The sequence below is a fragment of the Kitasatospora sp. NPDC032121 genome, from assembly GCF_055580145.1.
This window is the reverse complement of record NZ_JBVILX010000013.1, coordinates 57,672-173,014: the sequence shown is the minus strand read 5'-3', so window position 1 is coordinate 173,014 and position 115,343 is coordinate 57,672. Positions and strand designations below refer to the sequence as shown.

At 74.0% G+C, this 115,343-nt stretch carries 83 protein-coding genes and 1 pseudogene (2 of these 84 cut by a window edge); 30 read left to right on the top strand and 54 right to left on the bottom strand.

The window, feature by feature from the left end:
* From ACZ5OX_RS27565 to ACZ5OX_RS27545, 5 genes and pseudogenes are all read left to right on the top strand, one after another.
* Positions 1 to 258, top strand: partial view of a TIGR02677 family protein gene (locus ACZ5OX_RS27565; protein WP_465633791.1) — the 3' end only. The gene continues 1,380 nt to the left of window position 1, outside the view; 258 of the gene's 1,638 nt are visible here — the last part of the coding sequence; its start codon lies beyond the left edge, outside the window; it ends in the stop codon at positions 256 to 258.
* Positions 258 to 1,586 (top strand): TIGR02678 family protein, encoded by a 1,329-nt coding sequence (locus ACZ5OX_RS27560; protein ID WP_465633843.1) that lies wholly within the window; start codon positions 258 to 260, stop codon positions 1,584 to 1,586. Before ACZ5OX_RS27565 ends, ACZ5OX_RS27560 begins: the two co-directional genes overlap by 1 nt.
* Positions 1,583 to 5,791: a TIGR02680 family protein gene (locus tag ACZ5OX_RS27555; protein WP_465633790.1), complete on the top strand. Its 4,209-nt coding sequence runs from the start codon at positions 1,583 to 1,585 to the stop codon at positions 5,789 to 5,791. Before ACZ5OX_RS27560 ends, ACZ5OX_RS27555 begins: the two co-directional genes overlap by 4 nt.
* Positions 5,788 to 7,065: a TIGR02679 family protein gene (locus tag ACZ5OX_RS27550; RefSeq protein ID WP_465633789.1), complete on the top strand. Its 1,278-nt coding sequence runs from the start codon at positions 5,788 to 5,790 to the stop codon at positions 7,063 to 7,065. The genes ACZ5OX_RS27555 and ACZ5OX_RS27550 overlap by 4 nt, the downstream gene beginning before the upstream one ends.
* A gap of 138 nt (positions 7,066 to 7,203) precedes the next feature.
* Positions 7,204 to 7,399 (top strand): annotated as a pseudogene (locus ACZ5OX_RS27545) (phosphorothioated DNA-binding restriction endonuclease family protein); the annotation flags it as partial.
* 526 nt (positions 7,400 to 7,925) lie between these two features.
* On the opposite strand, the gene ACZ5OX_RS27540 reads toward ACZ5OX_RS27545, so the two are convergent.
* From ACZ5OX_RS27540 to ACZ5OX_RS27520, 5 genes are all read right to left on the bottom strand, one after another.
* Positions 7,926 to 8,129, bottom strand: a complete 204-nt coding sequence (locus tag ACZ5OX_RS27540; RefSeq protein WP_280697877.1) for a cold-shock protein — start codon at positions 8,127 to 8,129, stop codon at positions 7,926 to 7,928.
* Positions 8,130 to 8,665: 536 nt separating this feature from the next.
* Positions 8,666 to 9,064: a hypothetical protein gene (locus ACZ5OX_RS27535; protein ID WP_449790800.1), complete on the bottom strand. Its 399-nt coding sequence runs from the start codon at positions 9,062 to 9,064 to the stop codon at positions 8,666 to 8,668.
* A 565-nt stretch (positions 9,065 to 9,629) separates the two neighbouring features.
* The gene (locus ACZ5OX_RS27530) at positions 9,630 to 11,648 is read right to left on the bottom strand and encodes a PTS fructose transporter subunit IIABC (protein ID WP_465633787.1); all 2,019 of its coding nucleotides are present in this window, start codon (positions 11,646 to 11,648) and stop codon (positions 9,630 to 9,632) included.
* A gap of 115 nt (positions 11,649 to 11,763) precedes the next feature.
* Positions 11,764 to 12,735 carry a 1-phosphofructokinase gene (gene pfkB / locus ACZ5OX_RS27525; RefSeq protein WP_465633786.1) on the bottom strand — a complete coding sequence of 324 codons (972 nt, stop codon included), beginning with the start codon at positions 12,733 to 12,735 and terminating at the stop codon, positions 11,764 to 11,766.
* On the bottom strand, positions 12,732 to 13,493 hold the full coding sequence (locus ACZ5OX_RS27520; protein ID WP_465633785.1) for a DeoR/GlpR family DNA-binding transcription regulator: 762 nt from the start codon (positions 13,491 to 13,493) through the stop codon (positions 12,732 to 12,734). The genes pfkB and ACZ5OX_RS27520 overlap by 4 nt, the downstream gene beginning before the upstream one ends.
* 338 nt (positions 13,494 to 13,831) lie before the next feature.
* On the opposite strand from ACZ5OX_RS27520, the gene ACZ5OX_RS27515 reads away from it, so the two are divergent.
* Both ACZ5OX_RS27515 and ptsP read left to right on the top strand, forming a co-directional pair.
* Entirely contained in the window at positions 13,832 to 14,104 is a 273-nt protein-coding gene (locus ACZ5OX_RS27515) for an HPr family phosphocarrier protein (protein WP_465633784.1), read from the top strand.
* Positions 14,101 to 15,759 carry a phosphoenolpyruvate--protein phosphotransferase gene (gene ptsP, locus ACZ5OX_RS27510; RefSeq protein WP_465633782.1) on the top strand — a complete coding sequence of 553 codons (1,659 nt, stop codon included), beginning with the start codon at positions 14,101 to 14,103 and terminating at the stop codon, positions 15,757 to 15,759. Before ACZ5OX_RS27515 ends, ptsP begins: the two co-directional genes overlap by 4 nt.
* A gap of 196 nt (positions 15,760 to 15,955) precedes the next feature.
* On the opposite strand, the gene aspA is transcribed toward ptsP, so the two are convergent.
* From aspA to ACZ5OX_RS27490, 4 genes are all read right to left on the bottom strand, one after another.
* Positions 15,956 to 17,365 (bottom strand): aspartate ammonia-lyase, encoded by a 1,410-nt coding sequence (gene aspA / locus ACZ5OX_RS27505; RefSeq protein ID WP_465633780.1) that lies wholly within the window; start codon positions 17,363 to 17,365, stop codon positions 15,956 to 15,958.
* Between the two features lie 37 nt (positions 17,366 to 17,402).
* Positions 17,403 to 18,419 carry an asparaginase gene (locus ACZ5OX_RS27500; protein ID WP_465633779.1) on the bottom strand — a complete coding sequence of 339 codons (1,017 nt, stop codon included), beginning with the start codon at positions 18,417 to 18,419 and terminating at the stop codon, positions 17,403 to 17,405.
* Between the two features lie 107 nt (positions 18,420 to 18,526).
* Positions 18,527 to 19,966 (bottom strand): amino acid permease, encoded by a 1,440-nt coding sequence (locus ACZ5OX_RS27495; protein ID WP_465633778.1) that lies wholly within the window; start codon positions 19,964 to 19,966, stop codon positions 18,527 to 18,529.
* Between the two features lie 160 nt (positions 19,967 to 20,126).
* Positions 20,127 to 20,915 carry a gamma-glutamyl-gamma-aminobutyrate hydrolase family protein gene (locus ACZ5OX_RS27490; RefSeq protein WP_465633776.1) on the bottom strand — a complete coding sequence of 263 codons (789 nt, stop codon included), beginning with the start codon at positions 20,913 to 20,915 and terminating at the stop codon, positions 20,127 to 20,129.
* A 266-nt stretch (positions 20,916 to 21,181) separates the two neighbouring features.
* On the opposite strand from ACZ5OX_RS27490, the gene ACZ5OX_RS27485 reads away from it, so the two are divergent.
* A complete protein-coding gene (locus tag ACZ5OX_RS27485) occupies positions 21,182 to 22,090 on the top strand; it encodes a LysR substrate-binding domain-containing protein (RefSeq protein ID WP_465633775.1) in 909 nt (302 codons plus the stop codon).
* A gap of 77 nt (positions 22,091 to 22,167) precedes the next feature.
* Here ACZ5OX_RS27485 and ACZ5OX_RS27480 read toward each other — a convergent pair whose 3' ends face one another.
* The 7 genes from ACZ5OX_RS27480 to ACZ5OX_RS27450 form a co-directional block, all read right to left on the bottom strand.
* The gene (locus ACZ5OX_RS27480; protein WP_465633774.1) at positions 22,168 to 23,430 is read right to left on the bottom strand and encodes a hypothetical protein; all 1,263 of its coding nucleotides are present in this window, start codon (positions 23,428 to 23,430) and stop codon (positions 22,168 to 22,170) included.
* 481 nt (positions 23,431 to 23,911) lie between these two features.
* Complete coding sequence (locus tag ACZ5OX_RS27475; protein WP_465633773.1) at positions 23,912 to 25,114, bottom strand: cytochrome P450; 1,203 nt, start codon at positions 25,112 to 25,114, stop codon at positions 23,912 to 23,914.
* A 35-nt stretch (positions 25,115 to 25,149) separates the two neighbouring features.
* Entirely contained in the window at positions 25,150 to 26,520 is a 1,371-nt protein-coding gene (locus ACZ5OX_RS27470; RefSeq protein WP_465633772.1) for an NAD(P)/FAD-dependent oxidoreductase, read from the bottom strand.
* Positions 26,510 to 26,719 (bottom strand): ferredoxin, encoded by a 210-nt coding sequence (locus tag ACZ5OX_RS27465; protein WP_396251442.1) that lies wholly within the window; start codon positions 26,717 to 26,719, stop codon positions 26,510 to 26,512. The genes ACZ5OX_RS27470 and ACZ5OX_RS27465 overlap by 11 nt, the downstream gene beginning before the upstream one ends.
* Before the next feature lie 231 nt (positions 26,720 to 26,950).
* Positions 26,951 to 27,208, bottom strand: a complete 258-nt coding sequence (locus ACZ5OX_RS27460) for a hypothetical protein (protein WP_465633771.1) — start codon at positions 27,206 to 27,208, stop codon at positions 26,951 to 26,953.
* 246 nt (positions 27,209 to 27,454) lie between these two features.
* On the bottom strand, positions 27,455 to 27,889 hold the full coding sequence (locus ACZ5OX_RS27455) for an Hsp20/alpha crystallin family protein (RefSeq protein WP_465633770.1): 435 nt from the start codon (positions 27,887 to 27,889) through the stop codon (positions 27,455 to 27,457).
* A gap of 176 nt (positions 27,890 to 28,065) precedes the next feature.
* Positions 28,066 to 28,503, bottom strand: coding sequence for an Hsp20/alpha crystallin family protein (locus ACZ5OX_RS27450; RefSeq protein WP_465633769.1), 438 nt, complete (start codon positions 28,501 to 28,503; stop codon positions 28,066 to 28,068).
* Between the two features lie 118 nt (positions 28,504 to 28,621).
* Here ACZ5OX_RS27450 and ACZ5OX_RS27445 point away from each other — a divergent pair, with 118 nt between their 5' ends.
* The 3 genes from ACZ5OX_RS27445 to ACZ5OX_RS27435 all read left to right on the top strand — a co-directional run bounded on the left by ACZ5OX_RS27445 (position 28,622) and on the right by ACZ5OX_RS27435 (position 32,140).
* A complete protein-coding gene (locus ACZ5OX_RS27445) occupies positions 28,622 to 29,308 on the top strand; it encodes a type III effector protein (RefSeq protein WP_465633768.1) in 687 nt (228 codons plus the stop codon).
* Positions 29,309 to 29,499: 191 nt separating this feature from the next.
* On the top strand, positions 29,500 to 31,458 hold the full coding sequence (gene htpG, locus ACZ5OX_RS27440; RefSeq protein WP_465633767.1) for a molecular chaperone HtpG: 1,959 nt from the start codon (positions 29,500 to 29,502) through the stop codon (positions 31,456 to 31,458).
* A gap of 232 nt (positions 31,459 to 31,690) precedes the next feature.
* Positions 31,691 to 32,140, top strand: a complete 450-nt coding sequence (locus ACZ5OX_RS27435; RefSeq protein WP_465633766.1) for a hypothetical protein — start codon at positions 31,691 to 31,693, stop codon at positions 32,138 to 32,140.
* Positions 32,141 to 32,224: 84 nt separating this feature from the next.
* Here ACZ5OX_RS27435 and ACZ5OX_RS27430 read toward each other — a convergent pair whose 3' ends face one another.
* The 4 genes from ACZ5OX_RS27430 to ACZ5OX_RS27415 all read right to left on the bottom strand — a co-directional run bounded on the left by ACZ5OX_RS27430 (position 32,225) and on the right by ACZ5OX_RS27415 (position 34,118).
* Entirely contained in the window at positions 32,225 to 32,548 is a 324-nt protein-coding gene (locus tag ACZ5OX_RS27430) for an STAS domain-containing protein (protein WP_465633764.1), read from the bottom strand.
* Positions 32,539 to 33,060: a J domain-containing protein gene (locus tag ACZ5OX_RS27425; RefSeq protein WP_465633762.1), complete on the bottom strand. Its 522-nt coding sequence runs from the start codon at positions 33,058 to 33,060 to the stop codon at positions 32,539 to 32,541. Before ACZ5OX_RS27425 ends, ACZ5OX_RS27430 begins: the two co-directional genes overlap by 10 nt.
* A gap of 148 nt (positions 33,061 to 33,208) precedes the next feature.
* Positions 33,209 to 33,460, bottom strand: coding sequence for a hypothetical protein (locus ACZ5OX_RS27420; protein WP_465633761.1), 252 nt, complete (start codon positions 33,458 to 33,460; stop codon positions 33,209 to 33,211).
* Complete coding sequence (locus ACZ5OX_RS27415) at positions 33,435 to 34,118, bottom strand: type III effector protein (RefSeq protein WP_465633760.1); 684 nt, start codon at positions 34,116 to 34,118, stop codon at positions 33,435 to 33,437. Before ACZ5OX_RS27415 ends, ACZ5OX_RS27420 begins: the two co-directional genes overlap by 26 nt.
* A 109-nt stretch (positions 34,119 to 34,227) precedes the next feature.
* Between ACZ5OX_RS27415 and ACZ5OX_RS27410 the strand changes: the two genes are divergently transcribed.
* From ACZ5OX_RS27410 to ACZ5OX_RS27400, 3 genes are all read left to right on the top strand, one after another.
* Positions 34,228 to 34,662 carry an Hsp20/alpha crystallin family protein gene (locus ACZ5OX_RS27410; protein WP_465633759.1) on the top strand — a complete coding sequence of 145 codons (435 nt, stop codon included), beginning with the start codon at positions 34,228 to 34,230 and terminating at the stop codon, positions 34,660 to 34,662.
* A 139-nt stretch (positions 34,663 to 34,801) separates the two neighbouring features.
* Positions 34,802 to 35,206 carry a DUF2267 domain-containing protein gene (locus ACZ5OX_RS27405; RefSeq protein WP_449790827.1) on the top strand — a complete coding sequence of 135 codons (405 nt, stop codon included), beginning with the start codon at positions 34,802 to 34,804 and terminating at the stop codon, positions 35,204 to 35,206.
* 54 nt (positions 35,207 to 35,260) lie between these two features.
* Complete coding sequence (locus ACZ5OX_RS27400; RefSeq protein WP_465633758.1) at positions 35,261 to 35,659, top strand: DUF2267 domain-containing protein; 399 nt, start codon at positions 35,261 to 35,263, stop codon at positions 35,657 to 35,659.
* Between the two features lie 43 nt (positions 35,660 to 35,702).
* Here the strand turns inward: ACZ5OX_RS27400 and ACZ5OX_RS27395 are convergent, their stop codons facing one another.
* Complete coding sequence (locus ACZ5OX_RS27395) at positions 35,703 to 36,044, bottom strand: helix-turn-helix domain-containing protein (protein ID WP_465633756.1); 342 nt, start codon at positions 36,042 to 36,044, stop codon at positions 35,703 to 35,705.
* 112 nt (positions 36,045 to 36,156) lie between these two features.
* Here ACZ5OX_RS27395 and dnaK point away from each other — a divergent pair, with 112 nt between their 5' ends.
* Complete coding sequence (dnaK, locus tag ACZ5OX_RS27390; protein WP_465633755.1) at positions 36,157 to 38,013, top strand: molecular chaperone DnaK; 1,857 nt, start codon at positions 36,157 to 36,159, stop codon at positions 38,011 to 38,013.
* Between the two features lie 195 nt (positions 38,014 to 38,208).
* Here dnaK and ACZ5OX_RS27385 read toward each other — a convergent pair whose 3' ends face one another.
* Both ACZ5OX_RS27385 and rpmG read right to left on the bottom strand, forming a co-directional pair.
* Entirely contained in the window at positions 38,209 to 38,472 is a 264-nt protein-coding gene (locus ACZ5OX_RS27385) for a type B 50S ribosomal protein L31 (RefSeq protein WP_279094886.1), read from the bottom strand.
* 30 nt (positions 38,473 to 38,502) lie between these two features.
* A complete protein-coding gene (rpmG, locus tag ACZ5OX_RS27380; protein ID WP_465633754.1) occupies positions 38,503 to 38,667 on the bottom strand; it encodes a 50S ribosomal protein L33 in 165 nt (54 codons plus the stop codon).
* 178 nt (positions 38,668 to 38,845) lie between these two features.
* Between rpmG and rpmF the strand changes: the two genes are divergently transcribed.
* On the top strand, positions 38,846 to 39,019 hold the full coding sequence (gene rpmF, locus ACZ5OX_RS27375) for a 50S ribosomal protein L32 (RefSeq protein WP_465633752.1): 174 nt from the start codon (positions 38,846 to 38,848) through the stop codon (positions 39,017 to 39,019).
* A gap of 232 nt (positions 39,020 to 39,251) precedes the next feature.
* On the top strand, positions 39,252 to 39,455 hold the full coding sequence (locus ACZ5OX_RS27370) for a cold-shock protein (RefSeq protein WP_045694210.1): 204 nt from the start codon (positions 39,252 to 39,254) through the stop codon (positions 39,453 to 39,455).
* Between the two features lie 73 nt (positions 39,456 to 39,528).
* Here ACZ5OX_RS27370 and ACZ5OX_RS27365 read toward each other — a convergent pair whose 3' ends face one another.
* The 4 genes from ACZ5OX_RS27365 to ACZ5OX_RS27350 all read right to left on the bottom strand — a co-directional run bounded on the left by ACZ5OX_RS27365 (position 39,529) and on the right by ACZ5OX_RS27350 (position 41,394).
* A complete protein-coding gene (locus ACZ5OX_RS27365; protein WP_465633751.1) occupies positions 39,529 to 40,224 on the bottom strand; it encodes a hypothetical protein in 696 nt (231 codons plus the stop codon).
* Between the two features lie 19 nt (positions 40,225 to 40,243).
* Positions 40,244 to 40,954 (bottom strand): class I SAM-dependent methyltransferase, encoded by a 711-nt coding sequence (locus ACZ5OX_RS27360; protein WP_465633750.1) that lies wholly within the window; start codon positions 40,952 to 40,954, stop codon positions 40,244 to 40,246.
* Between the two features lie 46 nt (positions 40,955 to 41,000).
* Positions 41,001 to 41,156 carry a hypothetical protein gene (locus ACZ5OX_RS27355; RefSeq protein WP_465633748.1) on the bottom strand — a complete coding sequence of 52 codons (156 nt, stop codon included), beginning with the start codon at positions 41,154 to 41,156 and terminating at the stop codon, positions 41,001 to 41,003.
* A 79-nt stretch (positions 41,157 to 41,235) separates the two neighbouring features.
* Positions 41,236 to 41,394, bottom strand: coding sequence for a hypothetical protein (locus ACZ5OX_RS27350; RefSeq protein WP_465633747.1), 159 nt, complete (start codon positions 41,392 to 41,394; stop codon positions 41,236 to 41,238).
* Positions 41,395 to 41,481: 87 nt separating this feature from the next.
* Here ACZ5OX_RS27350 and ACZ5OX_RS27345 point away from each other — a divergent pair, with 87 nt between their 5' ends.
* Positions 41,482 to 41,628: a hypothetical protein gene (locus ACZ5OX_RS27345; RefSeq protein WP_465633746.1), complete on the top strand. Its 147-nt coding sequence runs from the start codon at positions 41,482 to 41,484 to the stop codon at positions 41,626 to 41,628.
* A gap of 69 nt (positions 41,629 to 41,697) precedes the next feature.
* Here ACZ5OX_RS27345 and ACZ5OX_RS27340 read toward each other — a convergent pair whose 3' ends face one another.
* Genes ACZ5OX_RS27340 through ACZ5OX_RS27330 form a run of 3 tightly spaced genes read right to left on the bottom strand, consistent with a single transcriptional unit; the run spans position 41,698 to position 44,421 of the window.
* Positions 41,698 to 42,444: a DUF4097 family beta strand repeat-containing protein gene (locus ACZ5OX_RS27340; RefSeq protein ID WP_465633745.1), complete on the bottom strand. Its 747-nt coding sequence runs from the start codon at positions 42,442 to 42,444 to the stop codon at positions 41,698 to 41,700.
* Between the two features lie 16 nt (positions 42,445 to 42,460).
* Positions 42,461 to 43,105, bottom strand: coding sequence for a response regulator transcription factor (locus ACZ5OX_RS27335; protein ID WP_465633743.1), 645 nt, complete (start codon positions 43,103 to 43,105; stop codon positions 42,461 to 42,463).
* Positions 43,096 to 44,421, bottom strand: a complete 1,326-nt coding sequence (locus ACZ5OX_RS27330) for a sensor histidine kinase (RefSeq protein ID WP_465633742.1) — start codon at positions 44,419 to 44,421, stop codon at positions 43,096 to 43,098. Before ACZ5OX_RS27330 ends, ACZ5OX_RS27335 begins: the two co-directional genes overlap by 10 nt.
* Before the next feature lie 201 nt (positions 44,422 to 44,622).
* On the opposite strand from ACZ5OX_RS27330, the gene ACZ5OX_RS27325 reads away from it, so the two are divergent.
* The 4 genes from ACZ5OX_RS27325 to ACZ5OX_RS27310 are packed head-to-tail and all read left to right on the top strand — an operon-like array spanning position 44,623 to position 47,393.
* On the top strand, positions 44,623 to 44,940 hold the full coding sequence (locus tag ACZ5OX_RS27325) for a hypothetical protein (RefSeq protein WP_465633740.1): 318 nt from the start codon (positions 44,623 to 44,625) through the stop codon (positions 44,938 to 44,940).
* Between the two features lie 18 nt (positions 44,941 to 44,958).
* Positions 44,959 to 45,417 carry a hypothetical protein gene (locus ACZ5OX_RS27320; protein ID WP_465633739.1) on the top strand — a complete coding sequence of 153 codons (459 nt, stop codon included), beginning with the start codon at positions 44,959 to 44,961 and terminating at the stop codon, positions 45,415 to 45,417.
* 48 nt (positions 45,418 to 45,465) lie between these two features.
* Positions 45,466 to 46,695, top strand: coding sequence for a sensor histidine kinase (locus ACZ5OX_RS27315; protein WP_465633738.1), 1,230 nt, complete (start codon positions 45,466 to 45,468; stop codon positions 46,693 to 46,695).
* A complete protein-coding gene (locus ACZ5OX_RS27310) occupies positions 46,692 to 47,393 on the top strand; it encodes a response regulator transcription factor (protein WP_465633737.1) in 702 nt (233 codons plus the stop codon). The genes ACZ5OX_RS27315 and ACZ5OX_RS27310 overlap by 4 nt, the downstream gene beginning before the upstream one ends.
* A gap of 184 nt (positions 47,394 to 47,577) precedes the next feature.
* Here the strand turns inward: ACZ5OX_RS27310 and ACZ5OX_RS27305 are convergent, their stop codons facing one another.
* The 4 genes from ACZ5OX_RS27305 to ACZ5OX_RS27290 form a co-directional block, all read right to left on the bottom strand.
* Positions 47,578 to 48,753 carry a serine hydrolase domain-containing protein gene (locus tag ACZ5OX_RS27305; protein ID WP_465633736.1) on the bottom strand — a complete coding sequence of 392 codons (1,176 nt, stop codon included), beginning with the start codon at positions 48,751 to 48,753 and terminating at the stop codon, positions 47,578 to 47,580.
* Between the two features lie 116 nt (positions 48,754 to 48,869).
* On the bottom strand, positions 48,870 to 50,036 hold the full coding sequence (locus tag ACZ5OX_RS27300) for a serine hydrolase domain-containing protein (protein WP_465633734.1): 1,167 nt from the start codon (positions 50,034 to 50,036) through the stop codon (positions 48,870 to 48,872).
* Between the two features lie 314 nt (positions 50,037 to 50,350).
* Positions 50,351 to 51,964, bottom strand: a complete 1,614-nt coding sequence (locus ACZ5OX_RS27295; RefSeq protein WP_465633733.1) for an alpha/beta hydrolase — start codon at positions 51,962 to 51,964, stop codon at positions 50,351 to 50,353.
* Positions 51,965 to 52,268: 304 nt separating this feature from the next.
* On the bottom strand, positions 52,269 to 53,381 hold the full coding sequence (locus ACZ5OX_RS27290; RefSeq protein WP_465633842.1) for a helix-turn-helix transcriptional regulator: 1,113 nt from the start codon (positions 53,379 to 53,381) through the stop codon (positions 52,269 to 52,271).
* 753 nt (positions 53,382 to 54,134) lie between these two features.
* On the opposite strand from ACZ5OX_RS27290, the gene ACZ5OX_RS27285 reads away from it, so the two are divergent.
* Complete coding sequence (locus ACZ5OX_RS27285; RefSeq protein WP_465633732.1) at positions 54,135 to 54,923, top strand: SDR family oxidoreductase; 789 nt, start codon at positions 54,135 to 54,137, stop codon at positions 54,921 to 54,923.
* A gap of 91 nt (positions 54,924 to 55,014) precedes the next feature.
* On the opposite strand, the gene ACZ5OX_RS27280 is transcribed toward ACZ5OX_RS27285, so the two are convergent.
* Entirely contained in the window at positions 55,015 to 55,800 is a 786-nt protein-coding gene (locus ACZ5OX_RS27280; RefSeq protein ID WP_465633731.1) for an SDR family oxidoreductase, read from the bottom strand.
* A gap of 187 nt (positions 55,801 to 55,987) precedes the next feature.
* On the opposite strand from ACZ5OX_RS27280, the gene ACZ5OX_RS27275 reads away from it, so the two are divergent.
* From ACZ5OX_RS27275 to ACZ5OX_RS27245, 7 genes are all read left to right on the top strand, one after another.
* Positions 55,988 to 56,494 carry a nuclear transport factor 2 family protein gene (locus ACZ5OX_RS27275; RefSeq protein ID WP_465633730.1) on the top strand — a complete coding sequence of 169 codons (507 nt, stop codon included), beginning with the start codon at positions 55,988 to 55,990 and terminating at the stop codon, positions 56,492 to 56,494.
* A 97-nt stretch (positions 56,495 to 56,591) separates the two neighbouring features.
* Positions 56,592 to 57,038 (top strand): RrF2 family transcriptional regulator, encoded by a 447-nt coding sequence (locus ACZ5OX_RS27270; RefSeq protein WP_449790851.1) that lies wholly within the window; start codon positions 56,592 to 56,594, stop codon positions 57,036 to 57,038.
* Positions 57,039 to 57,122: 84 nt separating this feature from the next.
* Positions 57,123 to 58,637 (top strand): MFS transporter, encoded by a 1,515-nt coding sequence (locus ACZ5OX_RS27265; RefSeq protein ID WP_465633728.1) that lies wholly within the window; start codon positions 57,123 to 57,125, stop codon positions 58,635 to 58,637.
* Positions 58,638 to 58,717: 80 nt separating this feature from the next.
* Complete coding sequence (locus ACZ5OX_RS27260) at positions 58,718 to 59,461, top strand: class I SAM-dependent methyltransferase (protein WP_465633727.1); 744 nt, start codon at positions 58,718 to 58,720, stop codon at positions 59,459 to 59,461.
* Positions 59,462 to 59,601: 140 nt separating this feature from the next.
* A complete protein-coding gene (locus ACZ5OX_RS27255) occupies positions 59,602 to 60,180 on the top strand; it encodes a TetR/AcrR family transcriptional regulator (RefSeq protein ID WP_465633726.1) in 579 nt (192 codons plus the stop codon).
* A 145-nt stretch (positions 60,181 to 60,325) separates the two neighbouring features.
* Positions 60,326 to 61,165 (top strand): SDR family NAD(P)-dependent oxidoreductase, encoded by an 840-nt coding sequence (locus ACZ5OX_RS27250; RefSeq protein WP_465633724.1) that lies wholly within the window; start codon positions 60,326 to 60,328, stop codon positions 61,163 to 61,165.
* Positions 61,166 to 61,235: 70 nt separating this feature from the next.
* A complete protein-coding gene (locus ACZ5OX_RS27245; RefSeq protein ID WP_465633723.1) occupies positions 61,236 to 62,432 on the top strand; it encodes a cytochrome P450 in 1,197 nt (398 codons plus the stop codon).
* Positions 62,433 to 62,541: 109 nt separating this feature from the next.
* Here ACZ5OX_RS27245 and ACZ5OX_RS27240 read toward each other — a convergent pair whose 3' ends face one another.
* From ACZ5OX_RS27240 to ACZ5OX_RS27150, 19 genes are all read right to left on the bottom strand, one after another.
* A complete protein-coding gene (locus ACZ5OX_RS27240; RefSeq protein WP_449790857.1) occupies positions 62,542 to 62,766 on the bottom strand; it encodes a ferredoxin in 225 nt (74 codons plus the stop codon).
* The gene (locus ACZ5OX_RS27235) at positions 62,763 to 64,025 is read right to left on the bottom strand and encodes an MFS transporter (protein ID WP_465633722.1); all 1,263 of its coding nucleotides are present in this window, start codon (positions 64,023 to 64,025) and stop codon (positions 62,763 to 62,765) included. Before ACZ5OX_RS27235 ends, ACZ5OX_RS27240 begins: the two co-directional genes overlap by 4 nt.
* On the bottom strand, positions 64,018 to 65,061 hold the full coding sequence (locus ACZ5OX_RS27230) for an LLM class flavin-dependent oxidoreductase (RefSeq protein WP_465633721.1): 1,044 nt from the start codon (positions 65,059 to 65,061) through the stop codon (positions 64,018 to 64,020). Before ACZ5OX_RS27230 ends, ACZ5OX_RS27235 begins: the two co-directional genes overlap by 8 nt.
* Before the next feature lie 34 nt (positions 65,062 to 65,095).
* The gene (locus ACZ5OX_RS27225; protein WP_465633720.1) at positions 65,096 to 65,320 is read right to left on the bottom strand and encodes an acyl-CoA carboxylase subunit epsilon; all 225 of its coding nucleotides are present in this window, start codon (positions 65,318 to 65,320) and stop codon (positions 65,096 to 65,098) included.
* Complete coding sequence (locus ACZ5OX_RS27220) at positions 65,317 to 66,891, bottom strand: acyl-CoA carboxylase subunit beta (protein WP_392882923.1); 1,575 nt, start codon at positions 66,889 to 66,891, stop codon at positions 65,317 to 65,319. Before ACZ5OX_RS27220 ends, ACZ5OX_RS27225 begins: the two co-directional genes overlap by 4 nt.
* Positions 66,892 to 66,951: 60 nt before the next feature.
* Positions 66,952 to 68,967, bottom strand: a complete 2,016-nt coding sequence (locus tag ACZ5OX_RS27215; protein ID WP_465633719.1) for an SDR family oxidoreductase — start codon at positions 68,965 to 68,967, stop codon at positions 66,952 to 66,954.
* A gap of 3 nt (positions 68,968 to 68,970) precedes the next feature.
* Entirely contained in the window at positions 68,971 to 69,909 is a 939-nt protein-coding gene (locus ACZ5OX_RS27210; protein WP_465633718.1) for an aromatase/cyclase, read from the bottom strand.
* A 31-nt stretch (positions 69,910 to 69,940) separates the two neighbouring features.
* Positions 69,941 to 70,729 (bottom strand): 3-oxoacyl-ACP reductase FabG, encoded by a 789-nt coding sequence (gene fabG, locus ACZ5OX_RS27205; protein ID WP_465633717.1) that lies wholly within the window; start codon positions 70,727 to 70,729, stop codon positions 69,941 to 69,943.
* 13 nt (positions 70,730 to 70,742) lie between these two features.
* Positions 70,743 to 71,012, bottom strand: coding sequence for an acyl carrier protein (locus tag ACZ5OX_RS27200; RefSeq protein WP_465633715.1), 270 nt, complete (start codon positions 71,010 to 71,012; stop codon positions 70,743 to 70,745).
* Between the two features lie 17 nt (positions 71,013 to 71,029).
* Positions 71,030 to 72,250 (bottom strand): ketosynthase chain-length factor, encoded by a 1,221-nt coding sequence (locus ACZ5OX_RS27195; protein WP_465633714.1) that lies wholly within the window; start codon positions 72,248 to 72,250, stop codon positions 71,030 to 71,032.
* A complete protein-coding gene (locus ACZ5OX_RS27190; protein ID WP_465633713.1) occupies positions 72,247 to 73,530 on the bottom strand; it encodes a beta-ketoacyl-[acyl-carrier-protein] synthase family protein in 1,284 nt (427 codons plus the stop codon). The genes ACZ5OX_RS27195 and ACZ5OX_RS27190 overlap by 4 nt, the downstream gene beginning before the upstream one ends.
* Positions 73,530 to 73,853: a TcmI family type II polyketide cyclase gene (locus tag ACZ5OX_RS27185; protein WP_449790867.1), complete on the bottom strand. Its 324-nt coding sequence runs from the start codon at positions 73,851 to 73,853 to the stop codon at positions 73,530 to 73,532. The genes ACZ5OX_RS27190 and ACZ5OX_RS27185 overlap by 1 nt, the downstream gene beginning before the upstream one ends.
* A gap of 8 nt (positions 73,854 to 73,861) precedes the next feature.
* A complete protein-coding gene (locus ACZ5OX_RS27180; RefSeq protein WP_465633711.1) occupies positions 73,862 to 75,337 on the bottom strand; it encodes an FAD-dependent monooxygenase in 1,476 nt (491 codons plus the stop codon).
* 56 nt (positions 75,338 to 75,393) lie between these two features.
* Complete coding sequence (locus tag ACZ5OX_RS27175) at positions 75,394 to 75,819, bottom strand: MarR family winged helix-turn-helix transcriptional regulator (protein ID WP_449790869.1); 426 nt, start codon at positions 75,817 to 75,819, stop codon at positions 75,394 to 75,396.
* A gap of 408 nt (positions 75,820 to 76,227) precedes the next feature.
* Positions 76,228 to 77,583, bottom strand: a complete 1,356-nt coding sequence (locus tag ACZ5OX_RS27170) for a helix-turn-helix transcriptional regulator (RefSeq protein WP_465633710.1) — start codon at positions 77,581 to 77,583, stop codon at positions 76,228 to 76,230.
* A gap of 914 nt (positions 77,584 to 78,497) precedes the next feature.
* The gene (locus ACZ5OX_RS27165; protein ID WP_392882948.1) at positions 78,498 to 78,953 is read right to left on the bottom strand and encodes a nuclear transport factor 2 family protein; all 456 of its coding nucleotides are present in this window, start codon (positions 78,951 to 78,953) and stop codon (positions 78,498 to 78,500) included.
* The gene (locus tag ACZ5OX_RS27160; RefSeq protein WP_465633709.1) at positions 78,950 to 90,292 is read right to left on the bottom strand and encodes an SDR family NAD(P)-dependent oxidoreductase; all 11,343 of its coding nucleotides are present in this window, start codon (positions 90,290 to 90,292) and stop codon (positions 78,950 to 78,952) included. The genes ACZ5OX_RS27165 and ACZ5OX_RS27160 overlap by 4 nt, the downstream gene beginning before the upstream one ends.
* On the bottom strand, positions 90,292 to 99,936 hold the full coding sequence (locus ACZ5OX_RS27155) for a type I polyketide synthase (RefSeq protein ID WP_465633707.1): 9,645 nt from the start codon (positions 99,934 to 99,936) through the stop codon (positions 90,292 to 90,294). Before ACZ5OX_RS27155 ends, ACZ5OX_RS27160 begins: the two co-directional genes overlap by 1 nt.
* A 51-nt stretch (positions 99,937 to 99,987) precedes the next feature.
* Positions 99,988 to 115,343: the 3' portion of an SDR family NAD(P)-dependent oxidoreductase gene (locus ACZ5OX_RS27150; RefSeq protein WP_465633706.1), read on the bottom strand. 1,240 nt of this gene lie beyond the right edge of the window; the window shows 15,356 of its 16,596 coding nt (coding positions 1,241-16,596); its start codon lies beyond the right edge, outside the window; it ends in the stop codon at positions 99,988 to 99,990.

Here is a 115,343-nt window from a genome sequence, read left to right as displayed (position 1 = left end):
CTGGAGCTGTTGACCTCGGCGCTCGGCAACTCCACGCTGCGGTGGTCCGACCCGCCCGCGCCGCACGGGTTCGGCCTGCAGGACGCACGGGCCGTTGAGGCCGAGCTGGACCTGTGTCTGATACTGCGTCGGGTAGCGGGGGCCAGCACCGTCCTTCGCTCGGTCGGCGGCGACCTGGTGGTTGACGACCTGGAGATAGGCATCACCGCCCTCGAAGGGTCGGAGCAGGACGGCGCGGTCGAGGATGTGAGCGCGTGATGGCGCTGCCCTCCTCGCACGACGTCGCGCTCGCAGCCGAGCGGCGCAGCGCCGCCCGGCTGCTGCTGCGCCACCCGCTGGTCACCGCCGACGGGCCGCACGCCGACTCCTTCCCGCTGGTGCGCCGCCACGCGGACTGGCTGGTCCAGCGGTTCCAGCAGGTCCTGGGCTACCGGCTGCTGGTGGAGGCGTCGTACGCGCGCCTGTTCAAGGCCGGACTCGGACCGGGGTCCGGGCACCGGATGGAGCGCTCGACCGGCACACCGTTCACCCCGCGCACCTACGCGTACCTGGCGCTGGCCCTGTCCGTGCTGGTGACCGCGCCCGAACAGCTCCTGCTGTCCCAGCTGGTGGCCGACCTGCGGGCGGCAGCAGCCGACGCGGGCCTGGCGATCGACGATTCCGGCCGGGCGGTGGAGAAGCGCACCCTCGCGGCGGCCCTTCGCCAACTCGTCGACTGGGGCGCCCTGACCGAGACCGAGGGAAGTGTCGGCTCGATTGCCGCCGACCAGGACGGCGAGGCCCTGTTGACCGTCGACCGGGACATCGCCCGCTCGATCGTGGCAGGCCCGCTGAGTCACAGCAGCGACGGTGCGGACCTCGTCCTGCGCGCCGCCGATCCCGGATTCGGCGGACCGCGGACCTATGTGCGCCGGAGGCTGGTGGAGACCCCGGCCGTCTACCTCGACGAACTCACCGACGCCGAGCGCGAATGGCTGCGCACCCGGCAGCGGCGCGAGGCCCAGGCCTTCGCCGAACTGCTCGGACTGGAAGCCGAGATCCGTGCCGAGGGCATCGCCATGATCGATCCGGAGGACGAGTTGACGGACGTCCAGCTCCCCGGCACCGGTACGGTCGCGCAGGCCGCCCTGCTCCTGGCCGACCGCCTGGTGCGACGGCTGCGCCCCGAGGGCGCGGGGCATCCGGCGACCGGTGGCCGCCTGATCGTCGGCGTGCCGATCCCCCCGGGCCTGGTCGGTGAGATCCTCGACGAGTTGCTCGAGCAGTACGGGCAGCGCGCGAACTGGCAGCGCGGATACCTGGAGGACCCGTCCGCCCTGCGCGCCGACGTCCTCGAACTCCTCAGCCGCATGCGGTTGGTGGCCCGGGCCGGCCCGCTGCGCTCCGGTGGCCACGGGGTGCCGGCGCAGTACCAGGTCGCGGCCGGCGACGGGCGGGCGGTCACCGACGTGTCTGCGGCTCGGCCCGGCGTCACCGGCGAGTGGGTGCTGCTCGCCACCGCCGCCCGATACGCCACGGCCGTCTCGATCAAGCGCGCTGATCGGCGGGCACCGCAGACCGACCGCAACGGAGAAGCGTCCTCGTGAACCGCATCCAGTCGCTCCCGCAGCACGCGGCCCCGCACCGCTTCCGGCTCAACCGGGCTGGGATCCTGAACGTTTGGCAGTACGACCAGCAGGAGCTCCGGTTCGGTGGCGGCCGCCTGCTGCTGCGCGGAAAGAACGGCGCGGGCAAGTCCAAAGCCCTGGAGATGCTGCTGCCCTACCTGCTTGACGCGGACGCCCGCGCCCTCGATGCGACCGGGACCGGTCGCACCACGCTGGCCTGGCTGATGCTCGACGGGTTCGAGCAGACCAACCGCCTCGGGTACCTGTGGGTCGAGTTCCGCCGGGTGGACGAGGACGGTGTCGAGCACCATCTGACGGTCGGTGCCGCCGTCCGCGCGTCGAAGTCCACCAACTCGGCCAAGCCGTTCTTCTTCACCACCGCACTGCGGGTGGGGGAGGACCTCGACCTCGTCGAGTCCGGCCAGCCGCTGCCGCTGGAGCGGCTGCGGGCCGCCGTCGGCGCCGAGAACGTGCTGGACCGGCCCGCCGACCACCGCGCCAGGGTGGCCCGCGAACTGTTCGGACTGGCCGACGCCGCGCGCTACCGCAACCTGACGCAGCTGCTGCACCGGCTGCGCCGCCCGACCACCGGGGACCGGATCGAGTCCGGCGGCCTGGTGACCATCCTCGGCGAGACCCTGCCTGCGCTCGACGAGGACGTGATCGACAGCGTTGCCCGCAACCTCGACGACCTCGACAGCGTTCGCGACGACCTCGGGCGGCTGGAGCGGACCGACGAGGCGCTGCGCCGGTTCCTGGGCAGCTACCGCGGCTACCTCCAAGGAGCCTTGCGCCGGCGGTCGAACGAGGTCATCGCCGAGCTCCGCACGCTCGCCGAACGCCGGCTCGCCGCCGGAGAGGCCACCAGGAACGTCACCGTGCTGCGCGCCAAGGAGGCCGAGGCGGCCGAGCGGCACGACGTGCTGGCGCAGGAGCACGCGACGGCCGAGGCGGACCTGGCCACCCTGCGGGCGAGCTCCCGCTACCGGAGCCTGCACGAACTGGGCGAGCGACGCCGCACCGTGGCGGCGATCCAGGCGACGGCCCGGGCCACCCATGCGGCGCTCAAGCTGGCGCACGGCGCGCAGACGGCCGCCGGGGCCGTGCTCACCGCGGGTGCGGGGCGGACGGCGGCTGAACTGCGCGAGCTGGGCACGGCCCACCGCGAACTGTGCGGGCAGGCCGAGCGGTCCGGGCTGGCGCCGGCGCACCTCGGCGATCCGGTCGGCGGATCCGCATCGGTACTCGCCGCGGCGGCCGAGCAGGAGTACACCGATCCGGACGGCGACACCGTCCCGATGCGCACCGAGCGGGTGGCGGCCTTCGACACGACCGCGACGGCGGCTTCGCTACGGGCCTGGAGCACCCGGCTCGCCGCCGCAGAACCGGTGGTCAAGGCCCGGCTGCGTGCCGTCGGAGAGCTCGCCGGCCTGCTGGACAGGCTGCGCGAGGCCCAGACGAAGGCGCGCGAGGCCGACACCGAGTACGAACGCCTGGCGGAGCAGGCCCAGGCCCAAGCCGATCAGGTCACCGAGCGCGCGGCGGGGGTCGTCGCGGCGAGCACGGCGTACGCGGCCGAGGTCGAAGACTGGGCGGGCCGCCTGGAGGAACGGTCGGGTGCACGGGCCGACGCCGTGCGCGCCGTGGTCCGACGTGACCTCTCCGCGGAAGCGTCCTTCGAGGACCGTACGCTGCCCGCCTCGGTCGCGGAGGAGGTGACGTCCGCCGCCTTCCAGGTACTTGAGCCGTACCGGCGCGACCTGGCGGACCAGCGTGAACGAGCCGCCATCCGGGCACGCGACCTCACCCAGGCGCTCGATGCCGCTCGTGCGGAGAAGGCCGACTGGGAGAAGCACAGCGACCCGGTCCCGCCGAAACCGCCGCACCGCGACGCTCCTCGCCCCCCGCGCAGCGGCGCCCCGCTGTACCGGCTCGTCGACTTCGCCCCACAGCTGAGCGAGACCGAACAAGCCGGTATCGAGGCGGCGTTGGAGGCATCCGGGGTCCTCGATGCCTGGGTCGGCGCGGACGGTGTGCTGCTCGACCCGCTCACTCTGGACACCGTGCTCGCCGCCACCACGCCCGCCGACGGCCCGTCGCTCGCCGATGTACTGCGTCCCGTGCTCACCGGCGACAGCGGGGTGACGGCAGTGCAGGTCTCCCGGATCCTGGCGGCCGTCGCCCTGGTGCCGGCCGGCGCCCCGCTCGCTGCGGCCGTGGGTGGGGCGGTGAGCGAGGACGGCCGCTGGCGGCTCGGCGTCGCCGCCGGCGCCCACACCAAGCCGGTGGCGGAGTACGTGGGCGCGGAGGTCCGGGCGCAGACCCGCCGGCGCCGCATCGCCGAGCTCACCGAGCGCCTCGCGAATCTCGAAGACGACCTGGAGGCCGCGCAGTTCGAGCTGCGCGAACTGGTCGAGCGTCAGGCCGATCTCGAACTGCTGCGGCGCCCGCCGAGCGATCAGCAGCTCGCCGGGGCCTGGGTGCGCCTGGAGGAGACCGAGCGGATCGCGGCCGACCTGCGGCGGAAGGCCGCGACGGCGGCCCGCGCTGCCCATGACACCCGCTCCGGCTGTGTCGAAGCCCGCCGACGTGCGGAAGCCACCGCCACCACGCACGACCTGCCGGCCGACCGGGACGCGCTGCTCACCGTGCGGTCCGCGCTGGACGGTCTGGCCGACGGCACTCGACGCCTGCGCCGTCACGTCGACGCCACCGTCAAGGGCCTCATCGCCCACCGTGAGGAGCTTCGGAGTTACGAGCAGGCCCGCACCGCCCAGGAGGAGGCCGAACTGGAATACGCGCGGCGGGCGAACGAGTTGGCGGCGGCGCGCCGGGACATCCGAAAACTGGAGGGCGCGATCGGAGCGACCGAGCAGGACATCCTTGCCGAGGAGCAGGCCATCGTCCGGCGCCTTGACGAGATCGGTGAGGAACTGCCCAAGGCGCGGCGCGCGGCCGAGCACCTGCACGACGAGGTGGTGCGCGGCGAGCTGGACGAGCGGACCAAGCGTGGCGAGCTCGTGGCGCAGGAGACCGAGGTGATCCGGTGCGGGCGCGCCCTTCGGACCGCCCTGGCGGCACCTGACATCGTGCGCGGAGCGGCACTGGGCGAGCTCATGGGTGAGTTGTCGATCCCGGACCCGGCCCAGGAGGATGCCAGGACCAGACTGCGGGCCCTGCAGACACTGGTCGAGGCGGTGCAGCGCGGCCTGGACCCCGAGCGCCGCGACGTCTCCGACACCGCACTGCTCAACCGGTTCAACGAACTGCGCGACCAACTCGCCGGCGGCTACGACGTGACCCTGGAGGAGCCCGACGGCATCAAGGTCTGCCGGCTCGTCGACGACACCGGCCCGCATGACGTGGCGTTGGTCGGCGAACGCATCGCCAGGCAGGCCGACGACGCCCGTGCTCGGCTCACCGATCGCGAGCGGGAAGTCTTCCAACGCTTCCTCACCGGGGAGTTGGGCGACCACCTGTCCGCACAGCTGCTCGCCGCAGGCGCACTGGTCGACGCGCTCAACGCCACCCTGCGGTCCGTCCGCACCTCGCACGGCCTCGGGGTGGAGCTCGACTGGCGGCTGGCCGACACCGTCGACGCGGATGTCCGGGCAGCCGTCGACCTGCTGCGCAGCCCATCGGGGTTGCGCACCCGCGAGCAGACGGAGCAGCTGAGGGAGGTGCTGCAACGCCGCATCGAGGACGCGCGCCGCGCCGATCCGACCGTCGGCTACGCCGCGCACCTGCGGACCGCGCTCGACTACCGGACGTGGTTCACCTTCCAGCCGTGGGTGCTGGACGACTCGTCCACCGCCCGTCGGCGCAAGTTCACCGGGCGGACCGGGCTCAGCCAGGGCGAGCAACGCGTCCTGTCCTACCTCGCACTCTTCGCGGCCGCCGCCGCGCACTTCACCACGCTGGCCGAGACCGCCCCCCGGTCGCCCCGGCTGATCCTCCTCGACGACGCCTTCGCCAAGGTCGACGAGCCGACCCACGGCCGGCTCGGCCGCATCCTCGTCGACCTCGACCTCGACTTCGTCCTGACCAGCGAGCGCCTGATGGGCAACTGGCCCGACGTGCCCGCGCTCCAGATCTACGAGTGCCTGCGCGACCCGCACGTCCGCGGCGTCGCCACCCTGCACTACACCTGGAACGGACGCAATCGCCGCCTGGTGACCGTGTGACCCTTCCACCGCAGGCCCGTGAGTTCCTGGCCCGGCCGGACCTCAGCCGGATGTGGACGGCGGTCCACCACCGGTTGGAACGCAACGGGCTCCAGCCGGACGGCAGCGTTCGGCTCGTCAGTTGCACCGCGGCCGAGCGCGAGGCCCTGTCCCTGCTGCTCGGCCGCCGGGTCACCACCGGTACCGCCACGATCCGGCTGGCGGACCTGGACAGCAGGCTGCGAGCCACTGCGGCAGGCTGCGGGCTGGTCGCAGCCGTCGAACAGCTGGGGCTGTCGCTGACCGACCGGCGGGCGGCACGGGACACCGGACGGCAGGAGCGGGCCGCGCTGTGGACGGCGGCCGAAGCGGCGATCGCCGCATCGCCGCTGGCCGATCAGGATTGGGTGGGCGGCTGGCTCGACGACCTACGCCGCACCGGTGCGCTCGGCAGGCTCGCACCCCAGGACGCGGCGGGCGTGCTCCACCAGGCGATCCGAGCCCTCGGACTTCTCCGGTTCGACCGGAACGAGGAGGCAGCGCCGTACGGCCGTGGCGAGCTCGCGACCCGGGTGACCGGCACGGCACACGGCCTGGACGACGACACGGTCCTGTCCCGCCTGGTCCTGCGCGGCATCGCGCGGGCCACGGGCAGCGAGCCGCCCGAGCACGCGCCCGGTCGGCGAGCCCTGTGGCGAGCCGCAGCCGTCGTCCCCGACGAGGTATCGAGCACCGTGCTCACCTACGGTCTGCGTCCAGTGGGTCACGGGTGGCGCGAACGGGCCCTCCGGGAACGGGCAGACCACCACGCCGAAACCCACCTGACCCTCCGCGAACTGCGCGAGCTGGACGTCGTACTGCCGCCGGACACTCAGGTGCACATCTGCGAGAACCCCCGAGTGGTAGAGGCAGCGGCCGAGGCCCGCTGCGCGGGAGTCGTGGTCTGCACCTCGGGCAGCGCCTCCACCGTCGTCCTCGAACTCCTCGACACCCTCGCGGCCGCCGGCCTGCGGCTTCGGTACCACGGCGACTTCGACTGGCCGGGCATCGCGCTCGCCAACCGCGTCATCCGACGGTACTCGGCCCTGCCGTGGCGGATGGCAGCCGAGGACTACGAACAACTCGCCGCCCACGCCCGGGACCAGGGCAGCCCCGGCATCCCACTCGTCGGCGCCCCGGTGGAGGCGAGCTGGGACGCCGACCTCGCTGCCGCCATGACGGTACTGAACGTAGCGCTGCACGAGGAGTCGGCGCTCGGCAGGCTCGTCGCCGACCTGACCCCGGGGAGGCTCTGACCCCGGGACGAGCTGTCGGAAGAACGCGAGTCGGTCAGGACGGAGGACCGGGCCCGGCCGTAGCGGGCTCGGAGAGCACCGTGCGTCGGGGTTTTGCGGCTGCGGTCGCGTCGGAGCCCCGGCATGGGCTGGGCCGCTATGGACTGGCTGGAGCGGGTGGCGAAGCTGAGACGGTGGACGAGCAACGACGTTCGGGCGCCGCACAAACCGCTGTTGCTGCTGTATGCGCTCGGTAGCCACCAGCGTTACGCCGACGGTGAAGTACAGCGCGGTCGAGGAGGAGTTGAAGCGGCTGCTCGAGGAGTACGGGCCGCCCCATCCGACCACCCCCGCTTAAGCGCGACGGGCGTCGAGGAACGCCTCCAGTTCCTGAGGGCTGCGGGCATATCCCTGGGGGGAAGCCCGGCGGTGAAGTTTCACCCTGCGGTTGGACACCTGGAGACTGGGACATGTGCGCCCGGAGGAAGCAGTGCCACCATAGGCGTCCTGAACTCTGTCGCGGGCTCTATGGGCCCGATCGAGGGGGTCGCGGCCGTGTCGAAGCGCTCCTGGTGCCGGGGGAGGGTCCCGTGCCCGTGTCCCGGGCGGCGGTCGGGTCGGTCGTACGTCGGCCAGGCCCGGACGGGCCTTCGCACAGGTCCGCGCTCTCTGTGGAGGGCGGGAGGGAAGAACTCGAACTGTGGGATGTCCGGCAGGGCGCCTGGGCGGATGCGGCGCTGTGCGTTTCGCGTGGGCCCCGGTGGCGGAGCCAGGGGCTGAAGGCCGGGGATGCGCTTGATGGCGCTATGCCGAGGGGCCCGCACCGGGCATCGTGTACCCGGTGCGGGCCCCTCGCTACCAGGCGGGTGCCGTGGGAGGAACTACAGCGGACGGATGTTCTCGGCCTGCGGGCCCTTCTGGCCCTGCGTGACGTCGAACTCGACCTTCTGGCCCTCGAGCAGCTCGCGGAAGCCGTTGGCGTTGATGTTCGAGTAGTGGGCGAAGACGTCAGCGCCGCCACCGTCCTGCTCGATGAAGCCGAAGCCCTTTTCCGAGTTGAACCACTTCACGGTGCCATTAGCCATAAAAATCTCCTTCGAGGGGCTGTCCGAAGCCCGCACAGTGCGGACTTCGAGTCGCCGCGATGAGCGCCCACCCGGGGAAATCCGGGAAAGAAAAAGGCGCCTGCGATACATCAGCAGGCGCACACAAAGTTCATGGGAACACTACTGCAACTAACTTCGACTCTAGCAGGCCTGGACTCGCCGCGGGTGGATATGTCACCCCGGGATTCCGTGGAGTCTTTATCCGGGGCCGTCGGCGGCGAGACCCCAACGCTGTCAACACACCTGGCGGGCAGGCTGGTTGAGAGAGTGACCGCATCCCGTCGGCGTCGATGGGCCTCAGGCGATGGCGATCGCCCGTTGGAGTGGCGGCGGCGCCCAACGAGACATTCGGTCCTGCGGAACCGGATCCGCCGGGACGAGGCGGACCCGGGGTGAGCGAGGCGACGGACTGACACTGCGGGAAGGAGGGGCCGGGGGTCGGCGGCCGGGCTGTGCAAGGAGAACGCTCTTGGGGTCCGACTGTTGGCTACCCGCACAGGTCCGCGGGATCCCGCTCACAGCTCGGGGTCCCCGGGATAGGTGGGGATGTCGTAGCCCTGGTCGCGAAGCCACTGGCAGGTCACCGCGGCCCGGTAACCGCTGTCGAAGGAGGGAAAGGACTCGTCAGCCTTCTCCGGAGGCGGGGAGGCTTTCTCGCCGTGCTCCATTCTCTCGACCACGGCGTCGGCGATCCGGGCTGCCGTGTCGCCGCCGAGGTCGCCTTTGTCCCGCCAACGGGTCAATTTGTCCTTGGCCTGCCGGGCCAGGCGGGCACTTTCGGCAGCGTGCTCCGAGCCGACCGCGGCCACCGCCGCCTCATTGGCCGACCGCAGCCATTGGCCCAGGCAGTCGGTGATGACCTGCTGGGCGAAGGCGGCCCGCCACTCTTCCCGCTGCTGATAGTCATCCGTCATACCTGCAGCCTACCGAGAAAGGGAAACCGGTCAGGCCCCCTCCTATTGATTTTCGAGCTCGTTCGAGAATCGTCGCCGCCACCACCCTATTCCCCGTGCGGGGCGGTCCGACTCCGTTATTGCCCAGGTAGTTGGCGGCAGCAAGACCGTGGCGAGCCATGCTCCGCGTCGCGGTGCCCTCCGGCCCGTCCGGTGGTCCGGCCCGTCCCTCGATCAGGCCCATGTGGCCCTTGCCCACATGGGCTGCGGGCGCTCGCCCTCACGGCGGGTGTTCGCCCGGAGGCGTCCAGCGGGTTCCGGCCCGCCACGGCCTTCGGTGAAGATCGTCTCTGTCTGGGCTTTGAACTCTTACGCATAAGGCGGGCCCGGCTGGTTCGCCGGACTTCGCTCTCGGTGTCAGTCAGACCGTTGAGCTGTCCGCCGGGGGAGGGACCACGCTGCCTGCTTCTCGACCTTCGGGGCGCCCGCTCGAACGAGCGGGCGCCCCGAACCGGTTCGGACTCGGCCTGCCGGATCACCCCGGATCACCCCGGACGCACCTCGACGCGCCTCATGGGTCGGCAGGTCAGACGGCGATCGCGTCCTTCCCGGCGACCGGGGAGCCGGGCGCCGCCGCGGCGGCGGGCTTCCGCATCCCCTTGAGCAGCACCACCACCGCCGTGGTGACCGCCGTGCCCGCCGCGACCGCGGCCAGGTACAGGAACGGGCTGCCGATCAGCGGGAGCACCCAGATTCCGCCGTGCGGGGCACGCAGGGTGGAGCCGAAGGCCATCGACAAGCCACCGGCGGTCATGCTGCCGGCGATGCCCGCCGGGATGACCCGCAGCGGGTCGGCCGCCGCGAACGGGATCGCGCCCTCAGTGATGAACGAGGCACCGAGCACCCAGGCCGCCTTGCCGTTCTCCCGCTCCTCGGGGCTGAAGAGCCTGCTCCGGACGACGGTCGCCAGCGCCAGGCCGAGCGGCGGGGTCATGCCGGCAGCCATCACGGCAGCCATCACCTTGAGGCTGCCGGCATCCGGGGTGGTTCCGGCGGTGGTGAGCGCACCGGCCGCGAAGGTGTAGGCGACCTTGTTGAGCGGACCGCCCATGTCGAAGGCCATCATCGCGCCGAGCAGCGCGCCGAGCATGATCGCGTTGGAGCCGGAGAGGCCGTTCAGCCAGTCGGTCAGGCCGTTCATCGCCGAGGCGATCGGCGAGCCGACCACCACGAACATCAGGAAGCCGACCACGGCCACCGACAGCAGCGGGATCACCACGACCGGCATGATGCCCCTGATCGCCCGGGGCACGTTCCAGCGGATCATCCACAGCACCAGGAAGCCCGCGGCCAGGCCCGATACGAGGCCGCCGAGGAAGCCCGCGCCGACCGCCACCGAGACGGCACCCCCGGCGATCCCGGCGGCCAGTGCCGCCCGGTCCGCGATCGCCCAGGCGATGTACCCGGAGAGGACCGGGACCAGGAAACCGAACGAGGTTTTGCCGGTCTGGAACAGCATCGCCGCCCAGCTGTGCGAGGAGGTCCAGTCGAAGTGGCCCAGCACGGATGGCGCGGAGGCGATCTGGTAGCCGCCGATCGCGAAGGCGAGGGCGATCAGCAGACCGCCGGCCGCGACGAACGGAATCATGTAGCTGACGCCCGTCATCAGGTACGTGCGCAGCCGCTGGGCCCAGTGCTCACCCGGCGCGCCCGCTGTGACGACCGGGGCGGGAGCGGTGACCGCGGCAGTGGTGGGACGGGTGCCGGCGCCGGTGACCAGCCCGGCGGCCTGCGCGATCAGGTCGTCGGCGCGGTTGACGCCGGCCTTGACGCCCACGTCCACGGTCGGCTTGCCGGCGAAGCGGGCCCGGTCCCGGATCTCGACGTCATGGGCGAAGATCACCGCATCGGCTGCCGCGATCACCTCGGGGTCGAGCGGCGTCGTCCCGGCCGAGCCCTGGGTCTCGACCTGGATCCGCGCGCCCGCCCGGGCGGCGGCGAGCTCCAGGGCCTTGGCGGCCATGTAGGTGTGGGCGATGCCGGTCGGGCAGGAGGTGACCGCGACCAGCCGCAGCCCGCCGTCGGCAGCGGTCGGCTGGAGAGTGGCAGGCGTCTGCGGAGCAGGGTCCGCCTCCTTCGCAGCGACCGGCGCCTCCTCACCGTTGATCCGCGCCGCGACCGCGCTCGGGTTCTCGGCCTCGCGCAGGGCGCCGGTGAAGGCGGGGTCCATGAGCCGGCGGGCCAGCGCGGCGAGGATCTGCAGGTGGGTGTCGTCCGCACCCGCCGGTGCCGCGATCATGAAGATCAGGTCGGCGGGCCGTCCGTCCGGGGCGTCGAAGTCGACGCCCCTGGCGCTGCGGCCGAAGGCCAGGCTCGGTTGCGTGACGTGGGGCGATCTGCAGTGCGGGATGCCGATCCCGTCACCCATCCCGGTCGGGGCCTGGGCCTCGCGGGCGGCGATGTCGGCGAGGAAGCCCTCGAGGTCGGTGACCCGGCCCTCGGCGACCAGTCGCTGGGCGAGGGCGCGCAGGGCTTCGCTCTTGTCCTCGGGGGCGAGGTAGAGGTCAACGAGTGCGGGTGTGATCAGTCCGCTGGTGTCGCTCATCGTGTCGGTCCTTCGACTGGTGCCTGACGGTGCCCTTGCCCCCGGGAAAGTGCCGCCCTTCCCGTCCCACACGGTCGGGCGTGCTGCCTCCGGCGGTGGACGCCGGAGGACGTTCTCAGCCGCTGAGCGGTCGGTCGAGCGGGAGGTCCGCCGTCACGACCACCGCGGCCGGGTCCAGATCGGCCGGGGTCGGCATGACGCTCCCCGGCAGTTGTACGGCGGCGGCGCCGTGCGCCAGTGCCGCCGCGAGCGCCTCGGGGCCGGTGCCGCCCGCGCCGAGGAAGCCCGCGAGTGAGGCGTCGCCCGCGCCCACGTCGCTGCGGACGGCGGCGACCGGCGCTCTGCCGTACCAGCGGCCCTCCCCGGCGATCAGCAGCATCCCGTCCGCACCGAGGCTGGCGAGGACCTGCTGGGCGCCGCGCTCGCGCAGCTCCTCGGCCGCGTCCACGGCGTCAGCGATGGTGAGGACCGGGCGGCCCACGGCCTCTGCGAGTTCCTCCCGGTTGGGCTTGACCACGTCGGGACGGGCCGAGAGCGCGGCCAGCAGCGCGGGGCCGGAGGTGTCCAGGGCGATCCGGGCACCGCCCGAGTGCACCTGGGCGACCACCTCGGCGTACCACTCGGGTGCCAGTCCGCGCGGCAGGCTGCCGCAGCAGGCGAGCCAGTCCACGTCGTTCCCGGTGCCCTGTCCGACGTCCTGTCCGGTCCTCTGGACGTCGCGGACGAGCGCCAGCAGTGCGGCGGACTCGGCGGCGCTGAGCTCGGGGCCCACCGCGTTGATCTTCGTGAGGCTGCCGCCGTCCTCGGCGATCGAGACGTTGATCCGGGTGTCGCCCGCGATCGGGACCGCCGCGACATCGATGCCCTGGCGGCGCAGCAGGTCGGCGAGCAGTTGCCCGGAGGGGCCGCCCAGGGGGAGGGCGGCGCTGGTGCGGTGGCCGGCGGCCGTGAGCGCGCGGGAGACGTTGACGCCCTTGCCGCCGGGGTCGAGTCGGTCATGCGAGGCCCGGTTGACCTCGCCCGGGACGAGGGTTCCCAGTTCGTAGGTGCGGTCGAGGCTGGGGTTGGGGGTGATGGTGACGATCATGCGCGGATGACTTCCGGTCCGTGGTTCTCGATCTCGGCGGTCTGCTCGTCGGTCAGCCCGGTGTCCGTGACCAGCACGTCCACCTGGTCCAGCGAGCCGAAGCCGGCGAAGTGGCGGGCGCCGTACTTGGAGGAATCGGCCACCAGGACCACCCGCCGGGCAGCGGCGAGCATGGCCCGCTTGACGGCCGCCTCGGCGAGGTCCGGCGTCGAGAGGCCGCCCTCCGGTGAGAAGCCGTTGGTGGCGACGACCGCGACGTCCGCGTGGATGTCCGCCAGGTCGCGCAGCGCCCACGCGTCGACGGCGGCCTGGGTGCGGTGGCGCAGCCGACCTCCGACCAGGTGGAGGGCGAGCCCGCGGTGGTCGGCCAGCCGGGCGGCGACCGGGAGGGCGTTGGTGACGACGGTGAGCGTGCAGTCGGCGGGCAGCAGGCCGGCCAGCCGCGAGACGGTCGTGCCGGCGTCGAGGATGACGCTGCCCTCGCTGGGCAGCAGGGCCAGGGCTGCCCTGGCGATGCGTTCCTTCTCGGCCGCGGCCGTGGAGTCGCGCTCGGCGAGGCCGGGCTCCAGGTGCAGCGCGCCGGCGGGCAGCGCGCCGCCGTGCACCCGGTGCAGCAGACCGGCCCGGTCGAGGGCGCTCAGGTCACGCCGGATGGTCTCCTGCGTCACGCCGAAGTCCTCGGCCAGCGTCGGCACGTCCACCCGGCCCTGCTCCTGGGCGAGGCGGAGGATCTCTTGCTGCCGCTCGGGTGCGTACATGTGGGATTGGGTCCGTTTCATGTCTGTTCGCGCTTGGTTCAGGCCGACCATACGCGCTCGGAGCGGAAAAGCAAGAGGTCATGCCGACTTCTGCCGTCATCTTTGAGTTTGCCCGAACGTGTTGACACCGCTGGCAGATCGGGCATAGAACCAATCAAAACAACACGCTAGCGGGCGTGAAACCACAGAATGCCTGGTCTCTCCGCTACCGCCCCCGTACCGCGGAGACCGGCTCCCCTCGGCTCACCCGCTCACCCTCCGCGCGGGGCCACCGTGCCCCTCGTCCGCCGACCCGGCTCCCACCCGGGCCGGCGCTTCCCTCTCCCTCAAGGACTCCCATGCACTCGATCCAGGTCACCGTCGGATCCCGGAGCGGCCTGCACGCCCGCCCGGCCTCGCTGTTCGTCCAGGCCGCCGCCCGCCAGCCGGTCAAGGTCACCGTCGGCCGCCCGGGCCAGGCCCCGGTCGACGCCCGCAGCCTGCTCTCCGTCCTCGCCCTCGCTGCCGGTCGCGGCGAGACCCTGGAGCTCACCGCCGCCGGCGACCAGGCCCAGGAGTCGCTGAAGGCGCTCGCCGACCTGCTCGCCTCCGACCTCGACGCAGCGGCATGAGCGCTCCGATCCGCGGGATCGGCGTCGGTACGGGCAGCGCAGCGGGCCCGGTCGCCCGGATGGCGCCCGCACCCGCGCTGCCCGCCCCGAGGCCCGTCCCCGACCCGACGGCCGAAGCGGCCGCGGTCCGCGCCGCCCTCACCGCGGTCGTCACCGACCTGGACGAGCGTGCCGCCCGCGTGAGCGGCCCCGCCTCCGAGGTGCTCGCCGCGCAAGCCATGATGGCCGCCGACCCCGTCCTCGCCGACGAGGCGGCCGCGCTGGTCCAGCGGGGCACCGACGGCGCCCACGCGCTCGCCACCGCCTTCGACGGCTTCCGCGCCGCACTGCTCGCCGCCGGCGGTCACTTCGCGGAACGGACCGCCGACCTGGACGACCTCCGCGACCGCGCAGTGGCGCACCTGCTCGGCCTGCCCGTACCCGGCCTGCCGGACCCCGGACACCCGTACGTCCTGGTCGCCGACGACCTGGCACCCGCCGACACGGCGCTGCTCGACCCCGCCCGGGTGCTGGCCCTCGTCACTGTCCGCGGCGGACCGACCAGCCACACCGCCATCCTCGCCAAGGCGCTCGGCGTGCCCGCCGTGGTCGGCTGCGCCGACGCGAGGGAGCTGGAGGACGGCCGGCAGGTCCTGGTGCACGGCGCGGACGGCGTGGTCGAACCCGACCCGAGCCCGGAGGCGCTCCGGCGGGCCGCCGAACGGGAGCGACGCCGCCGCGCGCTGTCGGCCGCGGTCCGGGGACCGGGCCGGACGGCGGACGGCCACCGCGTCGCGCTGCTGGTCAACCTCGGCGCGCCGCACGAACTGGCCGGCGCGGCCACCGCCGACGCCGAGGGCGTGGGCCTGTTCCGCACCGAGTTCCTCTTCCTGGACCGCGCCGAAGCACCGGGCCTCGCCGAACAGGCCGCCGCCTACCGGCAGGTCTTCGAGGCCTTCGCCGGCCGCCGGGTGGTCGTCCGCACCCTCGACGCGGGCGCGGACAAGCCGCTGCCCTTCGCCACCTCCACCGATGAGGAGAACCCGGCCCTGGGCGTCCGGGGCCTGCGGACCGCCGCCCGCGACCCCCAGCTCCTGGAGACCCAGCTCGCCGCGATCGCCGAGGCCGCCGGGAGTGGCAGCGCACAGGTGTGGGTGATGGCGCCGATGGTGTCGGTCCCCCGTGAGGCCGCCGAGTTCGCCGCCCGGGTCCGTGCGCACGGACTGCCGCTGGCCGGCGCGATGATCGAGGTCCCGGCGGCCGCCCTGCGGACCGACCGGCTGGCCGAGGTCTGCGACTTCTTCAGCGTCGGCACCAACGACCTGGCCCAGTACGCCTTCGCCGCCGACCGCACCCTCGGCGCCCTCGCCGAACTGCTCGACCCGTGGCAGCCGGCCCTGCTCACCCTGGTCGCCACCGCCGCCCGCGCCGCGGCGGACCACGGCCGCCCCATCGGCGTGTGCGGCGAGGCCGCCGCCGACCCGGCCCTCGCCCTGGTCCTGGTCGGCCTCGGGATCACCAGCCTGTCCGCCGCACCCTCCTCGCTCCCCGAGGTACGGGCCGCACTGGCCGCCCACACCCTCGCGGAGTGCCGCGAACTCGCCGAGCTCGCCCTGCGGGCCGACGACGCCGCCGACGCCCGCGGCAAGGTCCGCTCGAGGATCACCGGCGGCTGATCCACCCCTCCGGGCGCCGGGCCCGGCCCGCCCCACCGAGGAGGGCCGGGCCCGCCCGGCGGCCCTGCGGAACGCCGTCCACGCCGTCCACGCCGTCAAGCGGGGCCGCCGGAGTCACCACCGACCGGCAGCCCGACCGGCAGCCCGACCGGCAGCCCGCCCGGGAGCGACCGAGTGGCCGGCCGGGGCGTCGTCCTCAGGCCACGGCCGCACCGCTGCCGGCGATGACCTCGGGCCGCAGCAGGGCGGCGAGCCGCTCCGCCGGGAGCAGGCCCTTCTCCAGGACGAGTTCGGCCACGCCCCGGCCGCTCGCCAGGGCCTCCTTGGCGATGTCGGTGGCCGCCGTGTACCCGATGTGCGGGTTCAGGGCGGTCACCAGCCCGATGGAGTTCTCGACGGTCGCGCGCAGCACCTCGGTGTTGGCGGTGATGCCGGCGACGCAACGCTCGGCGAGGGTGAGGCAGGCGGCGCGCAGATGGGTGATCGACTCCGACAGCGAGTGCAGGATGATCGGCTCGAAGGCGTTGAGCTGGAGCTGACCGGCCTCGGCGGCCATGGTGATCGCGACGTCGTTGCCGATCACCTCGAAGGCGACCTGGTTGACGACCTCGGGGATCACCGGGTTGACCTTGCCCGGCATGATGCTCGAACCGGCCTGCACGGGCGGCAGGTTGATCTCGCCGAGGCCCGCGCGCGGCCCGGAGGACAGCAGTCGCAGGTCGTTGCAGGTCTTGGACAGCTTGACGGCGATGCGCTTGAGCACCCCGGACATCTGGACGAACGCGCCGCAGTCCTGGGTGGCTTCGACCAGGTTGGCCGCGGTGACCAGGGGCAGCCCGGTGATGTCGGCGAGGTGGCGCCGGGCGGCCTCGGCGTATCCGGTGGGGGCGTTGAGGCCGGTGCCGATCGCCGTCGCGCCGAGGTTGATCTCGTGGATCAGCTCGACGGCCTCCGCGAGCCGGCTGCGGTCCTCGTCGAGCATGACGGCGAAGGCGGAGAACTCCTGCCCGAGCGTCATCGGTACGGCGTCCTGCAGCTGCGTGCGGCCCATCTTCAGCACGTCGCGGAACTCGACGGCCTTGCGGGCGAAGGCGTCCTGGAGGACGGCCATCGCGTCGAGCAGGCCCCGTACCGCGAACACCGTCGCGATCCGGACGGCGGTCGGATAGACGTCGTTGGTGGACTGGCCGAGGTTGACGTCCTCGTTGGGGTGCAGGTGCCGGTACTCGCCCTTGGCGTGCCCCAGCAGCTCCAGCGCCCGGTTGGCGACGACCTCGTTGGCGTTCATGTTGGTCGAGGTGCCGGCGCCGCCCTGGATGACGTCCACGACGAACTGGTCGTGCAGCTTTCCGGCGCGGATCTCGCGGCAGGCGGCGACGACGGCCCCGGCCTTCGCGGGTTCCAGCAGGCCGAGTTCCTCGTTGGCGAGGGCGGCGGCCTCCTTCACCGCGGCCAGCGCGTCGATCAGGTGCGGGTAGGCGGAGATGGGCGTGCCCGTGATGGGGAAGTTCTCGGTGGCGCGCAGGGTGTGGACGCCCCAGTAGGCGTCGGCGGGGACGTCGCGGTCCCCGAGCAGGTCGTGTTCGCTGCGGGTGGCGGCGGTCATGGGTGTGCGGGTCCTCTTCTCGGAGTGGTGGGTCGGGTCACGCGGGGGCGAACAGGGCCGACGGGTCCAGCGCCGCCACCGGCCGCACGCCGCCGACGGGCCGGCCGCCGCCGGTCGCCGGCTCCCCCGCGAACCCGGCCAGCAGCCGGGGGTCGACTCCCGCCAGCGCCAAGGCGGCCGCCGCCACCGGGATGCGCGCCCGGTTCGCCCCGTCGGCGATCTTCAGGGCGACGGCGCGGCCGTCCGGCAGCGCTGCGATCTGGACGCCCTCGAAGCCGTCCTTGGCGAGCAGCCCGGGTACCGCGCGCATCAGCACGGCCACGTCCCGCCCCGCACCGGAGGCCATCTCCGGGTGGGTGCGCAGCGCGTCCGCCACCCGGAATTCAGGGGTCCCGGGCGCGCCGGTGGCGATGCGCGCGGCCGCGCGGGCCAGGCCGTGCAGGGAGACGGCGAACAGGGGGGTGCCGCAGCCGTCCACGGTGGCGCGCGCGATGCGCTGGCCGGTGAGGTCCTCCACGACTTCCGCGATCATCCGCTGGAGCGGGTGCTCAGGGGCGTCGTAGTCCTGCAGCGGCCATCCGTTGAGCTTGCAGAGGTGGAGCATCGCGGCGTGCTTGCCGGAGCAGTTCTGGGCGAGTCGGGAGGGCGGGCGGTCGTCCCGGATCCAGGTGTCGCGGACGGCCGGGTCGTACGGCAGGTCGGGGACGTTGCGCAGGTCGTCCTCGGTGAGGCCGGCGAGCGCCAGGATCCGCCGGGCACCGGCGAGGTGGCGTTCCTCGCCGGAATGGCTGCCCATGGCGAGGGCGAGTAGTTCGCCGTCGAGCGGCAGTCCCGCCCGGACCATGGCGACGGCCTGGACGGGCTTGAGGGCCGATCGCGGGTAGCACGCGGCCTCCGCGTCGCCGAGATGGAACCGGACCTTGCCGTCGCCACCGAGGACGACGACGGAACCGTAGTGGGTGCTCTCGACCACGCCGCCCCGGGTGACGTGGGCGACGGGCGTGTGGCGGGGCTCGCGGATCGCGGGCGCGTCCGCGAGGGGGCTGGTGAGCATGACTGCCTCGATCGGTGATGGCTTGGGGCTGGTGACCTGTGTGCCTGGGGGCGGCGGGCCCGGGCGGACGAGCGGTGGGTACGCGGGGTCCCCCGGGCCGCCCGGGTTCAGTCGTCGGCTCCGGCGGCGGCGCGCGCGATGCGCCCGCGGATCGCGTACCAGCCGGCGACGAGTGCCGCAGCGATGATCGGTACGCACAGCACGGTGGTGCGCCCGGCGCCGCCGTCGGCGTACATGAGGACCAGGACGGCGGCGAGGAAGGCCAGCGTCACGAGTTCGGTCCAGGGCGAGCCGGGCAGGCGGTAGCCGGGGCGGGTCAGTTCGCCGGCCGTGGTCTTCCGCCAGAACAGGAGGTGGCAGACCATGATCATGCCCCAGGTGGCGATGATGCCGATGGCCGCGAGGTTGAGCACGATCTCGAACGCGTCGGCGGGGACCACGAAGTTGAGGCCGACACCGAGGACGCACATGCCGCTGGTGAGCAGGATGCCGCCGTAGGGCACCTGGGTGCGGCTCATCCGTGCGGTGAAACGCGGGGCCGATCCGTTGACGGCCATGGAGCGCAGGATGCGGCCGGTGGAGTAGAGGCCGGAGTTGAGCGAGGACATCGCCGCGGTGAGGACGACCAGGTTCATCACACTGCCCGCCGCCGGGACACCGATGTGGGAGAGCACCGTCACGAAGGGACTCTGGCCGGAGGTGTACTTGTTCCACGGCATCAGCATCGACAGCAGCACGACCGAGCCGACGTAGAACAGGCCCACGCGCCACATGATCGAGTTGATCGCCTTCGGCATGATCTTCTCGGGGTTCTCGGTCTCCCCGGCCGTCACGCCGACCAGTTCGACGGAGGCGTAGGCGAAGACGACGCCCTGGATGATCAGCAGCATCGGCAGCAGGCCGTTGGGGAAGATCCCGCCGTTGTCGGCGATCAGGGACGGGCCGGGTACGACGCCGTCGACCGGGTGCCGGGTGACGAGCAGGAAGATCCCGATTCCCATGAAGACGACCAGGGCGCCGACCTTGACGATGGCGAACCAGAACTCCAGTTCGCCGAAGATCCGCACCGAGATGAGGTTCACGGTGAGGACCACGGCCAGGGCTATGAGCGCGATCACCCACTGCGGGACGTCGGAGAACAGGTGCCAGTAGTGGGTGTACGTGGCGACGGCGGTGATGTCGGCGATGCCGGTGGTCGCCCAGTTGAGGAAGTACATCCAGCCCGCGGTGTACGCGCCCTTCTCGCCCAGGAACTCCCGGGCGTACGAGACGAAGGCGCCGGAGGACGGGCGGTACAGCACGAGCTCGCCGAGCGCGCGCACGACGAGGAAGGCGAAGACGCCGCAGACGGCGTACGCGACGAACAGGGAGGGCCCGGCGTCGGCGAGCCGTCCGCCCGCGCCGAGGAACAGGCCGGTGCCGATGGCACCGCCGATGGCGATCATGTTGACGTGCCGGGGCTTCAGGGACTTGCTGTAGCCGGTGTCACCGGCGTCGACGTGACGGGTCGTGGGGCGCTTCTCGTCGTTGAGGAACTGCTCGCTCACGCCTCGGCTCTGCCTTCTCTTGAGGTGTCCGCGCGCCGGGGGCGCACTATGTCGGTGAGGGTGGCCTCCACGCGGTGGAGGCGGTGGGACATCGCCACGTGCCGGCGCACCTCCAGGAGATCGCCGGCCGCGTAGTCGCCGGGGTCGGGGCGCAGCGGCGTCAGGACACCGGGGTCGACGGAGCGGCCTCCGGTGTACCCCGCCGGATGCGCACCTCGCTCTCGGCGACGCGACCCGGAGCGGGGTTCGGGGTCGCCCTGGCGGCGGCCACCAGGGCGTGCACCACGGCCGAATCGAAAGCCACTTCGGGGTGCCACTGCACGCCGACCGCGAAGCGGTGCCGGGTGCTCTCGACCGCCTCGATGGTGCCGTCCGCCGTGCGGGCGCCCACGATCAAGCCGGCCCCGAGGGAGTCCACCGCCTGATGATGGTGCGTGGCGACCTGGCGGGTCCCCGGAATGAGTGCGCCGATCCGCGTCCCCGGCACCGTGGTGACGGCATGGGGGGAGAAGTGGCCGCCGTGCAGGTTGTGCCCGTGGTGACCCACCGTTTCGGGGAGGTGCTGGATCAGGGTGCCGCCGGCGTGCACGTTCATCAACTGCATTCCCCGGCACACTCCGAGCACCGGTATGTCACGCGCGAGGGCCTCGGCCAGCACCGCCCACTCCCACTGGTCGCGCTCGCGGACCGGCGGTCCCGTGCACGGATGCGGCCGCGCCCCGTACAGCGCGGGGTCCACGTCCTCGCCGCTGGTCAGGACGATCGCGTCCAGGCGCGCGACGACATCGGCCGCGGCTTCCGGCGCGTCCGGCGGCAGCAGGACCGCGCGGCCCCCCGCCGCCTGGAGACAGCTGATGTACGCCGCGGGCAGCAGCGCGGCGGGCAGCTCCCACTCCCCCCACTGAGCGTCGGCGAGGTAGGTGGTCAGTCCGATGAGTGGTTTGGGCATACCACTTCCTTTCAGGGGCGGGAGTCGATCGTCGACGGCCGTCTCCTTCGCAGCCCACCCGCCCGACGGACGCGGGTCAGGAGTGCTGCGGAAGAGGGGGTGCACGGCGCCGCGGGCGCACGAAAGCGCCCGACGAGGGAGGTGGTGGGTCGCGGGCCCGGGGGGCGGAGGCTTGCGCATCCGGGCCGCGAGCAAGAATCCTGCTGCCGTTCATGCTTAAGCACAAGAAAAGACATCTTCGCGACAGATAAGTGAGCCTTAACTCCGTGCAGAGACTCGACCCCCGGTTGCTCGCCACCCTCGAAGCCGTGGTCCGCCACCGCTCCTTCAACGCCGCCGCACGCGAGCTGGGTTACAGCGCGCCCGCCGTCTCGCAACAGATCGCCGAACTCGAACGCCGCACCGGTCTCATCCTGATCGAGCGCCGCCCCGTACGCGCCACCCCGGCCGGCACGGTCCTCCTCGACGCCGAACAGCGCGTCCGAAGCGCACTGGCGGCGGCGTCCGTGGAACTCGACGCCATGCGTGCGGGCACTGCCGGAAGGATCAGGCTCGGCGCCTTCGCCTCGGCCGCCGCCGGCATCGTCCCGCAGGCGCTGGCAGAGCTTCACGCGGTCTATCCCGATGTGGAGGTCAGCCTCTCCCAAGTGGAGCCCGAAGCCGGCTACAGCCGGCTCAAGCGGGGAGACATGGACTTGGCCCTCAGTTACGACTACGACTTCATCCCGGTGCCACCGCCCCGGACACTGCGCCGAACGCTGGTCGCACGGGACCCGGTCGTGGCGGTGGTCCCGGCCGACCACCACCTCGCCCACCGGGACGTCATCGACCTGGCCGGCCTCGCGGCCGAGACCTGGATAGCGGCTCCGGAGGCCGCGTTGCGCCTGGAACTGCTCGCTCAGATGGCCAAGACACCGGGCTTCCAGGCCCGCCTGGAATACGACGGCGACGACTTCAACACCGTGCTCGGCTTCGTGGCCGCGGGCCTGTGCGTCGCCGTCATGCCGCGGCTGGCCCTCCCCCCGGGTATCACCCAGGTCGTGGCGCGCCCCCTCGCAGGACCGGAGTTGACGCGCTTCATCTACACCGTCCGCATCGACACCCGGCACGCCCCACGCGCCCTCCTGGACCTGGAACGCATGCTCGCCGCGCAGGCACTGACCGCCCTCTCATGAGGCGGGGACAAGGCCTCGACGAGTTCGGACCCGAACGTCGCCGGCCCGCCTGCGGGCCGGGCCCTCCGGGCGGCCCCTCACCCCTCCGGTCGGACACTCCGGTCGGCGGTGAGCCGCTCCCGCCACTCGGCCACGGCGACGGGGGACATCGCCGCGAGACGGGCGATCACCTCGTCGTCCCGCCCGTCGGTCCAGCTGAGGACCCGGGTCAGGACGGTGTTCCGGACCAGGCGGACCTCCTTGAGCAGCTCCTCCAAGCGCTTCAGCTCCTCCCCGGTGGCGGAAAGCGTGTCATCAACCGCCGCCCTTTCCTCGGCCCGCTGTTGCCGCAGGTAGGCCGCCAGGCCGGTGAGGACCACACCGTCGTCGGCCGCAGCGCTGCGAAACGTCTCGGCGAGGTGGTCCAACACCCAGTCAGTGGCGTCGGCGAGACTCGCTCCCACGACCTTCGCGCCCTCCCAACTGCTCCGTCCGGCATCGCTGGTCCGCAGCCAGAGCCCGGCTTCGACCGGGGCGCGGTCGCCGCAAGCGGCCGCGCGGTAGGCGTACAGAGCCGCACGGTGACCGTAGAAGGTGTAGCCCTCCTCGATCCGGACGCCCGCCGGAGTGCACATGCGTCCCGGAACGCCGCCGTAGCCGGAATCGGGTTCGTACGTGGCGTAGGTGTCCAGCTCGGCGTCGGCAGCCGTCGCCCAATCCGGATCGCACAGCTCCGGATTCCGGGCGAGGAAGTCCGCCACTTCCACCCGCCATCCGGGAACCGGGCTCATGCGGGGCTCGGACCAGGCCACCGTGCCCGTCGCGTCGAACGTGTAGAGGCAGGCCTGTTCGAGATCGGTCCAGGCCGTGGCGGCCTCGGCGGACCACTCCAGATCCCCGGCCGGGCCCACACGATGCAGCGAGCCGATCACCCGCTGGACCACGGGCAGGATCCGTCGGACCAGTGCGTAGAGCTCCTCCGCGCTGAAGAAGCGCCAGGTATCGGCGCCCTGCTCGTCGACAGTGCGGTGGGTGAGCAGGAGCGCGAACACGGCCGGGGAGGGCAGAGCGCCATCGCCGACCGCGGCCCGGCGGTGCCCCGGAAGCCAGGGGGCGGCGCCCTCGTCCTGGGTTCGCCAGTCGGTGTCCCCGAACCAAACGGCACCGGTGGCGGCGTCGACGGCGAGCCACTGCTGGTAGCCGTTGCCCGGCCCGAACCGTTCCCGGTGGTGCTCGGCCCGCTGGTCGTGCCACACGTATTCCGCTGGGGGCGGATTGAGTTGGACGGCGACGAAACCGTCCTGCGGGGTGTACCCGACAACGACATGTGCAGTCGGTTTGCTGTTCTCGGTCCCGGACATGCGACTCCCTCCGCGCCGGACAGTGGCGGATCCGCCACTGTCCGGCACCGAGCCTGCCCTGTGGGAGCTGTTGCGATCAAATCCGATCACTTGTGGACTTGTCGCCCAAGGAAAGTCCGCCCACGTGCGAACGCGACGGGGCTGACGACAGGTGATCGTGGGAGCGCTGCCCACCGGGTTCCGGAACCTTCGGACCGGTCGACCAACAGGCGGCGCTGCGCTGGGTGCGCGCCGAGATCCGCTCTGGACGACCGCCCGTTGAAGAGCCCTGCGGCGGCCGGAGAGGCCAGTTGGGCGAAGGGATGGCTGAGTCAGATAGCCGAAATACCGTCGGTTTCGTCTCGTGGCGAACTTCCGATGGTTGGCCGCAACAGGTCCAACTCCCTTGCGTGACGCCTTTGGTGACCAGGCGCCGGTCGATACGGACCAGTCGTTACGGAGACTTCGCGCGGGCCGGAGCAGGCCGCGGGCAACGTCGCGGTCAGAATCGGATGGGGAGGTGGCGGGGGCCGCGGAGCATGGCGGCGTGCCGGTAGGGGGGTGGGTCCTGGAGGAGGGTTGCGCCGGTGAGGCGGGGGATCAGTGCGCCGAGCGCGGCCTGGGCTTCGATACGGGCGAGTGGTGCGCCGTAGCACAGGTGGACGCCGCCGCCGAAGCCGAGGTGCTGGTTGTTGTCCGGGCGGGTGGGGTCGAACCGGTCGGGATCGTGGAACCGCTTGGGGTCGCGGTTGCCGGAGGCCAGCGCGAGCACGACGGAGGTGCCCTTGGGGAGGGTGGTGCCGGCGATGTCCACGTCGGCGAGGGGGATGCGTTGCCGCATGTGCACCGGGGGCTCGTAGCGCAGCAGCTCCTCCACCGCGGCCGGTAGCAGGTCGGGTTCGCGGCGCAGCCGGTCCAGTTGGTCGGGGTGGCGCAGCAGGGTGAGGACTCCGTTGGTGATGAGGTTGACGGTGGTTTCGTGTCCGGCGATGAGGAGCAGTACGGCGGTTTGCGCGAGTTCCTCGTGGGTGAGCCGCATGGCCGGGTCGGGTTCGTTGATGTAGGCGGAGAGCATGTCGCCGGTGGGACGGTCGCGGCGTTGTTCGGCGAGGTTCACCAGGTACTGGCCCATCTCGATCAGCGCCTGCTCACCGGCCCGGTCCCGCTCGGCGGAGGACTCCTCGTCGGGTCTGACGTCGGCGGAGGCGACGATCGCGTCGGACCATTGCCGGAACTGTGGTTCGTCTTCCTGGGGGACGCCGAGCAGTCGGCAGATGACGGTGACGGGCAGCGGGTAGGCGAAGTCGTCGACGATGTCGATCGGGGTGCGGTCCTGGAGGTTCTGGAGCAGTTCTTCGGTCATTTCGGTGATCTGGCCGCGCATGGCGTCGATGCGGCCGGCGCTGTGCGGCGGGCCGAACGGCCGCATGGCCAGGCCGCGCAGTCTGTGGTGCTCGGGGTCGTCGAGCCGTAGGAACGGCGGCTTCGTGGCCCCCTCGGGCGGGGTGGCGAGGCTGCGGGGATCGGCGCTGATGCGTGGGTCGTGGAGGAGCGCGGTGATCTCGTGGTAGGTGCCGACCAGGTAGCTGCCGTCCGCCTGCCGCACGACGGGACCGGCTTCGCGCAGTTCCGTGTAGAGCGGGTAGGGGTCGGGGCGGTTGGCGTAGTCGGTGATCCGTTCCAGGAGGGTGTCGGCGGCGGCCATGGGGTGGGGCTCCTCGTGGTTGGGCGGGGTGTGGGTCAGGTGGGCTGGACCAGGGTCAGTCGGCGGTCGGGCAGGTGTCCGGTGAGCGCGACGGTCGGGCCGTGGGAGAGCCCCTTCGGATCCGGCACGTCGGAGGGGAGCGGGAGCTCGGCCGCGAGCGGGCGGTCGGACGCGCCGGGCGCGGGTGGGAAGGGGGCGGCGGTCTCGATCAGGTGCGTGTAGTAGTCGAGTGACTTGGCCATGTCGACGGTGACCGCGGCGGTGACCCGGCCCTGGTAGCCGTAGACCATCGCCAGGCGACGCTCCTCCAGCTTGCCCTGGGCGATGACCACGTGGTCGGAGAAGGTGGGCACGCCCACGGACTTGATGTTGAGCCCGAACTGGGTCGACCAGAACGTCGGGAGGGCAAGGTGCGGGCGGCGCAGAGGGCCGGGACTGACCATGTTGTGGGCGGCCACCTCGGCCTGCGCGACCGCGTTGCCCCAGTGCTCCAGGGAGAGCATCTGGTAGCCGAACAGTGGGTGGGGGAAGCGGGAGACGTCACCGGCCACGAAGACGTCGTCGGTGACGATGCCGTACATGTTGAAGGCCCGGCACCCGGCGTCGCAGGCGATCCCGCGCGGGCCTGCCGCCAGTCCGGAGTCCGCCAGCCATTCGACGTTGCGGACCGCCCCCAGGGCCGCCACGCACACGTCCGCCTCCACACGGCTGCCGTCGGACAGGTCCGCACCGGTGAACCGGCCGTTCCCGTCGCCCCTCAGGGCGGTGACGGTCACCCCGCAGCGCAGGTCCACCCCGTGGTTGCGCTGCATGGCGGCCGCGAGTTTCGACAAGGTGCCGCCGAGCGCGCCCACCAAGGGGGCGGGGCCGCGTTCGGTGACCGTGACGTCGAGACCGCGTTCCCGGCAGGCCGAGGCGATCTCCGAACCGGTGAAGCCCCCGCCGATCACCAGCACCCGCCGCGGCCCCGCGGCCAGTCGCTCGGCCAGCCCGGCGGCATCCTCGCGGGTACGCAGCGTGAACACTCCGTCCAGGGCGGCCTCCGCCGCCTTGGGCCAGGGCCTGGCCCGGGTGCCGGTGGCGATCAGCAGCCGGTCGAACGGCAGCGAATCGCCGTCGGCCAGCAGCACCCGCTTCCCGAGAGGGTCCAGGCCGGTGGCACGGACCCCGAGCCGCCAGTCGGCGTCCGGGTCCCGGCGCATCGGCAGAGCGGTGGAGTCCGCCGCGACCTTGCCGAGCAGGACCTGCTTGGACAGCGGCGGCCGGTCGTAGGGCGGATGGGGCTCGTCCCCGACCACGGTCAGGGAGCCGGTGAAGCCCTCCTCGCGCAGCGACTCGGCGGCCCGCAACCCGGCCAGCGACGCGCCGACGATGACGATCCGGCCTTCTCGAAGGTCAGCGGCCATCGGGGCTCACCTCCTTGCCGAGGACGATGGCCTGGACCGGGCACGCCGCCGCGGCCTGGCGCACGCGCTCCAGCTGGTCGTCGGGAACGGCCGGGGCGTACAGCAGTCCCTCTTCCCCGTGCAGCTGGAACACCTCCGGCGCGAGGAACACGCACTGCGCGTAGCCCTGGCAGCGTGTGAGGTCCACAACGATCTGCATGCCATTACTCCCTCCGTCACCCCCTCCGTTCCAGAGTGGGGGATGGACCGGACCTTCGCATGGCTACGGGTCGTGCCCGGCGAGAAGGGGCGGGGAGCGGAGAGCGCCGGCCGATCATCCGGCGCGTCCTGGCGGTGACGTCGTCCCGGACCGCGACCGGCTGAAACGAAGCCGGCCCGGCTCCCGGCCGTCAAGCGGCCGGGAGCCGGGCGGATGGCCGGGCCTGCGCGGTCATCGGGGCAGGGGGCTGATGCGGACAGGGCCCACGACGACCGTCGCGCCGTGCGGCTGCTCCGGACAGGTGACCGGTGGCCGAACGGCTGGTGTCCGCGGGGCGGGCGTGCGGACCGGTCGGCCATGGCGGTCCAGGGCGTCGGTCAGACGGTGGTGGGCGTCGATGACGCGGGCGAGTCGCTCGGCGGCGGCCGGGGCGTCACAGGCCCGGTTCCAGGACGCCTCGTCCACGGCTTCGGCGGTCTGCGCGGTCATGGCGCGCACCTCGCGGCTGACCGGGGTGCCGCGCGGTGGGTCCCGGGAAGAAGCCCGTGGTTCCGCGCGGCACCCGACCCTGTCACTTTCCGTGGGTTCCAGGCCCGAGGGCCAAGGTCGGGCCTGGAAATTCGTGGCCTGCGCCGTTCGGCGCAGGGTCTCGGGTCGGGGCGCCGCGCGGGCGGCCGAAGGGTGTTCCGCCCGCGCGGCACCGTTTCCCCCTGGGGGACCAGGTCCGACGGGTGGTCAGGCCTGGAGTTCCTTGCGGTCGCTGCCGCCGCTGATCTGGATCTTGCGGGGCTTGGCGGTCTCGGCGACCGGGATGGTGAGGGTGAGTACGCCGGCCTCGTAGGCGGCGGTGATGTGCTCGGCGTCGAGGGCGTCGCCGAGGAACAGTTGCCGGGAGAAGACCCCGAGTGGGCGTTCGGAGAGCTGGACCTCGGCGTTGCCGCCGCGCTGCGTGGGGCGGCGCTCGGCCTTGACGGTGAGCACGTTCTTCTCGACGTCCAGGTCGATCGCGTCCGGGCTGATGCCGGGAAGGTCGAACTGGACGTAGAACGTGTCGCCGTCGCGCCAGGCGTCCATCGGCATCGCGGACGGGCGCGACCAGGTGCCGGCCGTGGCGAACAACTGCTGGGTGAGTCGGTCCAGCTCGCGGAACGGGTCAGTGCGCATCAACATCGTCGAATACCTCCTCGTCGAATCAACGGGCGACTTCGACGCGCTCACACATCCCTCCTGGTATGTCACCTTCTCGGCGATACGTCGCACATGTCGCCGGATGGATGACAGGGCGGATGGTCAGGCGTCCTGGGGCCGGGCCCCGGTGTCAGTGGCCTTCAGGGCCTCGCGCGGGTTCACGCCGCCGCGGCGACAACGGCCTGGCCGCTCTCCTCGGGCGACTGGCCGGCCTCACTGGCCCGGACGGCGATCTTGCGGGGCCGGTAAGCCGGGGCGACGGGGGCGGTGAGGGTCAGGACGCCGTCCTGCAGGTGGGCCGCGATACGGCCCGGGTCGAGGCTGTCGGCCAGCTGGATCCGGCGCTCGAACACCCCGTGGGTCCGCTCGGCGAGTCGGGTGCGCGCGCCCTCGCCGCGCGGGGTGGGACGGCGTTCGGCCTTCACGGTCACCATCCGGCCCAGCACGTCGACCTCGATCGCCTCCGGCGCGACGCCGGGCAGGTCGAGTGCGATCACGAAGCGCTCGTCCTCGCGCCAGGCGTCCATCGGAATCGGGGCCGGCCGCGACCAGGACCCAGGGGGCGCCTGGTGGGTCACCGCAGTGGGCATGGACATCGTCGGAACACCTCCGGTCCAGAAGGTCTTCTTGTTCGCACCGGTGCGGCGCGACACGAACCGTTGTAACATGTCGTCCAGGTGATGACAAACACCCAGTCAGCGAAAGAGTGACGACATGGATACGCAGGACACCGGCGCGGCCGGGGTGGGGCCGGCCTCGTTCCTGGCCGCCGCCGCCGCGCTGGGGATGATGGACGCCGCCGCCCGCACCGCCCGCCACGCACCCCCGGACGACGCGGGCCAGAGCGACCCGCACCCTGCCCTGTCCGCGCTCTTGATGCTGCGCCACCTTCGCGAGGAACTCGCCGGCTGGGAGACCGGTCTGATCGAGACAGCCCGCGGCGCCGGCGCCACCTGGGCCGACCTCGCCGAACCGATGGGCGTCCAGAGCCGCCAGGCCGCCGAGCGCCGCTACCTGCGCATGCGCCCGAACGCCGATGCCGGCACCGAGGCGGGCAGCACCGGCGAGCAGCGTGTCCAGGCCACCCGCGACCAGCGTGCCGCCGACCGCGCGGTGACGACCTGGGCCCGCGACAACGCCGCGGACCTGCGCCGCCTCGCCGGACAGATCGGCGCCCTGGACGACCTCACCGCCTCGGCGTCCCCTGCCATGGAACGCCTGCTGGACGCGCTCGGCCACGACGACCCCGCCCGCCTGCTCGCCCCGCTCGCCGAGACCCGGCCCCTCCTGGAGGCGGACCACCCTGCGATCGCCGACCGCCTCGATGAACTCACCGCCCGAACCGAACAGCTTCGTGCCGAGAGCGACCGGCAGCGCCGCACACCCCAGGCCGGCCCGTGAGCACCCCGGCCGCGGCCCTGCCGGGCTGCGGCCCGCACGTCAGCGGACCTGTTCACCGTCGCAAAGCCTGCCCGGCCCGCGACGCGCGAGTCGAGAGGCCCTGAGGCCCTCGATGTGAAGACCACCCCCGGTGACGGCGCCGCGTCGTCCCTGACCCTTTCCCCTACCCGCACATGAAGGAGACGCCTCCCGTGGCCAGCCCGACCGAGACGCTGGAGTTCCAGGCGGAGACCCGCCAGCTGCTGCAGCTGGTGATCCACTCGATCTACTCGAACAAGGACATCTTCCTGCGCGAGCTGATCTCCAACGCCTCCGACGCCCTCGACAAACTCCGCCTGGAATCCCTCACCGACAGCGGCCTCGCAGTCGACACCTCCGACCTGCACATCACGCTGGACGTCGACCGGGACGCCCGCACCCTGACGGTGCGGGACAACGGCATCGGCATGACCCGCGAGGACGTCGTCGACCTGATCGGCACCATCGCCAAGTCCGGCACCGCGAGTCTGCTGGCCAAGATCAAGGAGGCCAAGGACGCGGACGCGGCGCAGAGCCTGATCGGCCAGTTCGGCGTCGGCTTCTACTCCGCGTTCATGGTCGCCGACAAGGTCACCCTGCGGACCCGCCGGGCCGGCACCGAGCAGGGCACCGTGTGGGAGTCCGACGGTGAGGGCACCTACACCATCGCGCAGGCCGACGATCTGCCGGTCGGCACCTCGGTCACGCTGCACCTCAAGCCGGCGGACGGCGAGGACGGGCTCGGCGACTACCTCGCGGCGTGGAAGATCCGCCAGATCGTCAAGCGGTACTCGGACTTCATCCGCTGGCCCATCCGCATGGCCGCCGAGCCCGTCGAGCCCGTCGAGGCGGGCGAGGCGGGCGCCGAATCCGCCACGGACGAGAAGGCCGTCGTCGTGCCGGAGACGCTGAACTCGATGAAGGCGCTGTGGGCCCGTCCCCGCAGCGAGGTGACCGAGGCCGAGTACCACGACTTCTACCAGCAGATCAGCCATGACTGGCAGGCCCCGGCCGAGACCATCCACATGCGCGCCGAGGGCACCTTCGAGTACGAGGCGCTGCTGTTCATCCCCGCCCACGCCCCGTTCGACCTGTTCTCCCGCGACACCAAGCGGGGCGTGCAGCTGTACGTCAAGCGCGTGTTCATCATGGACGACTGCGACGCGCTGATGCCGAACTACCTGCGGTTCGTCAAGGGCGTCGTCGACGCCCACGACCTGTCGCTGAACGTCTCCCGCGAGATCCTGCAGCACGACCGCCAGATCACCGCCGTGCGCCGACGCCTCGTCAAGAAGGTCCTCGGCGCCCTCAAGGACATGCAGGCCGGCAGGTCCGACACCTACACCAAGCTGTGGGAGCAGTTCGGCCGGGTGATCAAGGAAGGCCTGATCGAGGACCGCGACAACACCGACGCGCTGCTGGAACTGGTCTCGGCGGCCTCGACCAACGACCCGGAGAAGACGACCACGCTGCGCGAGTACGTCGCGCGAATGAAGGACGGCCAGGACACCATCTACTACCTGACCGGCGAGAGTCGCCAGATGGTGGAGAACTCCCCGCACATGGAGGCCTTCACCGCCAAGGGCTACGAGGTCCTGATCCTCACCGACCCCGTCGACGAGGTCTGGACGGACCAGATCCCCGCCTTCGACGGCCACCGCTTCCAGTCCATCGCCAAGGGCCAGGTCGACCTCGACGGCGACGCCGACAGCGACGCCGGCGACGAGGCGAAGGCGGAGAAGGCCCAGCGCGAGCAGGACTTCGCCGCCCTCCTCGGCTGGCTCCAGAACGCCCTGGCCGACCACGTCAAGCAGGTCCGCCTCTCCACCCGGCTCACCACCTCCGCCGCCTGCCTGGTCGGCGACGCCCACGACCTGACCCCCACCCTGGAGAAGATGTACCGGGCCATGGGTCAGGAACTCCCGCCCGTGAAGCGGATCCTGGAACTCAACCCCACCCACCCCCTCATCACCGCCCTGCACAAGGCCCACCAGGCGAACGCCGACGACCCCGCGCTCGCCGACACCGCCGAACTCGTCCACGGCAGCGCCCTGCTCGCCGAAGGCGGCGACCTGCCCGACCCGGCCCGCTTCACCCGTCTCCTGACCGACCGCCTCACCCACACCCTCTAACCCCCCTGCGGGTGCGGCCGGCCGCGGCTGACAGAGCCCGGCCGGCCGCACTCCCACGCCACTTGGCCAGACCCGCCTGCCGGCGGGCGGGCGCGCACCGGCCCGGGGGCCGGGCTGCATCACCCTTGGCAGGAGTGCGGCCCGCAGCACCGCTTCCCTCACCCGTTTCGGCAGCCGGAGACGGAAGCCGGCCCGCGCCGACAGCTACCCGACCGACCGAGGACATCCGCGCGTGTACGAGTACACCGACCGCAAGAACCGCACCCTGGCCGACCGGATCAACGCCGCCGCCGAGCGCCGTCCGGACCACGGGACCGAGCAGGACAAGGCCACCGCGACCGCACTGCTGGCCGACATGCTCCACGCCGCGGCCCAGCACGGCATCACCCTCGAGACCTTCGACTGGGTCGCCGACCTGCCCGGCACCTGCTACCGCGCCATCGTCAGGCACCGCACCCCGGCCGACCGGATCAACGCCGCCGCCGAGCGCCGTCCGGACCACGGCACCGAGCAGGACAAGATCACCGCGACCGCACTGCTGGCCGACATGCTCCACGCCGCTGCCCGGCACGGCATCACCCTGGACACCTTCGACTGGGTCACCGACCTACCCGGACAGTGCTACGCCGCCGTCGTCTCCCCCCTGCGCGCGCGGGCCACCCGGTGGGCCACGGCCAGCTGAACACGACTGGCCGGGCCGGGCGCCCACCGTCCTGCACGACCGGCGGCCGGCGATGGTGGCAGCGCCGCGGTACGCGGCCCGGTGTCAGCCTTCGACCAGGTCGGCGAGGCCGAAAAGGTCGAACAGCCGGGCGACGAGCGGGGCCCGCACATCCGTGACCTTCAGGACGACGCCTTCCTCCTGCGCCTGGTGATGGAGCCGTTCCAGGGCGTGCGCGCCCGAGCAGTCGCAGAATCTCACCTGCGCGAAGTCGAGGTCGATGCGCCTGGGCCGGTTCGCCAGGAACTCCTTGACACGGCTCTCCAGCTCGGCGGCGGTGGCGAGGTCGATCTCGCCCGTGATCGCGATGGTGACCTGGCCGTCCCACCGGGAGACGGCGGTGCGGAAGTCGTTGCCGTTCACAGCCATGGCTCCACCTCCCACAGCCGGTGCACTATCCACTCCCAGAAGTCGCCCCACTCCCAGAGGTCGCCGGCATCCCGCGCCCACGTCGACGCACCTGGCGGTGCGGTCCGCACCGGGCCCACTCGAACGAGGGGTTCGGTTCCTCGCGGCATCGCTCCGACGAGGGGAGTCGGCGCGGTGCGCGCAGGCTCCGCCCCACCGGTTTTCCGGACGACTCGTACGGGCACCCGTCGGCCCGTGGTCGGGGGAGGGGCCGAGGCGCGGGCGGTCCCCGGGTGGGGCCGGGCGGTCTCGCGTTCGGCGTCGTAGGCGGCTCGCAGCTCGGGATCGTGCAGGACCTCGTAGGCGGCGACCACCGCGCCGAGTCGCTCCGCCGATCCCGGTTCGACGGGGCGGGTGTCCGGGTGCAGCAGCCGGACCAGGGTGCGATAGGCCGAGGTGACCTGCCGCGCGGACGCCGTGGGTTCCACTCCCAGCACCGCGTAGTGATCGCGTCGGTCTCGCGATCCCGTCATGGCGGACCACCTCCCGGGCAACCGGCGACCCCGGCAAACCTCCTCTTTGATCTGGATAGAACCTTGGCCAACGCTTGTCAAGATGTCCGAAATGAGGGTATATGGGCTATGGGTGGACTCCCCCCACTGCCGTCGGCATGGCCGTCCCTCAGTATCCGGCGGTGTGATGCGCAGCGCCGGCCCCGGTCTGCGCCGCGATGTCCTGTGCGACCTGTGCCAGGGATGTGTGGAGGGCGTCGCGTATGGCTTCCAGGCGTGCGAGGCAGGCGTCCAGCGAGGTGATGGCGGCGTCGCCGTCGGTCCGCATCCGGTGCCCGAGGGCCACGAGCTGGTCCTCGACCCGCTGCCAGCGCTCTTCGGCGGCGGCCAGGGGGTCAGGCGCGCCGGTGGTCGCTGTCATGGCGCAGTTGGTCGGTGTGCTGGGCGAGGTCGTCGAGGCGGTGGGCGATCTGGGAGTGACGGGCGCCGAGGTGGGGGCGGACGGCGGCCAGGGGTGTGAGGAGTTCGGTGGCGTCGGGGGCGCCGAGCGCGGTGTGGAGGTGGTCGAGGGCGGGGCGGGCCGCCGGGGCGAGGTCGGTCAGGGCGGCGACCTGGGCGGCGAGCCGGCGCAGGTCAGCGGCGTTGGCGCGGGCCCAGTCGGCGACGGAGCGCTCTGCGGCGCGGCGGTCGCGTACGGCCTTGACGCGTTTGGCCCCGGTGGTGCCCGGGGTGCGGGTGGCGGGTGGCGCAAGGCGCAGGTAGCGGTTCTCGGCGGCCTGGCGGCTGGCGACGCCCATGGGGCGGGCGAGGTCGGCCCAGGTGGCGCCGGCGGCGCGGGCGGTCTCCACCAGCGGGGCCTCCCAGTCGGCGAGCTCGGTACGCAGCTCGCGCAGCAGCAGCAGGGCGGCCAGTGCCTGCTCGGGGCCGGTTCGGGTGGTGGGCGGGGTCGTGGCTTCGGTGTCCTGCGCGGCGCGGACGGCCTCGTCTATGGCGGCGAGCGCCGCGGCGGCGGCGAGGAAGGACACCGGGCCCCTCGACGGTCCGCCACCGGTGGCGGGTTCTTGGGGCCGCTCTCTCATGGGTGTCACTCCTTCGGCGACATCAGGGTTTGTCATTGGATGGATGACATGTTAGAACGGTTTCAGGTGAAGCGCACTGGCACCCATCGATCAGTGGAGGTGTTTCGCGATGCTGATGCGCACCGATCCGTTCCGCGAGCTGGACCGGCTGACCCAGCAGTTCTTCGGCACGACCGGGACCTGGTCGCGGCCGACCCCGATGCCGCTGGACGCCTACCGCGCCGGCGACGAGTACGTGATCTGCTTCGACCTGCCGGGGGTGGACCCCGATGCGATCGACATCGATGTCGAGCGGAACATGCTGACCGTCAAGGCCGAACGCCGTCCCCGCCACCAGGGCGAGGACGTGAAGTGGGAGCTGTCCGAGCGTCCGCTCGGCGTCTTCTCCCGGCAGGTCATGCTCTCCGACACGCTCGACCCCGAGGGGATCACCGCCGACTACGACTCCGGCGTGCTGACCCTGAAGATCCCGGTCGCCGAGAAGGCCAAGCCCCGCAAGATCGCCATCGGCCACAGCGGAAGCCGCAAGGAGATCAAGGCCTGACGGCGTCCCTCTGCCGTTCCGCGCCGCCCGCACCCCCCGAGCGGACGGCGCGGAACACTCCCGCAGTCGGCCCCTTGCCGCCCGGACCGGCACCGTTCGTGGTGAGGGCCTTCGGTGAAATCGACAGGGAGGAATCGCGGTGACTCTTCGATGGGAAGCTTTCTTGGACCAGGTCCAGGAACGCGGAGAGTACGACACACCCCAGGACGCCGACCGCGCGGCCCGCGTCGTGCTGGCCCTGCTCGGCGCCCACCTGGTCGGCGACGTGCGCGCGAAGCTCGCGGCCCGTCTGCCCGAGACCTTCGCCCTGATCCTGCTGAACCCCTTGCAGGCCGCCGAGCCGCTCAGTCCCGAACGGTTCGTACGCGCCACCGCCGCCTGGATCGAGGGCGCCACCGAGAAGACCGCCGTGTGGGACATCGGAGCCGTCCTGTCCACGGTGGCCGACGCCGCCGGCGACGAATTGTTGGAGCGCGTGCTGTTCCAGCTGCCGCCCGGCTACGACGTCTTGTTCGGCCGCCCCGCCCCCGACCACCGATCCTGAGCGCTTTCGTGCCGCCGCGTGCACCGCGGCGGCCCGTATCGGAAGGCCACCGCCATGACCCGGCACCGCCGCCTGATCCAGCAGGTCCGCACCCTTGGCCGCCACCCCAGCGACGAGGAAGCGGAACGAGTCCTCGACACCGTCCTGGCCGTCCTCGGCTCCCAGCTCACCGGCGACGAACGCTGCGAGCTGGCCGCCGCGCTGCCCGAGCGGGCCCGCGCCGTCTTCGCCTCGCAGATCCCCCTGCCCGAACCCGTCGCCGCCCCCGCCTTCGTCGAAGCCGTCGCCCGAGCCCTGAACATCAGCCTCACCAGCGCCCGCTGGGATGCCTCCTCCGTCCTGGCCGCCCTCGCCGATCTCGCCGGCGATGGGCTCACCGACCGCCTTCTCGCTCGCCTGCCCAGCGGCTACGCGCTCCTGTTCGGCCGCGCCGACCTCGCCGCCGCCGCTTGAACCCCGCCCAGCCGGGGTGGGGCCAGGCGGCGGGTGCCAGACGTCACCGGCCGCGGGTCCGCCCCAGGTCGGCCTCCAGCTCCTCCACTCGGGCCTGGAGATCGAGCACCCGGCGCGCCCCTTCCAGGGTCAGTCCCTCGCCGATCAGCTCGACCAGTGCGGCAATGCGGTTGATCTCCCGGCGCGAGTAGCGCCGCTGGCCGCCCGGCGAGCGCACGGGCACCACCGCGCCCAGCTCGTCCAGTCGCCTCAGGAACGCCACCCGGACGTGCAGCATCGCGGCGACCTGCCCCACCGTGTACAGCGCGGCATCCGCGTCATCAATGGGCAGCTCCACCACCGCGATCTCACCTCGCCGCTCGCTGAAATGAAACCTCACTTCCACGTTACAGATTTCCTCCAGCCACGACCTCGACTTACTCTTGATGCCATGAGGCTCAAGTTTCCTTCCTCCCTTTGAGGCAAGACGGGAGGGATGGCAAGAGAGGAGGCCCGCGATGGCACGCGCAGTCGGTATCGACCTGGGAACGACGAACTCAGTGGTCTGCGTGCTGGAGGGCGGCGAGCCGACCGTCGTCACGAACGCCGAAGGCGCGCGCACCACCCCGTCGGTGGTGGCCTTCGGCAAGGGCGGCGAGGTGCTGGTTGGCGAGGTCGCCAAGCGGCAGGCCGTCACCAACGTGGACCGCACCGCCCGCTCGGTGAAGCGGCACATGGGCGAGAGCGGCTGGCACTTCCCGGAGAAAGGGGGCGTGGACGGCAAGAGCTACACCGCGCAGGAGATCTCCGCGCGGGTGCTGCAGAAGCTGAAGCGCGACGCCGAGTCCTATCTGGGCGAGGACGTGACGGACGCGGTGATCACCGTGCCCGCGTACTTCAACGACTCCCAGCGCACCGCGACCAAGGAGGCCGGCGAGATCGCGGGCCTGAAGGTGGCGCGGATCATCAACGAGCCGACCTCCGCCGCCCTGGCGTACGGCCTGGACAAGGAGAACGACCAGACGGTGCTGGTCTTCGACCTCGGCGGCGGCACGTTCGACGTCTCGCTGCTGGAGATCGGCGAGGGCGTGGTGGAGGTGAAGGCCACCTCCGGCGACACCCACCTCGGCGGTGACGACTGGGACCAGCGGATCGTCGACCACCTGGTCAAGCAGTTCAAGAACGGCTACGGGATCGACCTGTCCAAGGACAAGATGGCCGTGCAGCGGCTCCGCGAGGCCGCCGAGAAGGCCAAGATCGAGCTGTCCGCCGCCACCGAGACGACGATCAACCTGCCCTACGTCACGGCCTCCGCCGAGGGCGCGCTGCACCTGGACGAGAAGCTCACCCGCGCCCAGTTCCAGCAGCTCACCGCCGACCTGCTGGACCGCTGCGAGGGCCCGTTCCATCAGGCCGTCAAGGACGCCAGGATCGAGGTCTCCGACATCGACCACGTGATCCTGGTCGGCGGCTCGACCCGGATGCCGGCCGTCACGGACCTGGTGAAGAAGCTCACCGGCAAGGACCCGCACAAGGGCGTCAACCCGGACGAGGTCGTCGCCATCGGCGCCTCGCTCCAGGCCGGTGTGCTCAAGGGCGAGGTCAAGGACGTCCTGCTGCTGGACGTCACCCCGCTGTCGCTGGGCATCGAGACCAAGGGCGGCATCATGACCAAGCTGATCGAGCGCAACACCACGATCCCGACCCGGCGCTCGGAGGTCTTCACCACCGCCGAGGACAACCAGCCCTCGGTCACCGTGCAGGTGTACCAGGGCGAGCGGGAGATCGCCGCGTACAACAAGAAGCTCGGCATGTTCGAGCTGACCGGCATCGCCCCGGCCCCGCGCGGCCTGCCGCAGATCGAGGTCACCTTCGACATCGACGCCAACGGCATCATGCACGTCGGCGCGAAGGACCTCGGCACCGGCAGGGAGCAGAAGATGACCGTCACCGGCGGCTCCGCCCTGCCCAAGGACGACATCGACCGCATGATCCGCGAGGCCGAGCAGCATGCCGAGGAGGACCGCCGCCGCAAGGAGGCCGCCGAGACCCGCAACCAGGGCGAGCAACTCGCCTACACCACCGAGAAGTTCCTCACGGACAACCAGGGCAAGGTCCCGGCCGACGTGCAGAGCGAGGTGGAAACCGCCCTGACGGAGCTGAGAGAGAAGCTCAAGGGCGAGGACACCGCCGCGATCCGCGCGGCGAGCGAGAAGGTCGCCCAGGTCAGCCAGAAGCTCGGCCAGGCCATGTACGCCCAGACCGCCCCTGGTGCACCAGGCGGTGCGACCGGCCCGCAAGGCTCGGAAGAGGAGGTCGTGGACGCCGAGATCGTGGAGGAGGACGAGCACAAGGGAGGCGCCACCGCACCCTGACGGCGGGCTGCCCGCCAAAGCGGTGGCGGCGGGTCGTCCACGCCCTTCACGACCACCGCGTGGCGGAACTGCTCGACCAGGCCTTCGCCCGCATCGAGCACCTGCGGCCGCGATGACCCGCCCCGGTACGCGCGAACGCCGGTGTGCCCCCTCGGATCCGAGAGGACACACCGGCATTCGTACGCGGTCCCGGTCTCAGCCCTTGCGGCGGGCGGCCGCGGCGCCGTAGCGGCGCTCGAAGCGCTCGACGCGGCCCGCGGTGTCGAGCACGCGGGACTGGCCGGTGTAGAAGGGGTGGCTGGCGGAGGAGATCTCCACGTCGATCACGGGGTAGGTGTTGCCGTCCTCCCACTCGATGGTGCGGTCACTGGTGACGGTGGACCGTGTGAGGAAGGTCAGTCCGCCGACGCGGTCACGGAAGACGACGGGGCGGTAGGCGGGGTGGATGCCGGGCTTCATCGGGTTCTCCTTGGCTGGGCGGGGTCGGGGTCAGCGTTCCTCGCGGAACTCGGTGGGGCGACCGAGCACGGGGTCGTACTTGCGCAGGACGAGCCGGTCCGGGTCGTTGCGCCGGTTCTTGCGGGTCACGTACGTGTAGCCGGTACCGGCGGTGGACCGGAGTTTGATGATCGGGCGCAGGTCGTTGCGGGCCACGGCGTCCTCCTCGGGCGGATCGGTGACGGTTGAGCTGACATCATAGCGAAATGGTTTTCGTTTCCATTAGGCGTGTAGGGTGGCAACGTCACCTGCGGCCACGGCATTCCCGGGCCGAGGCCGCGATCAGTCCTGCTCACCGATGAGGAACCCGCCTCCGGAGAAAGGGGAATCACCCATGGCCGTACCCAAGCGCAAGACGTCCCGCAGCAACACCCGGCACCGCCGGGCCCAGTGGAAGGCGGCAGCCCCGGACCTCGTCCCGATCGAGATCGACGGCCGTCGCCACCTCGTCCCCAAGCACTTGGTCCGCGCCTACCGGCGCGGCCTGCTCGCCCCCGACGAGAGGTGAGCACGGCGGGGGCGCCGGCCATCGGCAGGGCTCCGGCCATCCCGCCGCGCAGGGCCCTGGCCTGCTACAGTCGTGGGAGTTGCAGTAGTGGTTCCCATGAACTTTGTGTGCGCCTGCTGATGTATTGCAGGCGCATTTTTTGTTCCCCGGCTCTTCCCCGGTGGGCGCTCCATGCGGTGACTCGAGGCCCGCGCTGTGCGTGCTTCGGACAGTCCCTTGAAGGAGATTTCTAATGGCTAATGGCACTGTGAAGTGGTTCAACTCGGAGAAGGGCTTCGGCTTCATCGAGCAGGAGGGTGGCGGCCCCGACGTCTTCGCCCACTACTCGAACATCAACGCCAACGGCTTCCGTGAGCTGCTCGAGGGCCAGAAGGTCGAGTTCGACGTCACGCAGGGCCAGAAGGGCCCGCAGGCCGAGAACATTCGCCCGCTGTAGTTCTTCTGCCACGGCACCCGCCTGGCAGTGAGGGGCCCGCACCGCGCACACGTGCCCGGTGCGGGCCCCTCGGTCATCGCGCCACGGTGGCGGAGCCGTGCGCACCGCGGGCGGTGAGCCTGCGGGCGACCCCGTCCGCGAGCAGCAGCAGGGCGGCGGTCGCCAGCGCGGCCATGTGTTCGTAACCCGCCAACACCGGGTCCACCGCCGTGATCGCGGCCGTCAGCAGCACCACGCCCAGCGCCGTCCAGCGCGCCCCGAACCGCCAGGCGACCAGCAGGCCCAGCCCGATCACGGCCGCCGACGGCCCGGTGTCCCGGACCTGGGCGAATGCGGCGGGCAGGTGGAGCAGGTGGCCGGGCGGCCGGGACACCCCGAAGCGCGCGTAGCAGGTGCCCACCAGCGAGCAGGTGTACCCGACGGCGAGCGTGCGCCACGGGCCGAGGGTCAGCTCGGCGATCGCGAAGACCACGAACACCTGGGCCAGCGCCCCCCAGACCGGCAGGCCCAGGGCCGGCACGAATATCGAGACCGGGAAGCGCGGCAGCGCGACGTCCCACGGCTCGGCGGCCCGGACCACGCCTATCCGGGAGACGAAGGCCGCCCCGCTCGGGAACTCGTCGACCGCCGCGAACAGCAGCACCAGGCAGCTGGAGACCACGGTGAGGGTCAGTGCGGCGGCGCCCCTGGCCCGCAGCCGGGCGTGCGCGCGGCGGTAGAGCGGGCCCCACTCGCTCTCGGCCGCGCGCCGGATGCCGGGATTGTTCACGACGGTCCTCCAGTCCCGATCAGGAGCCGATGCCGGCCGCACGCCGGTCCGCGGCACCGGCGGGCGGCCGGACGTCGGAGCCCGAGGTGCACGGCCGCAGCAGCGCGAAGTAGGCCAGGGCCGGTCCGGACTGCCGGATGACGTGCAGGCCGACGGCGTTGGCGTGCCGGGCCAGGGTCGCCGGGCGGATCTGGTGGCGGTCGAAGAACTCGCCGACGACCAGGCGACCGGTCGGCTTGAGGACCCGGCGCAGCTCGCTCAGGGCGGCGGGGACGTCCGGGATCTCGCCCAGCGCGGTGACCAGGTAGGCGGCGTCGAACGTGGCGTCGTCGAAGGGGAGTTCACGCGCGTCGGCCAGGGTGGGGACGATGGTGTCGAGGCCGGATCCGGCGGCCCGGCGCACCACGTGGTCGAGCATCTCCTGCTGGATGTCGACGATGTCCAGCCGGCCGTCGGCGCCGAGCCGGGGCGCCACCTGGAGCGACTGCAGCCCGGTGCCGGGACCGATCTCCAGCATCCGCTCGCCGGGCAGCGGCCGGAGCTGCTCGGCCAGCCGCTCCCAGGACAGGAACGGCAGTGGCAGGTCGAGCAGTCGGTGCTGCGCGTAGGGGTACGGCGCGGAGTCGGTCACCCACCAGGCGGTGGCCGCGGCCGCGACCGAGGCGCCCGCAAGGGCCCAGGTGCCGGCCTTGCCGAACGGGGCGCGCAGGGGTGAGGAGGGGTGGCGCATGGTTCTTCTCCAACGTCGGTCGTCGGCGTGGGGCGGTGGTGCCCGCTCAGTGGATGTGCATGCCGCCGTCGGAGGCGGCCACGGTGAGGGAGGTCGACGCGCCCTCGGAGTCCGGCAGGTCGATCCGCGGCGCGGAGCTGCTGCGGTGGGCGTCGATCCGGTGGCCGGTGCTCGAGGGCACCCGCGAGGTCGCACCGACCATCTGCCCTCCAGCCAACAGCAGTTCAGCCGGGCCGGACACGTGGCAAGCCCACCGAACCGGGGTACGGATAACCCCCCTGTCAGTCCCCGCCGTTGTCGTCGGGCGGGGTGGTGGTGCCGGTGGTGTCGGCCGGGGCGGCAGTGGCCCGCGGCCGCGCGGCGGCGCTGACTCCGGACGCGATGGCGGGCGTGACGAGGGTGAGGGTGATCGCCGCCGGTGCGGCGGCGGCCGCGGCCACGAGACACTGGACCCAGCAGGAGCGACCGGCCGAAGTCACCGCCGCACTGGCCGACTTCGCCTCCTCGCCGGACTCACCCCGGCATCCGTGATCCACCCCCGACACGCCGTTTCGGAAGGTGCCGTCATCACCGGCGTCATCGGCCTGGACGGACTGGCCGGGGCGATCGCCGAACCCGGCGCGCCGGAGCGGCACGCGAAGATCAGCGTCGACGCCTCGCTGGTCGCCGGCTGATCGTCCGAACGACGGTGGCGCCCCCGGGAGATCCCGGGGACGCCACCGTCGTTCGCGGCACGGGCGTGCTCAGTGGACCGCGATGTCGCCGCGCGTGGTCTTCACCACCACGCTGTGCGGCGCGTCCGTGGCGGTGTTCGGCAGCGAGACGCTCGGCGACGACCAGGAGCTCTGCGCGTCGACGTGGTAGGAGGCGTCGTGAGGCACCTTGAGGTCGACCCGGCCCCAGCCCGTGGTGACCCTCAGGGAGGCGGGTGCCGCCGTGAAGGAGGCGCTGACCTCGCCGTCGGTGGTGATCACCTCGGCGTCCGGGGCGCTGCTGTCGGCGAGGGTCACCGTGCCGTACGTGCTCCGCACGGTCAGCGGGCCGGACGACTGGTCCACCTCGACCCCGCCCCGCCCGGTGGCCAGATCCAGCCGGCCGGTCAGGCCCTTCGCCTGGATCCCGGCGCCCCCGGTGCTCACCTGCGCGGCCAGGCCGGCCGGCACCGTGACCTGCAGATGCCCCGAGCAGTCGTCGGAGCAGCCGGCGGTGACCGTGACGTCCGACCCGGACCGGGCGACGGAGACCTGCGGGGCACGGCCCGTGTAGCTGCCGCTCATGGCCACCGTGACCTGCGAGGAGCCGTCCTGGCTCAGCGTCACGCCGAGTCCGTCGGTCTGGACCGTCACCCGGCCGGCGCCGGCCGCGTCCTGCTGCCAGTCGCCGCTGTACGGATGGTGCGCCGGAAGCGAGTCGACCACGATCCAACTGGCCACGGAGACGACCGCGACGAGGGCGGCCAGCCCTATGAGGAGGCATCCGCGGCGCTTCATCGGTGTGGTACTGATCTCAAGCTCCCAGGTAGCGCAAGACCGCGAGCACGCGGCGGTGGTCCCCCGCCTCCTGCTGCAGATCGAATTTCACGAAGATGCTGCGGATGTACTTCTCCACCGCCGCCGTGCCGATCACCAGATCGGCCGCGATTCCGGCGTTGGAACGGCCCTCCGCCATGGCCGTGAGGACCTCCCGTTCGCGCGGCGTCAGGGTGGACAGCGGATCCCGCTGCCGGCTGCCGGCCAGCAACTGCTTGACCACCTCCGGGTCGAGGACCGTCTCGCCCGCGGCGACCCGGCGCAGCGCGTCCACGAACTCCTCGGCGTCCGACACCCGGTCCTTGAGCAGGTAGCCGACCCCGTTGTCATTGGTGCTGACCAGGTCGATGGCGTAGCGCTCCTCGACGTAGTTGGAGAGCACCAGGACGCCGGTCTCCGGCCAACGGGCGCGCACCGCCAGTGCGGCGCGCAGGCCCTCGTCCAGGAAGGTGGGCGGCATCCGGACGTCCGTCACACAGGCGTCCGGCCGGTGTTCGGCCACCGCGCGCAGGAGTTGCTCCCCGTCGCCGACGGCGGCGACCACCTCGATCCCCTGTTCGCTGAGCAGCAGTTCGATGCCCTGGCGCAGCAGCGCGGAGTCCTCGGCCAGCACTACCCGCATGGCAATTCCACCTCGATCACGGTCGGTCCACCCACCGGACTGCTGAGCCGGAACCGCCCGTCCACCCCGGACACCCGGTCCGCCAGACCGGTTAGACCCGTGCCGGCCGCGAGATCGGCTCCGCCACGTCCGTCATCGCCAACCCTAACGTTCAATCGGGTGCCCTCCCGCCGGATCTCCACCCAGGCGCGGGCCGCACGAGCATGCTTGGCCACATTGGTGAGCGCCTCGGTCACCGTGAAGTAGGCGACCGCCTCGATGGTGGGGGAGGGGCGCGGCTCCACCAGGACGTCAAGGCGCACCGGCACCGGAGCCAGCGCGGCGACGGCGGAGAGCGCCGCCTCCAGGCCGCGGTCGGTCAGCACCGGCGGGTGCAGGCCACGGGCCAGGTTGCGCAACTCGGCGATGGTGCTGAGGGTTTCCCGCCGGACGTCCTCGACCAGCTTGTCGGTCTCGTGGTCACCGGACTTCTTCAACCGCGAGCTGACCCGGCCCAGGGTGATCGACATCGCCACCAGCCGTTGCTGGGCACCGTCGTGCAGGTCCCGCTCGATCCGTTTGCGCTCCGCCTCGGCGGCGTCCACCACCCGGGCGCGGCTCTCCGTCAGATCGTTGATCCGCTGCTCCAGCTCCATGCCACGGGGCCGGGAGAGCAGGGCGACGGCCAGCGCGGTGTCCAGCGCCAGCAGGAGTTTGACGATCAGGGGGGAGAGGACCGCGCCGACCAGCAGCGCCACCGCCGCGACCAGCAGCGCCCGGGGCAGGGAGTCCACCAGGAACGGCCCGAGCTGGGCCTGCCCGCCGGGCAGGCCCCGGTAGTAGGCCGGAAGCAGCAGCAGGGTCAGCGGCACGGCCCAGATCAGCGCCACCCCGACCACGGTCACCACCGCCACCGGCATCAGCAGTAGTTGGTAGCCGATCAGCCGCCAGGTGCAGGGGTTGTGGACGAGCGACTGCAGCGACTTGACCAACCGCCACGAAGCGACCGGCGTCGGCAGCTCGTCGAGCTCCAGCCCGCAGGTCACGGCGAACCGGGCCCGCTCGACGGCGGCCAGCCGGAACAGCGCCCACCCCGCGGCCACCGTGAGCGGCAGGCCCACCAGGCCGGCCGGCGCCAGGCAGACGGCGACGACCAGAACGACCAGCACGGCCAGTCCCGCCAGCGCCACCAGACCGTCAAGTGCCAGGTGGATCGACGCCCGCCACAGCACGGGGGAGGCCAGCGCCCGCAGCGGATTGCCCGGCACCACCTCGCGGGGTGGCCGGGCGTCCCTCCAGGCTCTGCCGGTGGCACGGCCGGCGATGTTCTCGGTCAACTGCTTCGGACCCGCTCTCGTGGGCAGTGCGGACGGCGACCAGGTCACCGTCCGCGCCTCGATTCAACAGGGGGACGGTACCCAACCCGACCACCCGTCGACAGCGAGGAGAGCCCACCAGCGGGGGGTAGGGTTTACCCCCGTCCGGCCGGTGGGTTCACGCTGCCGACCCGGCGCCGCCCGGTGCGACATCGTGGGGTCATGACCGATCGACACTCGAGCGCCGCCGGCCGCCCCTGCCCGGCCGGCAGGACCGACGACATCGAGCAGTTCCTCGCGCACTACGGGGACACCATCGACGACCGGGTCGCCGAGATCGTCGAAGAGGTCCTCGGCGAGCAGCTGAGGGGGTACCGGCGCGACGTTGTGCTGCCGGTCACCGTCGCGCTGCCGGCGGCAGCGGCCGTCTCGCTGGCGCTCATGTGGTGGAGCCCGTGGATAGTCCCCCTGGTGTGGGCCGCCACCTCCGTCATCTGCGTGTCGCTGTCACAGAGCGCCCGGATCCCGCGCCGCTCGTGACGGGCCGCGGGTGTCGGCGTGCAGCAGTCGTTCCAGAGCGACTGCTGTGACCTCCCGCGCAGTGTCGCGGGCCGCGTGCTGCAGCTGGTGGTGGTGCTGCTACTGGTCGTGGCCGCCGCGCTGGAGCTGGTGGTGCAGGCAGACGGCGACATCAACGAGAGGGCCCGGAGCCGGGCGATGGGTGTCGCGCAGACCTTCGCCACCTCGACGGGGGTCGCGCCCGCGCCGGCTACCGGCAACCCGTCGGCGATCCTTCAGCCCAAAGCCGAGGCGGCATCGCAGGCCCTGGGCGACACGGGCATCCAGGTCATCAACGCGCAGTACGTCCCCGACCAGGACCAGGGGCCTGGTCGGGGATCGGTCCCGGGTGCCTGTCCGGGACCGGGAGCCGCTGCGAGAATGACCGCGGACTCCTTCCCCCGGGGCCGCAGGCCGTTGCGGGAACGGCACACGACTCACGGACGACGGTCACGGTGAACCGGCGAAGACCAGTGCCGACCGGCCACAGAAAGGACCAGCACCAGCATGTCGACGCACCAGCGGCGCCTGCCGCCGTCGCCGAGAGCCGACGGCCTGCCCTGGACGGCCAGTGACGCGCTGCCGGCCGTCGGGGCGGCCGCCCTGGACCTCCTCGGCTACACGGTCGGCGGTCCGGACGGAAGCCAGCCGATCGCCCTGACCGCGCTGGTCCTGCTCGTACTGGCGGCCATGCCGCTGCTCACCAGGCGCCGCTACCCGCTGGCGTCACTGGCGGGTGTGCTGGTCCTCGGCCTGGCACTGAACCTGAGCGGGCCGGTGCCGCAGCACTTCAACTGCACGCTGTGCGTCGCGCTGTTCGCCGTGGCCCGCTCCCGCGGCATCGCGGTGGCGGCGCCGGCTGCTTTGGTCGCGGCCGCCGTGCCACTGCTGGGCCGGGGGCATCCGCTGCCCCCTCCGGTGGGGGAGATGGCGGTCAACGTGTTCGCCGCGGCGCTGGTCGTCGCCGCGGCCGAGGTGCTGAAGCGTTGGCAGCACGAGGTGGAGGTCAGGCGCAGGCTGCTGGCCGACCGCGCGGTGGCGCAGGAACGGCGCCGCATCGCACGGGAGTTGCACGACATCGTGGCCCACCACATCACCACCATGCAGCTGATGGCCGGCGGTGCCAGAGCGAACCTCGGGAACGACACCGAGGTGGTGCGCGACGCCCTGGTCACGCTGGAGGGCTCCGGGCGGATGGCGCTGCGCGAGATGCGCCAACTGCTCGACGTGCTCCGGGCCGGCGACGCGCCGGAGGAGGCGGACGGGGCGCCGTCCGCGCCGCAGCCCGGTGTCGGGCACCTCGCAGGGCTCGTCGAGGAGTCCCGCAGGGCCGGTCTGCCCACGGAGTTCGCCGTCCTGGGGGAGGAGCGTCCGCTGCCGCCGAGCACCGGCCTGGCGGTGTTCCGGATCGTCCAGGAGTCCCTCACCAACACCCGCAAGCATGCCGGCCGGGCCGAGGCGCGGGTCCAGCTGACGTACCACCCGGACCGGGTCACCGTCGAGGTGTCCGACAACGGCGCCGCCGCGTCGGCCGACACCCTGGTGGGGGCCCTGGCGCGGGCGGGCAGTGCGGCCGGGCCGAGGGCGGGCCGCACCGGGTACGGTCTGATCGGCATGCGCGAACGCGTCGCGCTGCAGGGCGGCAGCATGGTGGCCGGCGGCGTCGACGGTGGCGGCTTCCGGGTGGTGGCCAGCCTGCCGGTGGCGCCGGCCGACGGAGAGGAACTGCTCGGATGACGGAAACCCCGGAGCGGATCAGGGTGCTGATCGCGGACGACCAGCCGCTGGTGCGGCGGGGCCTGGCCCTGATCCTGGCACCGGACCCGGCGTTCGAGGTGGTGGCCGAGGCGGACGACGGGCAGCGAGCGGTCGACCTCGCGCACCGGCACCGGCCGCACGTCGTCGTGATGGACATCCGGATGCCGGTTCTCGACGGGGTCCAGGCGACCGAGCGGATCACGCGGGAGCTGCCCGCATGCAGGGTCCTGGCGCTGAGCACCTTCGACATGGACGAGTACGTGGTGGCTGCCCTGCGCGCCGGCGCCTCCGGGTTCCTTCCCAAGGACGTCTCCCCGGAGGAGCTCTCGGCGGCCGTGCGCACCGTGCACACCGGGGAGGCGGCGGTGGCTCCGCGCCTGCTCACCCGCTTGATCTCCACTTACGTCACCACGCCCCGCCTGCCGCAGCCGCCCTCACCGGTGCCGGTGTCCGACCTGGGTGAACTGACGCCCCGTGAGATCGAGGTGTGGCACCTGCTGGCCACCGGCCTCGACAACGCCGAGATCGCGTCGGCGATGGGCATCAGCGTCTCCACGGTCAAGAACTACATCACCAGCGTCTTCGCCAAGCTGAGTGTCCGTGACCGCGCCCAGGCGGTGATCGCGGCTTACGAGTCGGGCCTGGTGGAGGCTCGGCGCGCGAACCCGGCGGGCTGAAAGCGGGCCGGGCCGGCCGTCGCCGGGCCGGGCAGGGTCGAGCCGAGCCCGGCTGAGAGGTCGCGCAGAGGGGCATGGACGGGTGTCCCGGCGGGAAAGCAGGCAAGAGGCCCCGGCGATCACGGAGTTGTTGTGACGTTCCGTGGCTGCCGGGGCCTGGGCCCGGTCCGCTCCGAGGGGTGGGTCAGCGGCAGAGGGCCGCGTCCAGGGCGTCCGCCATGTGCTGCGCGCCGACCTCACCCGGGATGGCGGTGACCGTGATGGCGGCGGCGCGACCGTCGTCGGTGACCCCGTTGCGGGAGCGGTATCCCGCGGTGGTCCCGCCGTGGCCCCAGAAGAGGCCACCACAGGAGAGCGGCCTGCTCTGCAGACCCAGCCCGTAGCGGACCCCCGGGCCCAGGGGCTCGGCGGGGACGGTGGTGCGCATCTCGGCGAGCTGCGCCGCGGGCAGGAGCCGGCCGCCGAGGAGCGCGGCGTAGAACGAGTTGAGGTCGGTGTTGGTGGAGACGACCGCCCCCGCCGCCCAGGCCGGCGAGGAGTCCATCTCGGTGTAGTCGATCGGAGGCGCGTCCGGCGAGCTGCGGTAGTAGCCGTGCGGGTGGGCCTCGTGGATGCTCATGTCCCCGGGGGCGGGGAAGTAGGTGTGGCGCAGGCCGATGCGGTCGATGACGCGCTTGGTGATCTCCTCGCCGGCGGGCCGCCCGGTGACCTTCTGGACGAGGAGTCCGGCGACGACGTAGTTGGTGTTGCTGTACCCCCAACCGGTACCCGCGGGGAAGCGGGCCTTCTGGGCGAGGGCGCTGTCGAGGAGGTCGCGGGGCTCGAAGTAGAGGTACTGGATCGTGGGGAAGTCCGGGAGTGCGGGGGTCTCCATGTAGTCGGGCAGGCCGCTGGTGTGCTGGAGCAGCTGACGGACGGTGATGTCGCGCCCGTCGATGCCGTCGCCGCGCAGCAGGCCGGGGAGGTAGGTCTCGACGGGGGAGTCCAGGCCCAGCTTTCCCTCGGCGACGAGCTGGAGGACGACGACGGCTGTGAAGGCCTTGGTGTTGCTGCCGGCGCGGATCTGCCCGTCCACGGGGACCTTGGCCCCGGTGGCGAGGTCGCCGACGCCGGCGGTGTAGTTGCGGGTGCGGCCGTCGCGGCCCTTGACGGAGGCCAGCGCGGCGGGCAGGCCGTCGTCCTTCACCAGCGCGTTCAGGCTCGACTGGACGCTGTCCGGCCTGCCGCCCGCGAACGCCGCGGTCGGTGCCGTCGCCGTGGCCGCCACGACGCCGGCGGCCACGGAGGCCACGGCCACCGCCAACCCGCGCCGGCCACGGCGGCGTCGGTCGGCCCGGTCGTGCTGGACGTGCTCGTTCATGGAGGAACTCCTCTGCTGGGGTGGGGAATCGGCGGGGCGCGCGGGTTCCGCGCGCGGGTGCGCGCAGAACCCGCTGGTCGTACCGGTTGTGGACGCTCAGGCCGGATCGGCGAGGGTCAGCGGCACAGGGCGGAGTCCACCGTGGCCTCCACGTGCTTCTTGACCGCGTCATCCGGGATCGTGGTCACCGTGATGCTGATGGCGCGGCCGTCGTCGGTGGCGCCCCCGGCGGTGTCGTAGCCCGGAATGGTCCCGCCGTGGCCCCAGTACACGCCACCGCACGACAGCGGCCGGCTCGTCAGGCCCAGCCCGTAGCGCATGCCCGGAGCCACCACGTCGGCGGGGACGGTGGTGCGCATCTCGGCGAGCTGCGCCGCGGGCAGGAGCCGGCCGCCGAGGAGCGCGGCGTAGAACGAGTTGAGATCGCTGTCGGTGGAGACGACGGCGCCCGCCGCCCAGCCCCAGGACGGGTCCAGTTCGGTGTAGTCGCGGAGCGAGCCGTCGGCGTCCCGGTGGTAACCCTTGGGGTGGGCCTCGTGGATGCTCATGTCCCCCGGGGTGGGGAAGTAGGTGTGGCGCAGGCCGATGCGGTCGACGACGCGCCGGTTGACCTCCTCGCCGAGTGGCCGCCCGGTGACCTTCTGGATGATCAGGCCCGCCATCAGGTAGTTGGTGTTGCTGTACTCCCAGCGCGTGCCCGGGGCGAAGTGAGCCTTCTGGGCGAGGGCCAAGTCGAGCAGTTCACGCGGTTCGTAGTACCGCTTCGGACCGGCGAGGATCGAGCCCTTGTCCACGTACTCGGGCAGGCCGCTGGTGTGCTGGAGCAGCTGACGGACGGTGATGTCGCGCCCGTCGATGCCGTCGCCGCGCAGCAGACCCGGCAGGTAGGTCTCGACGGGGGAGTCCAGGCCCAGCTTTCCTTCGCCGACGAGTTGCAGCGCCACGACGGCTGTGAAGGCCTTGGTGTTGCTGCCGATCCGCACCTGCCCGTCCACGGGGACCTTGGCCCCGGTGGCGAGGTCGCCGACGCCGGCGGTGTAGTTGCGGGTGCGGCCGTCGCGGCCCTTGACGGAGGCCAGCGCGGCGGGCATGCCGTCGTCCTTCACCAGCGCGTTCAGGCCCGACTGGACGCTGTCCGGCCTGCCGCCCGCGAACGCCGCGGTCGGTGCCAGCGCCCCGGCCGCCATGATCCCGGCGGCCACGGCGGTCACGACCGCCACCGCCCGGCGTCGGCCGCCCCGGCGGGAGAGCGGGAATCGGCTGTGCGGTGCGTGCTCGTACACGAAAGGACCCCTCCGATGAATGGCGCCGGTGATTCCCGGCCTTCATCAAGAGGACCATTCGGGGGCAGGGGAGTTCGTCCGCACCCAGGACGAAACCGCGCCCGGGAGCGGACTCCTGGAGCCGCCCCCGGCCAGGACCGTACTCCTGGCCATCGGTGCCGATCGGCCCCGGCACCCGGCGGACGGGCGAGCACCCGCTGCGGGCCGGGTGGTCGCGGGCCGCCCGGGCCCGGCCGACGGCCCTGGCCGGCCCGGGGCCTTCGGTGCGGTGCGGGCCCGTGAAGCGTCCGCGGGCCCGCACCGAAGGCGGCCGGCTACTGGCGGGTGCAGGTCGGGTCGGTGTCCGGCAGGCGTCCGCCGGCCAGGTAGGCGTTGACCGTGTCGTCCACGCAGGCGTTGCCGTAGATCCCGTACAGCCCGTGCTGGTTGGCGCCCTGGAGGGTCAGCAGGCGCGAGCCGGGCAGCATGTCGTGCAGGGCGACGCCGCCGCGGTAGGGGGCGCGGGGGTCGCCGGTGGCGGAGAGGATCAGCGCCCGGGCGTCGCGGAGCACCTGGGTGGGCGCCTCGCGCGGGCGGTCCCAGAAGGCGCAGGGGGTGATGTTGTCGAGCAGCGGGCCGAACAGCGGGCTCTCGGCGCGACTGCGCTCGATCTCGCGCCAGTAGTGTTCGGGGTCGCGGGACGCGGTTCCGTCCGCGCACGCGATGGCCTGCATGGCGCTGCCGGCCGGCGACCCCTGCGGGCTGAACAGGAATCGCAGCAGGGCGGTGGTGTCCGCGGTCGGGGTGACCGGCCGGCCCGCCGCAGCCTCGGCGAGCATCGTCACCTGCTCGGCGAGGGAGGCCCGTTCCGGGGCGGAGTCGCCCTGGAGCCCCGCGAAGAGCAGCAACGGCACCCGGGAGTCGTCGAGTTCGAAGGCGTCGGCGCCGGTGCCGACGACGAGCGGGCGGTTCGCGGCGGTCTCCACGGTGTGCAGGATCCCGGCGGTCACCTCCTCGCGGGTGCGGCCGAGCCCGTACGTGTCGTGGCGGGCCGCCGCCCAGTCCGCCCAGTCGGCGAACGCGTGCTCGAGCCCGGGCAGCTGGCTCGGGACCAGCGCGGGGCCGACGCGGCCCGGGTCCAGCGCGCTGTCCAGGACCATCCGGTCGACGCGGCCCGGGAACATCTGGGTGTACACCGTGCCGAGGTACGTGCCGTAGGACAGACCGAGGTAGGAGATCCTCCGCTCGCCGAGCGCGCCCCGGACCACGTCCAGGTCCCGGGCCGTGTCGCGGGTGCTCGCGTACGGCAGCAGATCGCCGGCCGCCGAGCGGCACTTGGCCGCGAGGTCCCGCTGGAGAGCGACCTGCCGCTCGAAGCCCGTCCGGCCGGTCCCGGAGGACTGGATGCTGAAGCCGACGGGCCAGCCGCAGTCGATCTGCGCACTGCGGCCGGCGAAGCGCGGGTCCAGCCCGACGATGTCGAAGCGGTCGGCGGTCTCCTTGAGGGCGGCGTGCACCCGGGGTGGTGCGCCGAGCGTCGGGCTGCCGGGGCCGCCGTCGTTGAGCAGCAGTGTGCCGATCCGGTGGCGGGTGTCGGTGGCCTTGATCCGGGAGAGCGCCAGCGTGACAGTGCGTCCGCCGGGGTTCGCGTAGTCGAGCGGCACGGTGACGTCCGTGCAGCGGGCGCCGGCCCGTTCGAGTGCGGCACCGTCCTGGTCGTCCGGGCCCAGGACGCAGCCGTGCCAGTCGAGGTGCTGCCCGTAGTAGCGGTCGAGCCCCTGGGCGAGGCCTTCCGTGGTTTGCGCGGGCGGCGTCGCGGCGGCGGGCGCGGTCAGGCAGGCCGTGAGGGCGAGGCCGGCCGTGAGGGCGCGGCCGGCCTCGACGGTGCGCCGGAGGATCCGGCGCCGTCGGGCGGCTGGAGTGGAGCGGCTGCGCTGGGCGTCGGGCATGAGGCCTCCTCGGCGACGTGGGCCTCTTCCCCGCGGAACCGGCGGAGGAGAGCCCCTGTGATCAGCCTTTCCTTCTCCGTCCCCGGGCCGGATTCGTCGTGGTGGAGCACCCGGGACGAAGCGAAGCACCTGGACCCCGGGGCCGTCATCGAGACGGCCCTGCGGTACAAGTACTTCAGCCTAGACGCCGAACAGGCCCTGGATGGTGCGGAGTTCGTATCGCGTCGTAGTTTCGTCCCCGTGGTCGACCTCGCGCTCTCCTCTCACGCCGCTCGCCCGTCGTGGGGGGCGGTGGGGTGGGGTGTCAGGACGGGACGGAGATCAGTGCGGTGACGAGTTCCCGGCGGCCGGAGATGGAGAGCTTGCGGTACACGCTGGAGAGGTGGAACTCGACGGTCCGGACGGTCAGGCAGGTCATCTGGGCGATGTGCCGGTTGCTGTGTCCGGCACGGGCCAGGTAGGCGATCTTCTCCTCCTGGCGGGTGAGCTTCGAGGTGTTGGCGGGGGCCTGGAGGCGTTCCAGGGCGAAGCGGATGCGCTTCTGCCAGAAGGCGTTGCGACACTCGTACGCGACCATGGCCGCCTCGACGAGCCGCCTGCGGCCCGCTGACACGTCCTGGCGCCGGATCTGCATCATGCCGAGGTCGTAGAGGGCCTGCATGAACTCGGTGCGCGCGTGGCCCTGGGCCAGCAGTGCCACGGCCTCCTCGAGTGCGGCGACGGAGGTGTCGTCCCGGCGTGCCACGCCCACGGCGTGCAGGGCGATGCCGATGCCGCGCGGCGATCCCCACTTCCTCGCCGCGATGAGCTCCTCCTCGGCGAGGGCGAGTGCCAGGTCGTACCGGCGGATGCCCAGCGCCCCGAACACGGCCCGCGAACGCCATGGAATGACTGCGGGGTTGACGACGAAGCAGCTGTCGAGGACCCAGCCGCACGCCATGTAGTCGTCGATGGCGTGTCGGAACTGCCCGCCGGCCAGGTGGAGGGCCCCGCGGGCGGCCAGGACGTGGGCACGGTCCGGCAGGTCGGGGTCGAGCGGCCCGGCCAGCTTGCTGTCGAGCAGCACCTGGTGCGCCCGGTCGAGTTCGCCGAGGTGGACCAGCGCCTCGATCAGCCAGGCGATCGCGAGGCAGGCCGACTGCGTGGACGTGCCGCGATCGAGCATGGTCTGGAGCATGTCCGCGGCCTGGCAGGCCCTCCCCGCGAGCAGGCTGCTCCGTGCCCGCAGCAGGGTGAGCAGTTCCCGGCGCGGGGCCGAGCCCGTCCACGCGGGGTCGTCCCGGAGCCTCCTGCACTGCGCGTCGGCGGATTCGAGGTCTCCGGCGTAGAGCAGGGCCAGGATCGCGAGCCAGGTGCGGTGCGGGTTCCGGTGCGGTTCCGCCGTGTCGAGCAGCCATTTGGCCTGCTCGTTGACCATCACGCGGTCGACTCCGCGATTCGCGAACTCGATGGTGCTCAGGGCGAGACTCAACTCGTCGGGTGGCAGGAGTGCGCGGTTCTCGGTGAGAGGGATTCCCGGTGCGTAGGTATTCGCCACGTTCCTGGCCGTCGGGAACGCGGGGACCTCATCGGTTCTGATACCGGCCTTTGTGGTTTGGCAATTCCTATCGTCTCCGGCCATTTTCTGCCACCCCCATAGCTGACGAATGGTGCCACTTCACAACGCGACGCGGACTGGGGCGCGTCGGGCCGGTCGCCCGCGGCTGACCTCGGGATCTGCGGCATCGCCATTGATGGCCGTCGGCGGAGGTCGGGCTGGGAACTGCTCGGCGAAACGGGGAAGTCACGACCTGGGCCGTGCCCCCGGTGCCGGCAGGGGATTTGACGGTGATGTCGGTCGGAAAATGTCGCGAGGCCGTCGCCCCGCCCTTGGGTGAACCCTCTTGCCGGGAGCGGCCCCTGGCTCTGAAAGCTCCGCGCGGTGAATCCCTATTGATACTGGACCGATCGGTCCACGTCCCAGTGTGGGAATCATGTCATGATACGAAGCTTCTGTCAAAAGGCAAACAAGCGGTAAGGCGTCGAGCCCCGCGGGGTCATGGGGGAGGGCCGCGGGAGCCCCACGGGAGGGGTGGGGAATCTGGTGGAGACCCGTAGAGACAGCGCGGCCGGTCCGGGTCCAAGGTCGCCTGACGGGCAGACCCCGGACGCCCAGGACCAGGGAGGAAACGTGGAGCAGTCACAGCGGGTGGTGCTGATCAGCGGTGCGAGCCGCGGGATCGGAGCGGCTACCGCGCGGGAGATGGGAAGGCGCGGCTACCACGTGGTCGTGAACTACCGTCAGAACGCCGACGCGGCAGCGGAGGTGGTGCGTTCGATCGAGGCCGCGGGCGGATCGGCCCAGGCGCTGCGGGCCGATGTCTGCGATCCCGGGCAGGTGTCGGGGATGCTCGACCGCATCCGCGCCGACCGGGGTCGCCTCGACGCCCTGGTCTGCAACGCCAACACGGTGAACCCGCCGTTCGAGCCCCTGCTCACGCTCTCCTGGGACCACTTCATCGGGAAGGTGACCGGGGAGTTGGCGGGAGCGTACTTCCTCACCCAGGCCGTGCTGGGCGCCATGGTGGAGGAGCGCAGGGGCCGGATCGTCTACGTCTCGAGCACCGCGGCGGACACGATCGGCACCGTCGCGGCCCACTCCACGGCCAAGGCCGCGCTCAACACCTTCAGCCGGCACGTCGCGGGCGTCGCCGCCCAGTACGGGGTCGTCGTCAACACCGTCGCCTTCGGCGCGGTGCGGACCGACGCCACCGCGGGTGTCATGACGGACGACCTCCGCACGTTCATGGAGAGCCGGTCGGCGTCCGGCCGGCTGCTCGAGGCCGACGAGGCGGCCCGCAGCATCGCGATGCTCGCCGACGAGGACTTCAGCGGGTCGGTGGGCCAGGTGCTCCGGGTGGACGGCGGCTTCGAGGTCCTGGACCGGCAACTCAACCCGATGGTGCGGCACTTCGAATAGACCCGCGGGCGCTCGCGTCACGCCGGGTGCCCGCCGTGCACCGGGCGTCCCGTGGGGCCGGCCGCCGGCGCCCGGCCCCACGGGAGCGCCGTCAGCGGAAGCTGTGCGCCAGGGGGTGCAGCTGCTGGTCGAGGACCTCGAAGCCGCCGTCGACCCGGATCACCTGGCCGGAGGTGAAGGCGAAGCCGTCGTCGGCGACGAGGGCCACGGCGCGCGCGGCGTCCGCCGGCTCCACCCGGCGTGCCGCCACCGAGCGGTCGGTCGTGTACTTCCAGAACTCCTCGCTGAACTCCGCCGTGGCGTCGGTGTGCACGGCGCCGAGCGCGACGGTGTTCACGGTCACCCCGTGCTCGGCGGCGATGCCGGCGATGTGGCGGCTGAAGGTGTTCAGCGCCGCCTTGGCGACGGAGTGGGGCAGGGCCATGCCGATGGTGTCCGAGGCCGTGCTGGAGATGTAGATGATCCGGCCCGACCGCTGTTCGCGCATGACGGCGAGCGTGTGCTGGGTGAGGAAGAAGGAGCCGGCGAGCTCCCCGTTGACCTTCGCGGCGAAGGCGTCCCAGCCCAGCTCGGCGAAGGAGGCGAAGGGCGGTGTCACGGTGTTGGCGTTGCAGATCAGCAGGTCGATGCGCCCGTGGTCGGCCCGCACCCGCTCGACGAGGGCGCCGACCTGGTCGGCGTCGCAGACGTCGGCCTGCGCCGCCTCGGCCGTGCCGCCGCGCGACTCGATCTCCGTGACCACGTCCGCCGCCGCCTCGGCGTCGCTCCGGTAGTTCACGATCACGTGGTAGCCGCGGCCGGCCAGCTCCTTGGCCGTCGCGGCGCCGATGTTGCGGCCCGCACCACTGATCAGGGCTATGCGCTTCGACTGCTTCACGGTGTCTCCCGTCGGGTGTCGCCGGCGTTCCTGCAGCTCGACCCTAGTCGCGCGGGGGAGTCGGAGGATTGCGGGCCGACCACAGGAAAGGCGTGCGGGCCTTGTGACGCGTGTTCCGCGGCTGCGACTCTCGGTCCGGTTCCGGCAAGAGGCGGAACGGGATCCGAGGCGCTCGGGAGGATGCACGATGGCGGACGAGGTTGACCTGGTGGCACGGATCGACGAACTGTCGGCCAGAGTGCGGGAGCTGGAGGCGATCCGTGAGCTCACGAAGCTGCGCAACGCCTTCCACCACTGCCTCAACTCGCGGGACTGGCAGGGCCTCGGCGCCCTGTTCACGAAGGACGCGCACCTGGACTACGGAAGCTTCGGCGACGCCCGCGGGCGCGCGGCGATCCAGGAGTACTACAGCGCGCTGCTGCCGAAGATGGTCGAGCTCCAGGGCGCCTCCGAGGTGGCCCTGAGGAACTTCAACCAGGTCCACCAGGTGGAGGTCGAGGGCGACGACCGCGCGTCCGGCGCCTGCTTCTTCGTGGAGCACGTCCGGTTCGACCGGGCGGACCTGGTGCACCAGAGCGTCGGCCGGTTCTCCGACACCTATGTGTTCGAGGACGGACGGTGGCTGTTCGAGCGCGTCGAACTGGAGCACTACTGGGTGGTTCCGCAGAACAAGGAGTGGCGCTGGCCCTGGTGAGCTCGCACGCGTTCGGCGGATTGACACCCGGATAAAACCGCTACTAGCGTAGTTGCAGTTGGATCGGCGAGGCGACCGTCGCGAAGGGGTCATCACGGTGAGCATCAGCAGCAGGAGCGCGGTCGCGATCCACGCACTCACCATGCTGGGGCGCTGGGACCACTCGTTGACCTCCGTGGAGATCGCGGAGAGCCTGGCCAGCAATCCGGTTCTGGTGCGGCGGATCCTCGGCAGCCTGCGGGACGCCGACCTGGTCCTGTCCACCGAGGGGCGCAACGGCGGCTGGTCGCTCGCCAGGCCCGCCCGCGAGATCACGCTCTACGACGCGTACACCGCGGTGGAGGCGGGGCCGATCCTCTCGCGGCACCCGCATCCGCCGAGCGCGGAGTGCGAGGTGGGGCGGAACATGCAGAAGCTGCTCGAGGCGGAGTTCCAGGACGCGGAGCGGGCCATGAAGGAACGGCTCGGGCGGACGACGATCGCCCACCTCGTCCGGCAAGTGCTGGCCAGTGAGCGGGAGCTCGCACAACGCGTCACCAGCTGACCGATGGCGGAGGCAGTGCCTCCGCCGCCCTTTTGCCCTAACTGTAACTATCATGGTGGCGGAAAGTCACCCGAAGGGCCTGGAATGACTTCCACGTCGACAACGACCGAGCGGACCGGCTCGGGGATGGGCTTACTCGCCGTCCTGATGCCGGCGATCCTCGCCACGGTCACGGCCAGCGACATGGTCAACCTGATGCTCCCGACGATCGGGTCCGAGTTCGGCGCTTCCGAGGCGGAACTCGCCTGGGTCGTCACCGGCTTCCTGCTGATGTTCTCCGTCGGGATCCCCCTGTACGGCCGCATCTCGGACAGGGTGAGCCTGCGCCGGCTCTTCGCGTTCGCGCTGCTCACCTACGCCCTCGGAAGCCTGATCTGCGCGCTCTCCCCGAACCTGGCCGTGCTCGTGGCCGGGCGGATCGTGACGGGCATCGGCGCGGCCGCGATCCCCGTGCTCTCGATCATCGCCGTCACGACGCTGCTGCCGCCGGAGCGGCGCGGTGTCGGGATCGGCGTCGTCTCCGCCGGTGCGGGCGTCGGCACCGCCGCCGGCCCGGCGCTGGGCGGCGGCATCGGGGAGGCGCTCGGCTGGCCCGCGCTGTTCTGGATCATGCTCGTGGTCTCGCTGCTGCTGCTCGTCCCGGCCCTGCGCGTACTGCCGGACGAGACTCCGCAGGGCTCGGGCCGGCTCGACCTCCCCGGCGGCCTCCTGCTCGGCCTCGGAGCCGGCCTCGTCCTGTTCGGCATGACCCGGGCGCAGGTCTCCGGCTTCACCGACCCGCTGGCCTGGGGCAGCCTGTTGGTCGCCGTCGTGGCGCTCGTGGTCTTCGGGCTGCGCACCGTCCGGGTCGACCAGCCGTTCGTCCCGCCGTCGCTGTTCACCAACCGCGTCTACCGGACCGGCATCCTCGTCGCGTTCCTGGCGATGGTCGTCAACCTCGGCGGTCTGGTGTTCGTCCCGCTGCTGCTCGTGGAGGTCAACGAACTCACCCCGGGCAAGGGCGCGTTGGTCATGATCCCGGCCGGCGTCGTGACCGCGCTCCTCTCGCCGTGGATCGGCCGCCTCGCCGGCCGCGTCAACGCGCGGGTCCTGGTGCTCTTCGGGCTCGGCCTCATCGGGCTGTTCTCGCTGTTCCTCTCGTCCTTCACCGGCGGCTCCTCGGTGGTCTTCGCCGGCATCGGGATCCTCGGGCTGAGCATCGGCTTCATGTTCGTGATGACCACCATCATCGGCGCCGCGGCGAGCGAACTTCCGCCCGAGCAGGTCGGTGTCGGCCTCGGGATCCTCCAGGGCGCCCAGTTCCTCGGGGCCGGTACCGGCCCGGCCGTGTTCGGTGTGCTGGTGTCCGCGAGGCGGCAGAGCGGCAGCGACGCCATCAACCCCCTCTTCTCCGGCCACCACGGCTCGGCCTACTCCGACGTCTTCCTGGCCATGGCCGTGGTCGTCGTCCTCACGCTCGTCGTCGCGTCCCGGATGCGTCCCACGGCGGCGGCCGCGGCCGGAGCGAACGACGAGGCGGGAGCGAAGGGCGAGGCCGGAGCGAAGGCCGAGACGGCCCCGGTGGCCGCGTCGGCGCAGGAAGTGAACAACGTCCAGTAGGAACGCGACCAGCCCCGTCCGGGGCGCGCCAGATCCACCGAGTGTTGGTTGACGAGCTTGCGAGCGACAAGGGGACCGGCATGACCACGCAGCGGACTTTCTCTCAAGAGGACAAGGAATACGAGGCGTTGTACGCGGGGCGCGCGTCCTTCGACGGCGTCGCCCCCGGTGAGGTGCTGATCCCCTGGGACATCGGCGAGCCCCAGCGGGCCGTGGTGGACCTGGCGCGCGCGGGCGGCTTCAGCGGCAAGGTGCTCGACGTGGGCTGCGGACTGGGCGAGAACGCCATCCTGCTGGCGGGCCAGGGGTACGAGGTGACCGGCGTGGACGGTTCGCCCAGCGCGATCGAGGAGGCGGTGCGGCGGGCCGCGGCCCAGGGCGCGCGGGTGCGGTTCCTGACCTCGGACGCCACCGAACTGGACGGTGTCGGAGGCGACTTCGACACCGCGCTCGACAGCGGCCTCTACCACTGCCTGAACGACGAGCAGCGCTCGGCGTACGCCGCCGCGCTCCACCGGGTGTGCCGGCCGGGTGCCACGCTGCACCTGTTCTGCTTCGCGGAGTCCATGCCGTCGGGGACGCCGATCGTGGCGGAGGCCCTGGTCAGCGAGGCCAACCTGCACGCGAACCTCGGCCCGCACTGGGAGATCGAGGACATCGCCGAAGCCGTCTTCGCCACGACCTTCACCCGCGAGATCCTGGCCAGGCTGGGTACGGCGGACGCCCCGGACGCCGGGGCCAGGCCGGGCCCGGACGCGATCCGGGTGGACGAGCGCGGGCGGGTGCTGACACCGATGTCCCATGTGCGTGCGCGGCGCAGGTGAGGCTCCGTCGTCCTGGGCCGCGCGGGTGGCGCGGCCCAGGGCCCGGGGCCCGCGCACGGCGGCCGCGGTGCGCCGCGAGCGCGGTCGTGACGACCGGTGTTCGGCCGGGACGGGACCGAATGGTCTGCTAGCCTCGGCCCATGGCCCGGAAACCTGCTGCCGGTACCCGCGAGCGCATCCTGGACGCCGCTGCCCACCTCTTCGACCAGCGGGGCGTGCACGCGGTCGGCATGCAGCAGATCATCGACGAGGCCGGCTGCGGAAAGCAGTTGCTCTACCGGGAGTTCTCCGGCAAGGACCAGCTGGTGGTGGCCTACCTCGAGCGGTCCGCCGAGGACTGGGACCGGCTCGTGACCGGTGTGTGCGCCGCGGTGGAGTCGCCGCAGGAGCGGCTCGTCGAGTTGGTCCGGGCGGTCCGGGCCATGGCGCCGAACGCCAGGGGCTGCCCGCTGCGCAACACCCAGGCGGAGTTCCCCGACCCGGACCACCCGGCGCACCAGGTCTCCGTGAAGCACTTCCGGCGCGTGCGCGAGCAACTGCGGGACCTCGCACGCGCGACCGCGGCCGCGAACCCGGAGCGGCTCGGCGACCGGATCATGCTGATCATCGACGGTGTCTACGTGAACGGGTCGACCCTGGGGTCCACCGGTGCCGCGGAAGCGGCCGTCGAGTTCGCCGGCGACGTGGTCCGGGCGGAGATCGCCGCCGCGGTCGGCTGATCTCCTGACGCTGACCCCTTTTCCTGATTTCTCTCTTTCCCGATTTCTCTTTTTTCGCCATCCGTCCCGGGGTGAAGTCTGCCCGCGGGCGGGAGCTCTTCTGCTGCGCAGAATCTCACGACCCAGTGTTCCGAGGAGGATCACGGTGAAGACCATTGTTGTCACGGGGGGCACTTCCGGTATCGGGCAGGCGCTCGCGAACACCTATCTCGGCCGGGGCGACCAGGTGGTCGTCATCGCTCCGGACCCGGTGAAGGGGAAGAAGTACCTCGACACGGCGCAGAAGTTGGGCGCGGCCGACCGCGCCTTCTTCATCGAGGCCGACCTCAGCCTCGTCAGCGAGAACCGGCGCGTCATCGCGGAGATCGAGGACCGGTTCGAGGCGGTGGACGTCCTCGTGCTGTGCGCGCGCTACTTCCGCAGCCACCGGATGGTGACCTCGGAGGGGATCGAGCACAACTTCGCGCTGTACTACCTCAGCCGGTACCTGTTCGGGTACGGCCTGGCGGACCTGATGAACAAGGCCGAGACGCCGGTCGTGATGAACATCGCCGGTCCCGGTGTGGGGGCGCCGGGCGTCAACTGGAACGACCTCGGCTTCGAACGGGGCTACGACGGCTGGTCGGCGATGTTCCAGGGCGGCCGGCTCAACGACCTCCTCGGCGTCTCGTTCGCCGAGGGCGGGAGCGCGCGTCGCGCCCGGTACGTGCTGCTGTTCCCCGGGGGGACGCGCACCGGCTTCGCGGGCGAGTTCGACGCCGCCACCGCGGCGCACATCGACCAGATGAAGCGGGCCGCGCAGCCGGTCGAGTTCACCGTCCCGCCGATCCTCGAGATCATCGACGCCCCGCCGCGGGAGCCGCTGAGCGCCTTCGTGGAGGGCACGCCCCTCAGCCTCCTGCGCCCGGCGTTCGACAAGGGCGCCGCGGCGCGGCTCGACGGCATCACCCGGGAACTCCTGCGCGAGAAGGAGAGCGCCTCATGACGAACCGCCCGCGACCGGTGGCCGCTCCGCGCTGAATCGCCCTCGTGCCGTCAGGAAGGAAATGAACGCCATGACCGAACCGGTGTCGATGCCGCACAACCACCGTCAGGCCGAGTGTCCGTTCCGGCCCGGGCCCGCTCTGGTGGAACTGCACCAGGACCCGTCGCTGCACCGCGTCCCGGTGCCGAACTCCCAGCTCGGCGAGGTCGAGGCCGTCCTCATCACTCGGGAGGACGACGCCCGTACGGTGCTGTCCGACGCCCGCCACGAGGTCGGGTTCGCCTTCGACCCGCACTGGACCGGCCCGCGCTCGGTGATGAACCAGCCGGGCGTCCTGCTCAACTACGACGGGGACGAGCACACCCGGTACCGCCGGATGCAGGCCGGAGCCTTCACGATGAAGCGGATCCGGGCGCTCAGCGGCGTGATCGAGCAGATCGTCGAGAAGCACCTCGACGCGGTGGAGGCGGCCGGTCCGGGCGCCGACCTGGTCAGGATCTTCGCCGAACCGCTGCCCCTGATGGTGATCTGCGAGTTGCTGGGGGCACCGCTCGAGGACCGGGCGGGCATCCTGGAGCGCAGTTCGATCGCGAGCAGCGTCGACACCACGCTGGAGGTCCAGCAGGAGAACTTCGCGGCCATGACCGACTACATGGCCCAACTGGTCGCCGCGCACCGGTGGGACCCGGGCGACAACATCCTCGGGGACCTGGTGCGCAAGCACGGTGCGGAGCTCGGCAACGACGAACTCGTCGGCATGGGCCTGGACGTCCTCGTGGCCGGACACGGGACCCTCTCCGGCATGATCGGGCTCAGCGTCCTCGCCCTGTTGTCGCACCCGGAGCAGCTGGCGGTCCTGCGCGACGAGGACGAGCTGTCCGGTGGCGCCGTCGAGGAACTGCTGCGGTTCCTCGCGGTGGCGCCCCCGCTGGTCAGGAGGGCGAGTACCGACCTGTCGGTCAACGGCCAGGAGGTACGCGCCGGCGAGTACGTCGTCGTCTCGACGCTGATGGCCAACCACGGCGCCGACCTGCCCTCGCCCGCGGACGTGCTCGACCTGCGCCGCAAGCCGGTGCCGCACCTGGCCTTCGGCTACGGCCGGCACCAGTGCGTCGGCCAGCAACTCGCCCGCCTCGAACTCGGCATCGCGCTGCCCGCGCTGTTCCGCCGCTTCCCCGGTCTGCGGCTCGCCGTCCCGTTCGAGGAGATCGAGTACCGCACGGAGTCGCTGGTGTACGGGGTCAAGAGCCTTCCCGTCGAGTGGTGACCGGGTGGCCTTCCGCCCGGGGACGCCCCGGGCGGAAGGCCACGCACGAGTGAGCCGCCCTCCTGGTCGGAGGGCGGCTCCGGGCTGCTCGCGGCGGCGCGGTCGGGGGTCAGCCGCGCGGCCGCCGCCCGTGCGCCACGCGGATGGCGGCGGCCGGGCAGAGGGCCGCCGCCGCGCGCACCCCGTCGTGGGCCGCGGCGGGCGGCCGGGCGTCGAGCAGGATGACGACACCGTCCTCGTCACGCTGGTCGAAGACCTCCGGCGCGGTCATCACGCACTGCCCCGAGGCCACGCAGCTGTCCTCCTCGACGGTGATCTCCAGGGAAGCGGTCATGGCGAGTTCCTCTCTGTGCGCGGCTCTGTGCGCGGCCCGGGGCCGACGCGGGCGACGCCCGGCCGGCCGGAGCGCGTCCCGGTGACCGCGACGCCGACCCCGGTCGCCCCGGCGAGCGCGATGGCCAGGAGCGCCGGCCGCCGGCCGCCGAAGTGGGTGAGCAGGGCGGCGGTCAGCGGCAGCATCAGGACACCGCCGAGCTGCACGCCCGTCTGGAACAGCGGCACCGCCGCCGCGCGCAGGCCCGGTTCGACGTCCTGGGTGGCCTGCATGTTCAGGGCGGCGAAGGACAGGGCCATGGCGGCGCCGACGAGGAGGAGCGTCGGCAGCAGACCACCGGCGTACGAGGCGGGTTCGGGGCGCAGCAGCAGGAGCAGCTGGCCCGCGAACGCGGCCGCCGCCCCGGCGGCGATCTGCCGCCGGGTACCGAAGCGGGCGACCAGGCGGCCGGCGAACGGCACGGACACCGCGAGCGGCACGCACGCGGGGAGCAGCGCCAGCGCCACCTGCCAGGGCCGCCACCCGAAGCGGTCGTGCGCCTGGAAGGTGACCAGGAGGAGCAGCGCCGCGTAGGTGCCGTTGAGGGTGGCCGCGCCGAGCGTCGCGCGGATCAGCGAGCCGTTGCGGGCGAGTTCCGCCGTCAGGCGCGGCGGCGTCCGGCGTCCGGTGTCCGGGATCACCCGCAGGCCCCACACCAGGAGCACGAGGGCGAGCGGCGCGGGGAACAGGAACGTCCAGCGCCAGCTCGCCGCGGTGAGCACCCCGGAGAGCAGCAGGCCGAGGGTGAACCCGGCCGCGCCGAACAGGGAGTACACCGACACGGCCCGCCGCTGCGGCGGGCCGTCGGGGACCGTGGTGGTGATCAGGGCCAGCCCGGCGGGCGCGGTGAGCGCGGCGCAGCCGCCCTTGAGGACGCGCGAGGCGATCAGGAGGGCGGTCGAGTCGGCCAGGCCGCCCGCCACCGAGGCCGCGGCGAACACCAGCATCGCCACGAGGTAGCAGCGGCGCAGGCCCCAACGGGCGGTGGCGCGGGGGCCGAGGAGCAGCATCGCGGCGAATCCGGCGGCGAAGCCGCCCATCAGCCACTGCACCGTCCACACGGACAGGCCGCGGTCGGCGCCGATCCAGGGCAGGGCGACGAGGACCACCGAGACCTCGATGGCGTCGAGGACCATGTTGCCCGACAGGATGAACAGAAGCCGCCAGGTGCCCTGTCGGGCCGGCGCGGAGAGGGGCTGCGCGGCGGGCGCCTCAGTCACCTGCGGGCACCTCGCCCGGGCGGGATCCGGCGCCGGCCCCGGATCCGGCGGCGTCGGACCCGGCGGCCTCGGCGAGCAGCGCGGGCAGGCGCTCGCTGACCAACTCGATGTTGCGCACGACGAGGTCGTCCGGCATCCCGGCGATGCTCGCCCAGAAGATCAGGTGCTTCACCGGCAGGCCCTTGGTCCGCTCGTGGATGCGGGCCGCGGCGTCCTCGGGCGTGAGGATCTCCAGGGTCGACCAGGAGCCGTCGGCCTTCGGGGCCTCCGGGAAGTCGTCGGCGCCGAGCAGCGGCGGCCTGGGGTGGTCCGTACCCTCCACCGAGCCCTGCCGGTAGGTGTTCATCTGGTGGGCGAGGTGCGGTGCGACGCGGGGCCAGGCCGCTTCGGGGTCGTCGGCGAGCATCACGGGGAGCAGGTCGGAGACCCGGGCGAGCTCGGGGTCGTGGCCGCCCTCGATCAGGCCCTCGCGGTAGTGCCCGTACGACGCGTGCGAGATGTGCAGGAGGCCGATGCCGAGCCGGCCCGCGATGCGGGCGCCGCGCGGACCGTAGAAGCCGCCCCACAGCGGGACCGGCGACTGGAGCGGTCCCGGGGTGATGTCGCCCTCCTCCCAGAGCCGCCTGACCTCGCTGATGTTGCGTTCGACCTGGGCGAAGCGGCTCTTGAAGTCGGCGTCGAACAGGTCGTACTCGGGCACCCGGTAGCCGGCGCCGAAGCCGATCTCCAGCCGGCCGCCGCTGATCAGGTCGACGACCGCGGCGTCCTCGGCGAGCTGGGCGGGTTTGTGGAGGTTGGGGAGCACGACCGCGGTGCCGATGCGGGCGTTGCGGGTGCGGGCGGCGGCGGCCGCGGCGAACGTCAGGGGCGAGGGCAGGTAGCCGTCCTCGAAGAGGTGGTGCTCGGTGAACCAGAGGCCGTTCGCGCCGCGCCGGTCGGCCTCCTCGCAGAACTCGAGGGAGCGGGCGTAGTGGTCGGCCCAGGGCCGGTGCCACTGGTCGGGGTTGCGCAGGTCGAAGAGAAGTCCGACATCCATGCTCTGGTCTCCGTGTCTTTGGGGGGTGCGGTGCTCAACTGGGGCCGTGCCGCCAGGTCCTCGGGCCCCGGAAGCCGGGCGCGCGCTCGAGGCGGCGCCAGCGCGCCGACGAGTGCCCGGACTCCTGCGGCTCCTGCCGGGCGGCGGACAGCCGGGCGTACAGGACGGTGATGAGGGCGCCCAGCTCGGTCGGGTCCGGGCTGCCCCGCTCCACGCGCAGGAACGAGGACCCGTCGGAGCCGGCCGGCCGGCCGCTCACTGCGGGGGGTTGCCGTGCTTGCGCTGCGGCAGGTCGACGTCCTTGCGGCGCAGCATCGCGAACGCGCGGATCAGGACGGAGCGGGTGTCGCCGGGGTGGATGACGTCGTCGACCAGGCCGCGTTCGGCCGCGTAGTAGGGGTGGACGAGCTCCCTCCGGTACTCCTTGATCTTCTGCTCGCGGGTGGCGGCCGGGTCCTGGGCCGCGGCGATCTCGCGGCGGAAGACGACGTCGGCCGCGGCCTCCGCGCCCATCACCGCGATCTCGTTGGTGGGCCAGGCGTAGGACAGGTCGGCGCCGATGGAGCGGGAGTCCATCACGATGTAGGCGCCGCCGTAGGCCTTGCGCAGGATCACCGAGACCCGGGGCACGGTCGCGTTGCAGTAGGCGTACAGGAGCTTCGCGCCGCGCCGGATGATGCCCTCGTGCTCCTGGTCGACGCCGGGCAGGAAGCCCGGCACGTCGACGAGGGTGAGCAGCGGGATGTTGAAGGCGTCGCAGAACTGCACGAACCGCGCGCCCTTCTCGCTGGCCTTGATGTCCAGGACGCCGGCCAGTGAGGACGGCTGGCTCGCGACGACGCCGATCACCTGGCCGTCGAGCCGGGCCAGGGCGCACACGAGGTTGGCGCCCCACTGGGCGTGCACCTCCAGCACCTCGTCGTCGTCGACGATCTCGGTGATCACGTCGCGGATGTCGTACGACCGGTTGCCGTCGGCGGGCACCAGGTCGAGCAGGCGGTCCACGCGCCGGTCGGCCGGGTCGCCGTTCGGGGCCGCGGGCGGCAGCTCCCGGTTGTTGGACGGCAGCATCGACAGCAGCAGGCGAACGTCCGCGAGGCAGCTCTCCTCGTCGTCGTGCACGAAGTGCGCGACGCCCGACACGCCGCCGTGCACGTCGGCGCCGCCGAGCCCGTCCTGGGTGACCTGCTCGCCCGTCACCGAACGCACCACGTCCGGGCCCGTGATGAACATCTGCGAGATGCCGCGGACCGCGAACACGAAGTCGGTGAGCGCGGGCGAGTAGGCCGCGCCGCCGGCGCAGGGCCCGAGCATCACGCTGATCTGCGGGATGACCCCGGAGGCGCGGGTGTTGCGCTGGAAGATGCCGCCGTACCCGGCGAGCGCCGAGACGCCCTCCTGGATGCGGGCGCCCGCTCCGTCGTTCAGCGAGACCAGCGGGGCGCCGGCCGCGATGGCCATGTCCATGATCTTCTGGATCTTCTGGGCGTGCGCCTCGCCGAGTGCGCCGCCGAAGATGCGGAAGTCGTGCGCGTACACGAAGACCGTCCGGCCCTCGACGGTGCCCCAGCCCGTGACCACGCCGTCGGTGTGGGGGCGCTTCGCCTCCAGGCCGAAGCCGGTCGCCCGGTGCCGCCGCAGCTGCTCCACCTCGGTGAAGGAGCCCGGGTCGAGCAGCAGGTCGATGCGTTCGTACGCGGTGAGCTTGCCCTTGGCGTGTTGGCGCTCGGTGGCCTTCGGGTCGGCTCCGAGCCGCGCCAGTTCCTTGAGTTCCCTGAGTTCGCCGAGCCGGTCGCCGGCGGTGGTCACGGGTGCCTGCGCGGTGGTCATCGTCGCTCCGCGGTGGTCATCGTCGCTCCTGGTGGTCCGGTCGGGTCGACTCCGCTCGGGTCAGCCGAGCAGGGTGCCGCCGCTGGCGTCGACGAAGGACCCGGTGATCCAGCGGGCCTCGTCGGTGGCCAGGAAGGTCACGACGTCCGCGACGTCCCCCGCCTGGCCGACCCGCTTGAACGCGGACAGCTGGGCCATCTGCTCCACGGCCTCGGGGATGTCGAAGACCGCGCTGCCGTTGTCGGTGATGCCGGGCGCCACGCTGTTCACGGTGATGCCGCGCGGGGCGAGGTGCCGGGCGAAGTGCAGCGAGAGCTGCTCGATGGCGCCCTTCGTCATGGCGTACGCCACCTGGTCGGGGCTGGCGAAACGGGTGAGCCCCGACGAGATGTTGATGATGCGGCCGCCGTCGGCGAGCAGCGGGAGCGCCCGCTGCACGATGAAGAACGGGGCCTTCGCGTTCACGGCGAAGAGCCGGTCGAACTCCTCGGCGGTGACGTCCTCGGGGGCGAGCCCGGCCGGAGTGGTGGCGCCCGCGTTGTTGACCAGGATGTCGAGCCTGGTCTCCCCGGTCCGCTCCTTCAGGCCCCGCTCCACGCCGAGGAACAGCTCGTGCACGTCGCCGGGGACGCCGAGCGGCGCGCGGACCGGGAAGGCACGGCCGCCGTCCCGCTCGATCAGCTCCACGGTCTCGTCGGCGGAGGCCCGGTCGGAGGCGTAGTGCACGATGACGAGGGCGCCCTCCCGGGCGAGGCGCTGTGCGGTGGCGCGGCCGATGCCCCGGCTGGAACCGGTGACCAGCGCCGTCTTGTCGGTGAGCCTGCCCATCGTGGAACTCCTGTCGGTCGATGCGGTCGATGCGGTCGGGGCGGGTGGGGCGCCCGCGAGGGGAGAGGTGTGCGGTGCCGTGGGGGTGTGGGGGCGGCCGAGGCCGCTGATCATGCGGGCCAGGTGGCGGCGGACCCGGGCCAGGCCGAGGAGTTCGCCGAACACGTCCCGCAGGTGCTCCACTTCGGGCCCGCCGAGGAGCAGCAGCGACTGCGCCCGGATGTTGTCGAGGGTGTGCGCGCCGACGGGCCTGCGCACGAGGTCGTAGCCGTCGAGCAGGTCGTCGCGGTCCTCGGACCCGACCCGCTCCGCGAGGCGCCCGCCGAGTTCGGCGGCGTCCTGCAGGCCCAGGTTGAGCGCCTGCCCGCCGACCGGCATCTGCACGTGGGCGGCGTCGCCCGCGAGCAGGACCCGGCCCCTGCGGTACCGGGTCGCCTGCCGGCTCGTGTTGTCGAAGGCGTTCAGCCACCGGGGCGTGCCGTGGCCGATGTCCTCACCGGTGACCTCCGCCCACGCGGTGACGACCTCGTCGAACGTGGGCGGCCCGGTGCGCTCCTTCGGGTCCGTGCCGAAGACGTGGACCATCACCCGGGTGCTGCCGTCCGGCCAGCGGTGCGCCACGGCAAGGCCGTTGGGGTGCCGCTCGAAGCGTCTGGCCGGCACGTCGATGCCCGCCACGTCGGCCCGCAGCATCTCGCGGGTCGCGGCGTGGCCCGCGAACTCGAAGCCGGCGAGCCGCCGTACGGTGCTGTCGCCTCCGTCGCACCCCACCACGAACGCGGTGGTGACGCGGACGCGTTCGCCGTCCTCCCCGACGGCCTCGACCAGGACGTGCCCGTCCCGGTCGGTCAGGGACACCACGCGCAGCCCGCGCCGCAGCCGCGCCCCGAGCTCCACGGCCCGCTCCTGGAGGACCGACTCGATGCGGGTCTGCGGGCACTTCCACTGGCCGGCGTACCGGTGGCCGGGGTCGGCGGCGGTCAGGTCGAGCCGCATGCCCCCGAAGTGGCCGGGGCCGCCGTCCGGCAGCTCACCGAGCCGATCGAGGATGCCGCGCTCCTCGAACAGCGTCATGGTGCGGGCGTGCAGCGTGGACGCCCGGGACTCGGTCATCGGCGCGCCGAGCCGTTCCAGGACGGTGGTGCGCACGCCGCGCGCGCGCAGGTCCCCGGCGAGCAGCAGCCCGACGGGCCCCGCGCCGACGATCACCACGTCGGTGTCCGTCGGGGGAGTCGAGGTGGACGGCATGGGTCAGCGCCGCGCTTCCGCGTACCGCTTGGCGTGCTCCAGGGTGGCCCGGCTGTTGGTGCCGAGGGCGTCCCGCAGAAACGTCCTGGCCCGCTCGACGTCCGCGTCCGGGCCCAGGATCCCGGTGATGTTCTCCGCGTTGATGACGACGGTGTGCTGCGAGGAGGCCGTGACGACCCCGTCCTCGCCCTCCTCGAACTGCCAGACCCCGGTGTGCAGCGTCATGAGCGCGGGCAGCGTGGTCTGCTTGTACGCGATCCGCCGGTGCGGGAAGCACACCCGCACCGATTCGGTGGTGTGGGTGGAGCCGTCCCTGGCGACGGTGTCCATCCGCAGCACCTGCAGGCCGGGGGTGTCCTCGGTGAGCTTGACGGTACCGACGTGCGGCAGGCGCTCGACCCACCGGTCGGCCTCGTTGACGAAGTCGTACAGGTCCTTCGCGGACCCCTCGACCCGCACCGAGTCCGTGAACGACAGCGTCAACTCCGCGGTCCGCGCGGCCTCTTCGAGCCCGGCCTTGAGCGAGGGCAGCTCGGCGCGGCTGTTGCTGTCGACCGCCTCGTCGATCCAGGCGAGCGACCCGGGGTCGTCGTCGACGGCCCGGTAGGAGTGCAGCAGCCGCAGCCGGGTCTCCTCCGGGCCCAGCGGCTCGATGATCCAGGTGCCGCTCATCTCGGCGATCGGCGGGGACGACACCTCCTGCCGGAAGGTGATGCGCAGCCCCTCCGGGTCGAGGTCGCGGCGCGAGGTCCAGTTCTTGGCCTCGCCGTTGGCGGTGGCCCAGATCCGGATCCGCTCCCGGTCGCCCTCCCGCTCCAGGGTCTCGACGTACACGTTCGGCGGGAACAGGCGCGGCCAGTTCTCCACCTCGGCGAGCAGCCGGTAGACCTCCTTCGCCGTCGCCGCGACGGTGATCTCGTGCTCGACCTCACGGGTCGTCATGATGGGTGCTCCTCAGTCGGGTCGGGCGGGATCAGAAGTTGCCGAGGCCGCCGCACACGTTCAGCGCCTGGGCGGTGATGGAACCCGCCAGGTCGGAGGCGAGGTAGCCGACCAGGCCCGCGACCTCCTCGGGCGTCGAGTACCGGCCGAGCGGGATCTTCGACTGGAACTTCTCCAGGATCGCGTCCTCGGTGGTGCCGTACGCGTCCGCGTAGCCCTGGCGGACCCGCTGCGCCATGGGGGTCTCCACGTAGCCGGGGCACACCGCGTTCACCGTGACGCCGGTCGGCGCGAGCTCGTTGCCGAGGGCCTTGGTGAAGCCGACCACGCCGTGCTTGGACGCCGAGTAGGGGGCGCCGAGCACCACGCCCTGCTTGCCGGCGGTGGAGGCGATGTTGATGATGCGGCCGCGCGACTTGGCGCGCATCCCGCCCGCGTTGAGGACCTCGCGGGTCACCAGGAACACGCTGGTGAGGTTGGTCGCGATGACGTCCTCCCACAGCTCGTCGGCCAGGTCGGCGGTCACCCCGCCGCCCGAGCGGCCCGCGTTGTTCACCAGGACGTCGATCGGCCCGAAGCGGGCGACCGCGGCCCGCACCACGTCGGCCACCTGCTCCTTGGAGCGCACGTCGCCGGTGGTGCCGTCCACGTCGAGGCCCTCGTCCTGCAGGGCCTTGACGGTCTCGGCGACGGCCTTCTCGTCGCGGGCGCACAGGAACACCCGGTGCCCCTGCTCGGCGAGCAGCCGGGCCGAGGCCAGGCCGATCCCGCTGGTCGCGCCGGTGACCAGGGCGACCCTGCGTGTGATCGTGTCGGTCATGTTCGGCTCCCGGTCAGGCGGCGTGGGCGGCGGGCAGGTGGGCGGTGACGAGGTCGATCAGGGCGCGCGGGGTGCGGGCCTCGCCGAAGGCGTCCTCGTCGAGGCTGATCCCGTACTCGCGCTCGATGCGCCCGGCGGTCTCCAGGAGGGCGAGCGACTCGTAGCCGAGGTCGGAGAACTCGGTGTCGAGGATGTCCCCGTCCAGGTCGGCCTCCGCGTCGGCGCCGGCGGCCTCCAGGAGGATCCGCTTGAGCTCGGTGAGGGTGAAGTCGGTGGTGGACACGGGGTTCCTTCCTTCCGTCAGTGGTGGGCGGCCCGGACGACCATCGCGGAGTTGAATCCGCCCTGGCCGCGGGCGAGTACGAGGGCGGCGCGCACCGCGTGGGGGCGAGGGGCGCCGGTGACCAGGTCGATGTCGTAGTCCGGGGACAGGGTGGAGCCGGTGGTCGGCGGGATCACGCCGTCGCGCATCGACAGGAACGCGGCCGCCAGGTCCAGCGGTGCCGCGCCCGAGTACAGGCGGCCCGTCATCGTCTTCGGCGCGGTCACCGGCACGGAGCGCACCCCGAACACCTTGGTGATCGCCTCCGCCTCGGCCCGGTCCAGGTCGGGCACGGCCGCCGCGTCGGCGAACACCACGTCGATGTCGTCCGGCGCCAGGCCGGCGTCGGCCAGGGCCAGTTCCATGGCGCGCTGCAGGGTCGGCGCGCGGTCGCTGCCGGGCCGCGGGTCGACCGTGGAGGCGTGCCCGGCGATCTCCCCGTACACCTGCGGGGCGCCGCGTTCCAGGGCGTGCTCGGCGTTCTCCAGGACGAGCAGGGCGCCGCCCTCGCCCGGCACGTGGCCCGAGGCCCGGTCGTCGAAGGGCAGGTAGGCGCGCTCCGGGTCGTCGCTGGTGGTCAGACGCCCGCTGGTCAGCTGGGCCACCCAGCCCCACGGGCAGATGGAGGCGTCGACCGCCCCGGAGATCACCATGCGGGTGCCCTTGCGGATCTGCCGGCGGGCCTGCGCCACCGCGTCGAGGCCGCCGGCCTGGTCGCTGACCACCACGCTGCTCGGGCCGCGCAGTCCGCCGCGGATGGAGATCTGGCCGCTGTTGACCGCGTAGAACCAGGCGAACGACTGGTAGGCGCTGACGTACTGGCCGCCCTTGCTCCACAGCGCGCGCAGCTCGTTCTGCCCGAACTCGAAGCCGCCGGAGTGGCTCGCCGTGATGACGCCGACGTCGTAGTCGGGTAGTTCGGACGGGACGACGCCCGCGTCGGCGAACGCCCAGTCGGCGCCGACCAGGGCGAGGCGGGTCATCCGGTCCGTCTGCGGGAGCAGCCTGCCGGGAAGGTGCTCCTTGGCGTCGAAGCCGTGGATCTCGCCCGCGAGCCGGGAGTCGTACGGCGTCGGGTCGAACCGGGTGACCCGGCCGATCGCGCCCCGTCCGGCGAGCGTCGCCGCCCAGTAGTCCGCCAGCCCGAGGCCGGTGGGTGCGACGACGCCGAGCCCCGTGACCACCGTGCGCGAGCTCATCGGGCGCCCGCCCGGTCGGGGGCGGCGAGCACGATCGCGCTCTGGAAGCCGCCGAACCCACTGCCCACGGAGAGCACCGCGTCGGTCTTCCACTCCCGGGCCGTCAGCGGTACGTAGTCCAAGTCGCACTCCGGGTCGGGGTTGTGGAGGTTCGCGGTCGGGGGCACCACGTCGTGGGCCATGGCGAGGACCGAGGCGGCCACCTCGATCGAGCCGATCGCGCCGAGCGAGTGCCCCACCATCGACTTGATGGAGCTGACCGGCGTGCGGTAGGCGTGGTCGCCGAGGCTGCGCTTGAACGCGGCCGTCTCGTGCCGGTCGTTCTGCTTGGTGCCGGAGCCGTGCGCGTTGATGTAGTCGATGTCCTGCGGGGCGAGCCGCGCCTCGTCGAGGGCGACCCGGATCGCCTCGGCCATCTCCTTGCCGTCGGGCCGCAGCCCCGTCATGTGGAAGGCGTTCGACCGGGTCGCGAAGCCGGCGACCTCGGCGTAGATCCGCGCGCCGCGCCTGCGGGCGCTCTCCAGCTCCTCCAGGACGAAGACCGCCGAGCCCTCGCCCAGGACGAAGCCGTTGCGGCTGTTGTCGAAGGGGCGCGAGGCGTGCCGCGGATCGTCGTTGCGCGGCGTGGTCGCCTTGATCGCGTCGAAGCAGGCCACCGTGATGGGCGAGATGGGCGCGTCGGCGGCGCCCGCGATCATCACGTCCGCGGAGCCCTCCCGGATGACGTCGGCGGCGTATCCCACCGCGTCGAGACCGGAGGTGCAGCCGGTGGAGACGACCGCGCTCGGGCCCTCGGCGCCCACCGCCCAGGCGACCTCCGTCGCGAAGGAGCTGGGCACCATGTAGTTGTAGAGGTGCGGTACGGCGTAGGCCTGGTCGACCAGTTCGAGGCGGCCGCCGTCGCTGACGGTCCGGTACTCCTGGTCGAGGCCCATCGTGGCGCCGACCGCGCTGCCGATCGTCACCCCGGTGCGGTGCGGGGCGAGCGTCTCGAACTCCAGGCCGCTGTCGGCGACCGCCTCGCGCGCCGTGACCACCGCGAACTGCGCGGCCCGGTCCATGCGCCGGATCTCCTGGGGGGTGAGTCCGGACAGCTCCGCGTCGAAGTCGACCTCGGCGGCCACCTGCGAGCGGAACGGTGACGGGTCGAAGAACGAGATGCGGCGCGTCGCCGTGCGACCGTCGGTGAGCAGCTTCCAGAAGCCCTTGGTGCCCTGACCGCCCGGCGCGGTCACCCCGACACCGGTGATCACGACCCGCCGGCCGTGGGCGTCGCCCATCACGCGCTCCATTCGTAGAAGCGGCGGGCCATGGCGTCCGCGGGGGAACGCCAGGTCGCCGGGTCGTACGCCTCGATGTACGGCTTGAGGTCCTCGCTGATCGTGGTGAACAGCGGATCGGTCTTGGCCTCCTCGATGCGGCTCGCGCCGTTGTCGTCGTCGAAGTCCTGGAGGTGGAAGTACAGGCCCCGGTAGGAGAAGAGCTGACGGCGGCGGGTGCCCATCCGGCCGGGCATGTCGGTGCGGTCGAAGGCGCCGAAGAGCTGGGCGACGTCCTGGGCCGAGGAGGGGGCCATCCTGGCCACGATCAGAGTGCTGTGCATGGTTTTCCCTACTCCCTTGCTTGTCGAGCGGGCCCGAACCAGCGGTCCAGGGCCATCGGTAGGTCGTGGTGGCTGCCGGGAGCGGCCCAGGCGACGTGTCCGTCCGGGCGCACGAGCACCGCCGAAGTGCCCTTCAGGTCGCTGCCGTCGGGTACGCCGACGGGGGTCGCCGTCACGATGTCGATCCGGTCCCGCCAGGCGTCGGCCCGCCCGCGCAGCGTCGCGTTGTCGTCGAGGTCGAGCAGCAGGCCGCGCCCGGTGCGCAGGAGCGCGGTGCTCGAGGTGCGCCCCCGCTCCCGGGCGAGGTCGAGGTGCGGCAGACGCGCGCCGAGCAGCGGACTTGGCCCGCTGCCGACGTCGTAGCGGATGTCGAGGCCGCTGACCCGCGCCGCGAGATGGCGGACCACCTCGGGGTGGACGAGGAGTTCGCCGAGCATCTCCCGTACGGGGGAGACCTCCTCGCCGCCGAGGATCAGCAGGCTCTGCGCCCGGGTGTTGGCCAGCAGCCGGCGGCCGACCTCGTGCCGCTCCTCGTGGTAGCTGTCGAGCAGCGCCTCGTGCGCCGTGCCCCGCACCACCGCGGCGAGCTTCCAGCCCAGGTTGACCGAGTCCTGGACGGAGGTGTTCATGCCCTGGCCGCCCGCGGGGAGGTGGACGTGCGCGGCGTCCCCGGCGAGCAGCACCCGGCCGCGCCGGTACTCGGTGGCCTGCCGGGCGGCGTCGCTGAACGAGCTCACCCAGACCGGCTCGGCACCGGTGAGGTCGATGCCCGTGAGCCGCTTCCACACGTCGGCGACCTCGCCGAACTCCGGCGGCCCCGAACGGCGTTGCGGAGGAGTGCCGCGCTCTCCGACGATGATCCGGTGGATGCCGCCGGGCAGTTTGGCCACCATCACCAGGCCGCCGTCGGTGGGCTGCCCGGTCATCCGGGGCTCCAGGTCCACGCCCTTGAGGTCGGCGAGGAACAGTTCGGTGGTCGCGGGCGTGCCGGGGAAGTCGAATCCGGCGAGCTTGCGGACGGTGCTGCGACCGCCGTCGCAGCCCACCACGTAGCGGGCCCGCAGCGCCCGGGCCGAGTCCCGGAGGATCACGGTCACGCCCTCGCCGTCCTCGGCGAGGCCGGTGACCTCCGTGCCGCGCCGGATGTCGGCGCCCAACTCCCGTGCCCAGGACTCCAGTACGGCCTCGGTGGCGGACTGGGGGACGGCGCGCGCCGACGCGTGGGCGGCGTTCAGGGCCGCCAGGTCGAGCGGGAGGCCGCCGAAGTGCCCCTCCTCGCTCGTCTGGATCCCGCCGAACCGGGGCAGCAGGCCGCGCTGGTCGAACACCTCCATCGTGCGGATGGTGAAGCCGATCCCGCGCGACTCGCCGGTCCGTTCCGGCAGTCGGTCGAGCACGATCGTGTCGACGCCCGCCAGACGCAGTTCTCCGGCCAGCATGAGCCCGGCCGGCCCGGCGCCGACGACAATGACTGAAGCGTCCATGTGAATCTCCAGAGCGTCCGGGGAGCCGATCCCGGGGGGTGGGTGTCGGAAAATCCCTACTTGTTCTCGATGTTGGCTGCTATGCGGGCCAGTACGTCATTGGCGGCGAGGAATTCGGCTTCGGAGATTCCGTTGAGCGAGCGGGCCGCGTGGTCGTTCACCAGGACCTCGGCCCGCTGGTGCGCCGCGACGCCGGATTCGGTGAGCGTCACCGTGTCGCCCTGGCGGAGCACCCAGCCGCGGTCCACGAATCCGTCGACCACCGACCGGTAGGAGTCGGAACGGTCCACGGCCAGGAACGGGGAGAATGCCGCGTCGATGTCCGCGACGGTCCGCACGCCGATACTGATGGCGTGCAGGACCTGCCACTGTCGCCGGTTCAGATTCTCTCCGGCGAGGGCCTTCGCGGTGGCCTCGTCGAAGAGCCGGTGCAAATGCAGAAGCCAGTATCCGATGCGCTTGGTGGTGTTCTGCTGAAGCATGAAGCGCCTACTTCCTCGGCGGCGGGGAGGGATTCTCGACCCGCCTGTTCCAACTCGCGGGTTGAATGTCCGACCACTCGACATTCGCATGATCGGCTGCCGCGCTACAAGGCTCCACGGGCAAGCCTACGGGCGACCCGCAGGGTCCCTTGCGGGTCGCCCGTAGGGCCCTTTGTAGGAACCCCTGAGATGCGGCTCTTCCGGCGCGTCGGTGGGTGCACGCGGGTCGGTGGGTGGGTCCACACGGGTCGGCGGGCGCGGCCGTGACGGTGCCGGCGGCGGCGTCGCACCGGGGGCGGTGGGCACGGCGTCGGGTTCCGCGAAGCGGACCGTGGTCGGCGTGAAGAGCCGGGAAACGCGAAGCGCCGCCCACCCGGACCACGGGTGAGCGGCGCGTGAACGGAAGGGTTACACGGCGGAGGAAAAGTGGTCGGCCCGGAAGGAGGAGAGCCGCTGGGTGTGGAGTGCGGAGTGCAGCTCGCTCCGGCCGGAAATGGCGAGTTTGCGGTAGACGCTCGACAGGTGGAACTCGACGGTGCGGATCGCCAGGAAGAGGGTCTCGGCGATCTGCCGGTTGCTGTAACCGGCGCTCGCCAGCTGGCCGATGTGCAGCTCCTGGCTGGTGAGGCTGGGGGCGTCCAGGCGCTCCAGGGCGGACCGCAGGCTGTGTTGCCGGCGCCGGTTGCCGCTCTCCCGGGCCACCATGAGGGCGGCCTCCAGGTGTCGGCGGCCCGCGGACTGGTTCTCGCGGTCGATCTGCAGGGTCCCGAGGTCGTCCAGGACCTGGATCAACTCGCCCCAGGCGTAAGCGAGATGGAGCAGCACCACGGCCTCTTCCAGGAGCGCCACCGAGGTGTCGTCCCGACGGGCGACGGCGACGGCGTGCAGCGCCAGGCCGATACAGCGCGGCGAGCCCCAGGTGCGGGCCACGGCCAGTTCCTCCTCGGCCAGCGCGAGCGCGAGGTCGCCCTGCTGGGTCGCGAGCGCGGCCGACGAGGCCCGTGAACGCCAGGGAATGACGGCGGGGTTGGCGACCTGGTGCTCGGCGAGCAGCCGTCCGCACGCCATGAAGTCCTTCAGGCTGTGCTGGGACTGGCCGGCCGCCTGCTGCAGCGCGCCGCGCGCGGCCAGGGTGTGGACGAGGTCCGGGCGGCTGGTGTCGAGCGGTCCGGCCAGGCCGTGCGCCCGCAGCACCTGGTGCGCGTGGCCCAGTTCGCCGGACAGGACGTGCGCCTCGATGAGCCAGGCGACGGCGAGCCCGCCGAGGTGCGGCGAGAGCCCGCGGGTCAGCTGTGCGGTGAGCAGGCCGGACGCCTCGACACCGTGCCCCTCGAGCAGGCTGATCCGCGCGCGCAGCAGTGTCAGCACCTCCTGGTGCCGCGGTGAGCCGGACCAGCGGGCGTCGTCGGCCAGTCGACGGCACTCGGCGTGCGCGGTGACGATGTCGCCGGTGTGGAGGAGCGTCATGATCGCCCGCCACATGCCGTACGGGTCGCCGCGGTCCTCCTCCGCCGCGAGGGCCGCCTCGACCTGCTGGTGGACGAGGGCGCGCCTGATCCCCAGGTTGGCCAGTTCGACGGTGCGTAAGGAGAGGCCCCGCTCGGGAGGTGATATGTGTTCGTTCTCGACGGAGTCGAAGCGTCCCGGTACGTAGACGTCGCGGCCCTCCCGCAGGACCCCGGCCCTCGTCCCGGTCGCGGTGGCCGCCCGAGCCGCGGCGAGGTGTCTCGGCCGGGGCATGTTCCTGAGGTCGTGATCGATCATCTTTTCCCCCTTGCTGTTCATCCGGTCGCCGGCATCGATCTGCCGCCGGGCGGCGCGGGTGCGGGTGCGGGCTGTCCCCGGCTGTATTCCGCTTCGTGGACGCCTCATTCGGGGCCACGCTACAGGGCGTCCATTGCACACGCATCAACGATCTCGGCCGCTCGATAACGGGTCGACCGGTGGGTGCCGGCCGAATGCCGGGGCGACGCCCGCTGCGCTGTCCCGGCGCGCTGACCTGGTGATTTCCGGGTGAGCTCGGGCGCGTCGTCCAGCGCGCTCCTTACGGCTCTCTGACGCGGGCGAGATGACGAAACGTGACCGTTGCCACAATCCGTCGACCGGTGCGCCGATAGCGCCACCGGCGGAAATGTGTGGCGTTCCGCCGAGAAACGGGAAGAAGTGACTCCATTTGCCTCACCGTGAGTGCCGGGGGCTCGAGTCGCGGATATCGGTGCGAAACGCGGACGGTGGCGGTGGCGGTGGTGCCCGTTCGGGAGCTCCCGGGGGGTTCGGCATTCGCGGATGCGGCGTCGTTCCCTCGGGGGCCGTGCACGCCGAGTCACCGTTCATGGGGCCGTCGTGGTGCTTCGGTGAAGAATTCGGCGCCGCGGGGATGAAACTCCGCCCATCTCATTCCTTGGGACGGGGTCTCGGCTGTCGGTGCCGCTCGGGGTGGGCGCCAAGGCTTCGGCGACCGGCGGCGAGGACCGTCGGCTCGGGAGGAAGGCTGCCGGCGATGTAGCGTTGGGTAGAGATGGCATGTACGCTGCGTGTCGCTGGTTGAGCGGAACGAGGGCCCGGCCGCTGCTCCGTGGGGGGAGTCGCGCCCGGGCCCGATGGCCGGCCGGGGCCCGGTCGCACTCGTGGGGGAGTCGCGGCCGGGCCCGTCGCCGGTGGGACGCCGGAAGGGCGGGTCAGACGTACCGGCGCTCGCCGGTGCCGTCGAGGGGGGACCACCACTGGTCGTAGTTGGTGGCGCCGTCGCCGAAGAAGCCGGCGTGGCCCTCGACGATCAGGCCGTCCTCCCAGCGGAAGACCTGGACGCCGCGGGCGTCGAGGACGTCGTAGGGCGAGGTGCTGCCCTCCGGGGCCCCGGGGCGGACGGCGTGGACCTGGACGACGTCCATGTTCTCGTTGCCGCTGATCATCGAAGTGACCAGCTCCACCTCGAAGTTGCCGCCGGCGGCCGCGGTGAGGGCGCGGCGGAAGGAGAGGAGGGCGTCCAGGCCGACGTGCCAGCCGGCCTGGAGGTGGCGGCCGGGGACGGAGAAGCGGACGTCCTCCGACCAGTACTGGGCGGCCTCGGCGCGGTCGCAGGAGATCAGCGCGAGGTAGGCCTTCTCGACCAGCTCGGGGGTCACGTCGGTCATGGGGTCGGCTCCTGTTCGTCGGTCAGCGGGCGGGTGAGCCAGCTGTGTACGGCACGGGCGGTGGGGGCGGCCTGCTCCTCGAGGAGCGAGAAGTGGTCGCCGGGGGTCTCCCGCACGGTGGCGGCGCCGGCCCAGGACGTCGCCGGGGGCGTGGTGCCGGGCAGGGCGTCGGTGGCGCGCAGGAAGAGGGTGGGGGCGGCGACGTCGCCGGGGGTCCAGTTCTCGAACACCCGGAAGTAGGCGCCCATGGCGGTGAGGGAGTGCGGGTCGGCGGTCGCGTCGGCCTCCCCGCGGCGGGCGAACAGGCCGTCGGTGAAGGCGGTCGCGAGGGCGTCGTCGGTGTCGCCCTGCAGATAGGTGTCGAGCAGGACGAGGGCCCGCGGCCCATGGCCGGACGCTTCGAGCCTGGCCGCCACCGCGTGGGCGACCCAGCCGCCGGAGGAGTAGCCGAGCAGCGCGAGCGGGGCGCCGTCGGCGTACCGCAGGACGGCCTCGGCCTGGGCGGCGACGACCGCGTCGAGGTCCGCCGGCAGCGGTTCGCCGGGCAGGAATCCGGGCTGCGGCAGCGCCACCACCTCGCGCAGGCCGCGCAGGGCCCCGGCGAACCGGGCGAACTGGTGCGGCCCCGAGTGGGCGACGACGGCGGGCAGGCAGACCAGCACGGGCTCGGCCGGGCCGGCCGCCAGCCGGACGGGCCGGGGCGGGGCGGGCAACTCGGCGGGGGTGCGGAAGGAGGGCAGGAAGCGGGAGGCCGTGCGCAGGAGGCCGATCCCCTCCAGGGTGCGGCCGGCGCCGCGGGCCTGGTGGAAGAGGGCCGCGAGGGCCGCGGTGGCGTCGGTGGCAGCCGGGGCGGGGGCCTCGGCGGGGGCGTCGGCGGTACGGGTGGCCAGTCGGCTGCGCAGGTGCTCGACCAGGGCCGGGAGGGTGGGATGGTCGAAGGCCACGGTGGCGGCCAGGCGCAGCCCGGTGGCCGCGTCGAGGCGGTTGCGCAGTTCGACGGCGGTGAGCGAGTCGAGGCCGAGTTCGGGCAGCGTGCTGTGCTCGTCGACGACCTCGGGGGACGGGAAGCCCAGGACGGTCGCGACCTCGGTGCGCACCACGGCCGGCAGGTCCGCCGCCGTCGCCGGGGCCGGGACGCCGCGGGGCTGCCGCGGGCGTCCGGGGCCGGTGTCGGGGCGGTGGTGCGCGGGGTCGGTGCGCAGCGGGACGAGGAGCGGGTCCGCGCTCGCGCCGGTGAGGGCGGTGTCGAACAGGGCGAGGCCCTGCGCGGGGGTGAAGGCCTCGACGCCGCCCCGGCTGAGGCGCTCCAGCTCCCCGGCGCCCGCCATGCCGCCGCCGTCCTGGTCCCAGGGGCCCCAGGCGAGGGAGTGGGCGGGCAGCCCGAGGTGGCGCCGGTGGTGGGCGAGGGCGTCCAGGAAGGTGTTGGCGGCGGCGTAGTTGGCCTGTCCGGGGGCGCCGAGCACGCCGGCGGCGGAGGAGAACAGGACGAAGGCGGCGAGGTCGTCGCGCAGCGTCAGGTCGTGCAGGTGCCAGGCAGACCGGGCCTTGGCGTGCAGGGTGCGGACGAGCCGGTCCGGGGTGAGGGAGGCGACCACGCCGTCGTCCAGGACGCCCGCGCAGTGGACGACCGCGGTGAGCGGGTGCCCGGCCGGGACGGCGGCGAGTGCGCGCGCCAGGTCGGCGCGGTCGCCGACGTCGCAGCCGGCGGCGGTGACGGTGGCGCCGGTCCGCTCCAGCTCCGCGGTGAGGGCGGCCAGCCGGGCGTCGTCCGCGCGGCGGCCGAGGAGCAGCAGGTGCCGTACGCCGTGGGTGGAGGCCAGGTGCCGGGCGACCAGTCCGCCGAGGGCGCCGGCCGCGCCGGTGATCAGCACGGTGCCGTCGGGGGCGAACCCCGGGGTGCCGGCGTCGGCGGGGCCGTCGACGGCGGCGGGCGGGTCGAGGGGAGTGAGCCGGGGGGTGCGTGGTGCGCCGTCCCGGATCGCCACCTGGGCGGCCTCGGCCGCGACGGCCGTCGGCAGTGCCTGCCAGGACGCCTCGGTGCCGTCCACGTCCACCAGGGCGAAGCGGCCCGGGTGTTCGGAGGCGGCCGAGCGCAGCAGGCCCCAGAGCGGGGCGTGGGCGAGGTCGGGGACGTCCTCGGCGGGCGAGGCGGCGACGGCGCGTCGGGTGAGCACGACCAGCCGGGAGTTCTTCCACCGGGAGCCGGACAGCCAGGCCCGGACCAGGTCCAGCGCCCGGGAGACCGGGGCCGGGTCGTCGGGCCGGTGCGCGTCGAGGAACGGGACCAGCACGACGCCCTCGGCGTCGTCGGGAACGGAGTCCAGGTCGTGGGCGCGCCGGTAGGCCCCGGGCGGGGTGTCGGCCGAGCCGAGGACCGTCCAGGTGTCCGGCGCCGGGGCGCCGGGGACGGCGGTGAGCGGCTCCCAGACGAGGCGCCGCAGGGCGCTGTCGGGGACGGCGCGCGGGACGGAGACCGGACGGAGGGTCAGGGCCTCGACCGAGGCGACCGGGGCGCCGGTCGGGTCGCTCAGCTCCACGGCCACCGTGTCGCCGTCCGGGGTCAGCCGGACCCGCAGCGCCCGTGCGCCGGTGCGGTGCAGCCGGACGCCGCGCCAGGAGAAGGGCAGGACGGCCGGTGCGGCCGCGCCGTCCCGGGGCAGGCCGAGGGCGTGCAGGGCCGCGTCGTGCAGGGCCGGGTGGAGGGCGTACGGGCCGGAGGCGTCGTCGGGCAGCGCGACCTCGGCGTAGAGCTCCTCGCCGCGGCGCCAGGCGGTGCGCAGGCCCTGGAAGCCCGGACCGTACGACAGGCCGGCCTCGGCGGGGCGCCGGTACAGGTCGGCGAGGTCGGCGGGGTCGACGGGCTCCGCGCCGGCGGGCGGCCAGGGCGCGTCCCGGTCGGCCGGGGCCGGCGGGCCGGCGGGGGCCAGGGTGCCGGTGGCGTGCCGGGTCCACCGGTCCTCGGCGGCCCCGTCGCCGGCGTCGCCGGCGTCGTCGGCGGCGGTGCGGGCGAAGAGGCCGAAGGCGCGTCGGCCGGTCTCGTCCGGCGGCCGGACGGACAGCCGCAGCGGCACCGCGGCGCGGTCCGGCACCGGAAGCGGCGCCTGGACCACCAGCTCCTCGACGGCGGGGCAGCCGAGTTCGCCGCCCGCGTGCAGGGCCAGCTCGACGAAGGCGGCGCCGGGCAGGACCGCCGTGCCGCCGATCCGGTGCTCGGCCAGCCACGGCAGGTCGTGGGCGTCCAGCGTGCCGGTGAACACCGTGCCGTCGAGGCCGGGGGCGGCGATGGCGGCGGAGAGCAGCGGATGGTGCCGGTCGTCGCCCTGCGCCGGGCCGGCCGGCAGCCAGTACCGGAGGCGCTGGAAGGCGTACGTCGGCAGCGGCACCGGGCGGGCGCCCGAACCGGCGTGGACGGCCGCCCAGTCGACGGCGACGCCCCGTACGTGCAGTTCGGCGACGGCCGTGGTGAGCGCCCGCGGCTCCGGCGTGCCGGGGCGCAGCAGCGGGACGGAGGCGCGCGCCCGGTCGCTCAGGCAGTCCCGGACCAGGGCGGTGAGCGTGGCGCCGGGGCCGAGCTCGACGAAGGTGGTCACACCGTCGGTCTCCAGACGGTGGACGGCGTCCCGGAACCGGACCGGCTGCCGGAGTTGGCGCACCCAGTACTCGGGCGAGCACAGCTCGGCGGCGGTGGCGCTCCGGCCGGTCACGGTGGAGACGACGGGCAGCGCGGGCTCCCGGAAGGTGAGGCCCTCGGCGACCCGCCGGAACTCGTCGAGCATGCCGTCCATCCGCGGGGAGTGGAAGGCGTGGCTCACCCGCAGCCGCCGGGTGCGGTGGCCGGCGGCGGCCAGCCGGGCGAGCAGTTCCTCCAAGGCGTCGGCGTCGCCGGACAGCACCACCGAGGACGGGCCGTTGACGGCGGCGAGGGCGATCCGGTCGGTGAGCAGCGGCAGGACCTCCTCCTCCGGGGCGTCGACCGCGGCCATCGCGCCGCCGTCCGGCAGTGCCTGCATCAGCCGGCCGCGGGCGGCGACCAGGGCGGCCGCGTCGGGCAGGTCGAGGACACCCGCCGCGTGGGCGGCCGCGAGTTCGCCGATGGAGTGGCCGGCCAGCACGTCCGGCCGTACGCCCCAGGCGGCGAGGCGGCGCAGCAGGGCCACCTGGACGGCGAACAGGGCGGGCTGGGTGTACTGCGTCCGGTCCAGGAGGTCGGCGGCCGCGCTGCCGGGCTCGGCGGCGAGGACCTCGCGCAGCGGCCGGTCGAGCAGCGGGTCGAAGACCGCGCAGACCTCGTCCAGGAGGTCGGCGAACTCGGCGTCGGCGGCGGCGAGTTCACGGCCCATGGCGGGGCGCTGGCTGCCCTGGCCGCTGAACAGGAAGGCCACCCGGCCGCCGTCGGCGCGCCCGGTGGGGGTGCCGGGCGCGGTGCCGTCGTCGGCGAGCCGCGCCAGGGCCGCCAGGCGGGTGTCCCGGTCGGCGCCGAGGACGGCCGCGCGGTGCGGCAGGGCGGCCCGGGTGGTGGCCAGGCTGAGGGCGAGGCCGGCGTCGGGGGTGTCGGGGTGCGTACGGAGGTGCTCCAGCAGGCGCCCGGCCTGGCCGCGCAGGGCTCGCGGGGTGCGGCCGGACAGCAGCCACGGCGCGGACACGGGGGTCACGGCCGGCGCGGCCGGGGCGTCGTCCTGGGCGTCGTCCGGGGCCTGCTCCAGCACGGCGTGGGCGTTGGTGCCGCTGATGCCGAAGGAGGAGACCCCGGCCCGGCGGGGCTCTCCGGTGGCGGGCCAGGCGGTCGGCTCGGTCAGCAGCCGCATCCCGCCGGCGGACCAGTCGACGTGCGGGGTGGGTTCGTCGACGTGCAGGGTGCGGGGCAGGACGCCGTGCCGCATCGCCTGGACCATCTTGATCACGCCGCCGACCCCGGCCGCGGCCTGGGTGTGGCCGAGGTTGGACTTGAGCGAGCCGAGCCACAGCGGCCGCTCCTCGGTGTGCTCGCGGCCGTAGGTGTCGAGCAGCGCCTGGGCCTCGATCGGGTCGCCCAGGACGGTGCCGGTGCCGTGCGCCTCGACCGCGTCGACCTGGCCCGCCGTCAGTCCGGCGACGGCGAGGGCCCGGCGGATCACCCGCTGCTGGGCGGGGCCGCTGGGGGCGGTGAGGCCGTTGCTGGCGCCGTCCTGGTTGACGGCGGTGCCGCGCACCACGGCGAGCACGGGGTGGCCGTTGCGGCGGGCGTCGGAGAGCCGCTCGACCAGCAGCACGGCGACGCCCTCGGCCCAGCCGGTGCCGTCGGCGCCGGCGGCGAAGGACTTGCACCGCCCGTCCGGGGCGAGCCCGCGCTGGCGGCTGAACTCGACGAACGGGCCGGGAGTCGCCATCACGGTGGCGCCGCCGGCCAGCGCGAGCGAGCACTCGCCGGCCCGCAGCGCCTGGGCGGCCAGGTGCAGGGCGACCAGGGAGGAGGAGCAGGCGGTGTCCACGGTCACCGCGGGGCCTTCGAGGCCCAGCGTGTAGGCGACCCGGCCGGAGGCGACGCTGCCGGCCGTCCCGGCGCCGAGGTAGCCCTCGACGTCCTCGGGGGTGCGCCGCGCCCAGGAGCCGTAGTCGTGGTACATCACGCCGGTGAAGACCCCGGTGTCGCTGCCGCGCATCGCCAGCGGGTCCAGGCCGGCGCGCTCGAACACCTCCCAGGAGACCTCCAGCAGCAGCCGCTGCTGCGGGTCCATGGCGAGGGCCTCGCGCGGGCTGATGCCGAAGAACCCGGCGTCGAACCCGGCGGCGTCGGCCAGGAAGCCTCCGCGGCGGGTGTAGAAGGAGCCGCGTCGGCCGGGCTCGGGGTGGTAGAGCCCGTCGATGTCCCAGCCGCGGTCGCGGGGCATGTCACCGGTGGCGTCCCGGCCGGCCAGGACGAGTTCCCACAGTTCCTCGGGGGAGGCCACCCCGCCGGGGTAGCGGCAGGCCATGCCGACGATCGCGATCTGCTCGTCGTCGTGGCGGGCGGCGTTCGCGGCGGGCTCGGGGGCGGCCCGGTCGGCGGCGCCGAGGAGCAGGTCCCGCAGCCGTACGGCGAGGGCGCCGGGGGTGGGGTGGTCGAACACGGTGGTGGCCGGCAGCCGGAGGTCGGTGGCGGCGCCCAGGCGGTTGCGCAGGTCGACGGCGGCGAGCGAGTCGAAGCCGAGCTCGGAGAACGCGCGGTCGCCGGGGACGTCCTGCGGGTTCCGGTAGCCGAGGACGGCGGCGGTCTCGGCGCGGACCAGCTCGGTCAGTTCGCGCAGCCGCTCGGCCGCGGGCAGGGCGGCGAGCCGCTGGGCGAGGCCGGTGCGGACGGGGCGCGCCGTGGCGGCCGCCCGGCGCCGGCGCCGGGGCCGGGCCAGGGCGCGCAGCAGGGCCGGCGCCGTGTCGGCGTCGAGGCCTTGCGGGTCCAGGTGGAGCGGTGCGGCCAGCGGCTCGGTGCCGGCGAGGGCGGCGTCGAACAGGGCCAGGCCCTCGGCGGTGGGGATCGGCCGCATGCCGAGGGCGGCGAGCCGGCGGCGGGAGGCGTCGTCGACGCCCGTGGCCATGCCGGAGTCGCCCTCCCACAGGCCCCAGGCGAGGGACAGGGCGGGCAGCCCGGTGGCGGCCCGGTGCTGGGCGAGGGCGTCCAGGAAGCCGTTGGCGGCGGCGTAGTTGGCCTGTCCGGGGGCGCCGAGGAGGCCGGCGGCGGAGGAGAACAGGACGAAGGCGGTGAGGTCGTGGTGTCGGGTGAGGTCGTGGAGGTGCCAGGCGCCGTCGGCCTTGGGCCGGAGGACCGTGTCGAGCTGTTGGGGGGTGAGGGTGGTGAGGGTGGCGTCGTCGAGGACGCCGGCGGCGTGGATGACGGCGGTGAGGGGGTGGTCGGTGGGGATGGTGTTCAGGAGGGTGGTGAGGGCTTGGCGGTCGGCGGTGTCGCAGGCGGTGATGGTGACGTGGGCGCCGGTGGCGCGCAGGTCGGTGGCGAGTTGTTCGGCGCCTGGGGCGGTGGGGCCGCTGCGGCTGGTGAGCAGGAGGTGGCGGACGCCGTGGGTGGTGACCAGGTGGCGGGCGAGGAGGGCGCCGAGTGAGCCGGTGCCGCCGGTGATCAGGACGGTGCCTTCCGGATCCAGCCCGGGGGCGGGCCGGTCGGCGGCGGCGGCGGGGGCCAACCGGGGGATCAGCAGGCGGCCCCGGCGCAGGGCGACGCTCGGCTCCTCCGGTCCGAGCGCCCGGGGGAGGTCCGCGGGCCAGTCGTCCGGTGCGTCGGTGTCCACGAGGACGATCCGGCCCGGGTGCTCCGACTGGGCGGAGCGCAGCAGGCCCCGGTCGGCGGCGCGCGGCAGGTCGCGGACGTCCTCGTCGGGACCGACGGCCACGGCGCCGCTGGTGACGACGGCGAGGCGGGTGTCGGCGAACCGGTCGTCGGCGAGCCAGGCCTGGACGAGGCCGAGGGTCCGGTCGGTGGACTCGGCGGCCGCGCGGTCGGGGCGCGGCGCGGTCGGGGCGTCGAGGAGCGGGAGCACCAGGGTGTCGGGCGGCGGCGCGGTGGAGCCGAGGGCGTCGGTGAGCAGTCCGGTGCGGCCCGGCGCCGCGAGGGCGTGCGGTGCCCGCGGATCGGTCCAGACCAGGTGGAGCAGCGGCTCGTGGGCGGTGCTGCCGGTGGTGGCGAGCCGGCCGGCGGGCCGCAACAGCAGCGACTCCACGGTGAGGACGGGGCGGCCGGAGGTGTCGGTGGCCTCCAGGGCGACCGCGCCCGGCCCGGCGGGGGCGAGTCGGACCCGCAGGGCGGTGGCGCCGACGCCGTGCAGGGCGACGCCGTGCCAGTCGAAGGGCAGGCTCGCGCTCTCGGGGGCGCCGGGGAGCGCGCCGAGGCCCAGGGCGTGCAGCGCGGCGTCCAGGAGGGCGGGGTGCAGCCCGAACGCACCGGCCGCGCCGTCCTGTTCGGCGTCCAGGGCGACCTCGGCGAACAGTTCCCCCTCGCCCCGCCAGGCGGCCCGCAGCCCCTGGAAGGCCGGGCCGTAGTGCAGGCCCTCGGCGGCGAGGCGCTCATACAGGCCGTCGGGGTCGAGGGCTTCGGCGCCGGCCGGGGGCCAGGCGGTGAGCGGGGGCAGGGTGGACGGGGAACCGGCCGACAGCCACCCGGAGGCGTGCCTGGTCCAGGGCCGCCCGGGCGGGGCGTCCTCCTCGCGGGCGTACACCTCGACCGCGCGGCGGCCGGCGCCGTCGGGTGCGCCGAGGCGGATCTGCAGGGTCACCGCGCCCCGCGCCGGGACGACCAGCGGTGCGGTGAGGGTGAGTTCGTCGAGGCGGTCGCAGTCCGCCTGTTCGCCGGCCCGCAGGGCGAGTTCGACGAAGGCGGTGCCGGGCAGCAGCACGGCGTCACCGACGCGGTGGTCGGCCAGCCACGGCTGGGTCCGCAGGTCCAGCCGTCCGGTGAACAGGAACTCCTCGGAGTCGGCGACGACGATGCTGGCGCCGAGCAGCGGGTGGTCGGGGAAGCCGAGCCCGGCCGGGGTGACGTCGAGCCGGCTCCCGGCCGGGGCCTCCAGCCAGTGCCGCTGCCGCTGGAAGGCGTAGGTCGGCAGCTCGACCCGGCGGCCGCCGCTGCTCCCGTGGCCGCTGCTCCCGTGGTAGGCCGCCCGGTCGATGGCGGTGCCGCGCGCGTGCAGGCGGCCGAGGGCGGTGGCGGCCTCGGCGGCCTGGTCGCGGTCCGCGCGCTGGGCGGCGACGGCGGCGGAGCCGGCCTCGGTGAAGCAGGCCTCGGCCATGGGCGTGAGGGCGGCCTCCGGGCCGAGTTCCAGGAAGGTACGGGTGCCCTGGGCCTCCAGGTACCGGACGGCGTCGGCGAAGCGGACGGCCTGGCGCGCGTTGCGCACCCAGTACTCGGCGGTCCGCAGTTCGTCCCCGGCGGGTTCGCCCGTGACGGTGGAGACGAAGCCGATCCGGGGCGGACGCAGCTCCAGTCCGGCGGCGATCTGCCGGAACTCGGCCAGCATCGGGTCCACCCGGGCCGAGTGGGAGGCGTAACTGACGTTCAGTCGGCGGGTCTTGCGGCCGAGGGCGGCGAAGTGCGCGGCGAGCGCGAGGACGGGCTGTTCGTCGCCGGAGAGGACCACCGCGTCCGGGCTGTTGATCGCGGCGATCTCGGCGCCGGCGGTCAGCAGCGGGCGGACCTCCGCCTCGGCGGCGGCGACCGCGACCATCGCCCCGCCCGGGGCCAGCGCCTGGGTGAGCCGGCCGCGGGCGGCGACCAGGGCGGCCGCGTCCGGCAGGTCGAGGACGCCCGCGACGTGGGCGGCCGCGAGTTCGCCGCCCGAGTGGCCGAGGACGTGGTCAGGCCGTACGCCCCAGGAGGCGAACAGCCGGAACAGCGCCACCTCGACGGCGAACAGCGCGGGTTGGGCGTACGCCTGGCCGGTGAGCGGCGGGGTGCCGTCAGTCGAGGGGCCGCCGGTCGAAGAGCCGAAGACGGCGGGGCGCAGGGGGGACGGCAGGTGCCGGTCCAGCTCGGCGCAGACGGCGTCGAAGGCCTCCGCGAAGGCCGGGAAGGCGGCGTGCAACTCCCGCCCCATGCCGGGGCGTTGGCTTCCCCCTCCGGTGAACATGACGGCCAGGCCGCCGGTGCCGGCGCGCTCGTGCAGCACACCGGCGGTGGGACGCCCGGCGGCGAAGGCGTCCAGCTCGGGCAGCAGGGATTCCCGCTCGCGGCCGACCAGGACGGCGCGGTGCTCCAGCGCGGTGCGGGTGGTGAGCAGGGCGTGGCCGACGTCGGCCGGGTCCGGTGCGGGACCGCGGCGCAGGTGGGCGGCGAGTCGGCCGGCCTGGGCGCGCAGCGCGGGTTCGGTGGCGGCGCTCAGCGTCCACAGCGCGGCGGGCGCGGCGCTCACCCCGGTGGCGGTGCCGTCGGTGGCGGTGCCGTCGGCGGCGGGCCGACCGTCCGCGGGGAGGCCGGCGGCGGGGAGGTCGGCGGCGGGCGCGGGCGGCTCCTCGATGACGGCGTGCGCGTTGGTGCCGCTGAACCCGAAGGAGGAGACCCCGGCGCGGCGCGGGGTGTCCCGGCGGGGCCACGGCTGCGGCTCGGTGAGCAGTTCCACGGCGCCCGCGGACCAGTCGACGTGCGGGGTGGGTTCGTCGACGTGCAGGGTGCGGGGGAGTTCGCCGTGGTGCAGGGCGAGGACCATCTTCATGATCCCGCCGACGCCGGCCGCGGCCTGGGTGTGGCCGAGGTTGGACTTGAGCGAGCCGAGCCGCAGCGGGCGGTCGGCGGGGCGGCCCTGGCCGTAGACGGCGAGCAGGGCCTGGGCCTCGATCGGGTCGCCGAGCCGGGTGCCGGTGCCGTGCGCCTCGACCGCGTCGACGTCGGAGGGGGCGAGGCCGGCGTCGGCGAGCGCCTGGCGGATCACGCGCTGCTGGGACGGGCCGTTGGGGGCGGTGAGGCCGTTGCTGGCGCCGTCCTGGTTGACGGCGGTGCCGCGCACCACGGCGAGCACGGGGTGCCCGTTGCGGCGGGCGTCGGAGAGCTTCTCCAGCAGGAGCATGCCGACGCCCTCGGCCCAGCCGGTGCCGTCGGCCGCGGCGGCGAAGGACTTGCAGCGGCCGTCCGAGGACAGGCCCTCCTGGCGGCTGAAGTCGACGAACGGCAGTGGCGAGGCCATCACGGTGGCGCCGCCGGCCAGCGCGAGCGTGCACTCGCCGCCGCGCAGGGCCTGGGTGGCCAGGTGGAGAGCGACCAGGGAGGAGGAGCAGGCGGTGTCGATGGTGACGGCCGGGCCCTCCAGGCCGAAGGTGTACGCGATCCGGCCGGAGGCGATGCTGCCCGAGGTGCCGGTGCCGAGGTAGCCCATGACGTCCTCGGGCAGCTCGCGGAGCCGGGCCGCGTAGTCGTGGTACATGATCCCGGCGTAGACGCCGGTGCGGCTGCCGCGCAGGGTGGCCGGGTCGATGCCGGCGTGCTCGAAGGCCTCCCAGGAGGTCTCCAGCAGCAGCCGTTGCTGGGGGTCCATCGCGGTCGCCTCGCGCGGGCTGATGCCGAACGGCGCGGGGTCGAAGTCGGCGACGTCGTAGAGGAATCCGCCCGCGTGCGCGGTGCTGGTGCCGGCCGCGTCGTCCGGTCCGCGCAGGGCGTCGAGGTCCCAGTCGCGGTCGGTGGGGAAGGCGGAGACGGCGTCCCGGCCCCCGGCGACGAGCTGCCAGAGCTCCTCGGGCGTGCGGACGCCGCCCGGGTAGCGGCAGGCCATGCCGACGATCGCGATCGGCTCGTGGGCCGCCTCCTCGTTCTCGCGCAGCCGCCTGCGGGTCTGCCGCAGCTCGGCGGTGAGCCGCTTGAGCGAGTCCAGGACCTTCTCGTCGGTGCCCGTCATCAGGCGTCCCCCAGTTCGTCGTCGATGATGGCGAGCAGTTCGTCGATGCCGGCGGCGTCGAGGTCGTCCCCGTCGCCGTCCGGGTCCCCGCCGGGTTCGGTGGCGGCCCGGTCGGCGGTGGCCTGCTCCAGGGCGGTGAGCAGGGCCTTGAGCCGCAGCCGGACCTGCTCGGCGTTCTCCGGGTCCCCGGCGAGGTCCGGGACGGACTCGCGCAGCCGGTCGAGGTCCGCGAGGGCGGCGTCGGCGGGGCTCGGTGCGGCGGGGACGAGGACGTCCCTGAGGTGCGCGGCGAGCCCGGCGGGCGTCGGGTGGTCGAAGACCGCGGTGGCGGGCAGGCGCACGCCGGTGGCGGCGTCGAGCCGGCCGCGGATCTCCACGGCGGCGAGCGAGTCCAGCCCGGATTCGGTGAACGGCCGGTCCGGGGCGACGGCGCGGGGCGAGCTGTGACCGAGCACCGTCGCGGTCTGGGTGAGCACGAGGTCGAGCAGCAGGCTCTCGCGCTCGGCGTCGTCCAGCGGGAGCAGCCGCTCGGCGAGCGAGGCGGCGTCCTGCCGGGCGGGGGCGCCGGAGGGGGCGGTACGGGCGCGGGCGGGGCGCACCAGGCCGCGCAGGACCGGCGGGAAGGCCGGGTCACCGCCGCGGGTCTGGAGCAGCGGCAGGTCGAACCGGGCCGGGACGAGCAGGGGTTCGGGCCGGCCGAGGGCGGCGTCGAACAGCGCCAGGCCGGTGGCGGAGGCGATCGCCCCGAACCCGGAGCGGACGATGCGGCCGCGTTCGGCCTCGGTCAGGCCGCCCGCCATGCCGTCGTCGGTCTGGTCCCACAGGCCCCAGGCGAGGGACACGGCGGGCAGCCCGGCGGCGGCCCGGTGCTGGGCGAGGCCGTCCAGGAAGCCGTTGGCGGCGGCGTAGGCGCCCTGGCCGGCGGAGCCGAGGACCCCCGACGCGGAGGAGAACAGGACGAAGGCGGTGAGGTCGTGGTGCCGGGTGAGGTCGTGGAGGTGCCAGGCGCCGTCGGCTTTGGGGCGGAGGGTGTGGTGGAGGTGTTGGGGGGTGAGGGTGGTGAGGGTGGCGTCGTCGAGGACGCCGGCGGCGTGGATGACGGCGGTGAGAGGGTGGTCGGTGGGGATGGTGGCGAGGAGGGTGGTGAGGGCTTGGCGGTCGGCGGTGTCGCAGGCGGTGATGGTGACGTGGGCGCCGGTGGCGCGCAGGTCGGTGGCGAGTTGTTCGGCGCCTGGGGCGGTGGGGCCGCTGCGGCTGGTGAGCAGGAGGTGGCGGACGCCGTGGGTGGTGACCAGGTGGCGGGCGAGGAGGGCGCCGAGTGAGCCGGTGCCGCCGGTGATCAGGACGGTGCCCTGCGGATCCAGCCCGGCGGGCTCGGAGCGGGCGTCCGTCCTGGCGAGCCGGGGGAGCAGCAAGGTGCCGTCCCGCAGGGCCAGTTGGGGCTCGCCGCCGGCGAGGGCGGCGGGCAGGGCGTGCCAGGAGGCGTCCTCGCCGTCGAGGTCCGCCAGCACGATCCGGCCGGGGTACTCCGCCTGGGCGGCGCGGGCCAGACCCCAGACGGCGGACTGCGCCGGATCGACGGGCCGCGGCGGTGCGGCCGGCGCCCCGGCCGGGGCGCAGTCGGCGGCGTTGCGGGTGAGCAGGGCCAGCCGGCCCCGGGCGGAACCGCCGTCGGCCAGCCAGGAGCGGACCACGGCGAGCGCCCGCTCCACCGCCGCCAGGGTGGCGGCCGGGCCGGCGGCCGCGTCGACCGTGACCGGGACGAGGGCGACCTCGGCGTCCCCGCCGGCGGGGAGTTCGGCGAGCGGCGCCGGCGCGGGGCCGTCGCCGAGCCAGCGGAGCGTGACCGGCTCCGCCGCCCCGGAAGCGCCCGGCACCCAGTCGATCCGGTACAGCGCCCCCGCCGCCTCGGCCTGCCGGGCGTCGAGGTCCCGCGCGTCCGCCCGCCGGGCGGCCAGCCGTTCGACGTCCACCACCGGCTCGCCCCGGTCGTCGGCGATCGCCATGGTGACGGCCCCAGGACCGGCCGGCGCGATCCGCACCCGCAGCCGGCTGGAGCCCGTGGAGTGCACCCGCACGCCCGACCAGGAGAACGGCACCGCCGCCCCCGAGTCGGAGCCCAGGCCGTCCATCGCGGCCGGGTGCTGGGCGGCGTCCCACAGCGCGGGGTGCAGGGCGAAGGCCTGCGGGTCGGCGCCGTCCGGCAGCGCCGCCTCGGCGAACAGGGTGTCGCCGTCGCGCCAGGCGGCGCGCACGCCCCGGAACAGCGGGCCGTACGCCACCCCCTGGGCGGCGAAGGCCTCGTAGAGGCCGTCCACGGGGACGGGCTCGGCTCCGGCGGGCGGCCAGGCGCGCAGGTCGTGGCCCGCCGGGGCCGGCTCGTCGTCGGCCAGGACGCCGCTCGCGTGCAGGGTCCACGGCGCCGCGCCGGTGGTGTCCCACGGGCGCGCGTAGAGCCGCAGGGCGCGGCTTCCGGCACTGTCGGAGGGGTCGGACTCCTCGACCAGCAGCTGGAGTTCGGCCTCCTCCTCCGGCCCGAGGACGAGCGGCGCGTGCAGGGTCAGCTCCCGTACCCGGGTGCGGCCCGCGGCCTCGGCGGCCTGCGCGGCCAGCTCGACGTACAGGGTGCCGGGCACGACGGTGGCGTCGAACAGCCGGTGCTCGGCGAGCCAGGGCGCGGTCTCGGGGGAGAGCCGGCCGGTGCCCACCAGGCGGTCGCTGTCGCCCAGCGGCACCAGGGCGTCGAGCACCGGGTGCCCGCCGCCGCCCGGACCGCGCCGGGAGGTGAACCCGCGCTGCGGCCAGTAGCGGCTGCGCTGGAAGGCGTAGGTGGGCAGCTCCACCGCGCGCGCCCCGCGCCCGGCGAACACCGCCCGCCAGTCCACCGGGACGCCCTGGACGTGCAGTTCGGCGGCGGCGAGCAGCAGCGCGGCCTCCGGCGGCCGGTTGCGGCGCTGCGCCGCGACGACGACGCCCTGCCCGGCCAGGCTGTCGGCGGCCATCGAGCTGAGCGCGCCCTGCGGCCCCACCTCGACGAACAGTTCGGCGCCCGCCCCGGCCAGGCCGCGCACGGCGTCGTGGAAGAGCACCGCGTCCCGCACGTGGCGGACCCAGTGCTCGGCGGCGGCCGGTTCCTCGGCGGTCACCGGCCGCCCGGTGAGGGCGGAGACCAGCGCGACGCGCGGGGCGTGGTACGTCAGCTTCCGCGCGACCCGCTCGAACTCGGCGAGCATCGGGTCCATCAGCGGGGAGTGGAAGGCGTGGCTGACCCGCAGCCAGGACACCCGGCGTCCGCGTCCGCGCAGCTCGTCGACCACCTCGGCGACCGCCGCGCGCTCGCCGGACAGGACGCTCGCCCGGGGGCCGTTGACCGCCGCGACCGCGACGACGCCCGCCCGGCCGGCGAGCAGGTCGGCGAGTTCGGCCGGCGCCGCCTCGACCGCGGCCATCGCGCCGCCGTCCGGCAGCGCCTGCATCAACCGGCCCCGCGCGGCGACCAGTTCGGCCGCGTCGGCGAGCGAGAGGACGCCCGCCACGTGCGCGGCCGCGAGCTCCCCGACCGAGTGCCCGGCCAGCAGGTCCGGGACGACGCCCCAGGACTCCAGCAGCCGGAACAGCGCCACCTCGAAGACGAACAGCGCGGGCTGGGCGTACTCCGTCCGGTCGATCAGCTCCTCGGCCCGCGCGTCCCCCGGCTCGGCCAGGACGAGCTCGCGCAGCGGGCGCTCGGCCCGGGCGTCCAGGTGCGGTTCGAGGGCGGCGCACGCGGCGTCGAAGGCGTCGGCGAAGACCGGGTACCCGCGGTGAAGTTCGCGCCCCATGCCGGCGGCCTGGCTGCCCTGCCCGGAGAACAGGAACGCCGTCCGGCGCCCCTCCCCGGCCTGCCCGAGCACCACCCCGGCGGCGTCCCGGCCCTCGTGCAGCGCGGTGAGCGCGGCCAGCGCCCGCGGACCGTCCTCGGCCAGGACGACGGCGCGGTGCCGCAGGGCGGCGCGGGTGGTGGCGAGCGACCAGGCCACGTCCAGCGGGCGGGCGTCCGGGCGGGCCGCCAGGTGCTCGGCCAGCTGCAGCGCCTGGCCGCGCAGCGCCTCGGGGCTCCGGGCGGACAGCGTCCAGGGCACCACCCGGTCGTCCGGGGCGGCGGGCGGGGTCTGCGGCTCGACGGCCGGCGGCTCCTCGATGACGACGTGCGCGTTGGTGCCGCTGATCCCGAAGGAGGACACCCCGCCGCGCCGGGGGCGGCCGGTGCGCGGCCACGCCCGGGCCTCGTCGAGCAGCCGCACCGCCCCGCTCGACCAGTCGACGTGCGGGGTCGGCTCGGTCAGGTGCAGGGTCTTCGGCAGCCGCTCGTGGCGCAGCGCCTCGACCAGCTTGATGATGCCCGCGAGGCCCGAAGCGGCCTGGGTGTGGCCGAGGTTGGACTTCAGCGAGCCCAGCAGCAGCGGCCGGTCGGCGGCCCGCCGCGCGCCGTAGGTGGCGAGCAGCGCCTGGGCCTCGATCGGGTCGCCGAGCTTGGTGCCGGTGCCGTGCGCCTCCACCGCGTCCACGTCGTCGGGGGTCAGCCCGGCGTCGGCGAGGGCACGGCGGATCACCCGCTCCTGGGCCGGGCCGTTGGGCGCGGTCAGGCCGTTGCTGGCGCCGTCGGAGTTGATGGCGGAGCCGCGCACCACGGCGAGCACCCGGTGGCCCTTGCGCCGGGCGTCGGACAGCCGCTCCACCACCAGGACGGCCACGCCCTCGCTCCAGCTGGTGCCGTCCGCGTCGGCGGAGAAGGAGCGGCAGCGGCCGCTCGGGGAGAGCACCCGCTGCCGGTTGAACTCGGTGAACAGCAGCGGACTGGTCATCAGGGTGACGCCGCCCACCAGCGCCAGGTCGCAGTCGCCGCGCCGCAGGGCCTGGCCGGCCCAGTGCAGTGCCACCAGGGAGGAGGAGCAGGCGGTGTCGACGGTGACCGCCGGTCCGCCGAACCCGAAGGCGTACGCCAGCCGGCCGGACAGCACGCTGGCGGTGTTGCCCGTCCCGATGTACCCCTCCAGGTCGTCCTTGCCGGTGGCCAGCACCCGGGGGTAGTCCTGGCCGTTGGTGCCGACGAAGACGCCGACCGGCCCTTCGGCGGCCGTCGCCACCGGGTCGATGCCGCCGCGTTCGAACGCCTCCCAGGAGGTCTCCAGCAGCAGGCGCTGCTGCGGGTCCATGGCGAGGGCCTCGCGCGGGGAGATCCCGAAGAAGGCCGCGTCGAAGTCGGCGACGGTGTCGATGAAGCCGCCCTGGCGGGCGTAGGTGGTGCCGGGCCGGTCGGGGTCGGGGTGGTAGAGGCCGGCGAAGTCCCAGCCGCGGTCGGTGGGGAAGTCGCCGATGACGTCCGCCCCGGTGTCCAGGACCTCCCAGAGCTGTTCCGGGGAGCGGACGTCGCCGGGGAAGCGGCAGGCCATCGCGACGATCGCGAGCGGTTCGGCGGGGTCGTCGGCGGGCCTCGGCGGGGTGTCGGCGTCCTCGTCGTCCCGTGTGCCGGTGAGGGCGAGGACGTGGTCGACGACGGCCCGGGGGGTGGGGTGGTCGAACACCAGGGTCGCGGTGAGCCGAAGGCCGGTCGCCGCGCCGAGCCGGTTGCGCAGCTGGACGGCGGTGAGCGAGTCGAGCCCGAGCTCCTGGAAGCGCTGGTCGGTGCCGATCGCCCGGGCGTCGGCGTGGCCGAGCACGGCGGCGATCTCGGTGCGGACGAGGTCGAGCAGGAACTCCCGGCGGGCGGCGGGCTCCAGGGCCCCCAGCGCGGTCCCGGGGGCCGGGGCGGGGACGGGACGGTCGGGCCGCGTGGAGGACCGCAGCGTGAGCACCGCCTGGCCCGCGTGCCGGGCCCGGCCCAGGTGATCGAACGCCTCGGTGGCCCGCTCGACGTCCCAGTCGGGGACGGCCGGCGGGGGCAGCGTGCCGTCCGCGAACAGGGCGGCCAGCTCGCCGAGGACGGCCCGCAGGCGGTCCGGACCGGCGTCCGCGAGGTCGGCGACCAGGTACCGCACGCCCGGGGGGTCGGCGGCGACCCGCCCGGCGTCGCGCCGGTCGGTGCGTCCGGTCTCCACGAAGCGGCCGCCGTGCGGCAGCAGCCGCAGCGAGGCGTCGGTGGACTCCCCGGCGAGGCAGTTGAGCACGACGTCGGCGCCGCGTCCGCCGGTGGCGGCGAGCAGCTCCGGCGCGAAGCCGGGATCGGCCGAGGAGGCGAGGTGCTCCCGGGGCAGGCCCAGCGCCAGCAGTGCCTCCCGGTGCTCGGGAAGGTCGGTGGCGAGGACGTCCGCCCCCAGGTGGCGGGCCAGGTGGACGGCGGCCAGTCCGGCGCCGCCGCTCGCGGCGTGCACCAGGACGGTCTCGCCGGGCCGGAGCCCGGCGAGTCCGACCAGGGCGTGGTGCGCGGTCAGGTGGGCGAGCGGCGCGGCGGCGCCCTGCTCGAAGGTCCAGCCGGCCGGGAGGGCGCAGGACAGCCGGTGGTCGGTGACCGCGACCGGGCCGGCCGCTCCGTCCGGGAACAGGCCCATCACCCGGTCGCCCGGGGCGAGCCCGCCGACCTCGGCGCCGACCTCCAGGACCACGCCCGCCGCCTCCAGCCCCAGCCCGCCGCCGGTGTCACCGTGCAGGGCCAGGCCGAGGCCGACCAGGACGTCCCCGAAGTGCAGGCCGACGGCGCGGACGGCGACCCTGACCTCGCCCGGTCCGAGCGGGCGGTCCGCGTCGGCGGACGGCACCGGGGCGAGGGTGGCGAGGTCGCCGGGCTCGGTGACGGCGAGCCGCCAGGCCGCCCCGGGCCCGCCGGGCGCCCGGGCACCGGACGACTCGTCGGCCGGGGTGGGCTCGTCGGCGGCCAGCCAGTAGCGGCTGCGCCGGAAGGCGTAGGTGGGCAGGCCGACGCGCCGGGCCGGGCCGAAGTAGCGGTCGGCGTCCAGCCGGGCGCCGCCCGCCACCGCCTCGGCGACCGCGTCGGCGAACCGGTCCTGGGTCCCGTGGCCGCGGTGCAGCGAGCCGACGACGACGGCCTCGGTGCCGGCCTCCTCGACGGTCTCCTGAAGGGCCTGGGTGAGCACGGGGTGCGGACCGCACTCGATGAACAGGTCGAAGCCGTCCGCCAGCATGGCGCGGGTGGCCCGTTCGAACTCCACCGGCTGCCGCAGGCTGCGGTACCAGAACCCGGCGTCCTGAGCGCCCGGTTCGAGCAGCCCGCCGGTGGCCGGCGAGTACATCGGAAGCCGTGACTGATGCACCGTCACCGTGCCGAGCAGGGCCGTCAGTTCGTCCCGGACGGACTCCACCTGCGGGGTGTGTGAGGCGTAGTCCAGCGGGATCCGCCGGGCCCAGACGCCCTCCGCCTCGCAGCGCGCCCGCAGCTCCTCCACCGCCCGGTTCGGGCCCGCGACCACCACCGAGCGCGGGCCGTTGACCGCTGCGACGGTCAACTCGCCCTGCCATTCGGCCAGTTGCTCGCGGATCCGGGTGGGCGTGGCGGACACCGCGAGCATCCCGCCGTCGAGCCGGCCGAGCGACACCAGGGCCCGGGCGCGCAGCGCCACCACCCGGGCCGCGTCCGGCAGCGACAGCGCGCCGCTGACGGCGGCGGCCGCGATCTCGCCCTGGGAGTGGCCCAGCACCCCGGACACCTCGACGCCGCAGGACTCCCAGAGCGCGGCCAGCGACACCGTCACCGCCCAGAGCGCGGGTTGGGCGACGTCGGTGCGCTCGGGCCGCGGCGCGCCCGGTGCGCCGCGCAGGACGTCGGTCAGCGACCAGTCCACGTGCGGGCGAAGCGCCTCGGCGCACTCCGCCAGGCGGCGGGCGAACGCGGGGGAGGAGTCGAGCAGTTCGGCGGCCATGCCGGCCCACTGGCTGCCGGCGCCGGGGAAGACCAGGGCGGCCCGGCCGGAGCCGGCGAGCGACCGGGCGACCCTGGCGGTGGTCGTGCCCGGGGTCGTGCCGGTCGCCAACGCGTCCAGTCCGGCGAGGAGTTCGGCGCGGTCCCGGCCGGTCACGGCGGCCCGGTGGGGGAAGGCCGTCCGGGTGCGCAGCAGCGACCAGCCGACGCCGGCGGGGTCCAGCTCCGGTTCGGCGCGCAGGTGGGCGGCCAGCCGCTCGGCCTGGGCGGGCAGGGCCTCGGCGCTGCGGGCGGACAGCAGCCACAGCGGCGGAAGGCCGGAGGGTTCGGCGGCGGGTACGGGCGGCTGCCCGGGAGCGGCCTCCTCGGCGGGGGCGTCCGGGGCCTGTTCGAGCAGGACGTGCGCGTTGGTGCCGCTGATGCCGAAGGCGGAGACGCCCGCCCGGCGCGGCTCGCCGGAGTCGGGCCAGGGGCGGGCCTCGGTGAGCAGTTCCAGCGGGCCGTCCGACCAGTCCACGTGCGGCGACGGCCGGTCGGCGTGCAGGGTGCGCGGCAGGACGCCGTGGCGCATCGCCATCACCGTCTTGATCACCCCGGCGACGCCCGCCGCGGCCTGGGTGTGGCCCAGGTTGGACTTGAGCGAGCCCAGCCAGAGCGGCCGGTCGGCGGCCCGGCCCTCCCGGAACACCGCCTGCAGCGCCTGGGCCTCGATCGGGTCGCCGAGGGTGGTGCCGGTGCCGTGCGCCTCGACGGCGTCGATCTGGGCGGGCAGCAGCCGGGCGTTGTCCAGCGCCTGGCGGATGACGCGCTGCTGGGCGGGCCCGTTGGGCGCGGTCAGCGCGCCGCTGGCGCCGTCCTGGTTGACGGCGCTGCCGCGGACCAGGGCGAGCACGGGGTGGCCGTTGGCACGGGCGACGGAGAGCCGTTCGAGCAGCAGCAGCGCGGCGCCCTCCGACCAGCCGGTGCCGTCCGCGTCCGCGCCGAAGGCCTTGCAGCGGCCGTCCGGTGCCAGGCCGCGCTGGCGGCTGAAGCCGACGAAGGTGGCCGGCGTCGCCATCAGCGACACCCCGCCGGCCAGGGCGAGGTCGCAGTCGCCCTGGCGCAGCGCCTGGGTGGCCAGGTGCAGGGCGACCAGGGAGGAGGAGCAGGCGGTGTCGACGGTGACGGCCGGGCCCTCCAGGCCGAAGGTGTACGCGACCCGGCCGGAGGCGACGCTGCCCGCGCTGCCGGTGCCCAGGTACCCCTCGGTGTCCTCGTCCGGCCGGCGGACGCGGCTGCCGTAGTCGTTGTACATCACCCCGGCGAAGACGCCGGTCCGGCTGCCGCGCAGCCGCTCGGCGGGCAGCCCGGCCCGCTCGAAGGCCTCCCAGGCGACCTCCAGCAGCAGGCGCTGCTGCGGGTCCATGGCCAGGGCCTCGCGCGGGCTGATCCCGAAGAAGGCGGGGTCGAAGTCGGCGTAGCCGTCGACGAATCCGCCGTGCCGGGTGGTGGAGGTGCCGGCGTGGTCCGGATCCGGGTGGTAGAGCGCGTCGAGGTCCCAGCCCCGGTCGGTGGGGAAGCCGGAGACGGCGTCGGTGCCGTCGGCCACCAGTCGCCACAGCTCCTCGGGCGAGTGGACGCCGCCCGGCAGTCTGCAGCTCATCGCCACGACGGCGATCGGCTCGTGGGCCGCCTCCTCGATCTCGTCCAGGCGCCGGCGGGTCTGCTGCAGGTCGCCGGCCATCCATCGGAGGTAGTCGACGAGCTTCTCGTCCTTCTCGTCGTCGGCCATCGGAACCTCACTCGTCGTCATGTCGCGGGGAACGGGTCGGGCGTGCCGGCCCGGGGTGGTCGTGGGTGGTGGTCAGGGCCTTCTGAGGTTCTCGTCGATGAAGGCGAGCAGCTCGTCCCGGCCGAGACCGGCGAGGGCGGGGTCGGCGAGGGCGGGGTCGGCCGCCGGGTGGTCGGGAGCCTCTTCGGCCGCGGGGTCGGCGGGTGGGGCGGCGGGTGCGGGCCCCGTGGCGGCGGGGGCCGCGGTCCCGGCCGGGCCGTCGTCGAGCCGCTCCAGCAGGTGGGCGGCCAGGCGCGCGGGGGTGGGATGGTCGAAGACCAGCGTGGTCGGCAGCTGGAGGCCGCACAACTCGCCGATCCGGTTGCGCAGTTCCACCGCCGTGAGGGAGTCGAAGCCCAGGTCGAGCAGCCGGTCGTGGGCCGCCACGGCGGCGTGCGAGGGCCGGCCGAGGACCTTGGCCACCTCGCGGCGCACCAGGTCGACCAGCAGGTGCTCGCGCTGCCCCGCCGCGGTGTCCCGCAGCCGCTCCCGCCACGCGGGGGCGGGCGCCGGGCGGGCGGCGGCGGCGCGGCGGTGGACCGGGCGGGCGCCGCCGGTGGCCAGTTCCCTCAGGACCGGGGAGAGCACGCCCTGGTCGGCGCGGGCCCGCAGCACGGCGGGGTCGAGCCGGACCGGGACGAGCGCCGCCGCCTCCAGGCCGAGCGCGGCGTCGAACAGGGCCAGCGCCTCCGGCGGTTCCAGGGCGGCGATGCCGGCCCGGGCCAGCCGGGCCCGGTCGGCCTCGTCGAAGGCGCCGGCCATGCCCGCCCCGCCGCCCCACCAGCCCCAGCCGAGCGCGGTGGCGGGCAGTCCGAGGGCGCGGCGGTGCGCGGCGAGGCCGTCCAGGAAGGCGTTGGCGGCCCCGTAGTTGCCCTGCCCGGCGGAGCCGAGCGTGCCGGCGACGGAGGAGTACAGCACGAACGCGGCGGGCTTCAGCTCCGTGGTCAGTTCGTGCAGGTGCCAGGCCGCGTCGGCCTTGGGGCGCAGCACCCGGTCGAGGCTTGCGGGCGTGAGCGACTCGAGCACACCGTCGTCGAGCGCCCCGGCGCAGTGCACCACGGCGGCGAGCGGCCGGTCGGCGGGCAGGGTGTCGAGGAGCCGCGCGAGGGCGGTGCGATCGGAGACGTCGCAGGCGGCGATCCGCACCCGGGCGCCCAGTTCGCCGAGTTCGGCGGCCAGCCGGTCGGCGCCGGGCGTGTCCGGGCCGCGTCGGCCGACCAGCAGCAGGGAGCGGACGCCGTGCCCGGTGACCAGGTGCCGGGCGAGCAGCGCGCCCAGGCCGCCGGTGCCGCCGGTGACCAGCACGGTGCCCTCGGGCCCGAACACCGGCGCGGCGGGCGGGCCGGACGGGCCGGGCGCCGCGGTGAGCCGGGGCACCAGGGCGGCGCCGGCGCGCACGGCGAACTGGGGCTCACCGGAGCCGACGGCCGCGGGCAGGGCCGCGTCGGCGCCGAGGCGGGTGTCGACCAGCACGACCCGGCCGGGGTGCTCGCTCTGGACGGACCGCACCAGGCCCCACACCGCGGCCGCGGCCGGATCGACCACCGGGTCCTCGGGCGTGGCGGCCACCGCGTCGCGGGTCGCCAGGACCAGCCGGGTGGCGTCCAGGCGCTGGTCGGACGTCCAGCAGCGGAGCAGCGCGGTGGTGTGGTTGACCGCCGTCCGGGTGCGCTCCGGAACGCTGCCGCCGTTACCGGCGGCGGCCCGGACGGACACCGCGTCCGGCGCCGGGGTGCCGTGCTCGACGGCGGCGAACAGCGCGTCGACGTCGGCGTACCGGATGGTCCTGGTGCCGGGCGGTCCGGCCGGGGCGTCCGGGCCGATCGCGGCCCAGCTCTCCTCGGCGGGCGCCGGGTCGGCGGGCGCGGGGCGCCAGCGCAGCTCGTACAGCGGACGGTCGGCGGTGCCGGGGCCGGCGGGGCGCAGCAGCAGCGAGCCGACGGTCGCGACGGGCGCCCCGGTGGCGTCCGCGACGTCGAGCGCCAGGGTGTCGCCGTCGACGGTGATCCGCACCCGCAGCCGGTCCGCGCCGGTGGCGTGCAGCGCCACCTCGGACCAGGTGAACGGCAGCCGCGGTACGGCGGCGGGCGCGTCCGCGTCCGGACCGAGCAGCACGGCGGCGTGCAGGGCGGCGTCGAGCAGGGCGGGGTGCAGCCCGTACCGGCCGGCCCCGGCGGCGGCCCGCTCGGGCAGCGCCACCTCGGCGAGGACCCGGCCGTCGTGGATCCAGGCCGCGCCCAGGCCCCGGAAGGCCGGGCCGTACCCCACCCCGGTGGCCGCCATCCGCTCGTACAGGCCGTCGACCTCGACGGGGACGGCGCCGGGCGGCGGCCACTCGGCCAGCTCCGCTCCGGGGGGTGTCCCCTCGGCGAGGACACCGGTGGCGTGCAGCGTCCAGAGCGCGCCCCGGGCGGCCCGGTCGGGGCGGGCGTACACCGACAGCGGGCGGCGCCCGTCGGCGGTGGGCTCGGCGACCCGGATGCGCAGCCGGACGCCGTCCTGCTCCCGTTCGGGCAGCACCAGCGGGCTGCGCAGGGTGAGTTCGGCCAGTCGGTCGCAGCCCAGGCGGGCGCCCGCCTCCAGCGCGAGTTCCACGAAGGCGGCGCCGGGCAGCAGGACCTCGCCGCGCACGGCGTGGTCGGCCAGCCAGGGGTGGGTGGCGAGGGAGAGCCGTCCGGTGCACACCAGCTCGTCGCTGTCGGGCAGTTCGACGAATGCGCCGAGCAGCGGGTGGCCGGAGGCGTCGAGGCCGGCGCTCGCCGGGCCGGGGCCGTCCGGGTCCGGGTCGGGCGAGGCGGGCAGCCAGTAGTGCTCCGGCTGGAAGGCGTAGGTCGGCAGGTCGACCCGCCGCGCGCCGGAGCCGGCGAAGTACGCCGCCCAGTCGACGGCCGTGCCGCGCACGTGCAGCCGGCCCAACGCGTCGGCCAGCGCGTCCGGTTCGGGCCGGTCGCGGCGCAGTGCGGCGACCGCCCGGCCGGCCTCCTCGCCGGCGGCGAGGGTGGCGAGCGAGCCGTCCGGGCCGACGTCCAGCAGGGTGGTCACGCCGTCCTCGGCCAGCTGCCGTACCGCGTCGTGGAACCGGACGGGCCGGCGGACCTGCTCCGCCCAGTAGTCCGGCGAGCCGAGCTCCTCCGCCGTCGCCGGGCGTCCGGTCACCGTGGAGACGATCGGGATCCGAAGCTGACGGTACGTCAGTGAGGCCGCGACCGAGCGGAGTTCCTCCAGCATCGGGTCCATGGCGGGGGAGTGGAAGGCATGGCTGACCCGCAGCCTCGTGGTCCGCCGGCCGCGCCCGGCCAGCTGCTCGGCGATCGCCAGCACCGCGTCCGTCCGGCCGGAGAGGACCACGGCGGACGGCCCGTTGACGGCGGCGAGGGCCGCGCCCTCGGTCAGCAGCGGCGACACCTCGGCCTCGGCGGCGGCCACCGCCACCATCGCCCCGCCCGGCGGAAGGGCCTGCATCAGCCGCGCCCGGGCGGTCACCAGCACGGCCGCGTCGGCCAGGTCCAGCACCCCGGCGACGTGCACGGCGGCGAGTTCCCCCACGGAGTGGCCGGCCAGCACGTCCGGCCGTACGCCCCAGGACTCCAGCAGCCGGAACAGCGCCACCTCGACCGCGAACAGGGCGGGTTGGGTGTACTCGGTGCGGTCCAGCAGCCCGGCCGCCTCGGAGTCCGGTGCGGCGTCGAGCACCTCCCGCAGCGGGCGCGGCAGGTGCCGGTCCAGCTCGGCGCAGACCTCGTCGAAGGCCGCGGCGAACACCGGGTAACGCGTGTGGAGGCCGCGGCCCATGCCGAGCCGCTGGCTGCCCTGGCCGGCGAACAGGAAGGCCAGCCGCCCGCCGGTGCGCCGCCCGGGCGGCGCCGGGTCGGCGATCAGCTCGTCCAGCCGCTCCAGGAAGTCCGCGCGGGTCGTGGCCACCAGCGCGGCCCGGTGCTCGAAGGCCGTCCGTCCGGTGGCCAGCGAGTAGCCGAGGTCGAGCGGGCGCAGGTCCGGGCGTTCGTCGAGGCGTTCGCGCAGCCGGACCGCCTGGGCGCGCAGCCCGTCGGCGCTGCGGGCGGACAGCAGCCACGGGATGGCCGAGCTGTCGGTGCGGCGCGGCGGCGTGGCGGCCCGGGCCGCGGCCCGCTCCACCGGGGCCTGTTCCAGGATGACGTGGGCGTTGGTGCCGCTGATGCCGAAGGAGGAGACGCCGGCTCGGCGGGGGCGGCCGGTGGTGGGCCAGGGGGTGTTCTCGGTGAGGAGGGTCACGGTGCCGGAGGACCAGTCGACGTGGGGGGTGGGTTCGTCGATGTGGAGGGTGCGGGGCAGGGTGGCGTGGCGCATGGCCATGACCGTCTTGATGACGCCGGCGACGCCGGCGGCGGCCTGGGTGTGGCCGAGGTTGGATTTGACGGAGCCGAGGTGGAGCGGTTGTCGGGGGGTGCGGTGGGGGCCGTAGACGGCGAGGATGGCTTCGGCTTCGATGGGGTCGCCGAGGGTGGTGCCGGTGCCGTGGGCCTCGATGGCGTCGATGTCGGTGGGGGTGAGTCCGGCGTTGGTGAGGGCTTGGCGTAGGACGCGTTCCTGGGCGGGGCCGTTGGGGGCGGTGAGGCCGTTGCTGGCGCCGTCCTGGTTGACGGCGCTGCCGCGCAGCAGGGCGAGGACGGGGTGCCCGTTGCGGCGGGCGTCGGAGAGGCGTTCCAGCAGCAGGACGCCGACGCCCTCGCCCCAGCCGGTGCCGTCCGCGGCGGCGGCGAAGGGCTTGCAGCGGCCGTCGGGGGCGAGCCCGCGCTGGCGGGAGAACTCGATGAACGGCGTGGGCGTCGACATCACCGTCACGCCGCCGGCCAGGGCGAGGTCGCTCTCGCCCGAGCGCAGTGACTGGGCGGCCAGGTGCAGCGCCACCAGCGAGGACGAACAGGCGGTGTCGACCGAGACGGCCGGACCTTCCAGCCCCAGCGCGTAGGCGAGCCGGCCGGAGGCCACGCTGCCGGCCGTCCCGGAGCCGAGGTAGCCCTCGACCTCCGCGGGCACCCGGCGCGCCCACGAGCCGTAGTCGTGGTACATCACGCCCGCGAAGACGCCGGTCCGGCTGCCGCGCAGGGTGGCGGGGTCGATGCCGGCCCGTTCGACGGCCTCCCAGCCGGTCTCCAGCAGCAGCCGCTGCTGCGGGTCCATGGCGAGCGCCTCGCGCGGGTTGATCCCGAAGAACGCGGCGTCGAACGCGGTGGCGTCGCGCAGGAACGCCCCGTGGCGCGCGTAGCTCTTGCCCGGCTTGCCCGGGTCCGGGTCGTACAGCCCGGCGAGGTCCCAGCCGCGGTCCCCGGGCAGCTCGCCGACGGCGTCGACGCCGTTCGCGACCAGCGCCCACAGGGCCTCGGGGGTGGTGACGCCGCCGGGGTAGCGGCAGGCCATCGCGACGATCGCGATCGGCTCCTCGGCGGTGGGCGCCGCCGTGCGCGCCGGGACCGGCGCGGCCTCCTCGGCACCCAGCAGCCGGGACGCCAGGTAGCCCGCCAGCTCCTGCGGGGTGGGGCGGTCGAAGACCAGCCCGGCGGGGAGCGTCAGACCGGTCAACGCGCCCAGCCGGTTGCGCAGTTCGAGCGCGGTCAGGGAGTCCATGCCCAACTGGGCGAAGGCCCGGCCGTCCTGCGACTCGTCCAGGGCGTCGAGCCCGAGGACGGCCGCGGCCTCGGCCCGTATCGCGGCGGCCAGTTCGCGCAGCCGCTCCGTCTCGTCCAGGGTGCGCACCCGGGTGGACAGCCCGGCCGTCGGGGCGGGCGCCGGGGCGGGGCGGTGGGCCGGCTCCGGGTGGACCAGGGCGCGCAGCAGCGGCGCGAGCGGGGCCGCTCCCGCGCGGCCCCCGGTGGCCGCCGCCGAGGCGGGGTCGAGGCGCGCCGGCGCGAGGAACGGTTCGTCGGCGGCCAGTGCGGCGTCCAGCAGGGCCAGCCCGTGCGCGGTGCTCAACGGCCGTACGCCCACCCGGGCGAGGCGGGACAGGTCGGCCTCGTCGAGTCCCGCGGTCAGCCCGCTGCGTTCCGCCCACAGCCCCCAGGCCAGCGAGGTCGCGGGCAGGCCGAGGCCGCGGCGGTGGACGGCGAGGGCGTCCAGGAAGGCGTTGGCGGCGGCGTAGTTGCCCTGGCCGGCCGAGCCGAGCAGCCCGGCGGCCGAGGAGAACAGCACGAACGCCGCGAGATCCCGGCCTTGCGTCAACTCGTGCAGGTGCAGGGCCGCATGTGCCTTCGGGCGTAGGACGCCCGCCAGCCGCTCGGCGGTCAGCGAGCCGATCGCGCCGTCGTCCAGGATCCCGGCCGCGTGCACCACGGCCGTCAGCGGGTGCTCGGCGGGCACGCCCGCCAGCAGGGCCGCCGCCTGCGCGCGGTCGGCGAGGTCGCAGCCGACCACCGTGGTCCGGGCCCCCAGCTCGGCCAGCTCGGTCACCAACTCCGCCACGCCGGGCGACTTTTCACCGCCGCGACTGGCCAGCAGCAGGTGCCGGGCGCCGTGCTCGGAGACCAGGTGGCGGGCGACGAGCCGTCCGAGCAGCCCGGTCCCGCCGGTGATCAGCACCGTGCCGTCCGGGTCGAGCGGACGGGGCGACCGCAGCTCGGGGACATCCGCCCGGGCCAGCCGGGGCACCCGTACGGTGCCCGCGCGCAGGGCCAGTTGGGGTTCCTCGCCGGCCGCCGCGGGCGCCAGCGCGCGGGCGGAGGCGGGGGCGTCGTCGAGGTCGGCGAGGACCAGGCGACCGGGGTGCTCGGTCTGCGCGGAGCGCAGCAGCCCCCAGACGGCGGCCTCGGCGGGGTCGGGCGTCTCGCCGTCGGTCACGGCCACGGCGGAGCGGGTCACCAGGACCAGCCGCGCCGGGGCCAACCGCTCCTCGGCCAGCCACGCCTGGACCAGGGCCAGCGCCCGAGCCGTCGTCGCCAGGGCCCGGTCGGCGGCGGAGCCGGGGTCCGCGGCGCCCGCCGGGCGTACGGCGGCGAACACCAGGTCCGGCACCGGCTCACCGGCGTCGAGCGCGGCGCGCAGCGCGGTGAGGTCGGCCCAACGCGGGGCCGGTTCACCCGGCAGCAGGTCGTCCGCGCCGAGCACCGCCCGCCGTCCGGCCGGTGCCGCCGCCACCGGGGCGGGGGCGGCGGGCCAGTCGAGCCGGTAGAGCCCGCTCTCCCCGGCCTCCGGCCGCCCGGCCGTCAGGTCCGCCGGTGCCGGGCGCAGCACGACGGCCCCGACGGAGGCCACCGGGCGCCCGTCCGCGTCGTGGGCGGTGAGCGTGGCCTCGCCCGGCCCGGCGAGGCCGAGCCGTACCCGCAGGGCGGCCGTGCCCCGGACCGGCGCCGACACCCGCTGCCAGGCGAACGGCAGTACGGCCGGAGCCTCGCCGTCCGCGACCAGGCCGATGGTGTGCAGGGCCGCGTCGAACAGGGCCGGGTGCACCGCGTACCGCTCGGCCTCGGCCTGCTCGGCGCCGGTCAGGGCCACCTCGGCGAGGACCTCCTCGCCACTGCGCCAGGCCCGGACCAGGTTCCGGAAGGCCGGGCCGTAGCCGTAGCCCCGGCGGGCCAGCCGCTCGTACAGGTCGGCGGTGTCGATCGCCGTGGCGCCGGGCGGCGGCCACTCCTCGGCCGGGTCGGCGGGCCGCTCGGGAACGGGCGCGAGCAGCCCGGTGGCGTGCTGCGTCCACGGCAGGCCCGCGCCGGCGTGTTCGGCGCGGGAGAAGATCCGGATGCTCCGGCGGCCCGCTTCGTCGGCCGCGCCCACCGCCACCTGGAGGGCGACGCCGCCGGCCGGCGGGGGCAGCAGCGGTGCGGTGAGGCCGAGCTCGTCGACCGACGCGCAGCCGACCTGCTCGCCGGCGCGGAGCGCGAGTTCGACGAAGGCGGTGCCGGGCAGCAGGACGGCGCCGGCCACCCGGTGGTCCCCGAGCCAGGGCTGCGTCCGCTCGGCCAGCCGGCCGGTGAGGACGTACTCGTCGGTTCCCGCGAGGTGCAGCACCGAGGACAGCAGCGGATGGTCCACCGGCCGCTGACCGGTCGCGTGCGGCGCGCCCCCGGCCGGGGCGGCGGGGGTCTCCAGCCAGTACCGGGTGCGCTGGAAGGGGTAGGTGGGCAGCTCGACCGGGGGGCGATCGGCGGCGCCGAGGACGGCCGCCCAGTCCACCTCGAGCCCCTGGGCGAAGTCCTCGGCGGCGGCCGGGACCTGCCCGCCGGGGGCCACCACGCCCTCGCCGCCGGCCGCGACGACGGCGAGCCCGGCGAGCAGCTCCTCGCGGTCCCGGCCGACCACGACGGCGCGGTGCTCGAAGGCCGACCGGGTGGTGGCCAGGGCGCGGGCCACGGCCGCCGGGTCGGGCCCGGGCTGCCCGGCGGCCAGGGCGAGCAGCTGCTCGGCGCGGGCCCGCAGCGCGCCGGGCGTCCGCCCGGAGAGCACCCACGGCACGACCTCGGGGCCGGCGGGTGCCGGGACGGGCTCGGGCTCGGGCCGGGGCTGTTCCAGGATGACGTGGGCGTTGGTGCCGCTGATGCCGAAGGAGGAGACGGCGGCCCGGCGCGGGGCGTCGCCGGTGCTCCAGGGGGTGTTCTCGGTGAGCAGCGCCACCGCGCCCGAGGACCAGTCGACGTACGGGGTCGGCTCGTCCACGTGCAGGGTCCGGGGCAGGACGCCGTGGCGCATCGCCATGACCATCTTGATCACCCCGGCGACGCCGGCGGCGGCCTGCGGGTGGCCGAGGTTGGACTTCACCGAACCGAGCCGGACCGGGCGGTCCGCCGGGCGGTGCTTCCCGTAGGTCGCCAGCAGGGCCCGGGCCTCGATCGGGTCGCCGAGGGTGGTGCCGGTGCCGTGCGCCTCGACGGCGTCGACGTCGGCGGGGGTGAGTCCGGCGTTGGCGAGGGCCTGGCGGATCACCCGTTCCTGGGCGGGGCCGTTGGGGGCGGTGAGGCCGTTGCTGGCGCCGTCCTGGTTGACGGCGCTGCCGCGGACCAGGGCGAGCACGGGGTGGCCGTTGGCGCGGGCGTCGGAGAGCCGCTCCAGGACCAGGACGCCGACGCCCTCGCCCCAGCCGGTGCCGTCCGCCGCGGCGGCGAAGGGCTTGCAGCGGCCGTCGGGGGCGAGCCCGCGCTGGCGGGAGAACTCGACGAAGACACCGGGGCTCGACATCACCGTCACCCCGCCCGCCAGTGCCAGCGAGCACTCGCCGGAGCGCAGCGACCGGGCGGCCAGATGCAGTGCCACCAGGGAGGTGGAGCAGGCGGTGTCGATGCTGACGGCCGGGCCCTCCAGCCCCAGCGCGTAGGCGAGCCGGCCGGAGACCACGCTCGCGGCGCTGCCGGTCAGCACGTAGCCGTCGGCGGTGCCGGCCGGCTCCGCCAGGCGCGGCCCGTACTCGCCGTTGGACGCGCCGACGTAGACCCCGGTGTCGCTGCCGCGCAGGGTGGCCGGGTCGATTCCGGCCCGTTCGACGGCCTCCCAGCCGGTCTCCAGCAGCAGCCGCTGCTGCGGGTCCATGGCGAGCGCCTCACGCGGGCTGATCCCGAAGAACGCGGCGTCGAACTCGCCCGCGTCGTAGAGGAATCCGCCGTGCCGGCTGTACGAGGTGCCGGGCCGTCCCGGCTCCGGGTGGAACAGCCGCCCGACGTCCCAGCCGCGGTCGTCGGGCAGGTCGCCGATCGCGTCGGTGCCGGACAGGACGAGGTCCCACAGGCCGTCGGGGGAGGTCACGCCGCCGGGGTAGCGGCAGGCCATGCCGACGATCGCGATCGGCTCGTCGTCGTCGGCGGCCCGCGCCGCGACGGCGGGGGCCGGCCGGGCGTCGTCGCCGGTGAGCCCGGCGAGGACGACCTCGGCCACCGCGCGCGGGGTGGGGTGGTCGTAGACCAGCGTGGGGGACAGCCGCAGCCCGGTCGCGGCGCTCAGCCGGTTGCGCAGTTCCACGGCCGTCAGCGAGGTGAGCCCCAGCTCGGAGAAGATCCGGTGCTCCCGGACCTGCTCGGCGGAGGCGTAGCCGAGGACGGTCGCGACGGCCCCGCGCACGACCTCCGACACCGCCTCCGCGCGCCGCAGCGGATCGAGTCCGGCCAGCCGCCGGGCCGGCCCCTCGCCGTCCGGGCCGGGGGCGGCCGACCCGGCGGCCGCCTCACGGGCCTCGGGGACGGTGTCGAACAGCGGGCGCGGGCGACCGAGCGTGACGGCGGGGACGAGGGCGTCCCAGTCGACCCGGGCCACGGTCACGCAGTCGTCGCCGGCGGCGAGCGCCCCCTCCAGCGCGGCGAGGCCCTGCTCGGGGGCGAGACCGGGCAGACCGAGGCGGTGGAGCTGGTCGGCGACGGCGGTGCCGGTCGCCATCCCGGCACCGGCCCACGGCCCCCAGGCGATGGAGGTGGCCGGCAGACCCTCGGCGCGGCGGTGCTCCGCGAGGGCGTCGAGGAAGGCGTTGCCGGGGGCGTAGCCGCCCTGCCCGGGCAGGCCCCAGGTGGCGGCCACGGAGGAGAAGAGCACGAAGGCGGAGAGGTCGGCGCCCCGGGTCAGCTCGTCCAGGTTCCGCGCGGCGGTGGCCTTGGCGCGCAGCGCCCGGTCCAGCCGGTCGGGGGTGAGGGCGTCGAGCAGGGCGTCGTCGAGCTGCCCGGCGGCGTGCACCACGGTGGTCAGCGGGAGGTCGTCCGGCAGGGCGGCGAGGACGGCGGCGAGCGCGTCCCGGTCGGCCGCGTCGCAGGCGGCGAACGTGACGCGGGCACCGAGCGCGGCCAGTTCGGCCCGCAACTCCTCGGCGCCGGGCGCCTGTTCGCCGCGGCGGCTGACCAGCAGCAGGTGTTCGGCGCCGGCCCGCGCCAGCCGCCGGGCGACCAGTGCGCCGAGCGCGCCGGTGCCGCCGGTGACCAGGGCGGTGCCCCGGGTGCGCCACGCGCGGTGGGCGTGCGGCGGGGCGGGGGAGCGTTCGAGGCGGCGGGCGAACACCCCGAGCGGCCGGATCGCGAGCTGGTCCTCCGCGCCGTCGCCGGTCAGCACCTCGGCCAGGTGGTCCGTGGACGCGTCGTCGGGCTCGGCGGGCAGGTCGACCAGCCCGCCCCAGCGCTCGGGGTGCTCGAGGGCGACGATCCGCCCCAGGCCCCACAGTTGGGCCTGCTCCGGGTCGCGCACCCGGTCCCCGGCCCCGGTGCCCACGGCGCCGCTGGTGGCGTACCAGACCGGGGCGGCCGGCTCCAGCTCGCCGAGGGCCTGGGTCAGCGCGAGCGAGGCGGCCAGACCGGCGGGTACGGACGGGTGGTCGGCCAGCGGTCCTTCAGCCAGGGCGAGCAGGGACAGCACTCCGGTCGGGCGGAACCCGTCCAGTGCGGCGCGCAGCCGCTCGGCGACGCGGGTCCGGTCCGCGGCCGGGTCGACGGCGACCTGCCGCACCTCGGCGCCCCGGACGGTCAGCGCCCGTACGGCCGCCTCCGTCCACGGACCGCTCCGTGCGGCTTGCGCCGGGACGGCCACCAGCCAGCGTCCACCGGGGGTGGTGGCCGTGGCCGGGCCGACCCGGTGCCAGCGGACCCGGTAGCGCAGAGCGTCCAGCGCGGCCCGCGCGCGTCGGCGCCCGTGCCAGCGGGACAGCACCGGCAGCGCCGCTGACAGCGCCTCGGCGGCGGGGGCGTCCGGCGCGGAGCCGAGGTCGAGCTCGGTGGCGACGGCCTCGGCGTCGCCCTGCTCCACCGCGGCCCAGAACCGCTGCTCGGCCTCGTCGGGGGCGGCGCCGGCAGGGTCCGGGCGTGCGGCGGGCTGCCACCAGTACCGGTCCCGGCGGAACGGGTAGGTGGGCAGCTCGACCACCCGGGCGCCGGTGTCCGCGAACAGCACCGCCCAGTCCACGGCCAGCCCCTGGACGAAGTCCTCGGCGGCGGCCGTCGCGAGGCCGGCGGCGCCCTCGGCGGGGGCCGTCACGCCGGTGCGGCCGGCGGCCACGGCGGCGAGCCCGGCGAGCAACTCCGCCCGGTCGGCGCCGAGGACCACCGCGCGGTGCTCGAAGGCGGAGCGGGTGGTGGCCAGGGTGTACGCCACGTCGGCCGGGTGGGCCTCGGGGTCGGCGTTCAGGTGCCGGGTGAGCCGTAGGGCCTGCTCGCGCAGCGCCTCGGGGGTCTTCGCGGACAGCACCAGCGGCAGCGGGCCGTCGGCGGGCGCCGGTGCGGTGGACGGCTGCTGGTCCGGCCTCTCGACCGTCTCCTCGACCGGCTCCTCGTTCGGCTCCTCGAGGATGACGTGGGCGTTGGTGCCGCTGATGCCGAAGGAGGAGACGCCGGCTCGGCGGGGGCGGCCGGTGGCGGGCCAGGGGGTGTTCTCGGTGAGGAGGGTCACGGTGCCGGAGGACCAGTCGACGTGGGGGGTGGGTTCGTCGATGTGGAGGGTGCGGGGCAGGGTGGCGTGGCGCATGGCCATGACCGTCTTGATGACGCCGGCGACGCCGGCGGCGGCTTGGGTGTGGCCGAGGTTGGATTTGACGGAGCCGAGGTGGAGCGGTTGTCGGGGGGTGTGGTGGGGGCCGTAGACGGCGAGGATGGCTTCGGCTTCGATGGGGTCGCCGAGGGTGGTGCCGGTGCCGTGGGCCTCGATGGCGTCGATGTCGGTGGGGGTGAGTCCGGCGTTGGTGAGGGCCTGGCGCAGGACGCGTTCCTGGGCGGGGCCGTTGGGGGCGGTGAGGCCGTTGCTGGCGCCGTCCTGGTTGACGGCGCTGCCGCGCAGCAGGGCGAGGACGGGGTGCCCGTTGCGGCGGGCGTCGGAGAGGCGTTCCAGGAGCAGGACGCCGACGCCCTCGCCCCAGCCGGTGCCGTCCGCGGCGGCGGCGAAGGGCTTGCAGCGCCCGTCCTCGGACAGCCCGCGCTGGCGGCTGAACTCGACGAAGGTGCCCGGTGTGGACATCACCGTCACGCCGCCGGCCAGGGCGAGGTCGCTCTCGCCCGAGCGCAGTGACTGGGCGGCCAGGTGCAGCGCCACCAGCGAGGACGAACAGGCGGTGTCGACGCTGACGGCCGGGCCCTCCAGCCCGAGCACGTAGGCGAGCCGGCCGGAGGCCACGCTGCCCGCGCTGCCGGTGAGCAGGTAGCCGTCGGTGCCGTCCTCGCCCTCGTGGAGGCGCGGCCCGTAGTCGGAGGCCATCAGTCCTGTGAAGACGCCGGTCCGGCTGCCGCGCAGGGTGGCGGGGTCGATCCCGGCCCGCTCGAAGGCCTCCCAGGCGACCTCCAGCAGCAGCCGCTGCTGCGGGTCGGTGGCCAGGGCCTCGCGCGGGGCCAGGCCGAAGAACCCGGCGTCGAAGCGGTCGGCGTCGTACAGGAAGCCGCCGTGCCGGGTGTAGGAGGTGCCGGAGTGCCCCGGGTCGGGGTGGTGGAGCGCGTCGAGGTCCCAGCCCCGGTTGTCGGGGAAGCCGCTGACGGCGTCCCGTCCGTCGGCGACCAGCCGCCACAGTTCCTCCGGGCCGTTCGCCCCGCCGGGGAAGCGGCAGGCCATGCCGACGATCACCACCGGGTCGTCGGTGTCGGCGGTGGGCGGGGCGACGGGCTCCGACGGCCCGGCGGCGGGCGTGCCGAGCAGCCCGGTCAGCAGGTGGGCGGCCAGCGCCCGGGGGGTGGGGTGGGCGAAGACGGCGGTGGTCGGCAGTCGCAGCCCGGTCGCCGCGTTCAGCCGGTTGCGCAGTTCGACGGCGGCGATCGAGTCGAAGCCCGACTCCTTGAAGGCCCGGCCCGGGTCGACCGAGCCGCCGGACTCGTGGCCGAGGACGGCCGCGGTCTGCTCCCGTACCAGGTCGAGCAGCGGGGCTTCCCGCTCGGACTCCGGCAGTGCGGCCAGCCGGTCGGCCAGCGGCCGCGCCGTCCCGGACCGTTCGGCCGGGGTGCCGCCGGGCCGCAGGGCCTCGGCGGCGGGCGCCGACGGGGCGGGAGCGGCGGTCCCGGGAAGCCAGTACGGCGTGCGCTGGAAGGCGTAGGTGGGCAGTCCGACCGGCCGGGCGGCGCCGAAGAACGGCGTCCAGTCCACGGCGGCGCCCGCGACCTGGGCCTGGGCGAGCGAGCCGAGCAGCCTGGTGCGGCCGCCGTCCTCACGCCGGAGCGTGCCGACGACGGCGGCCGGGTCCTGCGGGGTGGTCCACGCCTCGGCGGCCTCCTGGACGCCGACGGCGAGGACCGGGTGCGGACTGGACTCCACGAACAGCCGGTGCCCGTCGGCGAGCAGGGCGCGGACGGTCTCCTCGAACCAGACGGTGCCGCGCAGGTTCCGGTACCAGTAGTCGGCGTCCAGCGCGGTGGTGTCGGCGACCGGGCCGGCGGTGACGGTCGAGTAGAAGACGACGTCGGCGGCGGCCGGGAGCGGGGTGATGTCGGCGAGCGCGGCGAGCAGTTCGTCCCGGACGGCCTCGACGCCGGGGGAGTGCGAGGCGTAGTCGACGTCGATCCGCCGGGCCCGGACGTCCTCCGCCCGGTAGGCGGCGAGCAGTTGGTCGAGGACGGCGCCGTCGCCGGCGAGCACGGTGGCGGAGGGACCGTTGACGGCGGCCACCGAGACCCGGTCGCGCCAGGGTGCGATCCGTTCGGCGACCTCGGCGACGGGCAGCGGCACGGAGGCCATCGCGCCGGTCCCGGCGAGCCGGGTGAGCGCCTGCGCCCGCAGGGCGACGACCTTGGCCGCGTCCCGCAGCGACAGCACCCCGGCGACGTGGGCGGCGGCGATCTCGCCCTGCGAGTGGCCGACCACGGCGTCCGGCGTCACGCCGTGGGCCCGCCACACCGCGGCGAGCGAGACCATGACCGCCCACAGGGCGGGCTGCACGACGTCCACCCGCTCCAGTGACGGCGCCCCGGGCTCGCCGCGCAGCACCGCGGTGAGCGACCAGTCGACGAACTCGGCGAGCGCCTCCTCGCAGGCGGCGATCCGCTCGGCGAAGACCTCGCTGTCCGCGAGCAGCTCCCGCCCCATGGCCGCCCACTGGGACCCCTGGCCGGGGAAGACCAGCACGGTGCGGCCGTGCACGGCCGGGGCGGTGGGCGCCACGGCGTTGCGGGCGGGCCGGTCCTCGGCCAGGGCGGTGAGACCGGCGAGCAGCTCCGCGCGGTCGGCGCCGACCACCACGGCGCGGTGCTCGAACACCGAGCGGGTGGTGGCCAGGGCGAGCCCGACCTCGGCCGGCCCGGCGTCCTGATGTTCCGTCAGGAAGTCGGCGAGACGGGCGGCCTGGGCGCGCAGCGCGGCGCCGCTGCGGGCGGACAGCGGCCACGGTACGGCGACGGGTTCGGCCGGCGGCTGGTCGGCCCCCGCCGTCGGGGTGTCCGGCGGGCCGGTCACCACCACGTGGCAGTTGGTGCCGCCGAGCCCGAACGAGCTGACCCCGGCGACGGGTCGGCGGCCCTGCCGCGGCCAGGGCGACAGCTCGGTGTGGACCGCGAGGT

What these genes read in the sequence shown, in the direction of transcription:
- dnaK (WP_465633755.1), top strand. Translation starts at nt 36,157, where the DNA reads ATGGCACGCGCAGTCGGTATCGACCTGGGAACGACGAACTCAGTGGTC.
- ACZ5OX_RS27295 (WP_465633733.1), bottom strand. Translation starts at nt 51,964, where the DNA reads ATGCCCGACGCCCAGCGCAGCCGCTCCACTCCAGCCGCCCGACGGCGC.
- ACZ5OX_RS27460 (WP_465633771.1), bottom strand. Translation starts at nt 27,208, where the DNA reads ATGACCGCGCAGACCGCCGAAGCCGTGGACGAGGCGTCCTGGAACCGG.
- ACZ5OX_RS27455 (WP_465633770.1), bottom strand. Translation starts at nt 27,889, where the DNA reads ATGTTGATGCGCACTGACCCGTTCCGCGAGCTGGACCGACTCACCCAG.
- ACZ5OX_RS27315 (WP_465633738.1), top strand. Translation starts at nt 45,466, where the DNA reads ATGTCGACGCACCAGCGGCGCCTGCCGCCGTCGCCGAGAGCCGACGGC.
- pfkB (WP_465633786.1), bottom strand. Translation starts at nt 12,735, where the DNA reads ATGATCGTCACCATCACCCCCAACCCCAGCCTCGACCGCACCTACGAA.
- rpmF (WP_465633752.1), top strand. Translation starts at nt 38,846, where the DNA reads ATGGCCGTACCCAAGCGCAAGACGTCCCGCAGCAACACCCGGCACCGC.
- ACZ5OX_RS27540 (WP_280697877.1), bottom strand. Translation starts at nt 8,129, where the DNA reads ATGGCTAATGGCACCGTGAAGTGGTTCAACTCGGAAAAGGGCTTCGGC.
- ACZ5OX_RS27385 (WP_279094886.1), bottom strand. Translation starts at nt 38,472, where the DNA reads ATGAAGCCCGGCATCCACCCCGCCTACCGCCCCGTCGTCTTCCGTGAC.
- ACZ5OX_RS27220 (WP_392882923.1), bottom strand. Translation starts at nt 66,891, where the DNA reads ATGACCACCGCGCAGGCACCCGTGACCACCGCCGGCGACCGGCTCGGC.
- ACZ5OX_RS27425 (WP_465633762.1), bottom strand. Translation starts at nt 33,060, where the DNA reads ATGACGGGATCGCGAGACCGACGCGATCACTACGCGGTGCTGGGAGTG.
- ACZ5OX_RS27500 (WP_465633779.1), bottom strand. Translation starts at nt 18,419, where the DNA reads ATGCTCACCAGCCCCCTCGCGGACGCGCCCGCGATCCGCGAGCCCCGC.
- ACZ5OX_RS27370 (WP_045694210.1), top strand. Translation starts at nt 39,252, where the DNA reads ATGGCTAATGGCACTGTGAAGTGGTTCAACTCGGAGAAGGGCTTCGGC.
- ACZ5OX_RS27180 (WP_465633711.1), bottom strand. Translation starts at nt 75,337, where the DNA reads ATGGACGCTTCAGTCATTGTCGTCGGCGCCGGGCCGGCCGGGCTCATG.
- ACZ5OX_RS27430 (WP_465633764.1), bottom strand. Translation starts at nt 32,548, where the DNA reads ATGGCTGTGAACGGCAACGACTTCCGCACCGCCGTCTCCCGGTGGGAC.
- ACZ5OX_RS27260 (WP_465633727.1), top strand. Translation starts at nt 58,718, where the DNA reads ATGACCACGCAGCGGACTTTCTCTCAAGAGGACAAGGAATACGAGGCG.
- ACZ5OX_RS27215 (WP_465633719.1), bottom strand. Translation starts at nt 68,967, where the DNA reads ATGCCGTCCACCTCGACTCCCCCGACGGACACCGACGTGGTGATCGTC.
- ACZ5OX_RS27165 (WP_392882948.1), bottom strand. Translation starts at nt 78,953, where the DNA reads ATGACCGACGTGACCCCCGAGCTGGTCGAGAAGGCCTACCTCGCGCTG.
- ptsP (WP_465633782.1), top strand. Translation starts at nt 14,101, where the DNA reads ATGAGCGCTCCGATCCGCGGGATCGGCGTCGGTACGGGCAGCGCAGCG.
- ACZ5OX_RS27475 (WP_465633773.1), bottom strand. Translation starts at nt 25,114, where the DNA reads ATGGCCGCCGCCGACACCCTCCTGGAACGGATCACCGACTACGCCAAC.
- ACZ5OX_RS27155 (WP_465633707.1), bottom strand. Translation starts at nt 99,936, where the DNA reads ATGACGACGAGTGAGGTTCCGATGGCCGACGACGAGAAGGACGAGAAG.
- ACZ5OX_RS27445 (WP_465633768.1), top strand. Translation starts at nt 28,622, where the DNA reads ATGGATACGCAGGACACCGGCGCGGCCGGGGTGGGGCCGGCCTCGTTC.
- ACZ5OX_RS27290 (WP_465633842.1), bottom strand. Translation starts at nt 53,381, where the DNA reads ATGGTCAACGAGCAGGCCAAATGGCTGCTCGACACGGCGGAACCGCAC.
- ACZ5OX_RS27240 (WP_449790857.1), bottom strand. Translation starts at nt 62,766, where the DNA reads ATGACCGCTTCCCTGGAGATCACCGTCGAGGAGGACAGCTGCGTGGCC.
- ACZ5OX_RS27535 (WP_449790800.1), bottom strand. Translation starts at nt 9,064, where the DNA reads ATGACGGATGACTATCAGCAGCGGGAAGAGTGGCGGGCCGCCTTCGCC.
- ACZ5OX_RS27230 (WP_465633721.1), bottom strand. Translation starts at nt 65,061, where the DNA reads ATGGATGTCGGACTTCTCTTCGACCTGCGCAACCCCGACCAGTGGCAC.
- ACZ5OX_RS27360 (WP_465633750.1), bottom strand. Translation starts at nt 40,954, where the DNA reads ATGCGCCACCCCTCCTCACCCCTGCGCGCCCCGTTCGGCAAGGCCGGC.
- ACZ5OX_RS27400 (WP_465633758.1), top strand. Translation starts at nt 35,261, where the DNA reads ATGACCCGGCACCGCCGCCTGATCCAGCAGGTCCGCACCCTTGGCCGC.
- ACZ5OX_RS27175 (WP_449790869.1), bottom strand. Translation starts at nt 75,819, where the DNA reads ATGCTTCAGCAGAACACCACCAAGCGCATCGGATACTGGCTTCTGCAT.
- ACZ5OX_RS27170 (WP_465633710.1), bottom strand. Translation starts at nt 77,583, where the DNA reads ATGATCGATCACGACCTCAGGAACATGCCCCGGCCGAGACACCTCGCC.
- ACZ5OX_RS27160 (WP_465633709.1), bottom strand. Translation starts at nt 90,292, where the DNA reads ATGACGGGCACCGACGAGAAGGTCCTGGACTCGCTCAAGCGGCTCACC.
- ACZ5OX_RS27185 (WP_449790867.1), bottom strand. Translation starts at nt 73,853, where the DNA reads ATGCACAGCACTCTGATCGTGGCCAGGATGGCCCCCTCCTCGGCCCAG.
- ACZ5OX_RS27310 (WP_465633737.1), top strand. Translation starts at nt 46,692, where the DNA reads ATGACGGAAACCCCGGAGCGGATCAGGGTGCTGATCGCGGACGACCAG.
- ACZ5OX_RS27335 (WP_465633743.1), bottom strand. Translation starts at nt 43,105, where the DNA reads ATGCGGGTAGTGCTGGCCGAGGACTCCGCGCTGCTGCGCCAGGGCATC.
- ACZ5OX_RS27450 (WP_465633769.1), bottom strand. Translation starts at nt 28,503, where the DNA reads ATGTCCATGCCCACTGCGGTGACCCACCAGGCGCCCCCTGGGTCCTGG.
- ACZ5OX_RS27355 (WP_465633748.1), bottom strand. Translation starts at nt 41,156, where the DNA reads ATGGTCGGTGCGACCTCGCGGGTGCCCTCGAGCACCGGCCACCGGATC.
- ACZ5OX_RS27415 (WP_465633760.1), bottom strand. Translation starts at nt 34,118, where the DNA reads ATGAGAGAGCGGCCCCAAGAACCCGCCACCGGTGGCGGACCGTCGAGG.
- ACZ5OX_RS27470 (WP_465633772.1), bottom strand. Translation starts at nt 26,520, where the DNA reads ATGGCCGCTGACCTTCGAGAAGGCCGGATCGTCATCGTCGGCGCGTCG.
- ACZ5OX_RS27265 (WP_465633728.1), top strand. Translation starts at nt 57,123, where the DNA reads ATGACTTCCACGTCGACAACGACCGAGCGGACCGGCTCGGGGATGGGC.
- ACZ5OX_RS27490 (WP_465633776.1), bottom strand. Translation starts at nt 20,915, where the DNA reads ATGCCCAAACCACTCATCGGACTGACCACCTACCTCGCCGACGCTCAG.
- ACZ5OX_RS27480 (WP_465633774.1), bottom strand. Translation starts at nt 23,430, where the DNA reads ATGTCCGGGACCGAGAACAGCAAACCGACTGCACATGTCGTTGTCGGG.
- ACZ5OX_RS27305 (WP_465633736.1), bottom strand. Translation starts at nt 48,753, where the DNA reads ATGAACGAGCACGTCCAGCACGACCGGGCCGACCGACGCCGCCGTGGC.
- ACZ5OX_RS27465 (WP_396251442.1), bottom strand. Translation starts at nt 26,719, where the DNA reads ATGCAGATCGTTGTGGACCTCACACGCTGCCAGGGCTACGCGCAGTGC.
- ACZ5OX_RS27420 (WP_465633761.1), bottom strand. Translation starts at nt 33,460, where the DNA reads ATGACAGCGACCACCGGCGCGCCTGACCCCCTGGCCGCCGCCGAAGAG.
- fabG (WP_465633717.1), bottom strand. Translation starts at nt 70,729, where the DNA reads ATGACCGACACGATCACACGCAGGGTCGCCCTGGTCACCGGCGCGACC.
- aspA (WP_465633780.1), bottom strand. Translation starts at nt 17,365, where the DNA reads ATGACCGCCGCCACCCGCAGCGAACACGACCTGCTCGGGGACCGCGAC.
- ACZ5OX_RS27275 (WP_465633730.1), top strand. Translation starts at nt 55,988, where the DNA reads ATGGCGGACGAGGTTGACCTGGTGGCACGGATCGACGAACTGTCGGCC.
- ACZ5OX_RS27530 (WP_465633787.1), bottom strand. Translation starts at nt 11,648, where the DNA reads ATGAGCGACACCAGCGGACTGATCACACCCGCACTCGTTGACCTCTAC.
- ACZ5OX_RS27560 (WP_465633843.1), top strand. Translation starts at nt 258, where the DNA reads ATGGCGCTGCCCTCCTCGCACGACGTCGCGCTCGCAGCCGAGCGGCGC.
- ACZ5OX_RS27325 (WP_465633740.1), top strand. Translation starts at nt 44,623, where the DNA reads ATGACCGATCGACACTCGAGCGCCGCCGGCCGCCCCTGCCCGGCCGGC.
- ACZ5OX_RS27255 (WP_465633726.1), top strand. Translation starts at nt 59,602, where the DNA reads ATGGCCCGGAAACCTGCTGCCGGTACCCGCGAGCGCATCCTGGACGCC.
- ACZ5OX_RS27520 (WP_465633785.1), bottom strand. Translation starts at nt 13,493, where the DNA reads ATGTACGCACCCGAGCGGCAGCAAGAGATCCTCCGCCTCGCCCAGGAG.
- ACZ5OX_RS27515 (WP_465633784.1), top strand. Translation starts at nt 13,832, where the DNA reads ATGCACTCGATCCAGGTCACCGTCGGATCCCGGAGCGGCCTGCACGCC.
- ACZ5OX_RS27210 (WP_465633718.1), bottom strand. Translation starts at nt 69,909, where the DNA reads ATGACGACCCGTGAGGTCGAGCACGAGATCACCGTCGCGGCGACGGCG.
- ACZ5OX_RS27245 (WP_465633723.1), top strand. Translation starts at nt 61,236, where the DNA reads ATGACCGAACCGGTGTCGATGCCGCACAACCACCGTCAGGCCGAGTGT.
- ACZ5OX_RS27195 (WP_465633714.1), bottom strand. Translation starts at nt 72,250, where the DNA reads ATGAGCTCGCGCACGGTGGTCACGGGGCTCGGCGTCGTCGCACCCACC.
- ACZ5OX_RS27410 (WP_465633759.1), top strand. Translation starts at nt 34,228, where the DNA reads ATGCTGATGCGCACCGATCCGTTCCGCGAGCTGGACCGGCTGACCCAG.
- ACZ5OX_RS27340 (WP_465633745.1), bottom strand. Translation starts at nt 42,444, where the DNA reads ATGAAGCGCCGCGGATGCCTCCTCATAGGGCTGGCCGCCCTCGTCGCG.
- ACZ5OX_RS27190 (WP_465633713.1), bottom strand. Translation starts at nt 73,530, where the DNA reads ATGGGCGACGCCCACGGCCGGCGGGTCGTGATCACCGGTGTCGGGGTG.